This is a genomic window from Fructobacillus tropaeoli (assembly GCF_016860625.1).
In the GTDB taxonomy this organism is placed as follows: Bacteria; Bacillota; Bacilli; order Lactobacillales; family Lactobacillaceae; genus Fructobacillus; species Fructobacillus tropaeoli.
The window spans coordinates 1-113,650 of the sequence record NZ_BOJU01000003.1; the positions used below are offsets into that span (position 1 = coordinate 1).

General features: G+C 44.2%; 118 protein-coding genes, 5 tRNA genes, 1 other RNA gene, 1 riboswitch and 1 other annotated feature (1 of these 126 cut by a window edge). Of the genes, 33 read left to right on the forward strand and 91 right to left on the reverse strand.

What is annotated here, in order from left to right; all coding sequences use genetic code 11:
• Positions 1-299 precede the first annotated feature (299 nt).
• Positions 300-845: a guanylate kinase gene (locus FT12353_RS04060; protein WP_373299327.1), complete on the reverse strand. Its 546-nt coding sequence runs from the start codon at positions 843-845 to the stop codon at positions 300-302.
• A gap of 115 nt (positions 846-960) precedes the next feature.
• On the opposite strand from FT12353_RS04060, the gene FT12353_RS04065 reads away from it, so the two are divergent.
• Positions 961-2,373 carry an APC family permease gene (locus FT12353_RS04065; protein ID WP_203618582.1) on the forward strand — a complete coding sequence of 471 codons (1,413 nt, stop codon included), beginning with the start codon at positions 961-963 and terminating at the stop codon, positions 2,371-2,373.
• Positions 2,374-2,512: 139 nt separating this feature from the next.
• Here FT12353_RS04065 and FT12353_RS04070 read toward each other — a convergent pair whose 3' ends face one another.
• Positions 2,513-4,216 (reverse strand): septation ring formation regulator EzrA, encoded by a 1,704-nt coding sequence (locus FT12353_RS04070; protein WP_203618584.1) that lies wholly within the window; start codon positions 4,214-4,216, stop codon positions 2,513-2,515.
• Positions 4,217-4,593: 377 nt separating this feature from the next.
• Here FT12353_RS04070 and rpsD point away from each other — a divergent pair, with 377 nt between their 5' ends.
• The gene (gene rpsD / locus FT12353_RS04075) at positions 4,594-5,205 is read left to right on the forward strand and encodes a 30S ribosomal protein S4 (RefSeq protein WP_047974713.1); all 612 of its coding nucleotides are present in this window, start codon (positions 4,594-4,596) and stop codon (positions 5,203-5,205) included.
• 168 nt (positions 5,206-5,373) lie between these two features.
• Complete coding sequence (locus FT12353_RS04080; protein ID WP_203618586.1) at positions 5,374-5,631, forward strand: hypothetical protein; 258 nt, start codon at positions 5,374-5,376, stop codon at positions 5,629-5,631.
• Positions 5,632-5,905: 274 nt separating this feature from the next.
• On the opposite strand, the gene FT12353_RS04085 is transcribed toward FT12353_RS04080, so the two are convergent.
• From FT12353_RS04085 to thiS, 6 genes are read right to left on the reverse strand one after another with little or no spacing between them, the layout of a single operon-like run.
• A complete protein-coding gene (locus FT12353_RS04085) occupies positions 5,906-7,105 on the reverse strand; it encodes a Zn-dependent hydrolase (protein ID WP_203618595.1) in 1,200 nt (399 codons plus the stop codon).
• Entirely contained in the window at positions 7,095-8,150 is a 1,056-nt protein-coding gene (locus tag FT12353_RS04090; RefSeq protein WP_239061176.1) for an MFS transporter, read from the reverse strand. The genes FT12353_RS04085 and FT12353_RS04090 overlap by 11 nt, the downstream gene beginning before the upstream one ends.
• 17 nt (positions 8,151-8,167) lie before the next feature.
• Entirely contained in the window at positions 8,168-8,353 is a 186-nt protein-coding gene (locus tag FT12353_RS08505; protein ID WP_239061177.1) for a hypothetical protein, read from the reverse strand.
• Between the two features lie 17 nt (positions 8,354-8,370).
• Positions 8,371-9,141 carry a thiazole synthase gene (locus tag FT12353_RS04095; RefSeq protein WP_059393707.1) on the reverse strand — a complete coding sequence of 257 codons (771 nt, stop codon included), beginning with the start codon at positions 9,139-9,141 and terminating at the stop codon, positions 8,371-8,373.
• 3 nt (positions 9,142-9,144) lie between these two features.
• Complete coding sequence (thiF, locus tag FT12353_RS04100) at positions 9,145-9,798, reverse strand: sulfur carrier protein ThiS adenylyltransferase ThiF (protein WP_203618596.1); 654 nt, start codon at positions 9,796-9,798, stop codon at positions 9,145-9,147.
• Between the two features lie 5 nt (positions 9,799-9,803).
• Positions 9,804-10,001: a sulfur carrier protein ThiS gene (gene thiS / locus FT12353_RS04105; protein WP_203618598.1), complete on the reverse strand. Its 198-nt coding sequence runs from the start codon at positions 9,999-10,001 to the stop codon at positions 9,804-9,806.
• 127 nt (positions 10,002-10,128) lie between these two features.
• Positions 10,129-10,218: riboswitch (TPP riboswitch) on the reverse strand.
• 255 nt (positions 10,219-10,473) lie between these two features.
• On the opposite strand from thiS, the gene FT12353_RS04110 reads away from it, so the two are divergent.
• From FT12353_RS04110 to FT12353_RS04120, 3 genes are all read left to right on the forward strand, one after another.
• Positions 10,474-10,848, forward strand: a complete 375-nt coding sequence (locus tag FT12353_RS04110; protein WP_203618600.1) for a YueI family protein — start codon at positions 10,474-10,476, stop codon at positions 10,846-10,848.
• Between the two features lie 68 nt (positions 10,849-10,916).
• The gene (locus FT12353_RS04115) at positions 10,917-12,206 is read left to right on the forward strand and encodes a replication-associated recombination protein A (RefSeq protein ID WP_203618602.1); all 1,290 of its coding nucleotides are present in this window, start codon (positions 10,917-10,919) and stop codon (positions 12,204-12,206) included.
• Between the two features lie 458 nt (positions 12,207-12,664).
• Positions 12,665-13,123: a universal stress protein gene (locus tag FT12353_RS04120; protein WP_059393711.1), complete on the forward strand. Its 459-nt coding sequence runs from the start codon at positions 12,665-12,667 to the stop codon at positions 13,121-13,123.
• A gap of 63 nt (positions 13,124-13,186) precedes the next feature.
• Here FT12353_RS04120 and FT12353_RS04125 read toward each other — a convergent pair whose 3' ends face one another.
• From FT12353_RS04125 to FT12353_RS08520, 9 genes are all read right to left on the reverse strand, one after another.
• Positions 13,187-14,329 (reverse strand): D-alanine--D-alanine ligase family protein, encoded by a 1,143-nt coding sequence (locus FT12353_RS04125; protein ID WP_168778678.1) that lies wholly within the window; start codon positions 14,327-14,329, stop codon positions 13,187-13,189.
• An 87-nt stretch (positions 14,330-14,416) separates the two neighbouring features.
• Positions 14,417-15,406: a DUF2785 domain-containing protein gene (locus FT12353_RS04130; RefSeq protein WP_203618604.1), complete on the reverse strand. Its 990-nt coding sequence runs from the start codon at positions 15,404-15,406 to the stop codon at positions 14,417-14,419.
• 9 nt (positions 15,407-15,415) lie between these two features.
• Entirely contained in the window at positions 15,416-16,627 is a 1,212-nt protein-coding gene (locus tag FT12353_RS04135) for an FtsW/RodA/SpoVE family cell cycle protein (RefSeq protein ID WP_059393715.1), read from the reverse strand.
• Positions 16,628-16,709: 82 nt separating this feature from the next.
• Entirely contained in the window at positions 16,710-16,919 is a 210-nt protein-coding gene (locus FT12353_RS04140; protein WP_059393716.1) for a DUF2969 family protein, read from the reverse strand.
• Between the two features lie 9 nt (positions 16,920-16,928).
• Positions 16,929-17,912 (reverse strand): rod shape-determining protein, encoded by a 984-nt coding sequence (locus tag FT12353_RS04145; RefSeq protein WP_203618606.1) that lies wholly within the window; start codon positions 17,910-17,912, stop codon positions 16,929-16,931.
• A 107-nt stretch (positions 17,913-18,019) separates the two neighbouring features.
• Positions 18,020-18,244, reverse strand: coding sequence for a DUF1146 family protein (locus FT12353_RS04150; protein WP_047974700.1), 225 nt, complete (start codon positions 18,242-18,244; stop codon positions 18,020-18,022).
• Between the two features lie 114 nt (positions 18,245-18,358).
• Positions 18,359-18,484, reverse strand: coding sequence for a ComF family protein (locus FT12353_RS08510; protein ID WP_239061178.1), 126 nt, complete (start codon positions 18,482-18,484; stop codon positions 18,359-18,361).
• Positions 18,485-19,061: 577 nt separating this feature from the next.
• Positions 19,062-19,523 carry a helicase-related protein gene (locus FT12353_RS08515; RefSeq protein ID WP_239061179.1) on the reverse strand — a complete coding sequence of 154 codons (462 nt, stop codon included), beginning with the start codon at positions 19,521-19,523 and terminating at the stop codon, positions 19,062-19,064.
• The gene (locus tag FT12353_RS08520; protein WP_239061180.1) at positions 19,484-20,206 is read right to left on the reverse strand and encodes a DEAD/DEAH box helicase family protein; all 723 of its coding nucleotides are present in this window, start codon (positions 20,204-20,206) and stop codon (positions 19,484-19,486) included. Before FT12353_RS08520 ends, FT12353_RS08515 begins: the two co-directional genes overlap by 40 nt.
• Positions 20,207-20,420: 214 nt before the next feature.
• Here FT12353_RS08520 and FT12353_RS04165 point away from each other — a divergent pair, with 214 nt between their 5' ends.
• Complete coding sequence (locus FT12353_RS04165) at positions 20,421-21,056, forward strand: YigZ family protein (protein ID WP_203618614.1); 636 nt, start codon at positions 20,421-20,423, stop codon at positions 21,054-21,056.
• A gap of 18 nt (positions 21,057-21,074) precedes the next feature.
• A tRNA-Arg gene (locus tag FT12353_RS04170) sits at positions 21,075-21,146 on the forward strand.
• A 207-nt stretch (positions 21,147-21,353) separates the two neighbouring features.
• Here the strand turns inward: FT12353_RS04170 and FT12353_RS04175 are convergent.
• The 6 genes from FT12353_RS04175 to FT12353_RS04200 all read right to left on the reverse strand — a co-directional run bounded on the left by FT12353_RS04175 (position 21,354) and on the right by FT12353_RS04200 (position 25,337).
• Positions 21,354-21,746 (reverse strand): type II toxin-antitoxin system HicB family antitoxin, encoded by a 393-nt coding sequence (locus FT12353_RS04175; protein WP_203618616.1) that lies wholly within the window; start codon positions 21,744-21,746, stop codon positions 21,354-21,356.
• A gap of 68 nt (positions 21,747-21,814) precedes the next feature.
• Positions 21,815-21,997 (reverse strand): type II toxin-antitoxin system HicA family toxin, encoded by a 183-nt coding sequence (locus tag FT12353_RS04180; RefSeq protein WP_059393723.1) that lies wholly within the window; start codon positions 21,995-21,997, stop codon positions 21,815-21,817.
• Positions 21,998-22,092: 95 nt separating this feature from the next.
• Entirely contained in the window at positions 22,093-22,656 is a 564-nt protein-coding gene (locus FT12353_RS04185; RefSeq protein WP_203618618.1) for a DNA-3-methyladenine glycosylase I, read from the reverse strand.
• Between the two features lie 106 nt (positions 22,657-22,762).
• Positions 22,763-24,088, reverse strand: a complete 1,326-nt coding sequence (gene eno / locus FT12353_RS04190) for a phosphopyruvate hydratase (protein WP_047974695.1) — start codon at positions 24,086-24,088, stop codon at positions 22,763-22,765.
• A 140-nt stretch (positions 24,089-24,228) separates the two neighbouring features.
• A complete protein-coding gene (gene tpiA, locus FT12353_RS04195; RefSeq protein WP_203618620.1) occupies positions 24,229-24,999 on the reverse strand; it encodes a triose-phosphate isomerase in 771 nt (256 codons plus the stop codon).
• Positions 24,996-25,337, reverse strand: a complete 342-nt coding sequence (locus FT12353_RS04200) for a bZIP transcription factor (protein ID WP_203618629.1) — start codon at positions 25,335-25,337, stop codon at positions 24,996-24,998. Before FT12353_RS04200 ends, tpiA begins: the two co-directional genes overlap by 4 nt.
• A 127-nt stretch (positions 25,338-25,464) precedes the next feature.
• Between FT12353_RS04200 and FT12353_RS04205 the strand changes: the two genes are divergently transcribed.
• A tRNA-Leu gene (locus tag FT12353_RS04205) sits at positions 25,465-25,550 on the forward strand.
• Between the two features lie 209 nt (positions 25,551-25,759).
• On the opposite strand, the gene FT12353_RS04210 is transcribed toward FT12353_RS04205, so the two are convergent.
• The 3 genes from FT12353_RS04210 to FT12353_RS04220 all read right to left on the reverse strand — a co-directional run bounded on the left by FT12353_RS04210 (position 25,760) and on the right by FT12353_RS04220 (position 26,538).
• On the reverse strand, positions 25,760-26,212 hold the full coding sequence (locus FT12353_RS04210; protein ID WP_203618635.1) for a GNAT family N-acetyltransferase: 453 nt from the start codon (positions 26,210-26,212) through the stop codon (positions 25,760-25,762).
• A gap of 176 nt (positions 26,213-26,388) precedes the next feature.
• Positions 26,389-26,461, reverse strand: a tRNA-Thr gene (locus FT12353_RS04215).
• A 4-nt stretch (positions 26,462-26,465) separates the two neighbouring features.
• Positions 26,466-26,538: transfer RNA gene (locus FT12353_RS04220), tRNA-Asn, on the reverse strand.
• A gap of 192 nt (positions 26,539-26,730) precedes the next feature.
• Between FT12353_RS04220 and FT12353_RS04225 the strand changes: the two genes are divergently transcribed.
• Positions 26,731-27,300, forward strand: coding sequence for an NADPH-dependent F420 reductase (locus FT12353_RS04225; protein ID WP_203618637.1), 570 nt, complete (start codon positions 26,731-26,733; stop codon positions 27,298-27,300).
• A gap of 337 nt (positions 27,301-27,637) precedes the next feature.
• Positions 27,638-28,903, forward strand: coding sequence for an MFS transporter (locus FT12353_RS04230; protein WP_203618639.1), 1,266 nt, complete (start codon positions 27,638-27,640; stop codon positions 28,901-28,903).
• A gap of 67 nt (positions 28,904-28,970) precedes the next feature.
• On the opposite strand, the gene FT12353_RS04235 is transcribed toward FT12353_RS04230, so the two are convergent.
• The 10 genes from FT12353_RS04235 to pth all read right to left on the reverse strand — a co-directional run bounded on the left by FT12353_RS04235 (position 28,971) and on the right by pth (position 40,659).
• Positions 28,971-29,043, reverse strand: a tRNA-Asn gene (locus FT12353_RS04235).
• 78 nt (positions 29,044-29,121) lie between these two features.
• Complete coding sequence (gene lysS / locus FT12353_RS04240) at positions 29,122-30,609, reverse strand: lysine--tRNA ligase (RefSeq protein WP_203618641.1); 1,488 nt, start codon at positions 30,607-30,609, stop codon at positions 29,122-29,124.
• Between the two features lie 133 nt (positions 30,610-30,742).
• Positions 30,743-31,693, reverse strand: coding sequence for an Hsp33 family molecular chaperone HslO (hslO, locus tag FT12353_RS04245; protein ID WP_203618648.1), 951 nt, complete (start codon positions 31,691-31,693; stop codon positions 30,743-30,745).
• A 72-nt stretch (positions 31,694-31,765) separates the two neighbouring features.
• Positions 31,766-33,844: an ATP-dependent zinc metalloprotease FtsH gene (ftsH, locus tag FT12353_RS04250; RefSeq protein ID WP_059393734.1), complete on the reverse strand. Its 2,079-nt coding sequence runs from the start codon at positions 33,842-33,844 to the stop codon at positions 31,766-31,768.
• 62 nt (positions 33,845-33,906) lie between these two features.
• A complete protein-coding gene (hpt, locus tag FT12353_RS04255) occupies positions 33,907-34,443 on the reverse strand; it encodes a hypoxanthine phosphoribosyltransferase (RefSeq protein ID WP_059393735.1) in 537 nt (178 codons plus the stop codon).
• The gene (gene tilS / locus FT12353_RS04260) at positions 34,443-35,819 is read right to left on the reverse strand and encodes a tRNA lysidine(34) synthetase TilS (protein WP_203618656.1); all 1,377 of its coding nucleotides are present in this window, start codon (positions 35,817-35,819) and stop codon (positions 34,443-34,445) included. Before tilS ends, hpt begins: the two co-directional genes overlap by 1 nt.
• Positions 35,819-36,211, reverse strand: a complete 393-nt coding sequence (locus tag FT12353_RS04265; protein ID WP_168778749.1) for an FtsB family cell division protein — start codon at positions 36,209-36,211, stop codon at positions 35,819-35,821. The genes tilS and FT12353_RS04265 overlap by 1 nt, the downstream gene beginning before the upstream one ends.
• 77 nt (positions 36,212-36,288) lie before the next feature.
• Complete coding sequence (locus tag FT12353_RS04270; RefSeq protein WP_203618658.1) at positions 36,289-36,561, reverse strand: RNA-binding S4 domain-containing protein; 273 nt, start codon at positions 36,559-36,561, stop codon at positions 36,289-36,291.
• On the reverse strand, positions 36,551-40,090 hold the full coding sequence (gene mfd / locus FT12353_RS04275) for a transcription-repair coupling factor (protein WP_203618660.1): 3,540 nt from the start codon (positions 40,088-40,090) through the stop codon (positions 36,551-36,553). Before mfd ends, FT12353_RS04270 begins: the two co-directional genes overlap by 11 nt.
• A 2-nt stretch (positions 40,091-40,092) precedes the next feature.
• Positions 40,093-40,659 (reverse strand): aminoacyl-tRNA hydrolase, encoded by a 567-nt coding sequence (pth, locus tag FT12353_RS04280; RefSeq protein WP_047974681.1) that lies wholly within the window; start codon positions 40,657-40,659, stop codon positions 40,093-40,095.
• 120 nt (positions 40,660-40,779) lie between these two features.
• On the opposite strand from pth, the gene cbpA reads away from it, so the two are divergent.
• On the forward strand, positions 40,780-41,430 hold the full coding sequence (cbpA, locus tag FT12353_RS04285) for a cyclic di-AMP binding protein CbpA (RefSeq protein ID WP_047974680.1): 651 nt from the start codon (positions 40,780-40,782) through the stop codon (positions 41,428-41,430).
• 89 nt (positions 41,431-41,519) lie between these two features.
• Here cbpA and FT12353_RS04290 read toward each other — a convergent pair whose 3' ends face one another.
• The 6 genes from FT12353_RS04290 to FT12353_RS04315 form a co-directional block, all read right to left on the reverse strand.
• Complete coding sequence (locus FT12353_RS04290) at positions 41,520-42,200, reverse strand: hypothetical protein (protein WP_059393740.1); 681 nt, start codon at positions 42,198-42,200, stop codon at positions 41,520-41,522.
• A gap of 38 nt (positions 42,201-42,238) precedes the next feature.
• The gene (locus FT12353_RS04295; RefSeq protein WP_047974678.1) at positions 42,239-42,889 is read right to left on the reverse strand and encodes a DUF421 domain-containing protein; all 651 of its coding nucleotides are present in this window, start codon (positions 42,887-42,889) and stop codon (positions 42,239-42,241) included.
• Positions 42,886-43,329: a DUF3290 domain-containing protein gene (locus tag FT12353_RS04300; RefSeq protein ID WP_059393741.1), complete on the reverse strand. Its 444-nt coding sequence runs from the start codon at positions 43,327-43,329 to the stop codon at positions 42,886-42,888. The genes FT12353_RS04295 and FT12353_RS04300 overlap by 4 nt, the downstream gene beginning before the upstream one ends.
• Before the next feature lie 145 nt (positions 43,330-43,474).
• Positions 43,475-45,097, reverse strand: coding sequence for a chaperonin GroEL (gene groL, locus FT12353_RS04305; RefSeq protein ID WP_059393742.1), 1,623 nt, complete (start codon positions 45,095-45,097; stop codon positions 43,475-43,477).
• 70 nt (positions 45,098-45,167) lie between these two features.
• A complete protein-coding gene (gene groES, locus FT12353_RS04310; protein ID WP_059393743.1) occupies positions 45,168-45,452 on the reverse strand; it encodes a co-chaperone GroES in 285 nt (94 codons plus the stop codon).
• Positions 45,453-45,626: 174 nt separating this feature from the next.
• The gene (locus FT12353_RS04315) at positions 45,627-46,367 is read right to left on the reverse strand and encodes a nitroreductase family protein (protein WP_203619004.1); all 741 of its coding nucleotides are present in this window, start codon (positions 46,365-46,367) and stop codon (positions 45,627-45,629) included.
• Between the two features lie 88 nt (positions 46,368-46,455).
• Between FT12353_RS04315 and FT12353_RS04320 the strand changes: the two genes are divergently transcribed.
• Positions 46,456-46,941, forward strand: coding sequence for an FUSC family protein (locus FT12353_RS04320; RefSeq protein WP_059393744.1), 486 nt, complete (start codon positions 46,456-46,458; stop codon positions 46,939-46,941).
• 79 nt (positions 46,942-47,020) lie between these two features.
• Here FT12353_RS04320 and FT12353_RS04325 read toward each other — a convergent pair whose 3' ends face one another.
• The 12 genes from FT12353_RS04325 to FT12353_RS04380 form a co-directional block, all read right to left on the reverse strand.
• Complete coding sequence (locus tag FT12353_RS04325; RefSeq protein ID WP_203618662.1) at positions 47,021-47,866, reverse strand: Cof-type HAD-IIB family hydrolase; 846 nt, start codon at positions 47,864-47,866, stop codon at positions 47,021-47,023.
• Positions 47,867-47,931: 65 nt separating this feature from the next.
• Positions 47,932-48,972 (reverse strand): lipid II:glycine glycyltransferase FemX, encoded by a 1,041-nt coding sequence (locus FT12353_RS04330; protein ID WP_203618676.1) that lies wholly within the window; start codon positions 48,970-48,972, stop codon positions 47,932-47,934.
• Positions 48,973-48,976: 4 nt separating this feature from the next.
• Positions 48,977-49,624, reverse strand: a complete 648-nt coding sequence (locus tag FT12353_RS04335) for a redox-sensing transcriptional repressor Rex (RefSeq protein WP_047974671.1) — start codon at positions 49,622-49,624, stop codon at positions 48,977-48,979.
• A gap of 93 nt (positions 49,625-49,717) precedes the next feature.
• A complete protein-coding gene (gene tsaD, locus FT12353_RS04340; RefSeq protein ID WP_203618690.1) occupies positions 49,718-50,752 on the reverse strand; it encodes a tRNA (adenosine(37)-N6)-threonylcarbamoyltransferase complex transferase subunit TsaD in 1,035 nt (344 codons plus the stop codon).
• Positions 50,749-51,222, reverse strand: a complete 474-nt coding sequence (locus tag FT12353_RS04345) for a GNAT family N-acetyltransferase (protein WP_203618698.1) — start codon at positions 51,220-51,222, stop codon at positions 50,749-50,751. Before FT12353_RS04345 ends, tsaD begins: the two co-directional genes overlap by 4 nt.
• Complete coding sequence (gene rimI, locus FT12353_RS04350; protein WP_203618707.1) at positions 51,212-51,763, reverse strand: ribosomal protein S18-alanine N-acetyltransferase; 552 nt, start codon at positions 51,761-51,763, stop codon at positions 51,212-51,214. The genes FT12353_RS04345 and rimI overlap by 11 nt, the downstream gene beginning before the upstream one ends.
• Positions 51,747-52,532: a tRNA (adenosine(37)-N6)-threonylcarbamoyltransferase complex dimerization subunit type 1 TsaB gene (gene tsaB, locus FT12353_RS04355; RefSeq protein ID WP_203618715.1), complete on the reverse strand. Its 786-nt coding sequence runs from the start codon at positions 52,530-52,532 to the stop codon at positions 51,747-51,749. The genes rimI and tsaB overlap by 17 nt, the downstream gene beginning before the upstream one ends.
• 135 nt (positions 52,533-52,667) lie before the next feature.
• Positions 52,668-52,937, reverse strand: coding sequence for a phosphocarrier protein HPr (locus FT12353_RS04360; RefSeq protein WP_047974667.1), 270 nt, complete (start codon positions 52,935-52,937; stop codon positions 52,668-52,670).
• Positions 52,938-53,019: 82 nt separating this feature from the next.
• The gene (locus FT12353_RS04365; protein WP_203618723.1) at positions 53,020-54,030 is read right to left on the reverse strand and encodes an L-threonylcarbamoyladenylate synthase; all 1,011 of its coding nucleotides are present in this window, start codon (positions 54,028-54,030) and stop codon (positions 53,020-53,022) included.
• Positions 54,027-54,962, reverse strand: a complete 936-nt coding sequence (prmC, locus tag FT12353_RS04370) for a peptide chain release factor N(5)-glutamine methyltransferase (protein WP_203618730.1) — start codon at positions 54,960-54,962, stop codon at positions 54,027-54,029. The genes FT12353_RS04365 and prmC overlap by 4 nt, the downstream gene beginning before the upstream one ends.
• Positions 54,962-56,041 carry a peptide chain release factor 1 gene (gene prfA / locus FT12353_RS04375; protein ID WP_059393753.1) on the reverse strand — a complete coding sequence of 360 codons (1,080 nt, stop codon included), beginning with the start codon at positions 56,039-56,041 and terminating at the stop codon, positions 54,962-54,964. Before prfA ends, prmC begins: the two co-directional genes overlap by 1 nt.
• A 9-nt stretch (positions 56,042-56,050) precedes the next feature.
• Positions 56,051-56,641 carry a thymidine kinase gene (locus tag FT12353_RS04380; protein ID WP_059393754.1) on the reverse strand — a complete coding sequence of 197 codons (591 nt, stop codon included), beginning with the start codon at positions 56,639-56,641 and terminating at the stop codon, positions 56,051-56,053.
• Positions 56,642-56,781: 140 nt separating this feature from the next.
• On the opposite strand from FT12353_RS04380, the gene FT12353_RS04385 reads away from it, so the two are divergent.
• Both FT12353_RS04385 and FT12353_RS04390 read left to right on the forward strand, forming a co-directional pair.
• Entirely contained in the window at positions 56,782-58,140 is a 1,359-nt protein-coding gene (locus FT12353_RS04385; RefSeq protein WP_203618732.1) for a Mur ligase family protein, read from the forward strand.
• Positions 58,140-58,871 (forward strand): type 1 glutamine amidotransferase, encoded by a 732-nt coding sequence (locus FT12353_RS04390; RefSeq protein WP_168778760.1) that lies wholly within the window; start codon positions 58,140-58,142, stop codon positions 58,869-58,871. The genes FT12353_RS04385 and FT12353_RS04390 overlap by 1 nt, the downstream gene beginning before the upstream one ends.
• A gap of 78 nt (positions 58,872-58,949) precedes the next feature.
• Here the strand turns inward: FT12353_RS04390 and kimA are convergent, their stop codons facing one another.
• Both kimA and FT12353_RS04400 read right to left on the reverse strand, forming a co-directional pair.
• The gene (kimA, locus tag FT12353_RS04395) at positions 58,950-60,794 is read right to left on the reverse strand and encodes a potassium transporter KimA (protein ID WP_203618734.1); all 1,845 of its coding nucleotides are present in this window, start codon (positions 60,792-60,794) and stop codon (positions 58,950-58,952) included.
• Between the two features lie 122 nt (positions 60,795-60,916).
• Positions 60,917-61,660, reverse strand: coding sequence for a methylenetetrahydrofolate reductase (locus FT12353_RS04400; protein ID WP_203618736.1), 744 nt, complete (start codon positions 61,658-61,660; stop codon positions 60,917-60,919).
• A gap of 108 nt (positions 61,661-61,768) precedes the next feature.
• Here FT12353_RS04400 and FT12353_RS04405 point away from each other — a divergent pair, with 108 nt between their 5' ends.
• A complete protein-coding gene (locus FT12353_RS04405) occupies positions 61,769-62,098 on the forward strand; it encodes a thioredoxin family protein (RefSeq protein WP_047974658.1) in 330 nt (109 codons plus the stop codon).
• A 94-nt stretch (positions 62,099-62,192) separates the two neighbouring features.
• Here the strand turns inward: FT12353_RS04405 and FT12353_RS04410 are convergent, their stop codons facing one another.
• From FT12353_RS04410 to FT12353_RS04460, 11 genes are all read right to left on the reverse strand, one after another.
• A complete protein-coding gene (locus tag FT12353_RS04410) occupies positions 62,193-63,050 on the reverse strand; it encodes a S1C family serine protease (RefSeq protein ID WP_059393760.1) in 858 nt (285 codons plus the stop codon).
• A gap of 43 nt (positions 63,051-63,093) precedes the next feature.
• Positions 63,094-64,410: a sensor histidine kinase gene (locus FT12353_RS04415; protein WP_203618738.1), complete on the reverse strand. Its 1,317-nt coding sequence runs from the start codon at positions 64,408-64,410 to the stop codon at positions 63,094-63,096.
• Positions 64,394-65,092, reverse strand: a complete 699-nt coding sequence (locus FT12353_RS04420) for a response regulator transcription factor (RefSeq protein WP_047974655.1) — start codon at positions 65,090-65,092, stop codon at positions 64,394-64,396. The genes FT12353_RS04415 and FT12353_RS04420 overlap by 17 nt, the downstream gene beginning before the upstream one ends.
• 199 nt (positions 65,093-65,291) lie before the next feature.
• Complete coding sequence (locus FT12353_RS04425) at positions 65,292-65,657, reverse strand: type II toxin-antitoxin system PemK/MazF family toxin (RefSeq protein WP_047974654.1); 366 nt, start codon at positions 65,655-65,657, stop codon at positions 65,292-65,294.
• Positions 65,658-65,723: 66 nt separating this feature from the next.
• A complete protein-coding gene (gene alr / locus FT12353_RS04430; protein WP_203618740.1) occupies positions 65,724-66,863 on the reverse strand; it encodes an alanine racemase in 1,140 nt (379 codons plus the stop codon).
• 2 nt (positions 66,864-66,865) lie between these two features.
• Positions 66,866-67,270 (reverse strand): holo-ACP synthase, encoded by a 405-nt coding sequence (acpS, locus tag FT12353_RS04435; RefSeq protein WP_168778766.1) that lies wholly within the window; start codon positions 67,268-67,270, stop codon positions 66,866-66,868.
• Positions 67,271-67,329: 59 nt separating this feature from the next.
• Complete coding sequence (gene dltD / locus FT12353_RS04440) at positions 67,330-68,616, reverse strand: D-alanyl-lipoteichoic acid biosynthesis protein DltD (protein ID WP_203618742.1); 1,287 nt, start codon at positions 68,614-68,616, stop codon at positions 67,330-67,332.
• 6 nt (positions 68,617-68,622) lie between these two features.
• Complete coding sequence (gene dltC, locus FT12353_RS04445) at positions 68,623-68,859, reverse strand: D-alanine--poly(phosphoribitol) ligase subunit DltC (RefSeq protein ID WP_047974650.1); 237 nt, start codon at positions 68,857-68,859, stop codon at positions 68,623-68,625.
• A gap of 15 nt (positions 68,860-68,874) precedes the next feature.
• Positions 68,875-70,086 carry a D-alanyl-lipoteichoic acid biosynthesis protein DltB gene (dltB, locus tag FT12353_RS04450; protein WP_203618752.1) on the reverse strand — a complete coding sequence of 404 codons (1,212 nt, stop codon included), beginning with the start codon at positions 70,084-70,086 and terminating at the stop codon, positions 68,875-68,877.
• Positions 70,079-71,608 carry a D-alanine--poly(phosphoribitol) ligase subunit DltA gene (dltA, locus tag FT12353_RS04455; protein WP_203618759.1) on the reverse strand — a complete coding sequence of 510 codons (1,530 nt, stop codon included), beginning with the start codon at positions 71,606-71,608 and terminating at the stop codon, positions 70,079-70,081. The genes dltB and dltA overlap by 8 nt, the downstream gene beginning before the upstream one ends.
• Positions 71,609-71,628: 20 nt before the next feature.
• Complete coding sequence (locus tag FT12353_RS04460) at positions 71,629-71,817, reverse strand: teichoic acid D-Ala incorporation-associated protein DltX (RefSeq protein WP_373299338.1); 189 nt, start codon at positions 71,815-71,817, stop codon at positions 71,629-71,631.
• Between the two features lie 100 nt (positions 71,818-71,917).
• Between FT12353_RS04460 and FT12353_RS04465 the strand changes: the two genes are divergently transcribed.
• The 6 genes from FT12353_RS04465 (at position 71,918) to FT12353_RS04490 (ending at position 77,409) form a co-directional block, all read left to right on the forward strand.
• A complete protein-coding gene (locus FT12353_RS04465; RefSeq protein ID WP_203618761.1) occupies positions 71,918-73,135 on the forward strand; it encodes a PTS sugar transporter subunit IIC in 1,218 nt (405 codons plus the stop codon).
• Positions 73,128-74,012 carry an alpha/beta hydrolase gene (locus tag FT12353_RS04470; protein ID WP_203618763.1) on the forward strand — a complete coding sequence of 295 codons (885 nt, stop codon included), beginning with the start codon at positions 73,128-73,130 and terminating at the stop codon, positions 74,010-74,012. Before FT12353_RS04465 ends, FT12353_RS04470 begins: the two co-directional genes overlap by 8 nt.
• Positions 74,013-74,055: 43 nt before the next feature.
• Positions 74,056-75,006 (forward strand): TPM domain-containing protein, encoded by a 951-nt coding sequence (locus tag FT12353_RS04475; RefSeq protein ID WP_203618771.1) that lies wholly within the window; start codon positions 74,056-74,058, stop codon positions 75,004-75,006.
• A gap of 86 nt (positions 75,007-75,092) precedes the next feature.
• The gene (locus FT12353_RS04480) at positions 75,093-75,719 is read left to right on the forward strand and encodes a LemA family protein (RefSeq protein WP_168778773.1); all 627 of its coding nucleotides are present in this window, start codon (positions 75,093-75,095) and stop codon (positions 75,717-75,719) included.
• A gap of 244 nt (positions 75,720-75,963) precedes the next feature.
• Positions 75,964-77,019: an AEC family transporter gene (locus tag FT12353_RS04485; protein ID WP_203618773.1), complete on the forward strand. Its 1,056-nt coding sequence runs from the start codon at positions 75,964-75,966 to the stop codon at positions 77,017-77,019.
• A 207-nt stretch (positions 77,020-77,226) separates the two neighbouring features.
• Positions 77,227-77,409 carry a hypothetical protein gene (locus FT12353_RS04490; protein WP_168778775.1) on the forward strand — a complete coding sequence of 61 codons (183 nt, stop codon included), beginning with the start codon at positions 77,227-77,229 and terminating at the stop codon, positions 77,407-77,409.
• Between the two features lie 88 nt (positions 77,410-77,497).
• On the opposite strand, the gene FT12353_RS04495 is transcribed toward FT12353_RS04490, so the two are convergent.
• From FT12353_RS04495 to FT12353_RS04505, 3 genes are all read right to left on the reverse strand, one after another.
• Positions 77,498-78,517, reverse strand: a complete 1,020-nt coding sequence (locus tag FT12353_RS04495) for a YdcF family protein (protein WP_203618781.1) — start codon at positions 78,515-78,517, stop codon at positions 77,498-77,500.
• Between the two features lie 170 nt (positions 78,518-78,687).
• The gene (locus FT12353_RS04500; RefSeq protein WP_203618783.1) at positions 78,688-79,218 is read right to left on the reverse strand and encodes a DUF4811 domain-containing protein; all 531 of its coding nucleotides are present in this window, start codon (positions 79,216-79,218) and stop codon (positions 78,688-78,690) included.
• Between the two features lie 2 nt (positions 79,219-79,220).
• Positions 79,221-80,711: an MDR family MFS transporter gene (locus tag FT12353_RS04505; protein ID WP_203618786.1), complete on the reverse strand. Its 1,491-nt coding sequence runs from the start codon at positions 80,709-80,711 to the stop codon at positions 79,221-79,223.
• A gap of 168 nt (positions 80,712-80,879) precedes the next feature.
• On the opposite strand from FT12353_RS04505, the gene FT12353_RS04510 reads away from it, so the two are divergent.
• Complete coding sequence (locus tag FT12353_RS04510; protein ID WP_168778779.1) at positions 80,880-81,452, forward strand: TetR/AcrR family transcriptional regulator; 573 nt, start codon at positions 80,880-80,882, stop codon at positions 81,450-81,452.
• A gap of 174 nt (positions 81,453-81,626) precedes the next feature.
• On the opposite strand, the gene FT12353_RS04515 is transcribed toward FT12353_RS04510, so the two are convergent.
• Together FT12353_RS04515 and FT12353_RS04520 are read right to left on the reverse strand one after the other, a co-directional pair.
• Entirely contained in the window at positions 81,627-82,157 is a 531-nt protein-coding gene (locus FT12353_RS04515; protein WP_203618794.1) for a DUF4811 domain-containing protein, read from the reverse strand.
• Entirely contained in the window at positions 82,154-83,641 is a 1,488-nt protein-coding gene (locus FT12353_RS04520) for an MDR family MFS transporter (RefSeq protein WP_203618796.1), read from the reverse strand. Before FT12353_RS04520 ends, FT12353_RS04515 begins: the two co-directional genes overlap by 4 nt.
• 144 nt (positions 83,642-83,785) lie before the next feature.
• Here FT12353_RS04520 and FT12353_RS04525 point away from each other — a divergent pair, with 144 nt between their 5' ends.
• Complete coding sequence (locus tag FT12353_RS04525) at positions 83,786-84,334, forward strand: TetR-like C-terminal domain-containing protein (protein ID WP_203618798.1); 549 nt, start codon at positions 83,786-83,788, stop codon at positions 84,332-84,334.
• Positions 84,335-84,399: 65 nt separating this feature from the next.
• Here FT12353_RS04525 and FT12353_RS04530 read toward each other — a convergent pair whose 3' ends face one another.
• Positions 84,400-85,269 carry a LysR family transcriptional regulator gene (locus FT12353_RS04530; protein ID WP_203618800.1) on the reverse strand — a complete coding sequence of 290 codons (870 nt, stop codon included), beginning with the start codon at positions 85,267-85,269 and terminating at the stop codon, positions 84,400-84,402.
• 101 nt (positions 85,270-85,370) lie between these two features.
• On the opposite strand from FT12353_RS04530, the gene FT12353_RS04535 reads away from it, so the two are divergent.
• The 6 genes from FT12353_RS04535 to FT12353_RS04560 all read left to right on the forward strand — a co-directional run bounded on the left by FT12353_RS04535 (position 85,371) and on the right by FT12353_RS04560 (position 93,082).
• Positions 85,371-86,768 carry an APC family permease gene (locus FT12353_RS04535; protein ID WP_203618802.1) on the forward strand — a complete coding sequence of 466 codons (1,398 nt, stop codon included), beginning with the start codon at positions 85,371-85,373 and terminating at the stop codon, positions 86,766-86,768.
• Between the two features lie 587 nt (positions 86,769-87,355).
• Positions 87,356-89,620 carry a glycosyltransferase family 39 protein gene (locus FT12353_RS04540; RefSeq protein ID WP_203618804.1) on the forward strand — a complete coding sequence of 755 codons (2,265 nt, stop codon included), beginning with the start codon at positions 87,356-87,358 and terminating at the stop codon, positions 89,618-89,620.
• Between the two features lie 18 nt (positions 89,621-89,638).
• Positions 89,639-90,712, forward strand: coding sequence for a glycosyltransferase family 2 protein (locus FT12353_RS04545; RefSeq protein ID WP_203618806.1), 1,074 nt, complete (start codon positions 89,639-89,641; stop codon positions 90,710-90,712).
• A 199-nt stretch (positions 90,713-90,911) separates the two neighbouring features.
• Positions 90,912-91,163, forward strand: a binding site (T-box leader).
• A gap of 91 nt (positions 91,164-91,254) precedes the next feature.
• On the forward strand, positions 91,255-91,728 hold the full coding sequence (locus FT12353_RS04550) for an S-ribosylhomocysteine lyase (protein ID WP_168778788.1): 474 nt from the start codon (positions 91,255-91,257) through the stop codon (positions 91,726-91,728).
• A gap of 103 nt (positions 91,729-91,831) precedes the next feature.
• On the forward strand, positions 91,832-92,608 hold the full coding sequence (locus FT12353_RS04555) for an acetoin reductase (RefSeq protein WP_203618814.1): 777 nt from the start codon (positions 91,832-91,834) through the stop codon (positions 92,606-92,608).
• Positions 92,609-92,653: 45 nt separating this feature from the next.
• Entirely contained in the window at positions 92,654-93,082 is a 429-nt protein-coding gene (locus FT12353_RS04560; protein ID WP_203618816.1) for a MetQ/NlpA family ABC transporter substrate-binding protein, read from the forward strand.
• Here the strand turns inward: FT12353_RS04560 and FT12353_RS04565 are convergent.
• From FT12353_RS04565 to FT12353_RS04640, 16 genes are all read right to left on the reverse strand, one after another.
• Positions 93,041-94,198 carry a site-specific integrase gene (locus tag FT12353_RS04565; RefSeq protein ID WP_203618825.1) on the reverse strand — a complete coding sequence of 386 codons (1,158 nt, stop codon included), beginning with the start codon at positions 94,196-94,198 and terminating at the stop codon, positions 93,041-93,043. The genes FT12353_RS04560 and FT12353_RS04565 overlap by 42 nt on opposite strands.
• Before the next feature lie 110 nt (positions 94,199-94,308).
• Positions 94,309-94,503 carry a hypothetical protein gene (locus FT12353_RS04570; protein ID WP_187753512.1) on the reverse strand — a complete coding sequence of 65 codons (195 nt, stop codon included), beginning with the start codon at positions 94,501-94,503 and terminating at the stop codon, positions 94,309-94,311.
• Positions 94,503-94,850 (reverse strand): phage head closure protein, encoded by a 348-nt coding sequence (locus tag FT12353_RS04575; protein WP_203618833.1) that lies wholly within the window; start codon positions 94,848-94,850, stop codon positions 94,503-94,505. The genes FT12353_RS04570 and FT12353_RS04575 overlap by 1 nt, the downstream gene beginning before the upstream one ends.
• A complete protein-coding gene (locus FT12353_RS04580; RefSeq protein WP_203618841.1) occupies positions 94,840-95,142 on the reverse strand; it encodes a head-tail connector protein in 303 nt (100 codons plus the stop codon). The genes FT12353_RS04575 and FT12353_RS04580 overlap by 11 nt, the downstream gene beginning before the upstream one ends.
• 68 nt (positions 95,143-95,210) lie before the next feature.
• Positions 95,211-96,332, reverse strand: coding sequence for a phage major capsid protein (locus FT12353_RS04585; RefSeq protein WP_203618843.1), 1,122 nt, complete (start codon positions 96,330-96,332; stop codon positions 95,211-95,213).
• A complete protein-coding gene (locus FT12353_RS04590; protein WP_203618845.1) occupies positions 96,329-96,904 on the reverse strand; it encodes an HK97 family phage prohead protease in 576 nt (191 codons plus the stop codon). The genes FT12353_RS04585 and FT12353_RS04590 overlap by 4 nt, the downstream gene beginning before the upstream one ends.
• Positions 96,901-97,974 (reverse strand): phage portal protein, encoded by a 1,074-nt coding sequence (locus FT12353_RS04595; RefSeq protein ID WP_203618847.1) that lies wholly within the window; start codon positions 97,972-97,974, stop codon positions 96,901-96,903. The genes FT12353_RS04590 and FT12353_RS04595 overlap by 4 nt, the downstream gene beginning before the upstream one ends.
• A complete protein-coding gene (locus FT12353_RS04600) occupies positions 97,971-98,135 on the reverse strand; it encodes a DUF1056 family protein (protein ID WP_203618849.1) in 165 nt (54 codons plus the stop codon). The genes FT12353_RS04595 and FT12353_RS04600 overlap by 4 nt, the downstream gene beginning before the upstream one ends.
• A 13-nt stretch (positions 98,136-98,148) precedes the next feature.
• Positions 98,149-99,984 carry a terminase large subunit gene (locus tag FT12353_RS04605; protein ID WP_203618851.1) on the reverse strand — a complete coding sequence of 612 codons (1,836 nt, stop codon included), beginning with the start codon at positions 99,982-99,984 and terminating at the stop codon, positions 98,149-98,151.
• The gene (locus tag FT12353_RS04610; protein WP_203618853.1) at positions 99,981-100,457 is read right to left on the reverse strand and encodes a phage terminase small subunit P27 family; all 477 of its coding nucleotides are present in this window, start codon (positions 100,455-100,457) and stop codon (positions 99,981-99,983) included. The genes FT12353_RS04605 and FT12353_RS04610 overlap by 4 nt, the downstream gene beginning before the upstream one ends.
• 146 nt (positions 100,458-100,603) lie before the next feature.
• On the reverse strand, positions 100,604-101,104 hold the full coding sequence (locus tag FT12353_RS04615) for a DUF8602 domain-containing protein (protein ID WP_203618855.1): 501 nt from the start codon (positions 101,102-101,104) through the stop codon (positions 100,604-100,606).
• A gap of 135 nt (positions 101,105-101,239) precedes the next feature.
• Positions 101,240-101,596: a hypothetical protein gene (locus FT12353_RS04620; RefSeq protein WP_203618857.1), complete on the reverse strand. Its 357-nt coding sequence runs from the start codon at positions 101,594-101,596 to the stop codon at positions 101,240-101,242.
• Between the two features lie 14 nt (positions 101,597-101,610).
• Complete coding sequence (locus FT12353_RS04625) at positions 101,611-102,021, reverse strand: DUF722 domain-containing protein (RefSeq protein WP_203618859.1); 411 nt, start codon at positions 102,019-102,021, stop codon at positions 101,611-101,613.
• Positions 102,022-102,163: 142 nt separating this feature from the next.
• Complete coding sequence (locus FT12353_RS04630) at positions 102,164-102,304, reverse strand: hypothetical protein (protein WP_203618861.1); 141 nt, start codon at positions 102,302-102,304, stop codon at positions 102,164-102,166.
• A 238-nt stretch (positions 102,305-102,542) separates the two neighbouring features.
• Positions 102,543-103,748 carry a VapE domain-containing protein gene (locus FT12353_RS04635; protein ID WP_203618863.1) on the reverse strand — a complete coding sequence of 402 codons (1,206 nt, stop codon included), beginning with the start codon at positions 103,746-103,748 and terminating at the stop codon, positions 102,543-102,545.
• A gap of 216 nt (positions 103,749-103,964) precedes the next feature.
• Positions 103,965-104,159: a hypothetical protein gene (locus FT12353_RS04640; protein WP_203618865.1), complete on the reverse strand. Its 195-nt coding sequence runs from the start codon at positions 104,157-104,159 to the stop codon at positions 103,965-103,967.
• Positions 104,160-104,292: 133 nt separating this feature from the next.
• Between FT12353_RS04640 and FT12353_RS04645 the strand changes: the two genes are divergently transcribed.
• From FT12353_RS04645 to FT12353_RS04655, 3 genes are all read left to right on the forward strand, one after another.
• Positions 104,293-104,940, forward strand: a complete 648-nt coding sequence (locus tag FT12353_RS04645; protein ID WP_203618867.1) for a helix-turn-helix domain-containing protein — start codon at positions 104,293-104,295, stop codon at positions 104,938-104,940.
• A gap of 91 nt (positions 104,941-105,031) precedes the next feature.
• Positions 105,032-105,658, forward strand: coding sequence for a hypothetical protein (locus FT12353_RS04650; protein WP_203618869.1), 627 nt, complete (start codon positions 105,032-105,034; stop codon positions 105,656-105,658).
• A 295-nt stretch (positions 105,659-105,953) separates the two neighbouring features.
• On the forward strand, positions 105,954-106,490 hold the full coding sequence (locus tag FT12353_RS04655; protein ID WP_203618871.1) for a GNAT family N-acetyltransferase: 537 nt from the start codon (positions 105,954-105,956) through the stop codon (positions 106,488-106,490).
• Positions 106,491-106,719: 229 nt separating this feature from the next.
• On the opposite strand, the gene ssrA is transcribed toward FT12353_RS04655, so the two are convergent.
• Positions 106,720-107,076: a transfer-messenger RNA gene (gene ssrA / locus FT12353_RS04660) on the reverse strand.
• A gap of 59 nt (positions 107,077-107,135) precedes the next feature.
• Positions 107,136-113,650, reverse strand: partial view of a bacterial Ig-like domain-containing protein gene (locus FT12353_RS04665; RefSeq protein ID WP_203618873.1) — the 3' portion only. It continues 595 nt past the right edge of the window; only the last 6,515 of its 7,110 coding nucleotides appear in the window; the start codon falls outside the window, past its right edge; its stop codon occupies positions 107,136-107,138.

Here is a 113,650-nt window from a genome sequence, read left to right on the forward strand (position 1 = left end):
TGTGAACCAAAGTCAACAACTAATTTGGAAAGTTATTTGAGCTGCTTTGTTAGGGCAACTTGATTAGTTTATCAGGAATGTTGAACGATGTCAACAACTTTCTGAAAAAACTTTTATCAACTGCCGGTTACCAATGATAACCAGCGCCTCGCTAGAAGCACGTTTGCTTCGTAACGAACAATAACTAGTATAGCGCCTACCCGCTGACTCGTCAACACTTTTTTTAACGAATTTCAGTGATTGGTCTAAAACGTTGATTTATCAGCATTTTGATTTTAAAATTCATTACTCAAGAGCTTTTACCGTTCCAATAACTGGTCCACTTGGTGACATGTTTGCTGCCAATCATCATTGATAATGATTTCAGCATGTCCTTGTAATTTATCAGGCAAGTTTAAATCACGTTGGAACTCTGGTGCAGATAATCGAGCCATCACCCGGTCTTTTGCATCCCCACGAGCAATCAGTCTGTTCTCGAGTTTGACAACATCTTTAATCGTGACATACCAAATCCAGGCCTGGTCCCCTAAAATCTCTTGATAGGTTTCAGCTCCCTTGGTGTCTAAGACAATACTAGCCAGGTTACTTTTCTGCCACGCTTTTTCTAAACCTTCCTTAGAAGAGCCATAATTTGCCTGACTATAATGAACCGACTCCAAATAGTGGTTTAATAAGAAGGAATCTTTCGTTTCAAAATAATAATCAACACCGTCAACCTCACCAGCCCGCTTTGGACGAGTAGTATGCGTGATGACTTGTGGCACTTGCCATTTTTCTTTTAAGTAAGTTGCAATTGAGGTTTTCCCCGCTCCAGCTGGTCCCGTTAAAACAATTACCCGATTCATGGCTCTCTCATCCCCCATTCCTTTGTTTTCTTACCTTATCATCAAAATAATCGACAATCCAGTTAAAAGTTGGTACAATTGATGGCAGTTATATTAAAATAAAGTGAGAAAAGTTATGCGATTACTAAAACGTGCCTTTGCTCGCGAGTCAGCTGCTGGTTACCTTGAGAAGGATCAGCAAATGGAACGCGTGCTTACAACAAAAGACCTGATTGGCCTGGGTGTTGGAACCGTCATTGGTTCTGGAATCTTTATTCTGCCCGGTCATGAAGCCGCAAACAATGCCGGTCCCGCTGTTTCTATCGCCTTTCTGGTGGCAGCTATCTTCTCTGGTATCTGCGGCATGGCCTTTGCCGAATTTTCATCAGCTATGCCAGTTGCCGGATCCGCTTATTCTTACGGATCTGTCATCTATGGTGAAGTGATTGGTTGGATCCTTGGTTGGTCCTTAATTTTGGAGTACTTCCTGGCCGTTTCTGCGATTGCGACTGGGTTCTCTGCCTACTTCAATAATTTGCTCGGCCAAATGGGCTGGGCTCTACCAAAGGCGCTCCAGGCTGGTCCCGGTGCCGGTGGCGTTGTCAACTTGATGGCCGTGGTTATTATCTTAATTTCCGCAGCGATTCTATTTGCTGGTGTCAGCCAATCAAAGAAGATTGAAAACGCCGGTGTTGTCTTGAAGGTTGCCATTATCGCCCTCTTCATTATCGGTGGTCTCTTCTTCGTGAAGGGCCATAACTACGCTGATTTCTACCCTAAGCAATTCCAAACGGGTGTCTTTGGCCTTGGTGGCCTAACCGCCGCAACAGCTTCCATCATCTTCTCCTTCTTAGGATTTGATACGATTGCCGCTCACGCAGCCGAAGTCAAGAACCCAACAAAAACGATGTCTCGTGGAATCTTGGGAACGGTCGCAATTTCCGCTGTCTTGTATACCTTGTTCTCCATTGTCTTGACTGGAATCGTCAACTACAAGAACTTGGGTGTTGATGACCCCGCCGCTTTCGCCTTGCAGGCTGTTAAGCAAACACAGTTCTCAGTTGTCATTACAATTGGTGCTTTAATTGGAATGTTCACCGCTGTGTTGGCCTTGATCTTCGCCTCATCACGTTTGGCTTATTCTTTCGGTCGTGATGGTCTCTTGCCTCGTGGCTTAGGAAAGGTCGCTGGCCCACACCGTCTTCCAGTTAACGCCTTGATTCTAGCTGTTGTTGTTGAAGCATTCTTGGCCGGACTTGTTCCATTAAGTACACTGGCTAATCTGATTAACATTGGTACTTTGACAGCCTTCATGTTTATCAGCTTTGGTGTCTTGTTCTTGCGTAAGCGTCAAGACCTTAAGCACGACGGTTTCAAAATGCCATTCTACCCTGTCCTGCCAGTCATCGCTGCCGGATTATCATTACTCTTAATCCTGCGCTTGCCTGCAGAAACATTGAAGATGTATGGTGTCTGGGTCGTGATTGGTTTGATTTGGTACTTTACTTACGGTATCCGCCATTCTTCACTCAATCAAATCGAAAAGTAAATCAATTAAAAAAGCTGACTGCTTGGGAATCAACCCAGACAGTCAGCTTTTCTTTTGCTCTTATTTACTTTTAACGTCATCAAGTGGTGAAATCAGGGCAGAAAACGCCAAACTTCATTACTTTCATCGCCGTTTTTTCTTATAGAAGAACCGGGTCCTGATTTTTCTGGAGACGCTCGAAAGCTCCGGGCTCAGCCACTTGCAAAACTGGCTTCATCTCTTTAATCACACCATCGTAATCGAAATCGACTTGGTAAAGCTTTTGCCCCACCTTCAACGCCTTCGCAACTTCTTCGTCTTGTTCGCGGTAACGGTTAGCGTACTGAAGCAGTGAAACAGCCAAATCAGCAGCGATAATCACATCGTGGGCCTGTTCCTTTAAGGTATCAAAGTCAGCAGCAACAATATTTAATTGACGCTGCACATCGTCCAGATCGACTTCACCTGCATACACAGCCTCGTCCAGGCGCGTAATTTCGTCACTCACTGCAAAGAATTTTTGTAGAAAATCCTCAGGTAACCCTGGCAAGTCGCGACGTTCAAGCGATCGCTTCACACCGCGAATTTGATCAATATAGCCAGCCGTGTGCTCCTTAGCGGACTTCAAAGCGGGTTGGAACTCCTCAATTTGATGGTACAGGGCGACCTGGTCACTATCTAATTGGCTCAAAATTGAAAACCAATTTTCTTGGCGCGTAACCGCCCAGCTGTATGTCTGACTGCCTTCCTTTAAGGCTCGTTGAACTTCTTGCTGGCTCAACACTAAGCCTTCAATATCATGGTGATAACTAGCTTGGCGGTCCTCTTCTTCATGGCCAAGGATAAAGCGTCCCTTCAAATAAGTTAGTTCAAGGAGCAAAGAATGGTTCTGTTCCTTAACCCGATCAAATTCCGTATTCACACGTTCTTGCTGCTTAAAGTAACGGTGATAAGCCTGATATTCTTCTTCCAACAGATCATACAATTCTTGAATCTTCTGGTTCAAAGTCGTTGAGATAGTATTTGCTTCCTTGACTTTCAAACCTGCAATCGCCTTGAGTCCTTGGAGGCGCAGGTCATCGACTTCATTCAAGGCTTCCTCAACAACACCTTCTGCAAAAACAACGCCACGGTCAGTCAAATCGTGCCAACTCGTGTTTAACTCGTTAATCTGATCCAAGTATTTTTCATTAAAGGTGGTAACTAAAATTGGCAAGTTTTGCATATAATCGAGCACTTGACCAGCAATCATCCCAACCTCTTCAAACTTTTGGGCTGCCTTGACTCGGTCTCCAGACTCAATTAGTTCTTGATAGCGTTGGTACTCTTCTTCTTCATCAAATAAAAAGGCTAATAGAGCAGGGGCACTGGGGCCGTAAGGATTATCTGTCGCTGTTAACCGATCCGTGATATCATCAAAGTCACCGTGTAATTGATCGATTGCCTGACGTTGCATTTGATTTTCTTGCTGAATGTCTTCCAGTCCTGAAACAACCTGTTTTTGCAAGGCAGCCGCTTCCGTCATTTGATCCAATAAAGATTGTAATGACTTCCTTGTTTTCCAAACGTTCAAACCTGCGCTCAGTTGCATTGCTCGATTGATTTCCGCATCAATTGCCGCAAAGCGATGGTTGCGCAAGTCACGATAAATCTTTTCCGTTTCTTGGAAATTTTGCAAAGCTTGGCCCGCTAAAGCGACCTTTCGTGCCGCTGCTAAATCAGTCGCAATGTCTTCATCCATGAGCGCTTTTTTAGCCATGCTAAAATCACCCACCTGCGTAGCAGCCTGCCTTTGTGTCAAAACCGCCCAACCAAGGCCGATTAAGATAGCGATAATCATGATAATTGCAATAATAATCCACATATGTACTAAACCCTCAGCTTTATTTACTAATTAAGTCCACCATACACTATTGACTGTTGAAATTAGACCCATTTACTTCCTTTTATCCCTTTCTTAAGATTTTTTACTCTTTTTCAGCCTAAATTTTGCAAGGAGATTGCAAAAGCATCGACGATGGCTGGGTTTTACCATCAATTTCTCCTTGCTAATTTTCTTCTGATTTGCTATACTTGTTGGAGTTGTATTGAGTAGCAGTCGGTAAAGAAGCGCGTCAACAACGTCCAAACTCGTTAGTAAGGACTTGGCTACAGTCACTGAGAAACGATTTTTCTTGACGCTGCACGCATCTGGTGCCGACCCTCAAATGTACAGCAAAATACATTTTGGAGGACATATACATGTCACGTTATACTGGACCAAAATGGCGTATCTCACGTCGTTTGGGTGTTTCACTTTCTGGAACTGGTAAGGAATTGTCACGTCGTGCTTATGCACCTGGTGACCATGGCCAAGGCCGTCGTGGAAAGGTTTCTGAATATGGAATGCAATTGCGCGAAAAGCAAAAGTTGCGTTTCACTTATGGTTTGACTGAACGTCAATTCCACTCATTGTTCAACAAGGCCGGTAAGGTTCGTCAAGGTACTCACGGTACCAACTTCATGATCTTCTTGGAACGCCGTTTGGACTCATTGGTTTACCGTCTTGGTTTGGCAACTACTCGCCAACAAGCACGTCAATTGGTTAACCACGGTCACATCTTGGTTGATGGTAAGCGCGTTGATATTCCATCATACGAAGTTGTCCCTGGTCAGGTTATCTCTGTTCGCGAAAAGTCAAAGAACATTGTGCCTATCCAAATCGCTGTTGAATCAGTAGTTTCACGTCCACAATTCGTTTCATTTGATGCTGACAAGCTTGAAGGTACTTTCGTTCGTTTGCCAGAACGTGAAGAATTGGATGCTGACATCAACGAAGCCTTGATTGTCGAATACTACAACCGTTTGGGATAATTTAATTAACTCTTTCTGGTTGAAAAGTCACTGCTTATGCGGTGGCTTTTTTCTTTGCTCAAATATTCGGTTGTAAATTAGTCGCAAAGGTCGACTTTAGACGGTTACTCTTCATTCCAAAAAAATATGTTAAACTAGAACAATTATATCAATGATTGGAGAGAAATCATGTCTTGGCTCATTAACATGTTCATCATATTTGTTATTACTTGGGTGGCTATTACCAGTTTGGAAAAACTAAAAACAATAACGGAACAAAGTAAACGCAAAAAGTTATCACTGTCTTTCGGTGCCTCCTACTTCATCTTGGGCTTAATCATCACATTTGTGAGCATCGAAGTTCATCAATCCGCATGGTCAACAAACGGTGCTCTTATGATTGGCTTTGGCATCGCTATCCCACTAATCCTAAGAAAACAACGATAATCCTTACTTGATTGTTTAACCATTCTTTTATAAATGATTTTTTCTACCTGAAGCCAAGCCTACCAAGGGTCTTGGCTTTTTTTATTTATCAAGGGTGTTGCACTTCCATTGTAAATTCACTTTAAAAAATCAGACCAGAGATAACCCACACAATCGCTGAAAAGGGCAACGTTACCAATTGCGATTGTCCCCAGCCACACTTTCATCTTTCACGAATCCAACAGCACAAAAGAACCATCCCCCGTTGTTTGAGGAATGGTTCTTTCTGTTCATACTACCCTACTAATTTTGCCAAAACGGCCGTCAAAACCCGTTGGCCATTTTCCAAATCTGCTGGTGTTGTCGTCTCCTCCGGTACATGACTAACCCCGCCAACGCTGGGGACAAAAATCATGGCAGTCGGCACTTGTTCCCCCATCACCTGCGCATCATGACCTGCACCAGATGGTAGAAATTGGTGCGTCAGACCAACCGATTGGCATGCCCCTGCAATCTCCTCCTGAAGACCCGCATCCATTTGGGTGGGCATAACCGCCGTAGTGCGCTCAAGTTTTGCCCGATACCGGTCCACTAGCTCAGCCACCACACCAACAGCTTCTGACAAGACCGACTGGTCTTGGTGGCGTAAGTCTAAAGCAAAAGTGACTAATCCCGGAATCACATTGGCTACATTGGGCTCTAACTGCACTTTCCCAATGGTATAGCGCAAATCAGGAATCTGCGCTAACTCACGATAGAGGTCTGCCAACAACCCAACTGCCCGTCGTAGGGCGTCGTCACGACAATCCATCGGAGTTGTTCCCGCATGGTTAGCCTGACCCGCTAACTGGATCAAAAAACGTTCTTGACCAACAATGGTTGTCACGATGCCAATATCGGTACCTGCCTTCTCTAAAATCGGCCCCTGCTCGATATGCAGTTCGAGATATTGGGCAATTTTTAAGCGTGACGCCGTTTGCACAAAGGGACTCAAGGCAGCCACTGCCGCCTGGCGAATTTGACCGAAAGTTTGCCCTCTAGCATCAACCAGATGCTCAAAGTCTTTCAAATGTCGCCCGAGCAAGTACTGCGATCCCGTAAAGGTCGCATCAAAGCGTGAGCCCTCCTCTTCTGAAAAAATAACAGCGACGAGCGGCCGCCCCATCCGTTGTCCTGATTTGACGATTTGACTAACCGACAAGACAGCAGCTAAAGCGCCATAAAGGCCATCATATAGGCCACCATCGACAACCGTATCCAGGTGCGAACCAACCAAAATTACAGGTTCTTTGGGCCAAGTTAAATCAGCAGTCGCATACAAGTTGCCGATTTCATCAACCCAGGGTACCAGTCCCAATTCCTTGATAATGTTGACACACTGCTTCTGTGCCTGACACCAGGCCTGGTCATAAACCGTTCGCGTATAACCCTGATTTTTCGTGCGACCAATTGCTTGAAAACTCTCCAAGAGGTCAGTAATTTTTTTATCCTGCATTTCTCTGACTCAATCCAAAACCAAGTAATCCCAACAACAGCAAGGCCGCTGCCAAATCAAAACCAACCGCCAAAGACCCCGTCGCATCCGTTAACCAGCCCGTCAGATATGGCGCCGTAATCGAGGCCAACATCCCCAAAAAGTTATAAAGGCCAAATGTTGTGGCAACTCGCCCCTTTGGTGCATGGCGGCGAATGACCTGCAACAATAGTGGGTCAATGGTCATTTTCCCGGTCAACCCATACAAAATCAGTGCCAGAACAATCTGCTTTGAATTTTGACTCAAGCTTCCCAACACCAATGCCAAGGCTGATAACGGTACAAAAAGGTATAGAAACCGCCTGGCATGTGCTGTTTGATCTAATTTTTTTGCCAAAATTAAGGCACTTGGAATGGCAATCAAGGGCACAATCGAAGCAATCAAACCGACAAAACGTTGGTCAATATTTTTCATTCCCAACAAAAAGGTCGGTAACCAAGTTAACATGGCAATTTGGCCATAAATCGAGCAAAACAAAAGCCAATAAGCACCGATTAGCGGCCGCTTAAAGAATGGTCGCCAAATTTTTGGCGCTAATTTTGCTGCTAACGACGAGATGAGTGATTGCTGTTGGCCACCGCGTGCATTCACCGACTTTCCCCCATACCGAATTGACCGGCCCTCTTTAGGTAAGCCATACAGGTACAGGAAACCGACCATCACCGTTGGTAAGGCAATCACTAAAAAAGGAGTTGACCAGTGGTCCTGATTTTGAATCACCAGCGTACTGGCCAGTAAGGTACCCAGAATCTGTCCAACACCCTGCCCGCTATTAATAATGGCCATGCCCAAAGTTGCATGGCGGTCACTAAGGTTTTGATTAATTAATCCATAGGCTGGGCCGTAAAAACTACCCTGCCCTAGGCCTACCAGGGCCCGCACCAGTAGAAAAAGAGTAAAGGTTGGCACGATACCCGAGAAAAAAGTCATTGCCGCAAAGAAGATAAAGCCCAAAGCGACGATAGCCTTCTTCGAATGACCGTCCGCTAGACGTGAAAACGGCAACTGACTAACCGTGTAGGTTAAAAAAAAACAGATGAAATCAGTCCCAATTCAGCATGGTTCAGACCAAAAGATCGTTGAATTTCCGGCATCACTGGATTTAAGATTGTCCGATCGGCATAGATAAAAACCCAACCAAGAAAATTAATCAAGATGATTTTCTGTGCTAATGATAGATGAAGCCCTGCCCGTTTCGGCTGGATCATGGTCGTTCCTTTCCTTTTTAACCAAGGCTCACGCCTGCCAATGGTGATGATGGTGCCGCCTTTTTCGTCAATACTCGTCCTGGTTTGGCCAGGTAGGCCTTGCGACCAGCTTCAATCGCTAAGTGAAAGGCTTCGGCCATCAGAGGAATGTCCCCCGCTGTTGCCATTGCCGTATTGGCCATGATGGCATCGACACCCATTTCCATGGCTTCGGCTGCTTGACTTGGACGGCCGATTCCGGCATCCACAATAATTGGCAGGTCAATCTCGTCAACTAAAATTTGAATCAAATCTTTGTTCGAAAGCCCTTTATTAGTACCAATTGGTGCGCCCAATGGCATGACGGCAGCTGCACCTGCATCGACTAATTGCTTCGCAATATTGAAATCAGGCAAGACATAGGGCATGACGATAAAGCCTTCTTTGGCCAAAACCTCGGTTGTCTTTAACGTTTCATAGTTATCGGGCATCAAATACTGTTTATCAGGAATCACTTCTAATTTGATAAAGTCACTCCCACTCAGTTCACGAGCAATTCGCGCCATCCGGATTGCCTCCTCAGCGTTCGTGCACCCCGAAGTGTTTGGCAAGATGGTTGTCCCCTGTGGAATAAAATTTAAAATATTTTCCTCAGCTACACTCGTTCGGCGAAGAGCCATCGTGATAATTTCCGCTTTGGCATGGTTAACCGCTGAGTCAATCAACTCGTATGAGTACTTACCAGATCCCAAAATAAAGCGTGATTCAAACTGATGGCCACCGATGACCAATGGATCATTTGTCGACATTTTTTACTCCTCTACTGTCTCTTTTTCTAGAATTAAACGTAGGATTTGGTTCGCCTGGTGCCCCGCACAAATCAGGACACGAGCGGCCATCAATCCTTCTGCTCCCTTGGTCTGGCCATCACCACAAAGGTAAACATGGTCACTTTGCCGGACGGTTTGAATTTGATTGGCATCGTGAACACCAGCTAAGCCATTGCCCATCACGATTGGTGTCTCTGGCAAAACTTCTTGCGCCCGTCTTAACAGCATTGCTTTCGCATTTTGATCATCAAAGGCTTCACAGATGATATCAGCACCGGTAAAGAGGTTCAACACATTGCCCTCCGTCACTCGTTCCTGCCAAGTCGTCACCTCCACAAAGGGGTTAAACTCCAAGATGTTTTGCTTCAGGGCCAAGACTTTTGGTAAACCAACCTGGCTTAATTTAAACTGCTGACGGTTCAAGTTACTATGCTCAATTTCATCAAAATCAATCAAGGTCAAATGACCAACCCCGGCCCTGGCCAGCGCAATGGCAATATTTGATCCTAGTCCTCCCGAACCGGCAATCGTCACATGGGCGGCTGCCAACTTCTCCTGACTGTCAGCCACATTGCGATCCTTCATTTTTAGGTAGACGGATTCCACCGCCTGACCATCAATTGCAATCGTTGTCATTTTTTCTAACCCCCACCTACAAAGGCAATAATTTCTACTTTGTCGTTCTCAACCAGCACCGTTTCAGCCAAAGCCGCTTTCGATAAAATTTGACCATTGAGTTCGACAACCACGTTTTCGTGATGACTGTTTTGCTCTTCAAGTAGACTCAAAACCGTTACACCTGCGACGTTGTCCATCTGTTCGCCATTAATTGTCACCATCTTTTTTCTCCCTTCTGGGTCCGACCACCGAAAAATCAGTTTTTCATGCCAGCCACTACCCACTTTTGTTAAAAATTGAACAAAAAAAGCTGTTTCCACGTCAAAAACGCAAAAACAGCTTTCAAAAAAACTATCATCACTATCTTCCTACGCAGACGTTAATCTAATCAGGTTCAATGGGTATAATCTCAGCCAACCGGCACCCCAGATAATTCGTATTCAATTTTCGAAATCAATATAACATGGATTTTTTAGCCTGTCTACTCAAGAAGCAGGACAAAATTCCACTGGATTTACTAGACCAATTCTAATAAAATTTTCATCGTTACTGATTTTTCATTAGCGGCAATCAACAGACTAGGTCAATCCACCGACAAATGTTGGATAACACCCGAAAATAGCAGACAAGCCTTTAATCTCTACAGCTTTTTCCGTATAATTGTCTGTAGTAAAGTAATTGGAGGATAACCCAATGGATGATGTTAACAGCCGTTTAGAACAGGGGCAGCAAGGTAATGGTGGTCCCAAGATTAACCCTGATGAACAGCGCCTTTACCTAGGCACTTTTCGTGAACGAGTAGTCGCGGCCGTTAAAGAATCAAAGGCCGACGATAGCCAAGTTCAAGATGAACTCAAGGCACGGATGGCCAACTGGCCGGATACGACCTTACTGATTGACCAGGATGCTTGTGGTGATGCCTACATCAACTACTTGCAAATGGCCGTCAGCACCAATCACCCCTACACCCTTCTATCCGATTTTGAAAGAACAACACAAACTGATGACCCCTACGCGGTCGTTCTTGCGGCAAAATCAGCCGTAAACCAGGAATCAATTGACCTGTAACCTGACGAAGCCGGTTTCAACCGGCTTCTTTTTTATCAAGACAAAGTCACACTGATAAAGGAGTCTTCATGCTCGGACAAAAACCACTGGCCTACCGGATGCGGCCAACAAAAATTGAAGAAATCGTTGGTCAAGAAGACCTAGTCGGCGAAAATAAAATCATTTGGCGGATGGTGGAAGCCAAGCGTCTTTCCTCGATGATTCTTTACGGTCCACCTGGAACCGGTAAGACTTCGATTGCCTCGGCGATTGCCGGTTCGACAAACTTTGCCTTTCGGGCCTTAAACGCGGCGACCGACTCGCAAAAGGACCTGCAGGTCGTTGCTGAGGAAGCAAAGATGTCAGGGACCGTCGTCCTGCTTTTAGATGAAATTCATCGTCTCAACAAAGTCAAGCAAGACTTTCTCCTCCCCCACCTCGAATCGGGTGCCATCATCTTAATTGGTGCAACGACGGAAAACCCGTACTTAAACGTCACGCCAGCTATCCGTTCCAGAACCCAAATTTTCCAAGTCCACCCTTTAAGTGACCAAGACATCAAAAAGGCCATCAAACGGGCACTAACGGATAAAGAAAACGGTCTTGGCAACTATCAAGTGAACCTAGCCGACGAAGCCCTCACCCACCTTAGCCAGGCAACCAACGGCGATCTTCGCTCCGCCCTAAATTCCTTGGAATTAGCGGTCCTTTCGACCAAGCCGGATGCAGGTGGGGTTATCCAAGTGACCCTGGAGGTCGTTGAAGAAACTAGCCAACGACAGGCACTCGTAGCCGACAAGGATGGCGATGCCCATTACGACATCATCTCGGCTCTACAAAAATCAATTCGAGGATCGGATGTCGATGCGGCCCTGCATTACGCTGCCCGACTGATTATTGCCGGCGACCTACAAATCCTGGTTCGCCGCCTGATTGTGATTGCCTACGAGGATATCGGCCTCGCTAATCCGAATGGTGCTCAACGCGCCGTGACGGCCATTCAAACCGCTGAAAAATTAGGACTACCCGAGGCACGGATTCCACTGGCCAATGCCATTATTGAATTAGCGCTATCGCCCAAATCAAATTCGGCTTACACCGCGATGGATGCTGCCATCGCCCAAGCGGGCCGCTCAAAGGCCCAATCTATCCCAGACCATCTGCGCGATAGTCACTACAAGGGCGCCGAGAAGCTCGGCCACGGTAACGACTATATCTACCCTCACGACTTCCCAAATGACTGGGTTGCTCAGCAATACCTCCCAGATGCCATCAAGGATGACGCCTACTTCCAGCCGAAGGGTAACTCGAATTTCGAGCAGCAGTTAAAAGACGTCAATCAAAGTCTTAAAAATCAACAGCGTCGTGGCTTAAAATAAACAATACCAATCCGGTTTTGAGCGACAATTTTTGTTGATGATTACTCACAAAAATCAGAATGTCAAGACTAGTATTTTTAGACAAAATCAGTATACTATTAGTGAATACTCTGGTATACGCATTGCTACATTAACAGCTTTTTCCTTACAACCTTTTTATTTTGGACGGGGATCCTCAGGTCATGACATGCCCTTTCGTTCGGTAGTCAAAGCCCCCGGTGAAACGCCCACCTCGATAATTTCGAGGAAAATCTGAGTAGCGGTTAACGGTGCCAATAGAGTATCGTGGGCATGACCCACGGCTCGCCTTCGGGCGGGCTTTTTTTGTGGGCTCTTACTGGTATCCAAACAACTAATTCAACTTTTAATATCAACTAATTTTCTATTCCGTAGAGGCCGCTTTTTATTTTGTCTTAAAAGACTTATAATGAACCTAGAAAGAAAGAGAGGTCTTTACGATGACACAGTCTTACCAGAAGATTTTGGTTCCAGTGGATGGCTCAAAGGAAGCTGAGGCGGCCTTAAAGCGCGCAATCGCCCTGGCAAAAGAAGACGGCAACGTTGAATTAGTGATTGCTAATGTCATTGATACCCGCGCCATTCAAAACATCACATCCTTCGATAACACCATGATTGATACCATCACAGAAGATGCACGTCAGTCATTGGAAACTTATAAAAAGGAAGCCACTGATGCCGGCCTTTCAAACGTTTCATATCGAATTGACTACGGTTCACCAAAGACCATGATCGCAACCGATATTCCAAAAGAAATCAAAGCTGATTTGATTGTGATTGGGGCAACCGGACTCAACACTGTTGAGCGCTTAGTTGTTGGTTCTGTCACTGCTTTCGTCACTCGAATGGCGACAATCGACGTCTTGGTTGTTCGTTGCGAAAAGCTCGCTCAAAAGTAAAAATCAGTAAAAAAATGTCCCTTGCGTAAAAAGCAAGGGACATTTTTTATTTAATATTATTAATTATTGACCGTTGAAAGTTCCAACCTTCTCTTCACCCAATGACTCGAATGAATAAGAAATTTGTTGTTCCTTTTCGTAAGCTTCAAAACCATATTGTACCATCATGTCAGCCAACTTAGCGTTGTTGATATCGGAATAATCCCACAAGCGCTTAAACAAGGACATGTTCGTAAATCCTGGCAGCGTATTTGGTTCCCCTAGGTAAGGAACGTTATTCTCGTCAATTAAGAAGTCCATCCGAGCTTCCCCAGCCAAGTTCAAGACCTGGTAAGCCTTCTTTGCCATGGCTTTAATTTCAGCCGTAACATCTTCTGGTAATTTGGCGGGAATCTCAAAGGCAACGGCTGAGTTATCCACAAACTTTGATTTGTAGTCGTACCAGCCCTTACCATCACCACCCTGGTCCGGAACTTGGTGGGCACCAATCTCAGAAACCAAGATGTCATCGTTACCGATAACACCAACTTCTAATTCACGAGGACCATTAACGGCTGCTTCAACCAAGACCTTGCGGTCATATTTGAAGGAGTCAGCTAAGGCAGCCTGATATTCAGCCTCATTTTCTGCCCGTGAAATACCGACAGATGATCCCTGATTGGCAGCCTTAACAAAGACAGGTGAACCCAACTCTTTTTCAACGGTTGCCCATGTCAGTGGCTGGTCATCATTTTGATAGGTAACCAGATACTTGGTATTGCGGATACCATTGGCCGTCAAAATTTCCTTGGTAATCACCTTATCAAAGGAAATTGCGTGGCCACGCAAGGCAGCGCCAACATATGGCTTCTTCAAGAGGCGGAAAAGACCTTGAAGCGTCCCATCTTCACCTAAGTTACCGTGAACAACTGGGAAAAAAATATCGATTGGCGGCAAATCCTTCAAGGCAGCAATCGGTGCCAACGTTTCCGTTGAATCAATGCTATCCATGTATTCAGCAACCAGGGGTGCCTCATCGGCTTGGTTCATAATTTCAAATGACCGCTTAGCATCCAAGAAAAAACCATTTTGGGCAATTGCTACGACCGAAAGGTCATACTTGCCCGTTTCCTTTAGGGCCTGATAGTAATTATAGGCAGACCGCTTGGAAACATCGTGCTCAGACGAGTTTCCACCAAACAACAACACAACATGTTTTTTGCTCATAACAAAATTCCTTTATTGGTCCACCAAAAAAGCGGACGTCATAGGTAAATATTTTTTTCATTCGCCAATTTGGCGAGACGAAGACAATTAAGAAAGGTAATTCTTAGTCTCTTGGACATATGACCAGACCTTTTCAGGCACCTGGTCTTGACCAAAAGCTAAAATTTGCTGGAAGAAATCAACTCGATTATATAATTTCTGCCAGCGTGACCGAGTTTGTGCAAAGGGCTCGTTCACAAGATCTTGCCGCCACAACTTTAATGACAGCAGTAAATAATCGGCATAAAGGCTATGCTTCCGACTTAAGCGCAAGATGGTACCGACTTGGCGGTTCAGCTCCCCCATCGTTAGCGGTGTATTTAATTGACGGAAATTGGTCATAATACAAGCCAACAAGAACAGCTTGTCAGACCGTGGAACGTCCGTCCGGTCAAAAATAGCGCCCAGTACATTTGCTAAATGAGTATAAGCATGAATCCAGCCATGACCAGGAACGAAACCGCGAGTATCCCGCTCTAGCAGCGTATACAGGCTAACCTGTTCAACAATTGCCATCATCAACTCTGAGCCAATAAAGGGCTCAGCAGCTTGCTGATCAGCCATCAATAAAATCGAAAGAATAGCCAGTGCAAAAGAGCGACCATAAGCACCATCATTTTCTTCCTGCAAAATTTGAGTGAGTAAATGATCGTCGCTAATCATTTCAGCCGTCAACCAGTCTAATTGCTGGTGGCTGAGATGACCGTTTTGGATGGCATTACCAAGAAAGAAGAATGCACCAGTATCACGAATCTTTGCACTCGGTGAAGACAACTGATCCACGAATGCTCGCAAGTCGTCATCAGCCACAAATTGATTTGATTCCTCATGGTTGGCTGACCAAACATCCTGGTAAACCTGCATTTGTTCAATGGCAGCCATCGAGTCTCTGGGACGAGGGGTGGGCTCAGCTGGCTCCATATCCGCATTTTCCTTTAAGACATAGAGTAACTCAGGCAGTGATTCATAAACATCCCCACTGCGTAGCTGTGACAATAAGACCCGTGTTTTTTCATGAATTGCAGCAAGTTCTTCCATAGCACCCTTTTACAAATTAAATTCGTTCGAATCGTTGAAAGTTCGGCTTTGTTGCTGATAAGACATCGACATTATCAGCCCGACTCCAATCATATTCGAAACCAGCGACGACCCTCCCTGTGAAATAAAGGGCAGCGGAATTCCTGTCAATGGTAAGAGACCGATGTTCATCCCAATGTTTTCAAAAACGTGGAACAAAACCATCATAATGACTCCTGTCGCAATATAGGCATAAAAGGCGTTTTTCGCCTTAAACGTTGCCTTAATCATGCGATAAATCAAAAAGAAATACAAAGCAATTAAGAAGGCACCCCCAATGAAGCCAAAGGACTCACCCATTACTGAGAAAATCATATCCGATTCACGAACAGGCACAAAGACTTTCATGTTCCCAAATCCAGACCCAAAAAGTTGGCCAGACCCGATTGCCTTGAGGTTTTGATATGTCTGATAACCGGTATTCGAAGTATCTTGTCCAGGGTGCAGCCAGGCATCAATTCGAGCAAATTGGTAAGACTGGAACCCCAAGGCCCCAAGGATGGTTCGACCAATGGTTGAGGCCACCAAGAAAATCATACCACCGCCTAAGACACCCACGCCCGCAAAGATTGGCCCAAGAATTCGCCAGGTTATTCCAGAGACAACCACAATACCAGCCGTGATTGCCATAAAGACAAGAAGCGTTCCCAAATCGTTTTGTAAGGCGATTAAGAAGGCCAATGGTAAGAAGCATCCGGCAATCTTGGCAAGCAACAACCAATCAGAATCAACACGGTGTGTTGGATACAAACGGTTGTGAGTAGCAACAATCTTCGCTAACATCACAATGTAAAACGGTTTTACAAATTCCGCTGGCTGAATCGAAACTGGCCCTAAGACAATCCACGATTTGGCACCCGCATTCGCATACAAAGCCCGATTATAAAAAATCAGAACAGCAATCAGCAAGACAAAGGACATGGCATAGAGAAAAGGGGCTAATCGCCAGAGCTGGAAGGCATCAAAGTGCATGATGAAGGCAATCATCACGCCACCAGCAATCCAGTAAACAATCTGCATAATGACAGCTTTAATGGGCGAGGCGTCTTTACCGCCGTTTAAAATAGCAAAGTACAGGGAATACAGACCAATTAACATCAGCAAGATTAAAATTAAAATCATGCCCCAGTCCAACTCTGAAGCAGATGGCCGGTCTGTTTTATGTGATGCGATACGCTGCATGGTGAATCTTCCTTTTGCACAAAATTTTAGGTGGTTCTATGTACAAAAACCCTTTGCCACGGCAAAGGATTCTTTTAAAAAATTAATGGTAGAGATTGAATGATGCGAGAATTGCCTGCAAGGCTTCATCGGTCGATTGAGCGCTGGCAATGACAACTTGCTTGCCTAAAACACCAGTATAGCCACCCTGATTTTGTTCGATTTTGCCAATCGGTTGATCATCAACCAAAACCTGGATTTCGTCGTCCTTTGTTACCAAAGATACGCCAAAGCTCTGATTTTTCTTGCTCATGAATACTCCTTATTTCTTCGACATCATGTGTTCCAACAATGCCCCAGTTCCCTTGGCTACGTTGTCCAATGGTGATTCTGAAACAAAAACAGGAACCGTCAAACGGTCAGCAATGAACTTGTCCATCCCGTCGAGCAAAGCGCCTCCACCAGTCAACATCACACCACGATCGATGATGTCAGCTGCCAATTCAGGCGGCAACTTTGACAAAGCCAAGTGTGCAGCGTCAGCAATTTGAACCAACGTGCCATGCAAAGCTTCTTCAATTTCGTTTGAGTTCACAGTGATGGTCTGTGGCATGCCTTCAAAGTTGTCACGACCACGGACAGTCATTGTCTTTGGCTCGTCAGACTTCAAGGCAGAACCGATTTCAATCTTGATGGTTTCTGCTGAACGTTCACCAACAACCAAACCATGTTCACGCTTCAAATAGTTCACAATATCGATGTTCATGCGATCACCGGCAACCCGGATTGATTCAGAAACAACGATGTCACCCAATGACAAGATGGCGATATCAGAAGTTCCACCACCCATATCGATGACCATTGAGCCAACCGGCTTAAAGATATCTAAACCAGCACCAATAGCGGCAACCTTTGGTTCGTAATCCAAGTAAACCTTGGCACCACCGGCCTTTTCAGCAGCTTGGATGATTGCCTTACGTTCAATTTCACTAATGTTTGTTGGGGCACAGATCATGATGTTTGGCTTTGACATAAAGCCTTTAACGTTCAACTTATTAACAAAGTAAGTTAACATCGCTTCTGTAATATCGAAGTCAGAGATGACTCCATCCTTCAAAGGACGAACGGCCCGGATATTTCCAGGTGTTCGACCAACCATCCGATAGGCTTCAGCCCCAACGGCCAAAACACGGTCAGTCTTGTCGTCAACGGCGACAACGGAAGGTTCATTAAGGACCACACCTTCGCCTTCAACGTAGATCAAAACGTTGGCGGTTCCCAAATCAATTCCAATATCTCTTGCCATGGTTATTATTTCTCCAAAATTCATGTTCGGTAGGGTCTATAAAGAAAAGACAGTCCCCTACAATCCTTTAAATTATATCATACTTGACCAGTTTCGGCCGGTATCTCTTAGAAATCTTTTAGGAGAGTGCCAGGCAGTTGCAAGGCCGAATTTAAAAGTGATACCAAGGCTGTCGCCAACAAAAATCCGAGGCTCGTCGCAACAACTACTTTGAGCACGGCTGCCTGCAAAGGATTCTTTGGTAGTAACTTGCCAAAATCAATCGGACGAATCAGGTAAAAGACAAAATAGATGGCGGCAATCGTTGTGGTCAAAGTCAAAAGTGGTGGCATGAAATTTCTCCTTCTATTCGTTTTATTTTATAACAGAGGAGCTAAAGCAGCAATCCAGAATAGGAGTCCTTACAAGCACGTTCTCCTACCCCGACCTTCAACGTCAAAAACAAATCAACGGGCTAATGACGCTGACGACACAAAACGAGCACCCGCCTGATAAAGGCAGTCCGCCGCATGGTAAAGTGTTCGTCCGGTGGTATAAACGTCATCAACAACCAAAACTCTTTTACCTGCCACCAATCTTGCTTGGCAGCAATGACAAATGGTTGTGGCGTGTTGAGGCGGTCTGCTCGATCCAAGCTAGATTGGTCAACCTTACTGTGATTAAAGATTTCTAACACGTCTTTGGCAGAACGCAAAAGCCATGGCTCAACCTGGTTGAAACCCCTTTGTAAAAATCGTTCCTTGCTCACCGGAATGGGGATAACGAGGTCAATCTGCTTGTCTTTTACCGAGCGCCGAAGCATTTGACGCATTTCCTTTTGAAACACGGTGGCAAGCCGGTAATCACCCATAAACTTGTAACGGGACATGTACTCTTTCAATGGCTCGTCATAAACATAGAGTGCTTGATGGCCAAGCAGGCGGTAACCCTGATTTTGCCAAAGCTGACAATCTGAGCAAATCAGCAGTGCGTTCTCAGTCGGAATTGAATCCACCAATTGACGACCGCACCCGCTACAAAGCGTCCCTTTTAAATGAACAAAACTATTTAAGCACTCCGGACACAATAACTGCTTGGCCTGACTCTTATTGAAAGCCAACTGACCAATCGTGACTGGCGATTGAAAGTCCTCTTGGCAGAGTATGCAATTCAATTTTCATCTCCTTCCTGGCTGTCAGTTGGCACACCGGCCACCTGTTTTGCCCGATTGTTCAAATCAGCAATTTGCTGACGAGCCGCCCGTAATTTAAGTGTCGGCTCCTGTATGAGTGCTAAAACAAGGCCATCGGGCCGATTTTTAGACCGCCCCACCCGTCCTGCAATTTGGACAAGCGCCGCTGTTGAAAAAACGGAATCATCAGCACCCAGAACCACCACTTCCAAGGCAGGTAATGTGACCCCACGTTCTAGAATCGTTGTCGTAACTAAATACCGGTAGGCACCAGACCGCAAATCACGGACTTTTTCGGCACGGTCAGGATCAGTGGCATGGACTGTTGTCCCCTTAATCGTCTGAAACCTTTGCAGATAATCAAAAACACGCACTAAATCCTTCACCCGTGGCACGAAAATCAAAAAGGGATTCTGCTGATTGACCCATAATTGAACCATAATTGAACAGCGGTTAATAACTTCTTTGGTGGGTGCTTGCGCCAGTTACCAACACGCTGCACCTGAATTTGTGGTAGGAGGCCTTGATGGAAACGTTGCGGCAGATAGGACTGGGCTAATTTCTTCTGCTTGACTAAGCGTTTCAAATCAGCCGTTGGCGTCGCCGTTAGATAAACAACACTTGATTGAATTTTTTGTGCTCGCAAAACGGCGTAAGACAAAGCAGCATCGCCACGAAAAGGAAAAGCATCAACCTCATCAATAATTAATAAATCAAAGGCACGGTAAAAACGGAGCGCTTGATGGGTCGTCGCCAAAACCAACTGGCTATACTGGTATTGGCTACCGTGTTGCCCATAGAGAACTTGAATTGGACAATCAAAAGCCGCTTCTAAGCGTGGTGCTAGCTCGAGGACCACATCGACCCTCGGCGTCAAAATGGCAACCCGCCCCTTTCCCCGCAGTGCGTAATCAATTAATGGAAACAGCATTTCCGTTTTACCGGCACCGGTAACTGCCCATACTAGTCGATTTTCTCGCCTGTCATAGCTCGCCATCAAATCTTGGCTCACCTGTTCTTGCTGCTTGGTTAGCTGACCGTTCCATCTGAGGTGACTTTCAGCCTGAAAGAGATTCGGTTCAGGAATCGTCAGTAAACAATCATTGGTCGAAATTCTGCCCATGTTCAGACACTTTAAGCAATAAAAGCCATTATTGGCCAGCTTTGCCCGCTCCTTTTGCCCACAACGTTGACAGATTCCCTGCTTAAAGGCTGGTAGAGTGTGACAAAGTATCGGCGGCTCAACCGCTTTTGGCCAGGTTACCAGACGGCCATAGAGCTTCTCGGCATTCATTTTTCTACCTTCTTTCTGATTTGGTCATGTTATAATACGGGCTATGGAGCCTTTTTACTTACTCGCTGAGAACGATTATTCTTGGCAACAAACAATTAAAAAATCAGACTTTATCGTTTCCTTCTTTCGCATCGAATCTGAGGAACAGGCGCAGACCTACATCGAGCAGATTTCCAAGGAACACCACAAAGCCAATCACAACGTCTTTGCCTATGTCATTGGCGACAACGATGAAATTAAGCGTTATTCAGACAATGGTGAGCCTTCTGGGACGGCCGGTGTTCCCATGCTCGAAGTCTTGCAGAAACGCCAGGTCCACAATATTCTAGCCATTGTTACCCGCTACTTTGGGGGCATTAAGCTTGGCGCGGGTGGTTTAATCCGTGCCTATGCTGGAACTGTTGCCCAGGGGTTAGACGAGGCCGGTTTGGTCGAACGCCTGTGGCGAGAAAAAATTCAAATTGATATTGATTATCAAAATAATGATCAGCTGACTTATTGGTTGAAGCAAGAAGAATACCCAGTTTTTTCAACTGATTTTGACACAGCTGTCCACCATCAAGTGGCAGTCGCCCCTGATCAAGTAAAGGCCTTTGAGGAAGAACTAACCAACCGCTTTGCCGGCCAAGTTTCTTTTAAAAAAATCGGTGAAACATACTTGGAAATTCCCGCAAAGTAGGTTATAATTATCTAGTTCGCGCGGTTAGTGTAATGGATAGCACGTAAGATTCCGGTTCTTGCAATCCGGGTTCGACTCCCGGATCGCGCATGTATACTTGTGATATATCAACGTTTAAAGGGTTTATGTAGCGAAAATGTAGCAGTTAAACTCAAAAAGCACCTCAAATTCTTAATTGAATGGAGGTGCTTTTTATTGTTCATTTGGCAGCTAGAATAAAACAATCAGCCAATTGGATACAAAAAAAAGAGACATTGCTGTCTCCTTAGAACACTTAATATTAAATCCATTTTTAAATCAACCAATGCCATATCTTTTCTCAAGTGCTTTTGTCAAAATTTCAGAAACGTTATCGCCATTTTTTTTGGCTAACTCACTTAAATAACTAGGCACAGTCACGTTCTTTCGAATCGTTTTTGATGATGCTCTTAAATAATCAATCAACGACACCGTTACCATTTGAACAAATCCATCTTCTGCATCAATTCCGCTAAACTTTGTTGGTTCAGGAACAACGAGCGTCGTTGATAATGCCAACTCAATCGCCTCTTTAATTTTGACAAGAATTTCCTCAACCGTCGCCCCGGTTGTAAAAGCACTCGGAACATCTGGAACGCTTGCCCAAAACATATCATCTTCTTGATGAATAACAACCGGATAGCTCATAACAAATTCAATTTCCTTATCCATGTGATTTATCCTCTTCTGAATTCTGTTCTGTGCTTGTTCAATATAACTAAAAGCCTTAATCAATCAGCCTATTGAAGCCCCGCTTGTTTTAAAATTGCTCTTTCTAGCCCCTTCGGAAGTTCTTTAGAATGTTTTGGCACTTCCGTATAATGTTGACCGTCACTAAGCATGACATGTGAGCCTTTATGGCCGATAACCTTGAAGCCATGCTTTTCTAACTTCTTAATCATCATTTTTGGTTTAATAGTCAACGACTGAGTTCCTCCTCAGACTTGACTACAACTGTATCATACACACAATATACACATTAATCAAGCGCTTTATGTATGCCCAACTGGGCTTGAACTTAACGAAAGTCACATTCCAAGTCATGTGCATTTTCGACACCAACAGCCTGCAAGAACGATTCAACAGTCACCGGACCCACAAACTTAAAACCAATCTTTTTTAGTTGCTTACTAAAGGCTTCAGAAAGCGTATTCTGGCTAGCTATCTTTTCATCCTGATCAACACCAATATCCAATGTTTGACCATTTATTTGCTGCCAAATCAGATCAGAAAACGTCTCGCCCTGATGATGAAGCGTTTGGATTTGTTGAGCATTATTAATTGTTGCTTCAATTTTCATCCGATTACGAATAATCCCTGCGTCAGAGAGCAATTGCTCAACGTCCTGTTGGTCAAAATGAGCCACCTGATTAATATCAAAGTCGGCAAAGGCAGCCTTAAAATTGGCTCGTTTATTCAAAACCGTTCGCCAGCTCAAACCTGACTGAAAAAGTTCTAGTGTTAACAACTCAAATAGCAGTCGTTCATCATCTCGAACAGGGTGTCCAAATTCATGGTCATGGTAGGCGACCATTGGCGTTCCCTCTTCATAATTTGCAGCCCAACGACAGCGTGTTACCATGCAGCCCCTCCTTTGATAAAACAACTTTCATCTTAATCATCTTTTCCATATTATACGAAAGAAAACACAAAAAAACGCCCCGAAAGGCGTTTTTCGTTAAAATTTATTACTTAGCTTGGATAGCTTCGCGTGCGTCAGCTGACAAGTTGTAGAATGCGTGAACACCCTTGTACTTAGCAGTATTAGCAAGCAATTCTTCGATACGGATCAATTGGTTGTACTTTGCGATACGGTCAGTACGTGACATTGAACCTGTCTTGATTTGGCCGGCGTTAGTAGCAACAACCAAGTCAGCAATCGTAGTGTCTTCAGTTTCACCTGAACGGTGTGAAACAATCGCTGTGTAACCAGCTTCCTTAGCCATTTCGATGGCATCCATTGTTTCTGACAAAGTACCGATTTGGTTAACCTTGATCAAGATTGAGTTGGCAGCACCCATACGGATTCCCTTAGCCAAGTATTCAGTGTTTGTAACGAAGAAGTCGTCACCAACCAATTGAACCTTCTTGCCAAGTTCCTTCGTGATTTCAGCCCAGTCATCCCAGTTGTTTTCATCGATAGGATCTTCGATGGAAATGATTGGGTAACGGTCAGCCAAGTCTTCCAAGTACTTGATGAAATCAGGAGTTGAGAATTCTTCCTTTGTTGACCAGCGCAAAACATACTTTGACTTGTCAGCATCCCACAATTCTGATGAGGCAACATCGACAGCAATAGCGATGTCCTTACCAGGCTTGTAACCTGCAGCTTCGATAGCCTTGATCAAGTATTGCAATGGTTCTTCGTTGTTAGCGAAGTCAGGAGCAAATCCACCTTCATCACCAACTGAAGTAGCCTTGCCGTCAGCGGCCAACAACTTCTTCAATTCGTGGAAAGTTTCTGAACCATAACGGATGGCTTCCTTGATTGAAGGAGCACCAACAGGCATGATCATGAATTCTTGGAAGTCAACCTTGTTATCTGAGTGAGCACCACCGTTGATAACGTTCATCATTGGTGTAGGCAAGACATAAGAGTTCATGCCACCAATGTATGAGAACAAAGGAACACCCAATTCATCAGCAGCAGCACGGGCTGCAGCGATTGAAACGGCCAAGATAGCGTTGGCACCCAACTTACCCTTGTTAGGAGTACCATCCAAGTCAATCATGGCTTGGTCGATGGCGCGTTGGTCAGTTACGTCAAACTTACCAACCAAAGCCTTAGCGATTACATCGTTAACGTTAGCAACGGCCTTAGTAGTACCCTTGCCACCGAAACGGTTCTTGTCACCGTCACGCAATTCGACAGCTTCGTGTTCACCAGTTGATGCACCAGATGGCACGATTCCGCGGCCAAATCCACCAACTTCAGTGATAACTTCAGCTTCGACTGTTGGGTTTCCACGTGAATCAAGAACTTCACGTGCGATGATATCTGAAATCAAAGACATATTTTATGCTCTCCTTTTGTCTGTGGTTAATATTTATAAAACCAACTAAATTATAACACCCTTATCAGGTAAAATGAACAGGAAAAATGGGTTCTTTCTAGCTTAGCCAACGGTTTGGCCGATTTGTCCGAGAACTAATTTTACTTTTTAGCCTGATCAACCAGGGTCAAAAACTGTCTGGGATCTAGCGCAGCCTTACCAACTAGGATACCGTCAATGTCTTGCTGGCATAAGAAGGCGGGTGCATTTTTCGGCGTCACTGAGCCACCATACAGAATGCGAATGCTATTAGCCAAGTCTCGATTATATAAATTAGCTAAGCTTTGTCGAATTAAAGCAGCCGCTTCTTGCGCCTGGTCGGCCGAAGCCGCCGACCCGGAACCAATTGCCCAAGTCGGCTCATAAGCAATCGTTACTTGAGCCATTTCAGCTTCCGTAACACCATCAAGGGCTGCTTGTAACTGATTTAAAACAACTTTTTCGGGCACCAGGTGTCCGTAGGCCGACAAGTCTTCATCTAAGTCGACAATCGGCTTTAAGCCATTGCGTAGCGCCGCTAACGTTTTTAAATTAACCGTTTCATCCGTTTCATTAAAAAACTTTCGTCGCTCAAAATGTCCAATTAAGACGTATTCAACGCCAAGTGCTGCCAAGGCTTTTGGCGACGTTTCACCGGTAAATGCCCCATCATCTTCCCAGTGAGAATTTTCGCCAACAATTACTAACGGAGTGCCCTTTGCAGCCTGCAACATCTGGCTTAAGTACAGGTCTTGCGCGGCGATGCCAACTTCAACGTCGGTCTCACCCACCAAAGCAGGCAAAACGGTATCCAAGTAGGGGCCAACCTGGTCCGGCATCATGTTGATTTTCCAGTTGGCTACGACAAATGGCCGCCGATTCTGCGCACTCATTTACTTTCTCCTCGATTAAGCATCAAAAACAAGAAGACGGCTTCAATCAGTAATAGCCAGGGCAAGTTGGTATTTCGTTCCCCCACCAGCACCAAAAGCGCATAGGAAACAATTAAGATGCCCATGCCAATGGTCATCTTAATTAGCCCTTGCCGGAAAGTTGACCGATTCAAAGCTTCCTTCAAATGCTCATTTTCGCTCCGGGCTTCACTAATGTCGAGCTTTAAGGACTCAACTTGGTCCAAGAGCTGATCGTTTTCAGCCTGCAGAAAATCAACCTGCGTTTGGATTTCTTTGTCTTGCTGGTCTTTTTTGTTCGACCAATTAAATAACTTCATAGGTATTCTCCAATCAATGTCTATTTTAACAAAAATTACTATTAAAACCGAATAAAAAGAAGAAAGAAGAAAAGCGCTTGACAAGAGCAGCAATTCTAGGTAGAATTTGATAGTTGCATTAATGCATGCGGCTGTGGCGGAATTGGCAGACGCGCAGGATTAAGGATCCTGTGTCCGCTTTAGGACGTGCGGGTTCGACTCCCGCCAGCCGCATAATGAAACGTTGATTCACCAACGTTTATGACGAATTTGCAAGCAACTAACTTAAAAAGCACTCAAACTTAACTGTTTGAGTGCTTTTTCCTTTTAAGAATAAACGCCTTCTTTCTTTTTAAAACTAACCAAACAATAAAGGCCATCCCGACTAGAAAGTCAGAATGGCCTTTTTGCTATCAAATTTTTAATGCTTTAAAACGGCATTATCAGCCTTCCGACCGCTTCTGATTTTTTACGGCCATCATCTTATGAGGAACACCAGCATCCAAGAAGGTTTCGCCATAGGCTTTAAAGCCAAATCGCTCATACAGACCAATCGCATGTTCCTGGGCCTCAATTTCAATTTTTTCTTGGTCAAAGCGAGTAGCCATCACGTCCATCAATTGTTGAACTAGCGCTTTACCAAATCCCTTACCGCGAACTTTTTGCACAGTCAGTACCCGGCCAAAAGTGACCGTGTCCTGGTCTTTTGCGAAAACACGGGCATAGGCCAACAATTCACCGTCTTCCTCATAAAAGACGTGCAAGGCTGTTAAATCCTGCTCATCAACGTCTTGGTACTCACTATGCTGGTCAACGACAAAAACGGCAATCCGAGCACGGTACATCGCCCAAATTTCACGATTACTGAGTTCATCAAAGGTCTTAATGTGCCACATAAATCTAATTCCTCCGCTATAACAAAAAGAGAAATCTCTCTGCTCTTTTTCAATTAGGTCAACAATCTTTACATAATGATTCTAGGATACAGAAATTAGTACCCATAAGCAAGATAAAAAGAAAAAAAACTAACAACAGATTTTTCTGCCATTAGCTTTCAAACTTTTATTAATGATGCCGACGAAAGGATTTGAACCTTCGACCCCAGGTTTACGATACCCGTGCTCTACCAACTGAGCTACATCGGCATAACTCCGACTGCCGGGCTCGAACCGGCGACAACCTGATTAACAGTCAGGTGCTCTACCAACTGAGCTAAGTCGGAATGATTTGTCGTTTAAAACAACTATTACATTATGCCATTTACAGCGGGGCCTGTCAATCATTTTCACACATTATTTTACTATTTTTTCGAAAAATCAGACAGGATGTCATCTGGTATTTACGGCCTTGCTTTGACACTCACAAAGACCCGCCTTACAATGTAGGCATAATCGAATAGAAAAGGAGACTGCACATGAATGTGACTGTTTTTGGTAAAGGAAATATTGGCTCAGCCGTTGGCGCTCAATTGGAAAAAGCCGGCAATCAAGTCGACTATGTAACAACCAAACATAAGGCGGACACGGTGGCTGATTTGGTCATCTTGGCCGTCCCTTACGCCGCTTTGGCAAGCATCGCTAAAGAATACCAACAAAAGTTTGCCGGAAAAACGATTGTTGAAACAACCAACCCTGTTAATTTCAAAACTTTTGACAGCCTGGATGTCCCTGCTGACTCTTCAGCCACTGCCCAATTGCAAGCTGATTTACCAGACAGTCATGTTTTGAAGGCCTTCAATACCGTTTTTGCGGCCAACCTAGCATCTGGCAAAGTTGGCGATAACCCAGTTGAAGTTTTGACTGCCGGTGATAACAAGGACAGCAAGGAATTGCTGCAAAAAGCCTTTGAGGGCAGCGACCTCGATGTTGTCGATGCCGGATCTTTGCGTCGTGCCCGTGAATTGGAATCAATTGGTTTCTTGCAAATGACCTTAGCCGTGACCAAGCAAATTGCTTGGACCGGTGGCTTTGCCGTTGTGAAATAACCTAATTCAAAAATATTTTTACAGAGCTGGATACTAATCCAGCTCTTTTTTAATAATACAAGCAAAAAGCCCCTTAAAATCAGGTTTTCTAGTCAAATACCAAGTCAACATTCTAGAATAATAAGACGTTTCGTTCAAATGAATCCCATAGCCAAAAAGGCTTTACAAACAATGAAAAATTAGATGTCTTATTACCTGACATACACCTCACTCTTCTAAAAAACAAGGCTTGTCTTTAGAAATTTCAAGGATTATATTATCTGTGTCGATTGGTCAATCGTGGCCACGGCACAGAGGAATCTGAATGTCTTGTTTGTTTTGAAAGGATGTTTTTTGCATGGCGGAAGCAACCATCGCGCAAGATCAAACCAACTTGCGCCAAGAACCCTTCACGAAGAACCAAAAACTGACACTATGGTCAACCGTTGCCGGTTTTGGCCTAGAACATATGGATGCCCTTTTTATATCTTTTGCACTTACCTCCATCATTTCATCCTTCCATATTAGCAATTTTGCTGGTGGGATGATTGCATCGGTCTCCTCTTGGGGAACGTTGATTGGGGGTATTTTATTTGGCATGCTGGCTGACCGAATCGGTCGTGCAAAAGTTTTTACCTGGACACTTTTTGTCGTGGCCTTTTCAACCGGAGCCATTTACTTTGCCCATAACATTTGGTTGGTCTACCTGTTCCGCTTTATCGCGGGTGTTGGTACCGGATCAGAATATGGCGCCGGCGTGACCCTGATTGCCGAAAACTTTGCCGGTAAGAAAATCGGTAAACTGACCTCCCTCGCCCATATCGGTGGTCAGGTTGGCGCCATTTTGGCTGCCATCGCCTCCGCCACCGTTATTCCACTCTTCGGCTGGAATGCTCTCTTCTTGGTCGGCCTTTTTCCCGTTATTTTAGCCTTTATCGCCCGTATCCAATTAAAGGACAGTGATGAATTCCATGCCCTCCAGGAACAACGGCAAAATCAGGAAAAGGAAACCATTAAAACCAAGGTACCACTATTAGCACTTTTCCAAACACCAGCAATGACTTGGCAAACAGTTGCCTTAACCTTAATGATGATGGTCCACACTGGTGGCTACTACGGCTTGATGAACTGGCTCCCTAAAATCATGCAAAAGCAATTAGGACTATCGATTTCTTCTTCAAATCTTTGGATGGTCGCCACAATCGTCGGTATGTCTCTCGGTATGTACTTCTTTGGCCATATTTTAGACAAGTTTGGCCCTCGTTTCTCTTATACTTTCTTCTTCATTATGGCTGCCGTTTCTCTCTACACGCTTCTCTTGGCTAAAAACGCCTGGTCACTAATCTTAATCATGATGGTCGTTGGCTTCTTCTCAAACGGAATGTATGGCGGCTACGGCGTCATCGTTTCCCGCCTCTATCCAGCCGAATATCGGGTAACAGCCAACTCTGTTGTGTCTTCCGTTGGTAAAGTCTTAGGTGGCTTCTTCCCGCCCATCATTGGCCTCTTGATGGACAAATACTCTTTGGCCGCCGTGATGATTTTCTTCTCACTGATTTACCTTTTTGCCCTCGTCATTATGCTGCTTATTCCGGCATTGAAGAAGACAAATGTTGAATTTTAACCGGTAAAATCAGAACCCATTTCAATCCAAAAAAAGACCAGACATTTCTGTCTGGTCTTTTTTAATACTCCGACTGCCGGGCTCGAACCGGCGACAACCTGATTAACAGTCAGGTGCTCTACCAACTGAGCTAAGTCGGAATAAAGCGCTTGGCTCAACTATATTAGTATACAAAATTGGACCAAGCGTGTCAACTATTTATTTGTAAAAATACAAAATTATTCTGGACGCATTGTTGGGAACAACACAACATCACGAATGGAAGCGGCATCCGTTAGGAGCATAACCAAACGATCAATTCCAATGCCCAAACCACCTGTAGGTGGCATACCGTATTCCAAGGCCTCTAAGAAGTCTTCATCGATGCCTTCGGCTTCGTCATTACCGTTATCACGTTCGGCCGCTTGGGCTTCAAAACGAGCTCGTTGGTCGATTGGATCGTTCAATTCAGTAAAGGCATTAGCAAATTCAGAACCAACGATATACAGCTCAAACCGGTCCGTAAAGCGTGGGTCATCTGCATTCTTCTTAGCCAATGGTGAAACTTCCACTGGGTGACCATAGACGAAAGTTGGCTGTTCCAACGTATCTTCAACAAAGTTGTCAAAGAATTCGTTGATGATATGACCAACCTGCCAATACTGTTCATACTTCACGTGGTGTTCGTCGGCCAATTGGCGAGCTTCTTCAACCGTCATTTCTGGCCAGAAATCAACGCCGGTCTTTTCCTTAATCAAGTCAACCATGTGCTTACGAGCAAATGGCTTTGACAAATCAATGTCAGTGCCTTGGTAATTCACTTGCAAATCAGGATGAACGACCTTAGCGGCGGCGCGGAAGATACCTTCCGTTTCGTCCATTACGTCTGTGAAATCCCAATAAGCAGCATATGATTCCAAGGTTGTAAATTCTGGGTTATGCTTTGGATCCATTCCTTCATTTCGGAAAATTCGACCGATTTCATAAACCCGTTCCATACCCCCAACAACCAAACGCTTCAAATACAATTCAGTTGCGATTCGCATGTACATATCGATGTTCAAGGCGTTGTGGTGAGTAATAAATGGCTTAGCGGCCGCACCACCGGCTTGCGTTTGCAAGATTGGTGTTTCCACTTCTAAGAAGTCGTGACCATCCATAAAGGCCCGGATAGCTGAAACGATCTTTGAACGGTTTTGGAACCGAGTCAAAGATTCCTTGTTGGCAATCAAATCAAGGTAACGCTTACGGTAACGCGTTTCCACATTTGCAATACCGTGGAACTTGTCGGGCATTGGGCGCAAGGCCTTTGACAAGTGAGTCAAGTGCTTAACCAAGATGGTTAATTCACCAGCCTCCGTCTTCATCACTTGACCCTTGATTCCTAAGAAGTCACCCAAATCAGCACGCTTAATGATTGGGTAATTGTCACCCAAGTCATCACGACGAGCATAAACTTGAATTTCACCTGAGCGGTCACGGACGTCAGCAAAGATGACTTTTCCGGCACCACGCTTAGCGACCATTCGGCCAGCAATGATGACCTCTACAGGATTTGCTTCTAACTCTTCTTGTGTCTTCTCATCGTATTGTTCATGGAGGTCCGCTGCCAAAGCGTCTCGGTCAAAACGATGTCCAAATGGATCAATGCTCAAATCATCAACCAGCGCCTTCATCTTCTGACGGCGGGCAACCATTTGATCATTTAAGGCTTTTTCTTCAGCCATGTCTATCTACCTTCCTGTCGGCGAATATTCGCTCATTTATCTTGTTCCAGTATAACAAAACAACGGCCAAGACAAAAGGGCAAACCGCCTGGTTTGCCCGTCTCATGGTCTTTTTTCCGTTTTTTAAAAAACGTTAGTCCTGCTTGTTTTCGTTATCAGCAGCTGATTTTTCATCGCCCTTTTCTTCTGCTTCGGCTTCACGCTTTAAAATCTTACTTAAGATTTCTTCTAGTTCATCAGACTCAAAATAGTGCTTCTTGCCTGAGAAACGGCCGACCACTTCAGCCCCGCCATCCTCATCAATCATCGCCTGGACTTCATGGGATGGCAGTGTTGCTAACATCTCACCATAAGCTTCCTTGGGTGGCTCAGCGGCGATACCAACAGCTACAGAAGCCAAAGACGTATAGTTATCCTTGCCCAACAGATCATCCAAAACCGCCAGAGGACCTTTCTTTTCAGACAACAGTTCAGAAAGTGGTGTCATCTGCTTTAAGTGCTCGTCCAATTGATCCAACTGAGCATCTGTTGCTCCTGGCAATGCCTGAACCAAAAAACCACCAGCGGATGCAACCGTGTCATCTGGATTCATCGTTACACCGACACCAATTACGGATGGAATCTGTTCTGATTGTGTCAAATAGTAAGTGAAATCATCACCAATTTCACCAGAAACAATAATTGATTGACCGAGATAAGGCTTCGAATAAGGTGCCAATTTCGTCACTTGGAAAGAACCATGGTTGCCAACAGCGCCAGCCACGTTCAATTGATCGTCATCGTTAACGATTGGTTCCAATTGAGGGTTGGTTACGTAACCACGAACCGCCCCATGAGCGTCCGCTTCCGTTACAACGTTACCAATCGGTCCCTTACCGTCCATCTTCACACCAAGACGTTCTTCGCCCTTCAAAGTTGCCTGGGCCAAGATTTCTGTTGCTAGCAATGCCCGGCCGAGGACGACCGTTGCAATCCGTGAGGCATGGTGAGCGCTTGCTGCTTCTTGGACTAATTTTGTCCCGTCAATGGCAAAGGCACGGAAGGCCTCATCTTTTGTAATGACCTTAATTAATTGATCTGACATAAGAATTCCTTTATTTGTTCTTGTCTTTATTGTAAAAGAAAAAGCCGGCCTAAGCCAACTTTTTTAAAAAACTTATTTATCTGAATCAGTCGTATCGTCCGCAGATTCAGCTTGGTCATCATTCTGATCAAGAGGCTTTGTTGGGTTTTCATCACCCTTTTGCTCTTCATCTTCCACTTCGTCTTCCTTGTGATCCAAAGAAGCCTTGGTTTCATCAAATGACTTGGCATCATCTTCGTCTTCTTCACCCTTCTTGGTGAAGTGACCAGTTTCGTAGATGTCCTTGATTTGCTTTTCGTCCAATGATTCAACATCCAACAAGGCATTAGCAATCGCTGCCAACTTATCCTTGTGTTCCGTCAAAATCTTGGTTGCTTCCTCAAAGGCTTCCTTGGTCAAACGACGAACTTCTTCATCAATCAATGCAGCCGTTTCGTCTGAATATGACTGTGCGCCACCCTGTTCGCTATAGCCAACAGAAGCATTCCCTTCAAGTTGAACCATACCCAACTTTTCAGACATTCCATAGGCCGTCACCATTTGGCGGGCCAAATTCGTTGCCTGCTGGAAATCGTTCGCAGCACCGGATGAAGCTTCGTTGAATGTTGCCAATTCGGCAGCACGTCCACCCATCAAACCAGCCAATTGTTCCTTAGCTTCTGAATAACGAATGTTATAACGATCGGTCTTTGGTGTCATCAAAGCGTAACCACCAATGCGTCCACGCGGCACAATCGTGACCTTACGAACAACGGATGCGTTTGAACGAACCAAACCGACCAAGGCGTGACCGGCTTCGTGGAAGGCGGTTGTCTTCCGTTCCAACTCGGACATTGCCCGGTTGGCCTTAGCAGGTCCTTGGAAAATCCGATCTTCGGCTTCATCCAAGTCAGCGGAGTCGATTAACTTCTTGTCGCGACGAGCAGCCAGCAAGGCAGCTTCGTTCAACAAGTTTTCCAAATCAGCCCCAACGTAACCAGGTGTTTGGTGGGCAATCGCCTTCAAGTCCACGGCTGGTGCCAATGGCTTGTTCTTAGCGTGAACCTTCAAAATTGCTTCACGACCCTTAACGTCAGGAGCGCCAACCAAAATCTTTCGGTCAAAACGACCTGAACGAAGCAAGGCTGGATCCAAGACATCAGAACGGTTGGTTGATGCCAGAATAATAACACCTTCAGAGTTCTCAAATCCATCCATTTCAATCAGGATTTGGTTCAACGTCTGCTCACGTTCATCGTTACCACCGCCAACGCCAGAACCACGGCGACGACCAACGGCATCGATTTCATCGATAAAGATAATGGCAGGGGCAGCCTTCTTGGCTTCTTCAAACAAGTCACGAACACGTGAAGCACCAACACCGACAAACATTTCAACGAAGTCTGAACCAGACATTGAGAAGAACGGTACGGAAGCTTCACCGGCAACAGCCTTTGCTAGCAATGTTTTACCAGTTCCGGGAGGGCCTTCAAGCAAAACACCCTTTGGAATACGGGCGCCCATATCTACGAACTTCTTTGGCGACTTCAAGAATTCAACAACTTCAACCAGTTCTTCCTTTTCTTCGTCAGAACCAGCGACGTTTTCAAAGCGAATTTTGTTATCCTTCGGATCAGAAGGCTTTGCCTTTGACTTACCGAAGTTCCCCATCATGCCGCCTTGGCCACCCTTACCGCTTGACTGAGACATCATCAAGTAGAAGACACCCACAATCAAGAGCAATGGCACGATTGAAATAATCAAGTTCAACCAGAAGCCTGAAGATGGTGCTGGTTTTGTCGTCATATCCGTGTTGGTCTTCTTGGCCAAATCAGTAATCTGCTTCAATGATGAATCATTTTCCAAGACAGAAGTTGAAAACTTCGTTGTCGTGGTCTGATTTGCCAAGAGGCTATTCAAGCCTTGACCAGTCGATGATGACTTTTGGCTATTCTTATAAGTTCCAGTCACCGTGTAAACATCGTTACCGGGCTGGATTGTGAAAGAGTCAATCTCCTTGTCGGACAATTGCTTAACGAAGTCAGACGATGATAACGTCTTTGTTCCGCCATTTGACCCACCAACTAGTGAGTAAATTCCAGCAATGACCGCCAAGAAGATGATGACATATAGAAAGGAGCTTCTAAAGAAGCCACCGTTATTTTTTTTCATCGGGAGTCCTCAATCTTGATAAAAGTTGCTATAAATTATACGGGTATGAGATTAAATGGATGTTAACTATAAATATCCTTTTTCAGAATACCAACGTAAGGCAAGTTACGATACAAGCCTGCATAGTCCAAACCATAGCCAACAACAAATTCGTTGCGGACATCGAAGCCAACGTAATCGGCATCGATTTCAATCTTCCGTCCACCCTTTTTGTCTAAGAACGTAGCGACTTGCACGGAGTTCGCACCACGATCTTTGAGTAAGTCCTTTAAAAACCGCAGGGACTGACCGGTATCAACGATGTCTTCTAAAATCAAGACATCGCGTCCAGCGACATCCGACTGAACATCCGTTACCAACTGAATTTCATTGGATGATGTTACCCCACCATGGTAGGAAGAAATTTTAATAAATTCTAAATCGACGTACAAATCGATTTCACGGACCAAGTCCGCTGTCCAAAGGTAAGCACCTTTGAGCACTGACAACACGAGAGGCTTTCTCCCCGCATAGTCTTTGGTAATGGTTTGACCAAGGCGAACCGCTGCTTCGTGGATTTGCTCTTGGTCAAATAATACTTCTTCGATATCGTTATTCACTAATTTTCCTCAATTCGCCATACTAACCATTGCTTAGCTACATTCGGACGATCACGTCCGGCGGGCAGGTACCAAGTCTGTTGACCTAGCCAAACAGCCAAAACTGCCTGACTTTGATCTTTTAATAACCAGGTCTTTTCCCGTAATGTGACCGGAATTTTTTTGTCAATTAAGAGACGACGCACTGATTTTGTACCGATTTTCAGAGGGACACGATCATCTTTTTTAGCCAAAGATAACGTTAAAACGCCCACCAAATGTTCGGGTAAAACCAGGGCTTGATCAGCTTTTTGCGGTCTTTTTTGGGTCCACAAAAGCTGGCCACGGTCAAAAAATTGCCATTGGTCTAATTTTAACACAAGTTCTTCGGGCTTTCGGTCATTTTTTACAGTTTTTTCTTCTTTTATAAGTTGAACCTGTGAATAAGCCTTGATCATCATCCAACCATCCCCCAAATCAACCTGACCATTGGGCTTTTGGTCATTGGCTAATAAAGACAAAATGGCGACCATTTGTCCATTTTTGACTTGATAGATGCCCTGATTTTGCAGCCATAGTAAGATTGTTTTCTCCCACCAAGGTTTCGGCACCTGGTGAAAATCAACCTGAAAAACCGGCAAAAATGTCTTCGCCTGATTTTGCAGCAGTTCTTGGTCAACAGCTTCCTGCTTGGCAAAATCAGCTAAGTGCTCTTTCGCTTTGGCATTAATGGTCGCTAAGGCCGGGATGATTTCGTGGCGCAACTGGTTCCGACCCGTATAGCCAGGATCCGCATTCGTCGCATCTTCCCGCCACTCGACCTGATTATCTTTAGCGTAGTTTTTGAGTTCTTCCTTTGAGAAGTCAAGAAAGGGCCGCAAGTAATAATCCGACTGCCCGATCATCCCCGCTTTTTGCTGGGCTAGGCCACCCCGAATTAATTGTAATAATAGTGTTTCGACCTGGTCATCTTGGTGCTGGGCCAAAACAACAGCCCGAGCACCGGTTTCTTTTGCAACTTGGTCAAAAAAATCGTAACGCACCTTTCGTGCCCAGGCCTCCACGCCACTTTTTCCGGGCGCCGTCACCTTTTTAACGTAACAGGGAATTTGACGGGCTTGGCACTGATTTCTCACAAAGATCTCATCGTCATCGGAAGCGGCACCACGCAGTTGATAATTGACATGGGCAACGACCAGATCGATATCCGGTCGATAACGGTTCAATGAATCCAGGAGTGTCATGGAATCAAGGCCACCAGAGACGGCTAGCACCACCTTCTCTGGCCACTCTTTGGCTTTAATTGTCTTTGTAATCGTTTTCTTCATCGCTTTTATTTTACCCATTGTCATCAAGAAAAAGCCACCCTTATCCAGGGTGGCTTTTAGACAATTCATTAAGATTTGTCTGGTAAATTATAAATCGTTTCGTCCTTGCGTGAATAACCGTACTTATCACGCAAAATTTGTTGCAAGTAAGCTGGATCCTTCAATTGGTTCGACGTCTTTTTCAAGGATTTGTTTTCCTTTTGAACGGCTTGAAGGGACAGTTCAGACTTAGTCAGCGTTTGGTTAGCAGCGTGCAGCCGCACCTGCCCCAGCACCAACTGAACCATGAAAACCGCGGCCACAGCAAGACCGATTAAGACAATCCGTCGTTCCCGCAAGTGGTGGGCCCTGGCATAGTGCCTGCGACTCGCTTCACGACGGGCATCGGAGGCAGCAATCTGCTTGGCAATCCGAGCATTTAACGGTCGAATATTCGATTGTCGGTGCTCGTTTTCTACCATCGCCCCACTCCTTATCAGTATTATTTTGACATAATCGCAATAGACTTGCAAGGCGAATTAGCAGGCTTTAGACAAACTTAATCTTCCTTGTCATCTTGCTCATAAGACTCGGAAACAACCTCATACAGATCCTGTGCTTCGTCCTTTTTAACGATTTCGGCCAATTTCAAAACCTTAACCACCAAAGTCTTGTTACCGAAATGAATCGTAATCAAATCATTGGTACCAACATTAGCAGCTGACTTAGCCCGCTTATCGTTGATTTCAATCCGTCCTTGGTCGGCCAAATCCTTGGCAACGGCCCGGCGCTTAATAATCCGTGAAAGCTTTAAAAACTTATCAATTCGCATCAATTTCATCCTTTTTTGTTAGTTGCAAAACAACCAAGAGGAAGTTTCGCAGGTTATTGAGCCAGTATGCTGACTCCTCTTTTAAATTAATAGTTAACGTGACGGCCAGCTGAGCCTGCTTACCATCGACAACTGCCTTGTAAGGGACGTCCTGTAGGGCTTGGAAAATGGTTTCCCCAGCCAATTTGCTAGTCATCGATTCAGCAAAGCGCACCGTGACCTGATTTCGCTGGCGGCGGATTTGCGTGACCTCTGCCAAATCAGCCAAGTTCTTGATTCGAGAAACCAGTAATAGGCGACCAACCTCATCTGGGAAATCACCGAAGCGGTCAATCAAATCAGACTCAACATTCTCGAAGTCTTCATCTGACTTCGCCTGACGAATTTGACGGTAAAGGTCAATCTTTTCCGCCGAATCCGCCACGTAGTCATCGGGCAAGAAGGCCAACACACCCAAAATCAGTTCGGCATCCGTTTGCGTTGTCGTTGCCGGCTTGGTCTGACCCTGCTTTGCAGCAACAGCCTCTTTAAGCATCTGGGTATACAAATCATAACCGACCGAATCAATAAAGCCGTGTTGCTGCTTACCAAGCAAATCGCCGGCACCTCGAATTGACAGGTCGCGCATCGCAATCTTAAAGCCTGAACCCAGTTCCGTAAAGTCCCGAATGGCTTCCAGCCGCTTTTGTCCCTCTTCACTCGGCGTGCGGGTAAATGGATAAGTAAAGTAGGCATAGGCTAACCGGGCTGACCGTCCGACTCGGCCACGAAGCTGGTAAAGCTGTGACAGACCCATGTGATCGGCATTATCAACGATTAACGTGTTCGCATTGGGAATATCGACCCCGGTTTCAATAATCGTAGTTGTTACTAGGACATCGAATTCCTGGTTTAGGAAGGAGTAGAGAATCCCCTCTAATTGAACCTCCGACATCTGGCCGTGGATAACCGCCACCCGAGCATCGGGCACCAAGTCCTGAATCTGGTCCGCAATCCGCTCTAGGTCGGCCACCCGGTTATGCAGGTAGAAGACCTGGCCATTGCGGGCCAACTCCTTGCCAATCACATCACGCACCAATGTCCAATCCAGTTCGACCACGTAGGTCTGAATTGGATAACGGTTCAATGGTGGCGTTTCAATGACGGACAAATCACGGGCACCAACCATCGCCATGTTCAGCGTCCGTGGAATTGGCGTCGCCGTTAACGTCAAGACATCGACGTTGGTCCTGATTTGCTTTAACTTTTCCTTGTGCTTGACGCCAAACCGCTGTTCTTCATCGATGACCAGTAGGCCAAGGTCGGCAAAGGCCACATCGGCACTCAACAGGCGGTGTGTGCCAACGACGATATCGAGTTCGTGGTCCTTTAACGCCTGAATGGTCTGTTTGTTTTCCGCCGCCGTTTGAAAGCGGGACAAGTGGCCAATCCGAATTTCTGGGAAATCAGCAAAGCGTTCGACCATCGTCTCATAGTGCTGTTGAACCAGAATCGTTGTTGGGGCCAAAAAGGCGACCTGCTTACCAGCATGGGCAGCCTTGAAGACTGCTCGCAAGGCAACCTCGGTTTTACCAAAGCCAACATCCCCAACCAGTAGCCGGTCCATTGGCCGTAAGCGCTGCATATCGGCCTTAATTTCTTCAATACTACGAACCTGGTCAGGCGTTTCCGGATAAGGAAAGGCCGTATCAAACTTTAGTTGGGCCGTATCATCGGGTGGAAAGGCATAGCCTTGCTTGGCCTCCCGCTCGGCATAAAGCTCTAACAGCTCGTCGGCAATATCTTCAATCTTATTTTGAACTTGTTTCTTGGTCTTTTGCCATTCGGTCCCGCCCAGTTTGTTAATCTTGGGCTTCTTCCCAGCATCGGATCCACCGATATACTTTTGAATCAGGTTTAACTGAGTGACCGGCAGGAAGATCTTAGCATTCTTTTGGTACAAAATAACCAAATAATCCTGCTTACCACCGTCGGCCTCCAGGCTTTGCAAGCCCTGATACTGACCGATTCCATGGTTAATATGGACAACATAGTCGCCAACCTGAAGCTCATTATAGGACTTCAAACGTTCGGCGTTCGCCATCTTCCGGGACCGACGGGCCACCGGCTTCCGCGCCTTATCAAACAACTCGCGTTCAGTTAAGACCGTTAAATGACTCTTAGGCCACTCAAAGCCGGCCCCCAAGTTACCAATAATTATTTGGACCTGATTGGCCTGAATTTCCCGGTTGATTGGCACCGTCAAATCATGGTCCTTCAGTGTTGCCACAAAGTTTTGCGCCCGGTCATGGTCACTAATTAAAAGCACCATCGTCATCCCGCGGTCTTTTGCAAACTGCAAATCCGGTAAAAGAGCCGGAATCTGACCATAGTATTGGTTTGCTGGCCTGGAGGTGATTTCTTCCAGGTGAGCAAATGTTAACTTATTCAAGCCGCGCTGAAAGTTGGCCAGGTAAAGTTCGGCCTGGTGAACTCGGTCTAAAATAGCCTCCAAGTCATCCTTAATGGCCAATGGTGGCACAATCTGGTAGGTTTCGACCTGCTGATCAAGCCATTCCTGGTCAAGGGTATTCTGCGATAAGGCACTTTCCTGCAGGCGAGCAAAGTCGTCAACAACGAATAATCCTTCTTGACCCAAGTAATCAATCAGCGTCGTCTTCTCTTGGAAAAAATACTGAGCATACGGCAGAATCGATTGGTCCCGGCGCCCTTCATTAAGTGCCGTCTGCGTGCTATCAAAGCCCTCCGTGGCGTGTTTTTTCTCCACTCCCGGCAAACCCTTACGATAAGTCGAAAAGGCCTCCTCCAGACGTTCTTTACCAGCCTGATAGCGGTCTTGGTCAATCACCAAATCAGTCGCTGGCAAGACCGTCACCCCGGTCACCGAATCAGCACTCTTTTGGCTGGACGGATCAAAGGTCTTAATCATATCCAACTCGTCATCAAAAAAATCGAGACGGTAGGGATTGTCAGCCGTTGGTGGAAAGACATCAAAGATGGATCCTCGCTGAGCGTACTCTCCCGGATTTTCCACCCGGACAACCAGCCGGTAGCCCAAGGTTACCAACCGCGCCTTCAAATCCTGAAAGTCATAACTTTCCCCAACCTTCAAGCGCATTTGTGCATTCGTGAAATCAGCCACCTGCGGTTCATAACGAACGAAGGCCGCCAAATTTGTCAGATAAATTCCAGGCCGACCGGTGGCCAAGCCCGTTAAAGCTTCTACCCGATCAGTCACAAAAGAATTGGAAGAAACAGCGAGTTCCGTCGCCAATGCTTCCTCGGCCGAAAACCGGTAAAGGTCCTCCTCGGCTACTAAATCAGCCAGGTCGTTCGCCAAATCCTCCAAGTGGGCCTGAGTATCGGTGAGCACCAAAATCGGCTGTGGCCGCCGTTCATAAATCGCTGCTAACGAAGCCGCCTTTGCTGCCCCATTCACACCCAAAAAAAGCTGGCGCTCGCCAGGCTTTTGTTGTTCGGTTAATTTCGTAATTGTTTCATTGTTCGTTAAATATTTTGTTAACGTCATGCTTACCCATTATATTGATTGCTCAATTCAGCCGCATTTGCCCCATGAACCCAATCCACGAGGGCCTGGTCGACCTTTTTAAAAGTGTCATCCCATGTGGCTAAATCGTCTTTTGAAAATTTACCCAAAACGTAATTAACGACCGACTGATGGTCATGGTCTGGATGGCCAATGCCAAACTTTAAGCGCAAAAAGCCTTGCGTTTTCGTATGGGCCATAATTGATTTTAATCCATTATGCCCACCGGCAGAACCCTTGGCCCGAAATCGAATCTTGCCAAAGGATTGGTCCATATCGTCGGCCAACACGAGAATGTCATCAACATCCCCACCGTAAAAGTCCAAAAAAGCTCGAACCGCCTGGCCAGAATCGTTCATGTAAGTACTTGGCTTGACCAACCAAACCGTTTCCCCATCAATCACAACCTTGGCGGCCGATGCATAAAGTTTCGTTGGTACAAATTCGACCCCCTGACTAGCCGCGAAGTGGTCTAAGGCCATAAAGCCAATGTTGTGTCTTGTCAAATCATAGCTTTCACCAATATTTCCAAGGCCAAAAATAAATTTCATCAGGGTTTCCTTTCAAACATTTCTACTAACATCCTAATCTTATCATTATAACACGCAAGTTTGACACATAAATATGTTAGGATAGAGCAAAGAAAGAACTTTTATAAAGGCAGGCAATCTATGTTTCCAAAGTCTTTGATCGTCCCTAAAAATCAATTACTCACCATCAGCGAAGACACCACTATCAAAGAAGTCTACGAACTGTTTGAAAGTAAAGAAGCCGATCACATCCGTACAATTCCAATTTTAGATACCACCGGGCACCTCTTCCGTGGTAATGTTTACCGTCAACACGTTTATGAGTATATTGCTCGTGGTGGTGATACAAGCAAGCGGGCAACTTCAATCATGCGCAATTCAACCAAGTTTATCTCAACTTCGGCTGATTTCTATGAACTTTTCTTCGCTATTCGTGACCTACCACACATTGCCGTGGTTGATGACGCCCACCATTTTATCGGCGTCCTGACCCACTCCTCTTTAATGGACTTGCTATCACAGTCATGGTCCCTCCAAAAGGGTGGCGTTTCACTGGCAGTCAAGACCAAGCAAGAAGAGCGGGGAAATCTGCAACAAATCACCCGAGTTATCACCCGCTATACTAATATCGAGTCCGTTCTTTCAATCCAAAACGAGAAAAACGAACCGAAATCCATCCTCTTTACCCTGCCACTAACGGAAGACTCCCCCATCCTGCGCAAGATTATCACCAAGCTTGAACGCAAGCGGTTCCAAGTCCAATCCGTTGAAAACTTAAATGAATTTGTTTAGGCACTAAAAAACCGATGACAGTCATGATATGAAGTCCCAATTTCAGGGTTCATATCTTACAGTCATCGGTTTTCTTTTTGATATTCAAATCAAGCACCTGCGATTACCAACACTAAGACAAGGGCAAGCCCCGTCAAAAAGAGGTTACGCGCTGGTAAATCAGCCGACTTATCCAAGTCGGACTCCAAACCAACCGCAAGCGCCTGAGCAAAAACTAATGGGAACAAAACAATCATTGCCCACGCCAGCAGTGGTAGGTAACCTGACAGCGTTAGCAATAAAATTTCTGCATAGGCAAGAACCGGCAAAAGCAAGAAGATTGGGCGGACCCAGCTAGCCCGACTTTGAGCATGCTGGAACTCCTTGGCACTGATTTCTTCTGCGCGAATTTTGCGAACATCCTTGGCGACTGAAATCGACAGCGAAAAGGCAATTAAAGGAAACGCAACCCCGAACCAAACAGTTAACAGTCCCGCAGTTGGCTTGAACTTTGTATTCAAGAACAGCATTAAAATAATTAAAAAGTACGGCAAGATAACGTCAATGCCCCGCTTCAGCCGCAAAATCCAAATCGAGTGGCTTGGGTACTGGTCAAACCACCAGTCGTAGGCAAGCTTAACTACGGCCACCGTCACCACCATCAATAAGCTTGGCCAAAACAAAAGTCGCTGGTAACGCCACCACGAATAGGCAATGCCAACGAGCATTGGCACCACAATGGTCCAAACTCGACTAGTGCGAGCGCGATGATAGATTTCTTTAAGAGTCAATGAAAAATCCTTTCTACGCTCGCCATGACAACAAGCGATTACTTCTTCTGATCACTTTGATTATAAGGAGTCAACCGAATCTTCCCCTGAATGTATTCGCCAACGAAGATATCATTAATTCCAGCATAGCCTTCCGCAATGACCTGATTTTCCAACCAGTCCTCGTCTTGATCAATGGCGTCCAACACATCAAAGTTCGCCTGGCCATCATAAATAATCGGATATTTAGGATTCTGATCGCCATATTCAATCACGGTTAGCTGACCGTTTTGTTCAATCACGGCCCGCTTCACTTTGGAAACATCGTAGACTTCTTGCTCTCGGAGCTTAAACATCAAATCAGAAGCCGACTGGCCGGCCATCACGACAGCATCAACATCAATCTGGCCACGGTCAATCACGACCTTTGGCGTGCCATCAATAATCTTTTTGGCCAAGTGATTGTGTTCCTTTAAGAACTTCAAAATCATGACCCAAAGCGTCCAGATGACCAGCACGATAATAAACTGAAAAACGGTAATCGTTGCCGTATAAATGGTTCCTCCAATGATACCACCTAAAACATAGTTTTGGACTTGGTCTAAGGCATTTGATGGAGCCAAATTTCCTTTTCCAAAAATATTAATTTGAACGATCAAGGCAATCAGGCCGATGCCCAACTTTAAAATAATCGGTAAGTAAAAACTCATCGTTGTACCTCCACATTCGCATTAACCAAATAAACCTGAGTCCGGGTATAGGACTGGCCATCTTTTGAAAGGCCAATTTGGTAATAATTCTTGCCTTCTTTAGCAATCATGCCGTCAACAAGCGAAGTCGAGTTAAAGTAAACGTCGTCGGTTTTAACATGCTGTGCCTTAACATAGTTTTTAACAAAGGCCGTCATCTGACTTTGCTGTGAATTTCTAGTATTTGTGTTTTGCAAATCAGTAAACTGAACGCCCGCGAAAAAAACAAAAAATAAAAAGGCAATAATCGTCAAATCGCGATAACGCGTATTAAAGCGATGGCGAAAAGTTGCTACCAAACCAACAGCCAAAAGAACAAAGGTCAAGGCCACCAGCAAGATCACAACGGTATTGGTTAAGTTATTTTGCTTGGTTAAATAATCAACACTATAAAACGTCATAAGTTCCCTCCGTTACTTTATTCTAGCACAAGGCAGCCATTGGTCCAGCTGATTTTTTTAGAAAAAAAGAAAGAAGTAATCCAAATTGGACTACTTCCTTCTTTAGCACTTATTTCAAAACATTTTTAGCAGAAATGCCCTCAGTTTACATCATGCCTGGCATGCCTTGAGCACCGGCTGCTGGCATTGGTGCGTCTTCCTTTGGCAATTCGGCCACAACGGCTTCCGTCGTCAACAACAAGGCAGAAACAGAGGCAGCATTTTGCAAGGCAGAACGTGTGACCTTGGTTGGATCAACAATTCCAGCCTTGACCATATCAACCCATTCATCCGTCTTGGCATTGTAGCCAGTTCCTTCAGGTTGTTCCTTCAACTTGTTAACAATCACAGAACCTTCCAAGCCCGCGTTCTCAGCGATTTGACGAACTGGCGCTTCAAGAGCGGCCACAACGGTCTTAACACCCGTAGCCACGTCACCTGTTGCTTCAACGGCAGCAGCGGCAGCCATGGCGTTGACCAAAGCAGTTCCACCACCAGCAACGAAGCCTTCCTCAACGGCAGCTCGAGTAGCGTTCAAAGCATCCTCGATTCGGTACTTACGTTCCTTCAATTCCGTTTCAGTAGCAGCCCCAACGTTAATGACAGCCACACCGCCGGCCAACTTTGCCAAACGTTCTTGCAACTTCTCCTTGTCAAATTCTGAGGTGCTGTCGGCAATTTGTTGCTTAATCAAGTCAACCCGTTCCTTCACGGCTGCCTTGTCACCAGCACCTTCGACAACGGTCGTATTATCTTTGGTGATATTGACCTTATTGGCTTGACCCAATTGTTCGATAGTCACATCCTTCAAGTTCAAACCAAGGTCATCCGTGACAACCGTACCACCAGTTAAGATAGCGATATCTTCCAGCATGGCCTTACGACGATCACCAAAGCCAGGTGCCTTGACCGCAACAACATTAAAGGTACCACGCATCTTGTTCAAAACCAAAGTTGGCAAAGCTTCGCCGGTGATGTCGTCGGCGATAATCAGCATTGCCCGACCCTGTTCCACAACTTGTTGCAAGACAGGCAAGATATCTTGGATATTACCAATCTTCTTGTCCGTAATCAAGATGTAAGGGTTGTCCAAATTAGCTTCCATCTTTTCGTTATCAGTAACCATGTACTGTGACATGTAACCACGGTCAAATTGCATTCCTTCGACAACGTTCAAAGTGGTTTCAATTCCCTTTGATTCTTCGATAGTAATCACACCATCGTTACCAACCTTTTCCATTGCTTCAGCGATCAAAGAACCAACTTCATCGCTGGCTGCTGAAATTGAGGCGATTTGGGCAATCTCGTCCTTCGTTGAAACCGTGTGAGACATTTCATGCAACTTCGCAACAGCAGCTGCCGTTGCCTTTTCGATACCCGTTCGAATGCCAACAGGGTTAGCACCAGCCGTCACGTTCTTAAGTCCTTCGCCAACAATCGCTTGAGTCAAAACGGTGGCAGTAGTGGTACCATCACCCGCAATGTCATTAGTTTTTGAAGCGACTTCGGCAACCAACTTGGCACCCATGTTTTCAAAGTGGTCCTCTAATTCAATCGCCTTGGCAATTGTGACCCCATCATTGGTAATAATTGGTGAACCATAAGATTCTTCCAAAACAACGTTGCGACCCTTTGGCCCAATCGTTGTTTTCACAGTGTCGGCCAACTTATCAACTCCGACCTTCATCTTTGAGCGAGCGTCTTCCGCAAACTTCAATTCCTTTGCCATTTTCCCTACTCCTTTAACCAAAACTGATTGAAATCATCATTATTTGTGCTAATTGTCTTGTAATTGTTGTTTAATCAACGATGGCGATAATATCTTTTTCATGGAGAGCCAAGTATGATTGACCATCATAAGTCAATTCCTGACCAGCAAACTTGTCAAATAAAACCTGGTCTCCTTCTTTGACTGTCATGTCCAGCTTCTGGCCTGAATCGGCCACCAAGCCACTCCCTGTTGCCACAACCTTACCGGTTACTGGCTTTTCTTGCGTATTAGCGGCTAAGACAATGCCACCAACTGTCTTTTCACTTTGTTCTGCAACACTGACGACCACGCGGTCTCCTAAGGGCTTTAACATGAATCACAACCTCCGTTTATATTTTTAGCACTCGTACACATCGAGTGCTAATCTGACTTTAGTATAGCACCTAAGACCTATTTGTCAACAAGGTGAAATTCGTTTTATTCAAAAGAAAAAGCCGGCCAAGGCCTCCATCAATAGAGCTCGCACGACTTTTTATACATCTTTATTTTATTTTAAATCAAGTCCCTTATCATGAGGGTATTGAGATAAGGCGGTGTTCGCAGCACCCTTCGTTAACAAAGAGGCGTTATGCTTCGTCCAATTGGAATCAATATCCCGCCCCTTAAAGTAAGTGGCCATCGTTTGATCATATTCCTCAATGGCAGCCTTCATTTGGTCGTCATCGTAATGGTCCTTCATCAATGAACCAGCCAATGGCAACTTAGGTTTGATGCCTGGTTTTTGATCAGGGTAGCCAAGTGAAAAGCCCATAATTGGCTTAACGTATTTTGGCAAGTCCAATTCCTTTTCATAGAGTTCAAAGGCGCCCATTGCACCTGCCATTGTGACAGAACCGATTCCAAGCGATTCAGCCGCCACCTGAGCACGACCTAAGGCAATCGAAGCCGAAACAATCCCGCCCTCCAAATATTGGTAGTGCTGGATGCGTTCTTCCATAATAGCCCGGGTTTCAGCGTCCTGATTTAACAAAACCTTGTGCCAATCGACGGTAACAACAAAATACCGAGTGGCATTTTCGATGTACTTCATCTTCACCTTTTCAGTGACCCGTCTCTTGAGGTCTTGGTCGGTGATTTCAATAAAGGTGACTGGCTGAAAGTTTTGCATATTCGGTCCGGCAAGGGCTGCAGAGAAAATCGCTTCGACTTCCTCATCGGTCACTGGCCGATCGGAGAAAGAGCGGATTGATTGGTGGTCATGTAATTGATCAAGTACTGGATTTTTAATCATGTTTTACCTCACTGATTGGACAATCATTACCTTTATCTTACTATCTATGATACGCTAAATACTATCAATAAAATAGGAGCACCCCATGAAAAAGTTACAGATCCACGTCGGCATGCGGACCGTGAAGACCGCCATTGTTGTGATGTTGGTCTTACTCGTTTATCACTTTGTCGACCGACCAGCGTCGGTTCCCGCCCTGGCGGCCGTCTTCGCCCTTCGAGAAGATTGGGACAATACCATTCAATTTGCCAAAATTCGTTTACTATCAAATAGTGTTGGTGGTTTCTTCTCACTACTTTACTTTTTGATCCGAGAATTTACACACCACAATAGTTGGATGCCAATCGTCATTATTCCAATTTTTGTTATCTGCACGATTGTTATTCTCAACGCTTTAGACTGTAGTCTAGGAATTGTCGGTGGTCTCGCAGCCCTCTTGTTGATTGCTTTGACCATCCCAATGGATGCCACCATCGACTACGTCTTCTTACGAATTGTTGATACTTTTATCGGTGTTTTGTTTGCTATCGGCGTTAATTATTTTGGTATCCCAGAACAGGAAACCAATTAAAAATCAGTTTCGGCCTAAAAGTTAGCCGGTAACAAATCTAATTTTATAGGCAAGAAAAAAAGACTCAGCTGAGTCTTTTTTAATCCATTTCCACTTGATTATCAAGCTTCAATTCGCTTTCAATGGTTGCTAACACGCCATCCTGAACGTTTGTCTTCAACGCCAAACGCTTATGGGCATCGTGCATTAATGGCATAGCATTTGGCATCAGGTAGGAGTTGTCATACTTCGCCAACATCTCCAAATCATTGGTATTATCACCAAAGACCATCACTTCGTTATCCATGACATTGTAATAATCTTGGAGAACTTCCAAGGCCGCCGCCTTATCAACACCCTTTGGCAAAACATCAACGGAACCAAAACCAGAACCGGTGACGTGGACTTCTTCGCCAAAAACTTCCTCTAACTGTTGAACATGTTCTTGCACCTCTTCATGAGGCCAGACGAAAGAAACACCTAAAATCTTATCATCAATCTTCAAGAGTTTTTCGACCTGAACGACATTTGGATAGAACATCGACAGCATTTCCTTAAATTCTTGGCTGACGTGGTTAGAAATATAGGTCCCGTTGACCCCAGCCAAAACAATCACATTGTCAGCTGATTGGGGATTTAAGGCATTCCAATCAATTACCTTGCGAATCTGTTCCGGTGTCAAATAAACCGCATACAACTCTTGGCCCGGTGTTGTTACCACCGACCCGTTGGAACCGACAAAATCGATTTGGTCTAACAAGCCATAAGCGGCCATTGGCTCAAAAAGCTCCTTTAAATTGGCCACTTGTCGACCGGAGGCCGCGACAAAGCGCACGCCTTTTTCCTTTAATTGTGACAAAACCCGGGCAAAGTGTTCTTGATCGTAACTATCTTCACCGGATAAAAACGTACCATCCATATCGGATGCAATCATTTTAATGGTCATTGGATGCCTTTCTTGTCTTGTTTGCTAGTCGACTAGTTCACACAACTAGGGGCTACCATCATCGGCTAGGCAAATTGTTCTAAGTATTTTTGATAGGCTGCCTGGTCGACAACCCAATCCAGCTCCCCAATATAGGCAACCTGTGGGTCATGGTAGGCAAAGCCGTGCTTAAACTTATAAAGACCGTCAGTGTGGTCAAATTCGCCAACACCACCGAAATCATAAGCAACCTTCCCTAAGGAAAGCCCCCACTTCAGCATTTCCCACTGCACGAGGTAGGGACCGTAGTGCTTGGCAAATTCACGGTTTGATCCGGCATACATATACCAAATCTTTTCCCCGTAACCAAAGCCAATTCCAGCCGCAATTACTTGGCCGTCATAATGTGCCAAGAAAACCCGGAACAAATCAGAATCGGCCCATAGTTCTTGCATGCGGTAAAAGTATTCGATTGGCCGATGAGTAATCCCTTGAGCCTTGGCCATCATCGTATAGGTCTTAAAGAAGGCCTCGATGTCTTCCTTACTACGACCAGAGGTAACTGTGACCCCATCCTTGATGGCCCGCCGAATTTGATTGCGATAATCGCTTTTGAAGTGCTTCATCAAGCTGGCTTCATCAGTGATTGGTTGTGCCCCTTCGCCTCGACCATCATAGAACAAAACCACGTTTTTACGTGGTTGAATGTTGCCATGCATATTCTCGACTTTAATATTCCGGGTCACAAAGCCAGCATCTTGATAAGCCTGATCCAAGTCTTGGTTGTAGAGCACTTCCGGATCCATTCGAACCAAAAAGACGTTTTCTGGCAAATTAGCCAACGCTTCTTGAACCAATTCCTTAACCAAGGCAACGTTGGTCACGTCAGCAACGGGTCCCTTTGGGCAATACGCCAACAATTTTCCAGGTACGGCTTCAATAGTTAAGACCGCCATTGCGGCATCAATGTCGCCATCCTGATTTTCATGATAGAGGTATAGGTGGCCCCAATTAGCCTTCAAGTCGCCCCAGAGTGGGTCCTGGGTCACTTGGCCTTTAGCCGCTGTCCTAACAAAGTCTTGGTATCTTTGTACCTGACTTGGCTGTGTTAAATCTAAGACCGTCATATCCTTACTTTCCCGTCGTAATTGAGGCGTAGTTCTGAATAAAGTAAACCAACGTTTGCAGTTCGTTAGTCAAATCAACGTTTTGAACCCGAACACCCTTTGGTACGGAAACCCGCAACGGCGTGAAGTTCATAATCCCCTTGACCCCAGCGGCTACCAAGGTATCCGTAATTTCCTGGGCAACACCTTGTGGCACCGTCAAAATGGCGATGTTAATCCGTTGGGCCTTGATTTGCTCTTCCAATTCACTCATGTCATAAATTGGTACCCCGGACAAAATCTTGCCCCGGTTTTCATTAATATCAAAAGCAGCGGCAATTCGCATGTTTGATGATTGGTGGAAGTTGAAGTTCAAAAGGGCCTGGCCCAAATGACCAACCCCAATCAAAGCCACGTTAATCAATGAATTTTGGTCCAAAACCTTGGCGAAAAATTCTAACAGGGCCTCAACGTCGTAACCATAGCCACGTTTGCCTAAAGCACCAAAATATGAAAAATCACGGCGAATTGTTGCCGCATCAAACTTGGTTGCTTCAGCCAATTCAGCAGAAGAAATCCGGTTGGTGCCGGCATCATTTAAAAACGTTAAATAACGGTAGTAGATGGGCAACCGCTTAGCGGTTGCTCGTGGAATCTTTGCTTGCTCGTCCATGGCGTCTCCATTTCACTTTGTGAACTAAATTATATTTATTATAGCATAGATTGTGGGTTTTCCTATCTATTCGCTCATTTTTCACAAATATTTTTATTCATTATCCTGCTGGTTGAGGTCTGCTAATGGAAAATCAAGGCCAGGATTTGTGTTCAAATCAAGATCGGCAAAAATCTTGTCTTCGTAGTTCCAATAGCCCGCTGCGCCAATCATGGCTGCATTATCGCCAGTATACTGCTTGGGTACTGGGATAAAGTCAACGGCTGGAAAATCATCCATTAAATCAGTCAACGCTGCACGCAGTCCGCTGTTAGCAGCGACACCACCAGCTAGGACCAGCGACTTCACTGGGAAATCAGTCAAGGCCCGCTTTGTGCGACCGACCAGTGCCTTAATCACCGCAGCCTGGAAAGAAGCCGCGAGGTCCTCTTCCTTGATGGTTTCACCACGCTGCTCGGCGTTGTGAACTTGGTTGATGACCGCTGATTTTAAACCGGAAAAGGAAAAGTCATACCCGGCCTCTTTGGCCATCGCCTGTGGAAAATCGATGGTGACCTGACCCTGATGAGCCAATTCATCAATTGCCTTCCCGGCAGGATATGGCAAGTTCAACAACCGGCCGACCTTGTCATAGGATTCACCGGCCGCATCGTCAAAGGTCTCACCCAGAATATGAAAATCATTGGGTTCTTTCATCAAGACCAATTCCGTATGGCCACCGGAAACCATCAATGCCAAAGCCGGAAAGACAATTGACCGGTTAAAATTAGCGGCAGCAATGTGACCGGCCAAGTGGTTGACCGGAATCAACGGCAGGTTATGGGCCATTGCAAAGGTTTTTGCCCCCATTAGACCAACTAACAAGGAGCCAACCAATCCTGGGCCGTAGGTCACGGCGACACCGTCGAGGTCTTCTGGTTGAACCTTTGCATCCGCTAAGGCGATGTCTAAGGTTTTCGTAATCCATTCCAGGTGGTGGCGGGAAGCAACCTCCGGCACGATGCCACCAAAACGTTGGTGTGAATTAATCTGGGTCGCCACCGCATTGCTCAAGACGGTCTGGCCGTCCTTGACAACGGCCACTGAGGTCTCGTCAGCACTTGATTCAAAGGCAATTAAAGTTGTCATAAATTCTTCTCCATTAGGATGGCTGTTTGGCCATCATGGTAATAACCATCACGACGGGCATAAATTTCAAAGCCAAATTTTTCATACAGGTGCCGGGCAGCAACATTGTTTTCGGCAACTTCCAAATAGGCCTTTCGCTCGTTATTTTGCTCACAGAAAGCCCGCATTAGTTCGCGAGCAATCCCTTGCCCCTGGAAAGCCGGATCAACGGCCAAAAAAGAGAGGTCCACCTCATCCAAGATGGCACGGTAAGATAAAAAGCCGACGATTTTAGTTTCCTCAGCAGCCCCATCATCTAAATCAGTTTTGGCGGGCGCCTGTGCATTGATTTCTGCTAATAAATAGGTCACCCGCCCCGCAGTCAATTGCTCATCAATCAACCGCTTTGGTACCTGATCCCTTGAAAAAGCCGCCAAAGCAATTTGATGGATTCTTTGGCTATCATCGATTGTTGCTGTTTTAATGTTCAAGGTCGAGCACCATTGAAATTGCATCTTCCTGGTTATCAATATAGTAATGTTCCACAACATCCACAACCGTAAAACCATGGCGGTCGTAGAGTGCCAAAGCACCGGTATTCGACCGTCTTGCCTCCAAGGAAAGCTCCTTTAAGCCGATTTCACGCGCAACTGCCTTCGCCGTGTTAATCAAACATGAGCCAACCTGTTGTCCCTGCCAAACCGGCAACACGGCGATATTGGCAATATGTAAATCAGAAACCAAATCACGCTTGACCAAAGCAATAAAGGCAATGACCTGGTCCTTTCTCAAAGCGACCAAGTATAGTCGATCCTTTTCTTGGGTTAATTCATGGTAGAAATCGCGCGAAACCCAAGGAGCATAGCCATTGTAGACTGCCTCTTGAATCGCGACAAGTCCGGGAATATCAGAAACAGTTGCTACTCGTAATAATAATTCTTCCCCAGCTGCTTCAAAAGTCTCACCGGGAAAATCGACCAAGGTCTGGGCGACCGGCCGCGCTTTCAGTCTTCTCTTAAACTTTAAAAACATAGGGTTTGTCCTGCCCGTCGTCTTGATGATTTTGTTCCCAGTTTAATTCCGCCTGGGTTTTTCTTAAGTACGATGGCGTCAAGTCATCGATATTTTCCACGGGGGTAGTCGTTTGCGCCAAGGCCAACAGCCCAGTCCCCGTTGGCAATGACTGGTCATGGTCCAAAATTGTGAGGGGCTGATTTGCTAAGGCCTCTTCAATCGTGTCTTGAAAATGTAAACCATCCCCAACCACAACCACCGGCTCGGCCACCTGGCTGACAAGGTCCAAGACCTCTTCCAGTGGATAATGGCCATCCTCCAAGACAACCGTGTCACCCAAATAAGCACCAGCAAAAACATTTTGATTGCGCGCATCAAAGAGAGCCAACACAACCGTGTCCTTGGTTAGCTTACCCGGATGGGGATTTTGTACCGTGGAGTCCTCAGCTGCTAAGTCACCAGATTGCTGCTTCAATTGCACTTGCTTGGCCAAACTTTGCAAAGACGAGATGGCCAGGAGTGGCTTTTTCAGCGTGTCCGCTAAGACCTTACCAACCGTCAGCCCAATGCGCAGGCCCGTGAAAGATCCCGGACCCTTGGCAACGGCAATTTGGTCGATATCTTGTACCGTTAGCTCCTGAGCCGCCAGAAGCGACTTAATCGCTGGCAAAAGATCAATCGAATGATTTTTTGGCTTGTCCGTTTGGAACGTGTCGAGTAATTGGCCGTCTTGGCCTAAGCCGACGAGCAGTGGTTGGTTACTTGTATCAATCACCAAAATATTCATGAAAGCCCTCCCGTGTCATCGACGCCAATTAACATCGATACTTTTCTTCATTTTACTAAAAATCATTCTTAATTCAAATAAAAAAAGCCGCCAAAGTGCGACCTTTCGTCGAAAATAATCTAAAATCAGCTTTGGTTACTTAACCAAGCCTTCATCCTTCATGACCTTTGCCACTGCTGCCAAGGCATCCTTTGCATCGTCACCATCAGCCTTGATAGTCACGTCTGCACCATGGCCAACACCGAGTGACATCACACCCATGATTGACTTCAAATTAACTTCCTTGCCTTGGTATGACAAGGTAACTTCTGAAACAAACTTTGAAGCTGCCTGTACTAATAAAGTAGCTGGACGGGCATGAATCCCTGTCTCTGAAATGATGTTGAACTCTTGTGTTTCTGCCATAATATTCTCCTTTTTGGAAAAGTCTTTTATTCAGTTTTAGTTTATCAAAGCGCTTACAAAATAGCAAGGTAAATCTCTTTTATTACAGAGTAAATCGCTGGCCACCACTAGCTTTGCCTAACCGATTGTTATATGCCTTACCCAAATCGATGTCCGGCATCACCTGGCCATAGATTTTGCCAACAGCAGCCTGGTCATCAAAGTAGCGCAACCCAGCAAAGAGGTTTTCACTCGCACTGGCCAAATCAGCTCCTAGAGACCACGATGGCACGGTTTTTGGTAATGCTGCCAGCAGCTCCTCTGAAGCCATGATGGCATCGCCCTCTTGCAGACTGTCCTTAAGGTCATTGAAGTCCAATGGGTCAAAGACAATCACGGGCTTATCCGGTGCATAATGCCGGTACTTCATCCCCGGAGCCTTTGGTGTTTCATCGGCCGCCAAGGACTTTTGACTAGTTCCATCGATGACTTTCTTCCCCAAGACCACCGTCAACATCTTTTGACTGACGGCTCCCGTACGCAAGATGGTTGGCTCGGCTGCCGTCAAATCGATAACCGTTGATTCCAAGCCCACTTGGGTTGGACCATCATCCAAAACAGCAGCAATCTTCCCATCCATATCATGATGAACGTGAGCGGCCGTCGTTGGCGATGGCTTGCCAGAAAGGTTAGCAGATGGACCAACAATTGGCGTCCCCGCCTGGCGGATCATTGCCCGCGTTGCTTGGTTATCTGGCATACGAACGGCCGCCGTTTGCAGGCCACCCGTCACCAGCATCGAAACTGCATTTTCCTTAATCGGTAAAATGATGGTCAGCGAACCCGGCCAAAACGTGTTCATCAACTGTCTTGCTTGGTGAGAAACCTCAACGTAAGAAGACAATTGGCTCGCATCCCCAACCGTCATAATCAACGGATTATCGGCTGGCCGACCCTTTGCCGTAAAGACAGCTTGGACGGCTTCGTCGTTAGTAGCATCCGCGCCCAAACCATAAACTGTTTCAGTTGGAAAGGCAACCACCTCACCCGCCTGAATCAGCGCTGCTGCCTCTGCGATATCTGTACTATTGTTTTGTAAATCTTTCGTTTTCATTTTTTTAACTGTACCCGGATCATCCGGTCAAGACCGGCTAAATCCTGCTTCAATGTCACTGTTGCTGTTGGTAATTGGTCTTGGAAGACCTTCGTTAACGCTTCGCCTTGATCATAGCCAATTTCAAAGTAGGCGACCCCGCCTGGCGTCAGCTGTTTTTCTAAGCCATGCGCCATTCGTTCATAGAGGGCTTTGCCACCATTTGGGGCGTACAAGGCCAAATCAGGCTCGAAGGCCACCACTGATTTATCCATTTCTTCCTGTCCATCCGGTCGGATATAAGGCGGGTTAGAAACGATAACGTCAAAGCGCTGGTCGGCCACAGCCGTAAAGAGGTCGGATTGCATCAAGCCAACGCGGTTCGCCAATTCGAATTGGTGGCGGTTCTTCTTGGCCACTGCCAAAGCGTCCAACGAAATATCAAGGCCAATTCCTCGAGCATCTGGCAATTCCTGAGCCAGCGTCAAGATAATCGCGCCAGACCCTGTCCCAACGTCTAAAACGGTTGGTGCCTGTTCACCCTTGGCCTTTAAATCAGCCAAAACCCAGTCAACCAATAGTTCCGTTTCTGGACGGGGAATCAAGACCCGGTCATCAACCACGAACTCGCGACCATAAAAGGGTGCCTGTCCGAGAACATACTGGGCGGGAACGCCCTTGAGCAACTGGGCAATCCATGTTGGCCAGCGCTTGGCTAGCCAGGGGTGCATTTGCCGGGTTAGGTTGGCCCGCAGCATCCCGTAGTTCACTTTCAAAGCGCCTGTTAAAAGAAAGTCAACGTTATCACTCGCCTCATCTGCATCCAAACCGGCCGCCGTCAGTTCCTTGAGCGCCCACTTGCGTGCTTCTAAAAGCGAAATCTGAACCGGTTTTTCGGAGCCTGCCTGATTTAGCCGATGTGACTGTTGCCAGTCAGTTTTTTCTTGTGTCATTATTGCTGATTTAACTCCGCCAACTTAGCTGTTTGTTCGGCTAAGACCAAAGCATCAATGATTTCATCTAAGTCACCGGCAATAATCCGATCCAACTTATTCAAAGTCAAGCCAATGCGGTGGTCTGTCACCCGGTTTTGTGGGTAGTTATAAGTTCGAATTCGTTCGGACCGCGCCCCAGAGCCAACAGCAGTTTTCCGCTGTTCAGCATACTCCGCCTCGTTTTCCTGGGCAAAGTGGTCGTAAACACGGGCGTTCAAAATCTTCCAGGCCCGGGCCCGGTTTTGTTGCTGGGACCGTTCGTCTTGCATGGCCACCGTAATTCCTGTTGGTTCGTGGGTCAAGCGAATCGCTGAAGACGTCTTGTTAACGTGCTGACCACCGGCACCAGATGACCGGTAAACATCCTCACGGACATCTTTTGGATCAATTAATCCTTCTGCATCGACTTCTTCGAACTCTGGCATCACACCAACTGTAGCGGTTGAGGTGTGGATTCGACCTTGCGTTTCCGTTGATGGCACTCGCTGCACTCGATGGGCACCCGATTCAAACTTCAGCTTTGAATAAACGTTGTTCCCAACAATCATCGCCACGACTTCCTTATAGCCACCCACTTCAGTTGTCGTTTCATCAACAATCTGCAATGACCAGCCCTGATTTTCGGCGTAACGGCGGTACATTCCTAGCAAATCAGCCGCAAACAAGGACGACTCGTCGCCACCCGCAGCACCACGAATTTCCATAATGATGTTTTTATCATCATTGGGATCAGTGGGCAACATCAAAACTTTTAGCTTTTCCTCTAATTCGGCCTTTTCGGGTTTGAGTGTCGCCAGATCTTCCTTGGCTAATTCACCCATTTCAGCATCCCCTAAGAGTTCTTCGGCCTCAAGCAAGTCGTTGACGACCTGTTGGTAGCGCTTGAAGGTTTCAACCGTTTCGCGAATGCCACCCGCTTCTTTTGACAGCGCCATGTAATTCTTTGAATCGCTCATGACTTCGGGATCGGCTAGCATTTGATTCAATTCATCGTAACGGTCCACGACCGCTTGTAATTGTGAAAATATCGGATCCATCGTGTCTCCTTAATTCTTTGGAATCATTTCTAAAATTGGGTGGTACCAATGTTTGCGGCAGGTTGGCAAGTACGACTCATCCCCCCCGATTTGCACCTGGTTACCAGAATACTGCGGTTGACCATTGGCAATTCGCAGTTGGGTCGTTGCCTTTTTACCACAAAACGAGCAAATCGTTTTCATCTCTTCAAGCTTATCGGCAATCTCCAACAAGCGACGTGACCCTTCAAACAGGTGGTTAAAGGCATCCTGCTTCAGGCCAAAGGCCATCACAGGCAAGTTTAAATCATCGACTACGTAGGCCAATTGATCGACCTGATTCGCCATTAAAAATTGCGCCTCATCAACCAAAACAGCCGCTAATTTATCGTTCTTGCGGGCCTTAATCATTTTATAGAGATTTTCATCCTCGGCCACAACCGTTGCTGGTCGCTTTAACCCAATTCGTGAGGCAATAACGCCAATCCCATCGCGGTCATCCACTAAGGGCGTTAGCAACAAGACCTCTTTGTCTTGAGATTCATAATTATGAGCAACTTTCAAAATTTCAATTGATTTGCCAGAGCCCATCGCCCCATATTCAAAGTACAGTTGTGCCACGTTTTCGCCTCACTTGTTCCATCTATTCTATCAATCTATTATAGCAATTTTTTAATCATAACTCGACTGCCTAGACCATTTTAGGGAAAATTCGCATGGCGCATGGTAAAATAAGAGTTTAGAAAAAGGGGGACTTTTTTATGTCAGTAAAAAGTCAGTTAGCCAAATTTACGGCCAAAAGTAGTCATTTTTTGCTCCGCAATATCTTAAAGCGCGGTGGCACTTCTTTGCCTGGCAAGCTAGCCGTTAAGATTGATCCAGAAGTTTTACAGACCATTGAAAAAGAATTTGACCTAGTGATTGTCACGGGGACAAATGGAAAAACGTTGACAACCGCTTTGATTACCCGGGTCTTACGAGCCGGCGGTTACACTGTGGTGACCAACCCATCTGGTTCCAACATGGTCCAGGGAATTGTTGGTACGCTTCTAACGACAAAGGTAAAGCCATCACCCAATGGAAAAAAGCCAGTTGCCGTCTTGGAAGTTGATGAAGCTAATGTTTTGTCTTTGGCAAAGGCCATTGAACCGAAATACTTCGTTTTGACCAACCTCTTCCGCGATCAACTCGACCGCTACGGTGAAATTTATTCCACTTACGATAAGATTATCGCCGGCATTAACCAGGCACCAAACGCAACGGTAATTACCAACGCTGATTCGCCCATCTTTGCTCGCGGTTCTTACTCAAATCAGCGGATTTACTATGGCTTTGACAACGTCAAGGAAGCTGATTTTAAAGACTTAAAGGCGCCAACAAACACGGATGGTATCCTTTCCCCAACGGACAATTCCGTCCTCCATTATGACTTCATTACTTATGCCAACCTCGGCCGCTATTTCTCAACAACCGACGGTTTCAAGCGTCCCAAGCTTGACTATGCCGTAACGGCATTAAACGAGTTAACACCAAAGTCTTCTGCCTTCGACCTCGATGGCACATCATACAAGATTGCTATTGGCGGCCTCTACAACATCTACAATGCATTGGCAGCCTACGCTGTTGGCCGGACCTTTGATGTCAGCCCTGCTGATATCAAGAAAGCCTTTGAAGAGGACAAGCAGGTCTTCGGCCGCCAGGAATCACTTGACGTCGATGGCAAGGATGTCACGATTTTGCTCATCAAAAATCCCGTTGGGACGAACTCCGTTATCGATATGATGGAAACGGAAAAAGATCCCTTCACTTTAATTACGTTGCTCAATGCCAATTATGCGGATGGAATTGATACTTCTTGGATTTGGGACGCCGAATTTGAGCGCCTGCATGATTCAAAATTAGTCTCCTTGTCAACCGGTGGCGAGCGCTACAAAGACGTCACTGTTCGCCTGAAGATGGCCGGCTTTAAGCTCGACGGTACCTACCAAAAGACGGAAGATATCTTAAAAGCAATCGACCATGCACCAACCAAAAAGGTTTATCTGGCCGCTACTTACACGGCGATGCTCCAAATTCGAGCCGTCTTAAAAAACCATGGTTACATTCAGGAGGAATATTAATGGCTGACTACACGCTTGAACTAGCCCACCTCTACGGTGATTTAATGAACACCTACGGCGATTATGGCAACATCATTGCTCTCCGCTACTATGCCAAGCAAATTGGCGTCGACGTTGACGACCGCCTCGTTTCGCTCAATGATGACTTCAATCCCAAAGCTTACGACTTTGTCCTCTTTGGCGGAGGCCAGGACTACGAAGAAACCATCGTGGCTAACGATTTGAAAGCCAAGGCCGATGGCCTAAAAGAATACATCGAAAACGATGGTCCACTTTTAGCCGTCTGCGGTGGTTTCCAACTGCTAGGTCATTATATGGAAATGGCCGATGGCACCAAAGTTGATGGTATCGGGGTCATGGACCACTACACCACTAATATGACCGATGACCAAGTCAAAACCCTCAAGGGTAGCCGGCTAACTGGTGACATCGTCATCAAAAATAACGAGACTGGCGAAGAATACCACGGCTTTGAAAACCACCAAGGTCGGACCTTTTTAGGCAAGGGCGAAAAGGCCTTGGGAACCGTCACCACCGGCCAAGGCAATAATGGCATGGACAAGACCGAGGGCGTGATTTATCATAACGTTTACGGTTCTTACTTCCACGGCCCAATCTTTACCCGTAATGGTAATCTGGCAAAGCGCGTCTTAGCAACCGCCTTGTCTCGCAAATATCCAGATGTTGATTGGCAAGCCAAGTTGGATCAAGTTCCTGCCGAAACTTTCTAAAAATCAGCAACACAAAAGCCTCCAAAAATTTGGAGGCTTTTTTTGAACCAGTCATAACGATGATTGACTGGCTGATTTTTATTCTGAAAGGTGGTAATAATAGGTCGAAATCGAGATATTATCCATGGCCGATAAGGCAGACCGCAGTCGTAGTGAGGACTGGTTATGCAAAATATTTTGCCAGGGTTTCTTCGGTACGAACTGGGGAATAATGACCGTGACCGAATGGTTAATCTTTTCAGACTGATGCGAAACCTTGGTCACAAAACCAACCACTGGTTTGACGATTGACCGGTAAGAAGAGTGGACGTCAACGTAACGGACGTCTGGGAAATTAGCCGCAAACTGCTTAGCAATTTTTTCTTCCTTGGCAGGATTAATATCAAAGGAAACGTGCATCGCCACTACCTTGGTCGCAACGGATTGCGCATAGTCGATGGCCTCAGCCGTTACCTGCGTTAGGTTCGAGACGAGGACAATCGCCGTTGAACCCGCATATTCTTGGTGCTTTTGTTCCTTTTGATCGAGGTACTGTAAGCGCAACTGCTTAGAAACCGCATCGTAGTGTTTCCTAATTTTAAAGAATACGGTCAAAACCGCTGGCATGATAATCAAGTACGGCCAAACATGGGTTAATCGGGTCGCAAATAAGACGATGACCAAGGCAGCCGACATAAAGGCACCAAGGAAATTAATAGCCGCCTTCCCCCACCAAAACTTTGGCTTCAACCGCCACCAATGGATAATCATCCCCGACTGAGACAGCGTAAAGGGCACAAAAACTCCAACAGCGTACAAAGGAATTAAAGCATCAGTTGAGCCATGGAAAATCACGGTCAAAATCATGGCCCCAAAGGACAGTGACAAAATCCCATTTGAGTAACCCAATCGGTCACCCTGATCCATAAAGAGGTGTGGCAGGTACTTATCCTTGGCTAAGTTCACAGCCAGGACGGGGAAGGCCGAAAAGCCGGTATTGGCCGCCACTGCTAAAATCAGCGTTGTGGCTAATTGAACCAAATAAAAGCCTAGACCATGACCGCCATAGGTAATGGCGGCAATTTGCGACAAAACCGTCGAATGGCTGTTTGGCACAATGCCATACCAGTAAGACAAAAAGGTAATGCCCAAAAAGAAACTAGCTAAGATTAAGGCCATCATCGTTAAGGTTGCAGCAGCATGCTTTTCCTTGGGTGCCTTAAAGTTTGGCACCGCATTTGAGATGGCTTCCACCCCAGTCAATGAAGAGGAACCGGATGAGAAGGCACGCAAAAAGAAGATGAGCGATAAAGCCGAGAAATCAGTGCCGATCTTGGCGGCAGCATGGTAGGCAATCGCCCCGGTTGCGGCCTGAAAGAGACCATAACCAACTGTCGCCGCCATAATGACGATAAAGAAGTAGACCGGAATCATCAAAAAGTTAGCCGATTCACGCAAACCACGAAGGTTTAAAGCAGTTAAAATCAGGATAATCACCAACGAAAGCGGAACAGCAAAAGGCAGCAAACTCGGGATAGCGGCTGTCATCGCATCAGCAGCAGCCGATGCCGACACCGCAACCGTTAACATATAGTCAACTAACAATGAGCCACCAGCTACGAGGCCAACCTTAGGGCCCCAATTTTTACTAGCAACCGTATAAGCACCACCACCGTTCGGATAGGCATGGATAATTTGCCGGTAAGACAAAACAATGGCCGCCAAGAGTAGCAAAATTAAGAGCGCAATCGGCAATTGCAGCCAAAGGGCCACTGCACCACCGGCTAGCAAAACCGCCGTAATCGATTCCGTCCCATAAGCGACGGATGAAAGGGCATCAGATGATAGAAGCGCCAAGGCCTTTGACTTTGATAAAGCCTGGTCAGACGCTTCTAATGTTTTCAACGGCTTGCCAATAACAAACCGCTTCACGTTTCTAAACATGGTTGTCTCCAAATCGTTGTAATCAAACCATTGTACCTTGGAATGAAGAAGAAAAATAGCCACTCATCATCTTTTTTTCCACGATTCAACCCTTCTGCGTCCAAAAGAACCATCCCCAGCACTTAAAAATTAGCAAAATAGTGGATTCCTGCTGCCTGGCCGTCAGTTAAATCCGCAACTAAACGGGCACTGGCCAAATCCGGATTTTTTCGCCAATCATCAGGGACAGTCAGACGTAAGACTCGTTGAACCCAGTCAAGCTGATTTTGGCTGGGATAATGAAGGACACCTGCCACTAAGATCAAATCCGATCCGGCCATCTTCAACCCCTCTTGAACCGCCAAAAAGTTATCCACGTCAAAGAAGATTTGGCTAATCAAAACTTTCGCCCCAGCCCTTTCTTTGGCCAAAGCCTGGTTAACAACCCAGGCAACACCGTGGTTAGCAACCTGGTTGACGTCTAAGGTTGTCGCCAAGCTTAGCTCCGCTAACCCGGTTTGGCCAGTGGCCACCAGCAAGTCTTGAGCTGATGAAAACCCGTTGCTATCTGTCCGCTTATCCCCAGTCACCAGCAGAAAATTGTTTAATTCCAGGTCCAACAGGTGGTGAAAAGTTGACGCCACTTGGCCAGGCTGAATATCTTTGGCCCGAACATGAACCATCACCGGTTTTTTCGTTGTCAGCTGAACTTTCGTTGCTGTCTTCAAAAGGGTCTGCCAATCATGATCTGTTTGGCCTTGATTGGCCAAGCTAAAATACTGTGCCTGATCGCGGGCACAGGCACTTTTCAGGCCATTTTTGATGGTTAATTCCTGTGAAATCACCGGTCCTCGATGGTCTTGATAAAAATCAGTTACTGACTGCATTTGTTTTCCTTATTTTGCTTTCAAATAACGACACGATTACAACTAGGCCAATTTTATAAATTCTGATTTTCATGCTATAATAGATGAAAAATAACGGAGGTCAATCCCATGTACCAACCTGAAAAACACACAAACGAAGAAATTCAAACCTTTATCGACCAACCTGGCCGGCAGCTCATGTTCTTATCGGCCGACTGGTGTGGTGATTGCAAGGTCATCAAACCTTTCGTTCAAGGAATCAAGGATGAAGTTTCTAAGACAGCTGGTTGGATTGACGCCGACCGCGATGACAACTTGGACCTAGCAACAAGCTATGGTTTACGAGGTATTCCTTCTTTTGTCCTCTTTGTTGATGGCAAAAAAGTCGACCAAATTGGTCACGGAGAACGCCTAACACCAAAGCAAGTAACTGACTGGTATGAAGGAACACTTCAATAAGTCAACTTCATTCTAACAAAAAACCAAGCCTTTCGGCTTGGTTTTCTTTTTAATCATTTTTAACTGCTTGGTACTAACTAGTATGGAGCAGTTTTTATTTAATAAAAGCGGCCACCGTATTAGCTGGAATGGCAAAGCCCATTCCTTCAATATTGGTATCAGCAGCACCAGCAGAAATCTTAGCAGAACTAATGCCGACGACCTCCCCATCCAAATTAATTAAGGCCCCACCCGAATTACCAGGGTTAATGGCCGCATCTGTTTGGATAACTTGGACGTTTTGATTATTGGTCTGTGAAATTGCTAGCATCCGGTTTGGTGACGAAATAATCCCCTTCGTCATCGTTGAGGCATAGGCTGCTCCCAATGGCGATCCAAGGGCCAGCACCTGTTGACCGGACTTCAAAGACGAGCTATCCGCCAGCTTAGCAACCTGCTTAAAGGCGGTTGACTTCACGCGAATCAAGGCTAAATCCTTGGCCGTATCTGTTTTAATAACAGTTGCTTCGGCCTTTTGACCGTTAGCATCAACGACCTGGATGGCTGCTGAACCTTCAATCACGTGGTTATTCGTCACGATATCAGCAGTATCCTTTCCAATCTTAACCACAACGCCTGATCCCTGGGCTGCTGTCTCATAATCGGTCTGCTGCTTATCCTTTGTTTGGTCATCAAAGGCTGATGCACCATCGCTTAGTGAAGCTGATTTTTGTAAATTTTGCACCGTCACGACGGCATCTTTAACTTTGTTGTACGCACTAGTTGCCTGATCATTGCTTGTATAGGCAGTTTTTGCCACCGTTGCCGTCCCGGCAGCATTCGTATGGGTGGCTTGCGCCAACTGACTTTGATACCAAGATCCTGGTGAGGAACTAAACCACACCAGCAATGCTCCGATTACAAAGGCAGCCACTATCATAGTAGTAAAAGCGTGTACTCTTTTACGAATCATCCGGCAACTTTCCTTTCAATATTTTCTGATTTTTACACCACACTTAAAGTGGAAGGGTCACCTTAAAAATTGTTCCCTTTGGTTCATTATCACTTACGGTTATCTTACCATTATGGGCAGCAACTATCCATTCTGCAATGGAAAGACCCAAACCAGTACCACCAGTTTCCCGGTTTCCAGTTTTATCCTCGCGGTAAAAGCGGTCAAAGATATGCTTTTTCGCATCAGCTGAAATGCCCCGGCCAGTATCAGCAACCGAAAGTGCTAAGCGTTTTTTCTCAATCGCAGCGAAAACCGTCACGGTAGCACCGTCGTCCGAATACTTGAGTGCGTTATCCATTAACAGTACCAATAATTGGTGAATCCGTTTTTGATCAATTTCAACTTCCTGACGCACAGCATTGTGGATAACCACCTTTTTGTCGGAGATTTCCCCCATTTCAACGTAGGGTGACAAAATTTGCTTCAAAAACTGCCCGACATCGGTTTTTTCCTTTTCAATCTTGGTCATGTTTGACCCGGTTTTCGCCAAGGTTAACATGTTATTGGTCAAGGAATTCAACCGTCTGACTTCCGATAGCGACAGGATAATGGCTTCGGACTGCTGACGGATTGTATTATCCGGCTTGGTCAGCATCGTTTCCAGCTTCCCTTGAATGACCGACATCGGTGTCCGCAATTCGTGGGCAGCGTTATTAACGAAGTCTTGTTGCTGATCCCAGGCCTTTAAGATTGGTTTCATACTTTGTCGTGCAATAAAGAAGGCAAAGAACAAAGCAAAGATAAAGGCCGAAACAAATGACCAAACCATCACATCTTGGAATTTTTTCAAATTCAAAACAGTATCCGTGACATCAACAAAGACGTAACCATAAGTAGCTGATTTCAAACCTTGGCCATCTGGTACTAAGACCGTGTTCGGCTTGAATTTAACGGCTTGAATTCGCAGGTAAGTCTTATTAACGTGAACCGTTCTGGGTGCTAAGTTCAAATCACTGGTATCAAACTTCAGACCGAAACGCCTCGTTAAGACATTTTTGGAACCATTATTATTTGTCTGATTTTCAATTTCCTTCCCCTTGTCATCATAGTACAAGAAGTTTCCACGAAAATCTTCTGGCATATGGCGCATGGAGTCAGCCGTCAGCATCTTTTGCTTAGCAGAGGCGCCTTCATCCAACCAATTATTCCGTTGATAGTACTCCACATACTGGTTAATGACCTTGTCAGAGCTATCGTAAATCGTGAAGGTATAAACCCAAAAAATAACCCCGGCCAAAAAGCCAAAAATGACCATTAGACCCAGGGCCAACGTTGAGAAATTATCAATTTGTTGTTTGCGATTAATCAGTCTTGGCATCCGGTACCTCGAGAATAAAACCAATGTTACGAAGCGTCTTAATTAGCCCGCCCTGGCCAACTGCCTCAAGTTTTCGGCGCAGATTATTCAAATAAATATTGACCACGTTAATCGTGGTATCAGAATCGATTCCCCAAACGCGATCAAAAATTTGGTCACGGGTCACGATGATATTCTTGTTTTGACCCAAATAGGTCAAAATATCGAATTCCTTCCCAACTAATTTAACACTTTGCCCGTGAACCTGGACACCACGATTTTCTAAGTTAATCGTTAGTTCACCGACCGTAATCGTGTTATCTTCAGAATAGACACCCGTTCGACGCAAGAGCGCCTTTACTCGAACCAATAATTCTTCCCGGTGGAAAGGCTTGGTCAAATAGTCATCGGCCCCAACGTTGAAGCCTTCAATTTTATCGTCCAAAGATGCCTTCGCCGTTAAAATCAGAACAGGCGTATCCACTTTGTCATCCCGTAGGTTCTTAATGATTTCCAGGCCATTTTCACCCGGCAACATCAAATCAGAAATAATGAGATCGTAAGGAACTTCTTTTCCTTCATATTCACCGTCTTGGCCATCCGTCACCGCTGTGACATCGGCAAAGTCTTCCAAAAAGCCGACAATATTATCGGCCAGATTCTTATCATCTTCAATTAACAAGATTTTAATCGCTTTGGCCATAGTCCTTCTCCTTTGGGGCAGTCAGTGCCCGTTAAAATGTCTTATCAGTAATATTACTTTAGCAACAACAGATTAAGGTCATATTAAAAGGCCTTTACCATGGTCTGGCGAAGATGATGCCCTCGTTAATCAGGCTAACAAGCGATAATCATTGCTAACGGTGGTTGATGCCTGCTGGAAGGCAATCATCTAAAAAATTTTAGGCCAAGCCAATACTAATTTTCAAGGCCTTTGCCACCGCCTTCATTAAACCATCTTGCTGGTCAATGTGGGCAATGCGGTCGCGCAAACGGTGCTTATCGATGGTTCTGATTTGTTCGGCTAAAATAATGGAATCCCGTTTAATCCCACTAATTGCCGCCGGTAGTGAAATATGTGTCGGCAACTTGGGCTTAGCCATTTTGGAAGTAATGGCCACCACAATCGTGGTTGGGGCGTTCATGTTGCCCATATCATTTTGCACCACTAAAACCGGGCGCAAGCCGGACTGTTCGGAGCCAATTCCCTGTTTTAAATCGGCATAAAAAACATCGCCGCGGCGAACGTTTTCGTAATCTGCTGTCATGTCTATCCTCTTATGTATGGGCGATTTGCCCTATTTTGTCACTTAGTGTACCACTTGTCACGACTGTTAGTCTTCAATAATGCGTGGAATTCGTGACCCAATTCCAGTTAAGACTTCGTGAGGAATACTTTGGCCATATTCGGCCAGTTCCTCAATACTGATTTTTTCCTGGCCATCTTGACCAAATAGAATCACATCCGTATTGATTGGAACAGGCTTACTCAATGAAACAATAATTTGATCCATTGTGACCCGGCCAAGGACTCGTTCTTTATGACCGTTGACCAAAACGGTCATACCCGCAAACGTTCGATGATAACCGTCGGCATAGCCAATCGGCACTGTTCCAACCCATTGGTCTTCTTGTCCTACATAGGTTGCGCCGTAGGAAACTGCCTCACCAGCCAACAGCTGATGAACACCCCAAATTTTAGCTTTAAAGGTCGCCACCGGTTGCAATGGCAGGTCAGTTTTCTTGGCTGGATAGGCCGGGTTATAGCCATAAAGGGCCGAACCAACGCGAATCGTTTCGGTTGGAATTTCATCAAAATGGAAGAGTGCCGAACCAGAGTTCGCAACATGCCAGTACTTGGAATCGATATCCAAGGACGTAACCTGTGCTAAGAAATCAGCCTTCTGCTGGTCATAGTAAGCCTGGTTTTGATCATCTGCCGTAGCAAAGTGCGTGAAAACCCCTGCCAGTTCAAAGGCATCCTCACCCATGACAAACTGATACATCGATGACAAATCAGCCTTCGTCTTGGCACCCATTCGACCCATGCCGGTATCAATCGCCAGATGGACTCGCAAAGGTGGCAGTGGCCTTTCGCTAGCTTGTAAAAGGTCTCTTGCAGCCAGTAACCAATCCAGGTTGCCAACAGCCGGTGCGAGATAGTTTTCCGCCATCACTGGTACCAAATCAACGTTTTGTACGCCAAGGAGGACAATCTGGTCACTTTTTTTCGGTAAAACCTGACGGACTGAAAGTCCTTCGTCGACCGTTGCCACAGCAAAGTCGTGAACGTCTGCTTGACTCGCCAAAACTGTCGCGGCCCATTTGGCACCATGACCATAGGCATTGGCCTTAATAACGGCAATTAGGCGTTTGGCTTTTGCGTGGGCCATAATTGTTTTGGCATTATGAACCAGCGCTGTTGCTGAAACGAAGAGTGCCGCTCCTCGCCTAGAAAATGAATCATCATTCATGTCTATTTCTCTTTTCTACCAATAAAATGAGCCGTGAGGCGTTGAAACCAGCCAACTCTTTCAATCGTAACAACCGTGCTAACGTAGTCGCCACTATGGGTAATGGCAACTTCAATTCGATTTTTTTGTCCAACAACCTTCATAATTGGTCGACCTGATTTGGCATTAAGGATTGAAATATCCTGCCAAGACACATCGCGGCCAATCCCGGTCCCCAATGCCTTGGCATAGGCTTCCTTGGCTGAAAAACGGCCCGCAACAAACTCTAAGTAATGCTTGCCCGTCCGCTTTTGAACCGCCTCCTGCTCAGCTGGCGTTAAGATTGTCGACAAGAAGTTTGGTCGTCTAGACAATACGCCTTCAATTCGGCTAATGGACTCCATGTCGTTTCCGATTCCGATAATCATACCTCCATTTTATCAAAAAAAAAGAGAATCAACACAGAATGTGTCAATCCTCTAACTTTTTATGAAAAGGTTTGTAGTTCTTGATCTTGTGGCTTAAAGTTCTGCCATTCCTTTGACAAGAAGTTGTTGTTAATCTTGTAGTCGTTATCCTGGTACTTACCAGACAAGAATGGATTCAAGTACTGATCTAATGCCAGCCAACCACGCCAACCAATGTGAATGGTATCCTGCATGAAGAAGTCTTCCCCACCACGGTGTGACAAATCAGCAATGTTGTTAAAGCCTTGGCTTTGCAACTGATACTTAATCTTATCAACCGCCTGGTAGTACATCTTATCAGACAAACCAGTATAAGCAACCCAACGTTGGTTAACCGGTGTAATGACGAATTCGACATCCGTATGGTTCTTGGCAAAGTTTTCCAAAACGGCTTGCAAGTATGCGTATTCAACTGACTGACGGTAGTCATAGTTAACCTGAGCATCCTTAAGCATCTTCTGATCAGCCCAAACACGAGTACGATAGAACGAGTTCTTAATCCTAAAGCGGTTTGAACCGGTGTTCTTTTCACCCTGTTCAAAACCAATTTGGTTCAAAGCTTGCTCTTGGTACTGGTTAGGCAAGTCCTTGGCATACTTCATCACTTCATTCTTGTAGTTATGACTTGTTTCAAAGTTCGAGAACAAGGCATCCTGTCGTGACAAAATCTTATGCTGGAAGCGCAAAGCTGATTTATCAGCTGAACTTGGACCCTGACCATCTTCCACGTTGTGTAACATCCGGTTAAACATCGGCTTGTCACGAACCAAAGACTGCTTCAACAAGGCCTGGGCCATAAATTGATCGGTTTGGCTTGGCTTGTCCATGTTCAACAACCAATCAACCACTTGTAGTGGTGAATAGAAGATTGAGAACGCGCCTGTTGAGCCCGTCTTGGTGAACCACTGTGGTGAGATCACAAAGACTGCCTTCTTATGATTCAAGGCCTTTGGCATTTCCTGCATATTCAAGAATTGAACCATCGATTCGGATCCCGCCTTACCAAGCATAAATGGTCGATAAGAACGGTTATACTTTTCAGCCAAAACAGATGGATGCAAAGAATCAAAACGAGAAAGTTCTGATGAACCAAAGAAAGGAATATAATTTACTTTTTTGTCACTAAAGGCAGCGTCTTTAACCGCTTCCCCTTTGACGATTTGGCTTGAGAAGGAAACAGAAGCTTCTCTCAAATCCTGCTGGCTATAATGGTCCAGCGGGAATGGCAGAAAAAAGACCAGGCCGATAAGTGCCAGTGCTGCAAGCACCGGGCCAAAGATCTGCCACAATTTTTTCTTGTTAGTCATGAGGTTTTATCCCAACAATGATTCTACTTTAGCAATAATCTTGTTTGCTGTGTCCCAGTCTTCACGGTTAAATTCTGAAACTGGTGCTTGAATACCGAACTTGTTTTCCAAGTCCAACAACAATTCAACAGTAGCCATTGAATCCAACAACCCTGAATCAAATAAGTTTTCGTCCATTTGTGAAGACAAGTCTTCCCCAATGATGTTGTTCAAAACTTCTAATACGCCTGCTTTTACGTCCATTATATTTCTCCTCTATTAGTGGTGGAACCAGAACTTATCTAAGAATCCACAGAATACCAAGAATGTTAACATCACGAAGTTGAAGGTCAAGAAAATGGCGAACACTTCCGTGAATTTGTTATGTGGAATTTGGTCACGATGCTTCTTTTTAAAGCGCAACCAGGCGTCGTTGACAATCATTCCCGTTCCATGCAACAAAGCATAAACGATATAATACCATGTCAATCCGTGCCAAAGACCCATGACCATCATGTTGACCAAATAGCCAACGTTTGAAACAGTCGTCCGGTTCTTAATCCACTTCTTACGCATCACCATGAAGGAGAAACGCATGAAGACGAAGTCTCGGAACCAAAATGACAACGACATGTGCCAACGATTCCAAAAGTCCTTGATGTTATGGGCCCGGTAAGGTTGGTTAAAGTTTATTGGTGATTTAATCCCCATGACATAAGATGTAGCTATGGCAAAGCGAGAATAACCCGCAAAGTCAAAGAATAAATACATACCATAGGAATAGGCCACACCAATCAACCACCAGGAAAAGCCGTGATGGTTGTCGCCCATTGCCAAACTCTGAAAGAATGGATAGACGATTTGACCGAAGTAATAAGACAAAATGAACTTGTAGACAAAGCCTAGGAAGTAAGACTTGACTGCGTAGCCCAGCATGTCAATGTAGTCCGTTCGCTCTGGCACCGAACCGGCATCGCCGGCAAAGCGCGTGTAACGATCAATTGGACCTGATGACAGGGTTGGCATAAAGAGCATAAAGCGCAAAAACATGATTGGCTTAAACTCTTTAATGGCACCATCCCGCGTCTCAATAATCATCCCTGTTGAGCGGAAAGTCAAATAAGAAATTCCTAAGAAACCAAGCAGCGTGAATTCAGGCTTGAAAACGCCAATGGCACCGAAGCGCACCATTGTAATCGGCAAAATTGACAATGCTACCATTAAGTAGAAAACCCAGTTAGCATTCTTTGTTTTGCGGTAAGCCGAATAAAAGGACACGAGACAGAACTGCCAGATACTATAAACTAGTATCGCAATTCCCTGGTTCACATAGTGGCCAGTATCGAAAATTAAAAAGATAAAAGCCAAAGAGACCAAAATCTCATACCAGACAAAACGCTTACCGAAGTAAAGGCCAATTGCCAGTGGCGCCAAAGCCACTAAGAGGTAAAAGAAATAGGTCGGATCGGCATAGGGTTGTAGATTAGGCATTGCCATTCACCTCGGCAATCAGGCCCTTCAAGTTTACCTTACCATTTGGTGTCAAAGGCATGGCATCGCGGTAGATAAACCGTGATGGCATCATGTATGGCATGATGATGTCCTTTAAATCAGCCTTAATAGCGTTAGTCAAATCCATTGGCTTTTCAAAGTCGTTCTTCTTTGGCACAACAATGGCCAACAGTTGCTTAACTTCGCCATCTGCATCGTAGCGAGGAACGGCAGCAGCCTGTTCAACCCACTGAGACTTCAAGAAGTGCTGAGCGACTTCTTCCAATTCGATTCGGAAACCATGCAACTTGATTTGGAAGTCCACACGACCCTTGTAGTGCAACAAGCCGTCTTTGTCCATGTAACCCAAGTCACCAGTCTTATATCCTGGTTGACCGTCAACCGTTAAGAAAGCGGCCTTCGTCTTTTCAGGATTGTTTAAGTAACCCTTTGAAACAGCTGCACCAGACAAAACAATTTCACCTGGTTCATCAATTGGCAAGACCGTTCCGTCTTGATCCATGATGGTTGCCTTCATTTCAGGTTGCATGTAACCGATTGGCAACTTGTCGTACTTGGCCAAGACTTCGTCCGTGATTTCAATGGCTGATACGGCAACAGTTGCTTCCGTTGGTCCGTAAGTATTGAAGATTCGGGCATCTGGGAAGCGTTCGCGCAACTTCTTAGAAGTTGTTGCTGTCAAAACTTCTCCACAGAACAAGAACTTCTTCAAGCGAGGGTAATTTTCTTGCTTAAAATCAGGACTCAACAAGGCAACGTTGGCGAATGAAGGAGTTGAAACCCACAAGTCCAAGTCCATTTCTGGCAAAACTGTAAAGAGTTGCTTGAAGTCATCGGCAATTTCCTTTGACAATGGCTTCATTACGCCACCCATCAACAGTGAACCACCCCATGACATAACAGAAACGTCAAATGAGAATGGCGTCTGTGTCAAGACGTTGTCACCACGGTGCAAATCAAATTCATCAGAGAAGAGCCAGTTCAAATAAGACAAGGCGTTCTTATGTGAAATCTGAACACCCTTTGGCTTACCAGTCGTACCAGAAGTAAAGATAATGTAGTAATTATCATCGCCCAAAACCGGGTGAGTTAACTCGTATGACTTCTTAGCAGTAAAGGCTGCTTGCAATTCTTCGCCCTGGAAGACAGGAACAGAATCGATTGGCAATGGCAATTCATCCAAAGCAATCACTGCTGAAGGTTGACCAATTTCCAAGATGTTTTCGATTCGATCCTTGGCAGAGTCCTTGTCGACCGGTGCATAGGCGTGGCCTGATTTTACAGCAGCTAAGAAAGCAGCTACCATTTCAAATTGGTGACCACCAAAAACCATAATTGGTGACTTGTCAGGCAAGTTTTGCTCATCTAAGTAGGCGGCCAATGAGTCAGAGTATGACTTCAAATCGCCGTAAGTATAAGTATGGCCCAAACCATCGTAGGCAACCGCATCAGGGTTTTCTACTGCATAGGCATCAATATTTTTGTAAATGTTATCAATCATTTTGTCGCTTCCTCTTTATTTTAAAATTCGTTATAAATGAAGTGGCCCCCGGTGACACCGGAATAGCCGTACAGATAAATCAAGGCTAAAATGATTAAAAAATAAGCCAGGGTTCTGACAATAAATGTCACCCAGGGCTTGCTTAGAAAACGCTTGAACATCGCGTGACGCCCCCAAAATTGTTCGGTTAGTGTTATAATTATTGGCATATTACCAGTGGTATCTAGTAAAACACTTTTACTATTATAGCACAATACCCTTTTCTTGTAATACACCCCGAATTTCGGGGCAGTCTGGAGGCTCTGTTACATGTTTGCAAAGATCCTAACAAAGGTTCAACAATGGGATCGAGCTTGGGTAGGTCTTTCACCTATCAAAAATCTTTTTTCTTCCTTTAAACAGGTATTACCTTTGGTAATCATTGATGTTTATTGGCGTTTGATTACTCGATTATTTTTAGACCCTGGCGCTTTATTCGCCACTATTTTTCATTACAAAATTCACTTTTTCAATAATCCACTCATTTCCCAAGGAATTGGCAATGTCTTAGACTACCTAGTCGTGGCCTTTACGATTGCGCTTTGGACCAAAAAATATTTAACGGAAAAGCTATCCGAAAAAAGAGACCCAATCTTGCCGGTCACCGTTAACTTTGGTCTAGTCTTAGTTCAGACAATTTCTACTGTATCCAACCAAGGGCAGTTGACCATTCATCTTGGCCTTAGCTTACTAGTAGCCTATCTGGTTAATCTTAGCTACTTGGCCTTAACCAAAATTACGAAAGATCGATTACAAGACATGGGCTTCACCTATTTGAGTTGGGCAGCCGTCGTTTCAATCCTTATCGTTACCGGTGCATCATTTATGCCAAACCTTGTAACTCAGGGAACCTATACGACCTTCTTTTCGTCTGATTTTTTTGCCCATTTCTATTCATTGGCGTTGGTGGCTGTTTTAGCTCCTATCTTACTCGTCTTAGGAATCAGCATTCCTTTGGACTTGTCGACTGGCGCCACAGATTTGGCCCAGGTGAACACCAACCTGAATGCCGTCTACCAATCAGTGATGGCCACATTGCCACAGCCACAAAATCCCTATTCTGTTTTGACGGCTTCAGCTATGATTGGCGGCGTTGGCGCAACATTAGGATTGGCACTAATTCTCATATTTGCTAAGAGTAAGCAGAACCGTCGACTCGGTTTCTGGTCATTACTCCCAGCTCTATTTGACAGTAACCGCATTTTAGCTTACGGAATTCCGCTTTTCTTCCGACCACTGACATTGGTACCGATGATTTTGAGTTCCCTTTTTGGTTCACTTTCAGCCAGTATCGCTATTAAGCTCAATTTTGTTCGGCCAACCGTCTTTAGTGCTCCCAGCGGAACGCCTCACTTACTGCTTGGCTTTATGGCCAGTCAAACCCCTTGGCGATCATTAATTTTAGCTATCTTTGTGCTGCTTGGTTCAATTTTGATTTATTGGCCGTTCGTGAAGGACATGGTTAAAAAGGAGGCTAAGCATGGCTAAAAGTACAAAATTTATGCTGTTCTTAACGGTCCTCTTAACCGTTATCATTGCTCTCTTTGGTCGTGTCTGGATGCTTTCCGAGCACCAAAATGACCGAGCAATTCAAAAATCGCGGATGGAGCCTGTTATCTTTGTCCCTGGATCAAGTGCGACCGTCAGAAGATTTGACGACCTCTTTGCTACCATTAATTCAGAAGACCGTGATAAGGGGACCCACTCTGTCTTGAAGGTTCAGGTCAATTACGACGGTAGCCTGACTTATTCTGGTCACGTTGATGGCTCTAATCGCCGACCATTTATTGTCGTTGGTTTTGAACGTAACCAAGACAACTATCCAACCATTCAAGCTGATTCCGAAGCACTTTCAAAGGTCATGAACGACCTACAATCTCGTTACCACTTCCGGAACTTCTCCGCAGTCGGTCACTCAAACGGTGGTCTGATTTGGACAGACTATTTGGAAAATTACTATAGTTCAACCAATTTCCACATTCGGACGTTGATGACTTTGGGAACACCTTTCAACTTCTCTGAAACCTCAACAACACGACAGACAACCATGCTTTCGGATATGATCGATGGTGCAAGTAGCCTACCAAGTGATTTGGTGGTCTACTCGGTTGCTGGTTCTGAAGACTACACGGACGATGGGAAGGTTCCTGTTCAATCCGTGCTTTCTGGTAAGTATATTTTCCAAAAGAATGTTGCTAAGTACACCCAAACGACAGTTTCAGGCGATAACGCTGGTCATTCAAAGCTACCAGAAAATCCCGAAGTGATTAACCTCATTCGCGAACTCGTCTTGCAAAATCAAAATGATGGGTCCAAATTAAGCCCCAAGAGCGCCAAGAGTATTAGCCAAGACTTCAGCCGCTAATCACTGCGCAACTGTTTTGTTTCATTAGAATGGAGGTCTCGTGATGGCTTTGCTAAAAAATAAATTCGGGCTGGCCACCATTAGCGTACTAGCCCTCTTCTTCCTGAGTTTTCACTTTCAAACCGCTCAAGCAGAAGACCCGAACAAAATTGAACCCAGCTCGAACTTTGTTGTGACTGATAATGCCAATGTGCTTTCAGATCAAACCAAACAGGTAATCTTAAAGCAGGAGCAAACGTTTAAGAAGACCAAGGAACAGCCCCAAGTGGCCGTTTTGACCGTCGACAATACCGATGGCCAATCAATCCGCGACTTCACTAACGATTTAACCATGCGCTCGGTTTGGCACGCTGGTAAAAAAGGGCAAGACAATGGTGTCATTATTGTCTTTGCTAAGAACAACGGGCAAAATAATGTCCGTGTCGTGACCGGAACCGGTGTTGAATCCGTTTTGCCTGATGGTAAAATTTATCAGCTCCTACAAGCTAACCAGCAGGAGTTAAAATCTTCGGACCCAACAGCGATTGATCGAGGGATTCGCAATCTCTTTTTACAGGTTGAAAAGACGCTACCAACAACACCAACAAGTGGTAAGCAAAGCGCCTCAACAACCAGTGCGGTGATTGCCCTTGGCTTAGTTGGTGTTCTTGCCCTCGTCATTTTCCTAGTTTGGTCGAAAATGCGTCGCTTTAATGGCGGCAACACGTCTTATTATCGCGGCGGTAATGGCAATACACGCTACTTCAATCAATCACCAAATGGACCGCAACGCGGCCACAGTTCAGGTCTTAATTGGTTCCTAGGAGGATTACTACTTTCAAACCTCTTTTCGGGCCCAAGACGCCATTTTGACGATGACCACTACGATGATTTTGGTGGTGGTTTTGGCGGCGGATCCGATTTTGATGGATCTGACTTTGGCGGTTCAGACTTCGGTGGTGGGTCTGATTCCGGCGGTGGTGGTGACTTTGGTGGCGGTGGATCTGATTTCTAAAGACTGACTACGGTTGCGCCAGGATACAATCCCCGCTACAATATTTCTAATAGCGTCAAGCTAAACAACGATAAAGGATACGAATCATGACAATCATTAATGAAAAGACGCCCTTTTACAAGAAACGCGGTTGGCAAATTACGGCAGTTGTCGCCCTTGTCTTCATCATTCTCATTGGTGGCTTTATTTCTTCTGCCAATGGCTTGTCCCGCAAGGAACAGGATGTTGATGCTGCCACTGGTGGTATTCAAACCGCGTTGCAAAACCGCGCCGATTTGATTCCAAATCTGGTTAATGCTGTTAAGGGAGCCCAGGGACAGGAATCTGCCATTTACGGCAAGATTGCTGATGCCAGAACCCAATACAATCAAGCAAAGCAAAGCTATGCGAATGCCAACGATCAAGACCAAAAGACAACGGCCATGCAAAATCAGGATAAGGCTTTCAATCTGATGGTTTCGACGATTAACGAAAACTATCCAGATTTGAAGTCTTCTGACCAAATCCAAACTCTGATGGTTCAACTAGAGGGCGTTAACAATCGTGTGACATACGAGCGCAAGGTTTATAACAAGGCTGTTCAAGACTACAATAACAAGGTTGTGTCATTCCCTAGTTCTTTGGTGGCATCTATGACGAATCACCACAAGTTCAACTACTTCACCGCAGACAGTTCTGCCCAACAAAATCCAACGGTTAACTTCAGTAAATAATATTGAAGAAGACAGCAGAAAGCCCCAACCAGTAATGGTTGGGGCTATTTTGTCTCACATAAAGAATACTATTATTATACAAGAACTTCGATAATCGAACAATCTTTTTGGCCATTTCTTTTATTTCATTTTGTTACAATTTTGTAAGTTAGTTTTGCTAACAAGAGAATTGTTCTAATCTAATTTTAATGATAGACTAATAAATAAATCGTTTATCGCCACAAGTTGGCACTGGGAGGTATAAATGTCGATTAGCTCTGCTCTTGAAAAAACGCTTACCAACACTTCGATTATCGCTGCGATTGTTGAAACCTTAGGGACCATTCTCTTAGGTTTTTGGCTTCGTAAGCGGCAAACTCTTAGCCAAGATGCCGTCAAAACTTTGACGAGCATCACGATGACGGTTGCCCTACCCCTCTTAGCTTTTACGGCCTTTCTAACCCCATTGAACCATCAAACCCTCGTCCAAAGTATGGATGTTCTGATTTGGGGCTTGATTATTTATGTCATTTTAATTGTCACGATGCCCTTTTTGTACGGTCGCTATGATAAAGATCAACGAGACGTTCTAGGTGTCTTAACCGCCTTTGGGTCAACAACTTTCTTTGGGATGCCAATCGCCGGTGCCGTCTACGGCGCTAAGGGGATTATGTATGCTTCTGTCTTCAACATCGGCTACCGCGTCTTCTTATACTCCTACGCCTACATCAAAATGTCCGGGGAGCAGCTACGCGGTGAACATATCAAAAAGATGCTCGTTAACCCAATTGTGATTGCCACCTTCTTAGGCTTGATTCTTTGGGTTAGCCAAAATTGGATGCCTCAAATCAGTATCAGCACTGGAGGTAAAACCAGCCAGGTGGCCTTCTACCGCCTCGATATGACCGTCCCTTGGCTCTTTGCCTGGATGAAGCTGTTAGCCGGCCTAGCTTCACCATTAGCCTGGTTAGCCATTGGAGCTAACTTGGCTCAGATGCCCTTTGCAGATGCGATTAAAAACCGCACCGCCTGGTACTATTCCTTCAATAAAGTCATTATCGTCCCAATCATCATGGCTGCCATTGCCATCTTGGCAAACGCTACCCATATTTTGCCCGTTGATCAAGTAGCCATGGCGACAATGGTCATTATGATGGCGACCCCCGTTGCCACCGTGGCAGTTAACTACGCCATGGCCTTCAACCATCAAAGCTTACTGGCAGCGAACACCTCGCTGATTTCAACAATTTCGGCTACCGTGGTCTTGCCGCTCTGGATTATCATTGTGCAACTCTTAGGTGAATTGCCCATCTTCAAATAGCAAAATATTAGAAACGAACCATTATCACGGCCAACCATCAAATTCAATCACCTTTGGTGGTCAAAGTACCATCGCCGCTAACCGGCTGTGTTCAGACTGATTTTTCCGATGACGACAAAAACAACAGGTTGAGCAGATTGTCTCTTTTTCAATCGACTATTAATCGGTATAATGGTCCTTATTGAGGAGTTGAAAGGAGCCAAAATCATGGCCATTGTTGGATTACTCGTCGTCGCCTTCGCTTTATTAATTATCTTATTTGCGGCCGCTCACGGCTGGAAGCTTTTCCGTCAAGGAGACGTCAGCATGCTCCCATTACTTGGAATTGCTGCCTTCCTTTTTCTAATCGGGCTCGTCTTTATTATTTATAATTTGATGACGCTTCACTAATTTAAGAAAATCAGATTCAAACTAGCCCCAATCATCACGCTACTAAAAACGATAGCCACTGACCAGAGATCAGTGACTATCGTTTTTTTTAAAAGGCAATCAAATAAGCAAGAAAGGCCTCAACGACCAAAAGCAAAAAGGTAATTAAACGGTAATAGGAAAGAATTCCGACGTATTCTCGAATCAAGGCCGTTGGCAAAAAGTACAGAGAAGTCGGCGCCCCAATTCCCTGAGCGGAAAAACCAATCCGCTTGGAATAAAGACTAGCCCGCATAACATGGTAATTGCTGGTCGAAAAGAGAATCTGCGGTTGACCAGTACGGCCGGATTTTTCCCAGTCTGTTAGAATCTTTTCCTTGGAAAACATAAAGTTCTCAAAGGTATTGCGGGACTGATCCTCTAAGATGATATCTTCTGCCGGCACACCGACTTCGAGCAAATACTTCCGCATGGCATCGGCCTCGGAAGTACTTTCGTCAGAGCCTTTTCCTCCCGATACCACAAACTTTGGTCGTTTTCCCTCTTCAGCCTGACGGTAATAGGCCAAGGCCCGGTCCACTCGACTCTGGAGCAACGGAGTGACCCGGCCATTATGGATATAACTACCCAGCACAATGATGTAATCAGCCTTCTTCGTCGCTGGCAATACCTGGTACAAAAGTGAATAACCCAGGTAACTGAGAAACAGCAAGAAGAAAGTATTGTAGACGAGCAATCCCAGCGTATAGCAGAAGAAAAGCAAGCGACCATGGACTTCCCCAATCAAAAAGAGCAAATAAAAATCAATGCCCATCGTGACTGCCAAGAAGAGCGCTAATTTAGCGGTAAAACTCTTCCCTTCCTTATGGGAAATAATATTAGTATTGCGCGCCAACCAAAAAATGGCGAAGGCAATCACTGCAATTGGCAACAAAATAACCAAAATGTTCATCACCGGTATTTGCCGGTCTAAGACGTAACCGGCTAGTTTCAGATACAGGGCCATCACCGTCAGCAATAACGAAAAAATCAGTAAACTTCCAAAAATGAAGTTCCGCTTATCAATGGCAACAGCGATGACTGCCACGACCACAAGCGCTAATAATAAATAAATTAATGGTGTCAGCATTTCAGCCACCCTCTTTACACTTTTGTTTCAATTATAACAGAAATGAATGACAAAATAGAAAAAGCACCCGGAAAGCAGAATCCGGGTGCTTGGAGAGAAGAATAAATTAAGCAGAAATGTATTTTTTAAGCGTAAGTTAACTTTAAGCGTCAGTTAACTTTAAGCGTCAGTTACTTGAGGACAACTTGCCAGCTAGTAGGCACTTCTAGAGTGTGTACTTCCTTGACCAAGTTATCTTCTTTATTTTGCTTGAACAACCACTTGTAAGTATCGTTCTTGTAAACCCACTTCGTTGTCACCGTCTTAACCTGGGCAGTTTGAACATCAGCCTTCGTATAAGTAGCTGATTGCTTAACTGATTTGACAATGTCACTTGTATCTGGCGCAAAGTGAGCGGTTGCTTCCTTGTCCGTTGCTTGGTCCTTATAGACCAAAACGTAGTCGTCAGTACCAATCTTCTTAGCAGCAGCCATGCCCACAGGCATTTGAGCCGGTGCAGCAGAGTAAACCTGCTTGGTAGCGACCGTTGTTTCCTTCTTCATCCCATAATGAGAATCCATGTTAGCAGCCAACAAACCAATTGAAGCAACCATCGCCAATGAGAAGATTGTTCCAAAAGTAGCCTTCAGGACTTTTGATGGCATCAGGAACCAGCTAGCAGCAGCTAAGGCAACAAAAATCGGAATAATTACCAAAATCATGATTAAGCTTCCTCCTTCTTGTCTTGCTTAACAAAGAATGCCAGGATGAAACCAAGAACGGCGAAACCAAGACTGATCATAAAGGCGATCTTGAAACCATCCAAAGAAGCATCCAACATCTTGCTTGCGTAGCGCAATGGTTCCGTAACCTTCAAATGGTTACTTGGTGTGTTGTTGTTGATAACGTTTTGAACAACTGATGTCAACAAGGCAACCACAACAGAGTTGGCAACCTGACGCAAAGTGTTGTTAGCGGCAGTACCGTGAGATGTCTTTGCATCGGGCAAAGCGGCCATGGCCTTAGTTGTCATTGGCATCATGGCCATGGCAATCCCGGCCATTCGAACACCGTACAAGACACTAATAATAATGGTTGGTGTTTCAGGAGTTAAGAACAAGAATGGGAAAGTTCCCAAACCAAGGATGGCAAAACCAACCATTCCTAAGGCCCGTGCACCGACCTTGTTATACAAGGCACCTGAGATGGCACTGAAGACACCCATCAACAAGGCTCCCCAGAGCAAAGTCAATCCAGAATCAAAGGCTGACAAGCCACGCACGTTTTGCAAGTACGTTGGCAACATCATTTCGACACCGAACATCGCCATCATGGCCAAAATTCCAACAACAGATGGAATCGTAAAGTCCTTCGTCAAGAAGACCTTAACATCCAAGAATGGGTTCGATAATTTCAACTGACGCCAAACGAAGACTACTAAGAGTGCAACACCGGCAAAAATTGGTACGAGCACGTTTGGCACATTGCCCCAACCGTGTGAACCGACGTTGGTGAAGCCCCACAAGAAGAGACCAAAACCAATCGTTGAGAGAACCAATGACAAGAAGTCCAACTTAGCCTTCTTAGTTGGAATAACGTTCTTCATCAAGAATGGTGTCAAAACCAAGGCAATTCCAGTAATAATCAAAGGAATCAAGAAAGTTGAGCGCCAGCTATCAGACAAAGTGAAGCCCAAAATCGTGTGGTCTTGCTTCAAAATCCAACCTGACAAGGTTGGGCCAATGGCTGGGACCATTCCAATAACCAATCCCATCGCACCCATGGCTGCGCCTCGTTCTTCGGGGGCATACATGTTTAAGATGACGATTTGCATCATTGGCATCATGATTCCAAAAGCCATGGCTGAAATAATCCGGCCAACAATGAAAATCCACCAAGATCCACTATTTTCTGGTGTGGACATTGTTACCAAGACCCCAATAAAGAGTAATCCATAGGCAACCATGTGTAAGATTTTGGTTGGAATTCGGTTAGCTAAGTAAGCTGACAATGGCACCATCATCCCGTTAAAGAGAAGGAACCATGTCGTTGCTTGTTGAGCTGTCGACAAGTTAATGTCGAAAGCCTTCATTAGGGAAGGAATAGCCGTCCCCAATGATGTCTGCATCAACGCACCGGCGGCCATGGCAATCATCATGACCACGACGACGAGTGTTCGATTGTAAGTTCGAGTATTTGTTTGAACTGCTTCCATCGTTATTTCCTTTCGTGGTACAATGTGTACCAGTTACTTTATGGAACATAGTGTAACAGTTAGATTTAACTGAGTCAACATGTTTCACTAAATTTATTTATTTGCTATAATATTCTTAGAAAAAAAGGAATTTAATCACAAAACGACACTTGTCGTGGAGGAACCTAGATGAAATTTGGCCAACAAGAAAATATCCGAGTTAAGCAACAAATTGTGGACGGTTTTTTTGAGCAATTAAAGGAACAACCCCTTTCAGAAATAAGAGTTGCACAGCTCATTAAATCAGCTGGAGTCGCGCGGGTAAGTTACTACCGCAACTTCGATAACATCGAAGATATTTTGACCTTTTACTTAACCTGTTTGGTGACCCAACACCATGAGCAAGAGAAACAAAGTTCAATCCCCCATAATCGCACCCGGGAAACCATGAAGAGACGCTTTACTGATTCTTTTGTTGCATTTAAAAGCCAGGAAGAACGGTTTATGCTGTTAATCGACAGGGGGCTTTCCAGCCATATTTATGAATTTTTTGTAAACTTTGGCGAAATTATCAAGGCTAAACATCCTGAAAAAAAGCATGGCTTTAATTATAAACATATCTTTGTTTTTGGTGCTTCCTTTCACGTCATGATGGCCTGGTTACAAAACGGAGCCAAAGAAAGTCCCGAAGAAATGGCTGATTTTTTGGTCAATACGATGCCAGATAGTTTTTTCGACAAAGAGCCGTCAGTAGAAGAATAAATCATCCCCACTTCAACCAAGAAAGCCAAGCTTACCATGAGTTTTGGCTTCTTTTTTTGTGCCTTTCATCCAAAATAGCCCACAAAAAAGCACCCGGGAAGCAGGACCCGGGTGCTATTAGAGATGTATTTGAAGAAATATTGTGAAAAATAATGCTAATTTAATGAGAATAACTTATTTTAAAACGACTTGCCAATTTTCAGGCACTTGAAGAGTATGACGAACTTTGACCAAGTTATCTTCCTTGTGTTGCTTAAAGAGCCACTCGTTAAAGTCGTTCTTATAAACCCACTTGGTCGTAACTGTTTTCACCTGAGCCTGCGTCACGTTTGCCTTTTCATAAGTTGCTGACTGCTTGACAGTCTTAACAACATCACTCTTATCGGGAGCAAAATGAGCACTGGCCTGTTGGTCACTAGCTTGATCTTTATAAATCAAAACATAGTTATCAGCACCAATCTTTTTGGCTGCAGCCATGCCAACTGGCACTTGCGCTGGGGCAGCTGAATAAACTTGCGTCGTTGTTGTGACCGTCTTCTTTTCCATGCCAAGGTGGTCATGCATGTTTAGAGTCAAGACAATTGTCAAAGCTAAGACTCCCAACCACAAGATGCCACCGATGATATTGCGAACAGCAGCATTCTTAATCACAAAAATGACAGCACTGGCAAGGATTGCTAATAGCATAATAATCCAAAGAATCATTTATTTGACTCCTTTCCGCTCTTCAAGAAAATCAGTAAGAAGATACCAATAACAGCAAAGATAAAGCTCAAGATGAAGGCGATTTGGAAACCATCCATCGAAGCGTTTAGAGCCTTACTTGCATACAAAATTGGGTCAGTCGTCTTCAAAGAACTACTTGGCAAGTGGTTACTTGTCACGTTTTGCACGACAGAAGTCATCAATGCAACTACCACAGAACTAGCAACCTGGCGAACTGTATTATTTGCAGCCGTTCCATGTGAACCCATTGAATCGGGCAACGCACTCATTGCAGCCGTTGTCAGTGGCATCATTGTTAGAGCAACACCGGCCATTCGCATTGTATACAGGACAGTAATTAATAACGTTGGCGTCTCTGGTGTCAAATAGATATAAGGCAGTGTTCCCAGCGCCAACATGGAAAAACCAACAAATGACAAACGTTTTGTACCAACCTTGTTATACAAGATACCAGCAATTGGGCTAATAAGGCCCAAGCACAAAGCTCCCCACATCAGCGTCAAGCCTGAATCAAATGGATTTAAGCCACGTACATTTTGCAGATACGTTGGCAACATCATTTCAACACCATACATCGCCATCGTCAGCAAAATAATTTGTGCTGAGGCAATTGTAAATTCTTTATTCATAAAGACTCGAATATCCAAGAATGGCTTGTCGAGCTTAAGTTGCCGCCAGCCAAAGAGAATGATGACAACGATACCAGCTGAAATTGGCAGGATGACTTGACTCCAATCACCCCACCCCTGGGTACTTACATTAGTGAAGCCCCACAAGAAGAGACCAAAACCAATTGTTGACAAGACCACTGAGAAATAATCCATCTTGATTTTTGATGTTTGAATAACATTTTTAACGAAAACTGGCGTTAAAAGAGTTGCAATGGCAATAATAATAAATGGAATAATAAAAATTGATTGCCAATGATCCGACAAAGTCAGGCCAAAAATTGTATGATTTTCTTTCAAAATCCAACCAGTCAATGTCGGACCGATGGCAGGACCCATTCCAACGACCAACCCCATCATTCCCATGGCTGCACCACGCTCTTCTGGGGCATACATATTAATGATTACGATTTGCAGCAGGGGCATAACAATCCCAACACCAAGTGCAGTGACGATTCGTCCAGCCACAAATATCCACCAAGAATTGCTATTCTCAGGAGTCAGCATGGTAATGATAATTCCAACCAGCAACGCCAAAGAAGCAGATAGTTGCAAATATTTTGTTGGTACTCGGTTAGCCAAATAGGCTGAAAGAGGCACCATAATTCCGTTTGTTAGCAAGAACCAAGTGGTTGCTTGTTGCGCTGTTGAGATACTAATGTCAAAGGCCTTCATCAGACTTGGCAAAGCCGTTCCCAATGAAGTTTGCATCAGTGATCCAGAAATTGCAGCAAGCATCATAATGGTAAACGCTAGTGTTCGATTGTAGCCTTTTCCGTTTTGTGTTACAGACATTTTCTTTTTCCTTTCGACGATTTTTAACCCGTCCCTTTATGAGACATAGTGTATCATCAGCTTTAAAATGAGTCAATATGTCTCATTATTTTTTATTTATTTGCTATAATGATTTTATACATGATACATTACATGGAGAAAATTATGCATCAACCACCAGAGGACAGTCATTTAAAAAACCAAATTGTAGATGGCTTTTTTATCGAACTCAGCGAACATCCCTTCTCAGAAATCCGCGTTGCCCAATTAATTAAATCAGCCGGTGTTGCTCGTGCCAGCTATTATCGCAATTTTGAGAATATTGAAGATATTTTAAACTACTACTTAGACCGCTTACTTGTAGAACACCGCTCCCATTCAGACAAAATTCCCAATTCACGTTCTTGGACAAAACAGAGTATCAAAGATCAACTGCTCGACCTGTTCACCGTTTTTGGTGCTGAACAGAAACGGTTTAAGCTCTTGATTCAAGGCGAATTATCCAGCCATATTTACGAATTTTTCCAAGCAGTATCGGAAGAAAGGAACACCGAACGACCAGCTGATTGGCCAACCGGTTACCCGCGAGACGTCTTTTCTGGTGCTGTTTTCCAGGTGATTATGTCCTGGCTACAAAAAGGCACTAAAGAAAGTCCAGAAGAAATGGCTGATTTTTTAATTGAATACCTGCCCGAAAAATTATTTGAACAGTAAAAAGACCAGAAACCCTCGAGGTTTCTGGCCTTTTTCATTTCTATTTTCGTCTCAGCACGCCACTTTCAAATCAGTGCTTGCTGGTTAGCCGTTAAAAAGTCCATAAAATACTGACTGGCAATCGGCAGTGCTTCCTTCTCCCGGTAAGCAATCGCCACGGGACGCTTGACCTGCGGCTCAACTGATTTTGCCACCACGTTAAAGTTAGTCCGACTAACCACTAGCTCTGACAACATACTGATACCCAAGCCGGCCTCGACCATAGCCATAATCGTGTAATCATCTTGAATGCGGTAGCGGACATTAGGCGTCACACCCGCCTTGCGAAAGGCCTCGAGTGGTTCGCTATAGCCCCCACCCTCGACCAAAATAAAGGGTTCTTCTGTCAAAGACGCAATCGGCACTCGGTCTAATTTTGCCAGTGGGTGATCAGCCGGAAGAAAGGCCTTCATCTCCGTAGTGTGGATGATTTGTTTAGCCAGTCCATCCCCATAGTCGGCCGTCATAAGGCCAAAATCAACAGTTCCATCCTGAATCCAATTGACAATGGTTCCATAATCACCCTGATGCAAAACAAATTCAATCGCCGGGTAGCGTTCTTGAAACCGTTTGAAAAGGTCTGGCAGCCAGTAACAACTAACACTTGTAATGGCACCAATGCGGACAGTCCCCGTTTCAAGGCCCCGGATTGCCCCCGCTGTTTCTTGCAAGATTTGGTATTGGCGCAACGACCGCTCAATATAGGGATAGAGCTTTTCGCCTTCTGGGGTCAGTTGAACACCTTGACGCGAACGCTTTAACAATTGAATGCCAAATTCCTTTTCGAGGCTGGCCACCATCTGGCTGACCGAGGACTGCGTATACCCCAATGCTTGTGCAGCCTTGGTAAAGCTATTCATTTGGAGAATTTTTTCTAAAACTAGTAAATGGTTCATCAATCGTTTTTCCTAATACAACTATACGATTTATTAATTGTACTTATCATATCATTTCTTCTATAGTAAGAGAGCTAGAAAGAAACATTTGAGGTATTAGTATGAACATTTTTAAAAAAGAGTCAGTCGCTAATTTTCTAAGCGCTGATGCTCGTCTCCAAAAAACATTAACCGCCAAGGACTTAATTGCCCTTGGCATTGGTGCCGTGATTGGTACCGGTATTTTCATCCTACCCGGTCACGAAGCTGCTAGTCATGCTGGCCCGGCCGTAGCCGTTGCCTTTTTAATCGCCGCCCTCGTCTCTGGTTTAGTCGGCATGGCCTATGCGGAGTTTTCTTCCGCTATGCCAATTGCCGGTTCAGCCTACTCCTTTGGCTCCGTTATCTACGGGGAATTTGTTGGCTGGATCTTAGGATGGTCACTGATTTTAGAGTATTTTTTGGCTGTTTCAGCAGAAGCAACTGGCTTTGCGGCCTACTTTAATCACAACATTTTAGCGAGCTTTGTTCTTAACCTGCCAAAGGCCCTGCAGGCCAGCCCAATGGAAGGCGGTTTGATTAACTTCACCGCTGTCGTGATTGTCTTGATTATTGCCGGAATTCTCATGATGGGAACCGAATTATCAAAGAAAGTAGAAAACTTTGCCGTCATTGTCAAAGTAGCCATTATCATTCTCTTTATTATTGTCGGCTTCTTTTATGTCAAAACCAGCAACTACGTACCCTTTTATCCAAAAGAATTTCACAGTGTTCCCTTTGGAATGGGCGGTATCTTTACGGCAGCGGCAACGGTCTTCTTCGCCTTTATTGGCTTTGATGCCCTCGCTTCCAATTCAGCCGAAACCATTAATCCCGGTAAAAACGTCATCAAAGGCATTTTGGGAACCGTCATTATTGCCGTAATCCTCTACGTCGCCTTTTCCTTAGTTTTGACTGGTATCGTCAACTACAAAGAACTGAACGTCGATGACCCCGCCGCCTATGCACTTCAGGTGGTCCATCTGACTGCCTGGAATAAACTTATTACGATTGGCGCCCTCTTTGGAATTTTTACCGCGATGGTCACAATGTTTATTGGTGGGTCACGACTCGTTTATGCCCTTGGGCGCGACGGTCTTTTGCCTAAAAAATTAGGTCAGGTGAGTCAAAAGCATGCCGTCCCAACCAATGCAGTTTTAATTGCAACCGTGGTCCAGGCAGTTTTTGCTGGGCTCGTCCCACTAACTCAATTGGCTTCGCTGATTAACGCCGGAACATTGATTGCCTTTACCTTTATCTCTTTTGGTATTTTAAAACTCCGTCGTCGATCAGATATTCAAAATACCGGTTTCAAGATGCCCTGGTATCCATTCCTGCCAATTTTGGCCGGTCTTTGCAGCATTTTCTTTATCATCATGCTGCCAGATATCACCAAGATTTCCGTTGGCATTTGGCTCTTGATTGGAATTGCCGTCTACTTCACCTATAGTGTCCGTCACTCCAACCTACAAAATCAGTAACAGAAAAGGGACTTGCGTCCATCAACGCAAATCCCTTTTTTTAATTTAATCAATTGTTGCCGCACACTTTTCAATGTATGCTTCGCGGTCTTTTTGTGTCGCATCACATCCTTTCCCAAACTGATTTTTGAAAAATTTTTTTCACTACACGGACACATCTTGACAATTTTTGGTCAAAAGTCCATACTTCTTTACAAGAATACCGGAGGCGTAAAAAATGACTCAAACATGGTTTCTCAACCACTTGACTACTCTTGTTAGTGGCCGTCTGATGGCCAACGCAAAACGGCCATCTGCTGTCCATGTTTCTGCTATTTTAAAGACAAAAACGCCTGCAGACTGCCTTTTTATGGTGTTTGCTGTCCGATTCTTATTTCCTTTTATGCAGCTTAATCAAGGCCAAAATGTGGGCTTTTGCTATCGGTGTTAGAGACTGTCAATTTTTTGATGGTCTTTTTATTTTTTCATTTATCCAACAGCGGATTTTAATTCGTTGGATATTTTAATATTCACTTGATACTCACTTAATCTTGATATAGCGCTTTAGGCCTACACTATTTTTATTCGAACGAAGGAGGTCCTCGCTTTTGCGATCAAAAAGGATACACAAACTTGATTGGTACCTTGTCGGCATACTGATTCTCAGCGCTATTTTATATGGCTGGGGTATCTGGGATGCAGGCAGTGCCAACAGTTTCTACACTGCAGCCATCACTTCCATGACCAAGTCATGGTCAAACTTCTGGTACGGGGCATTTGACCCAGCCGGCTTCATCACGGTGGATAAGCCACCTGTAGCGCTTTGGTTCATGGCCATTTCCGCTAAGATCTTCGGCGTTCACGGTTGGTCCGTTGTCCTCCCAAGTGTCTTGGCTGGAATTACCTCCGTTTATCTCATGTACCGTCTCCTAGAGCCAAAGTTTGGTGCCTGGGCTGGACGGACAGCCGCATTATTCATGACGTTGACGCCCACTGTTGTTGCCAACAGCCGGACAAACAACATGGATGCTATCTTAGTCCTCTTCCTTCTATTAGCGGTCTTCACATTGCAAAAGGCCGTGAACAAGAGGAACGTCTGGTTAGTCATGTTAAGCTTTGCTCTGATTGGTGTTTCCTTTAACATCAAGATGCTCCAAGCCTTCATGATTTTGCCAGCCATGTTCGCCTACTACATTATCGCCATCAAGATTCCTTGGAAAAAGAAGATTGGCTGGTTGGGACTCGCACTCGTTTCCCTTTCCGTCTTCACCTTGGCTTATCCAATGGCAGTTGATTCAGCAAGCAAGAGTTCGCGCCCCTATATTGGTAGTTCTCAGACTAATTCCTTGATGGAATTAGCCTTTGGCTACAACGGGACGCAACGTTTACTTGGGCAATCAACTGGTACTGGTGGTACCTTTGCTGGTATGGGAACAAAGAAGACTTCTAAGTCTTCAAAATCAGCAACTGGCACGAACCAAATGGGCCAGGCTCCGACGACAGGAACTGGTACAACTGGTCAGACCACTAATGGTCAAAATCAGACCGGTACACAAACCGGTCAGACAACAAACGGTACTGCACCAACTGGCCAAGCTCCAACTGGTACTAACGGTCAAAACCAAACAGCACCAACTGGTCAAGCTCCAACCGGTATGAATGGCAAGAAGCCAACCGGTAAGATGGGCAAGATGACTGGTCAACCTGGTGGTAAGACTGGTAAGCGTGGCGGTATGGGCGGTGCTGGAAGTGCCTTTGCCATCGGTTCTATCGGACCATTCCGTCTCTTCCAGTCCGATCTTGGTTCTCAAATCGGTTGGTACCTCCCATTAGCCTTCCTTGGCCTCATCGCCGGTTGGCTTGGCTTCCGCAAGCGCGGTAGCAAGTGGTACCACGTTTCAAGTGAACAAGAAGAGGTTCTCCTCTGGGCCGGCTGGTTCGTCCCTGTTTACGGCTTCTTCTCAGTCGCTTCATTCTTCCACCCTTATTACACCATCATGTTGGCCCCAGCCATTGCAGCCTTGACGGCTATCGGTGTCGCTGCCGTTACCAAGATGATGAAGGTCGATGTCAACAGTGAAGATGAAACAGTTGACAAAACACAACCATTTGTTGCTCGTATCATGCTTAGTGTCGCCGTGATTGCCACGCTACTCCTACAAGCTTATTACGTTTCTTCTTACTACCCAGTCATTACTGGTATCCTGATTGTCCTGGCCGTTGGCCTCGGTGTCTGGTGGCTCTTCCCACAAAAGACAGCAATCAAAGCAAAGGTTATTGCCACAGCCGTTTCAGTCTTGGCAATGGGTGCCTTCTGGGCAGCCACGCCAACCATCACCCATACTTCAGCAGCCATCCCAGCTGCCGGTCCATCCCTCTTCAGTCGTGGTGGCACCGATATGGGTGGCACTGTGAACAAGAAGCTCTTAGCTTATACTGAAAAGCACCAAGGTTCTGCTAAGTACCTCTTTGCCACAACCGATTCAAACTCAGCTTCTGGTTACATTATCAAATCAGGAAAGGCTGTCATGGCCCTTGGTGGTTATAATGGTACTGATCCAACGATGACCTTTAAGCAATTTAAGCAACTCGTTAAGGATGGTAAGTTGAAGTACTTCGTCCTTGGTACTCGTAGCAAGAGTTCCGATGGCCAAATCAAGAAGATCTTGGCCTGGGTTCGCGAAAAGGGTACGGTTGTCAACTATGACTCAAGTTCAAAGTCTGCAACGACAGCTACTAACCAAACAACAACAGCTACAACAACGACAACTGCTGGTGGTGCTACAACTGCAGGCGGCATGACAGCCGGTGGTCCAACAGGAATGGGTGGCTCTTCAAGCTCTACTCTGTATGATTTGTCCTCAATTTATTAAGACGAAAGGAGTCCAATTATGTTGACACGTTCAAAAATCCCACGGTTAGGGTTAATCCTACCAGCTTATAACGAAGAAGAAGTTCTTCCAACCACGCTGAACGTCCTCCAAGGGATTAAAGCAAGCTTGGTTGAACAGATGCTCGTCAGCGAAGATAGCTTCATTATGATTGTTGATGATGGTTCAGCTGATAAGACTTGGTCAATTATCCAACAGCAAGAACGACAAAATTCCGACATTATCGGCGTTAAGTTGTCCAAAAACTTTGGTCATCAACCAGCCCTCTTGGCCGGTATGACCGAAAGTAGCAAGCTCGCGGATATCATGATTACCCTTGATGCCGACATGCAGGACAATCCGGACGTCATTAAACAAATGGTCGAAAAGTACTTAGAAGGCAATGAAGTCGTCTATGCTGTTCGCTCTAGCCGCCAAACTGATACCTGGTTCAAGCGTAATTCAGCTCTAGCCTTCTACAAGTTGGCTGGTTGGTTAGGAGTCAAAATGGTCCCCAACCACGCTGATTTCCGCTTAATGAGTAAAGTTGCCGTGAAGGCCCTCCTCAAAATGCCAGAACGCAACGTCTTTCTCAGGGCCATGGTCCCCTTGGTTGGTTTCCAATCCGCTAAGGTCTACTACGAGCGTGGTGAACGTCAAGCCGGTGAGTCCAAGTACCCACTAAAAAAGATGCTCTCCTTTGCCATCGATGGGATTACCAGTTTTAGTATCCAGCCGATTCGCTTGCTCCTCCACCTAGGAATCCTCGTCCTCGGAATTGCCGGTGTCGAGATTGCCTATACGGTTTTTGAAAAAATCGTCGGTAATCCAACGGCCGGTTGGTCATCATTGATGATTTCCATCTGGTTACTCGGTGGTTTGAACCTGATTGCCTTAGGTGTTGTCGGCACTTACATCGGTAAAATCTTTACCGAAGTCAAGCACCGTCCACTCTTCCAGATTGAGCGTGAGGATGGCTACCCGGTGGCAGAAGACCAACTCACAAAAGTGAGTCCGATGCCCCAGTCAGAAGAAACAGAAACACCAAGTTATGAAACTGATTATCAGGTTGTCCACCAAGTGATTAGTCGCTAAGCGATTGATTAATCTGGACTTGGCTTAATCAACAAACTTCCCCTCAAAAGGATGTCGCTAACAATCATGTTAGCGGCATTCTTTTTTGCTTCCAGGGATGATTGATTTTAATTTTTAAAGTCATTTTAAAAAGCGTTTTGGAAAATAAATTAAAAAAAGTGTTGACAAATGAGAAAAAACATCCGTAAACTCTAATAAAAAGTTGATGTTGAAGAGATAAGTAAACTTTAGCGGCAAATGATAGAGAGCTGACATTTGGTGAAAGTCGGTTTTGCTTAGAAGTTGAAAATGGTCTTGGAGTCGTGTAACGTGGTGAGTTTTGTTAAAATCAGCCGCGTTCGGGTGCGCCCGTTACCGCGTTAGAGTATCTCATTTTTTGACGTACTTGTTGAGTGACTAGCAGCGATGCTAGCCAGAATCCGGGTGGTAACACGATTGAATCGTCCCGTAGTCTTTTATGACTACGGGACTTTTTTATTGTCCTGTATCCAAAACAGCAACAAATACTAAGAAGTCCCGTTTTATCAAAGGAGAAAAAACAAATGGCAGAAGTTGAAAGTTTTACATTAGATCACACAGCAGTTAAGGCCCCATACGTTCGTTTGATTGCCACCGAGCACGGCAACCAGGGGGACACGATTTCTAATTTTGATTTACGCTTGGTCCAGCCAAACGAAAATGCCATCCCGACGGCTGGCCTTCACACGATTGAACACCTCCTCGCTGGTCTTTTGCGCGACCGCTTAGCCGGTGTCATCGACTGTTCCCCATTTGGTTGCCGGACTGGTTTCCACTTGATTACCTGGGGTGAGCCATCAACGGAGGACGTTGCCATCGCCCTCAAAGAATCTTTAGCAGAAATCAGAGATACCATCGAATGGCAAGACGTTCAGGGCACGGACAAGTTTAGCTGTGGCAACTACAAGGACCACTCCCTGTTCTCAGCTAAAGAGTGGTCCGCTGAAATCTTGGACCAAGGGATTAGTTCTGACCCCGATGTTCGACAGGTTGTCTAAGTAACCGATTGCGGGACAAGTCACAAAACGCTGACACTAAACAATCATCCCCATCTCAGCTAGCAAATTCAGATGGCCCCCAGTGGCCAGTCAGGAGGACAAGATGAGTCAAAAAGTTGCCATTATCACGGGCGCCGGACGCGGTATCGGTGCTGCCATCGCCAAACGACTGGCACAGGAAAACTTCAAGGTTGCCGTGGCCGATATTAACCAACAAACAGCCGAAAAAACGGCGGCCGAAATCAACCAAGATCAGGCGAATAGCGCCAAAGCCTATGTTCTAGATGTTGCCCAGCGCGACCAAGTTTTCACCCTCGTTCACCAAGTTGTTCAAGACCTGGGTGAGATTGATGTTTTCGTTAATAATGCCGGCGTCGCCTATATCGAAACGATTGTCGACAGTGACCCAAAGGAAGTCGAACGGCTCTTCGACGTCAACCTCAAGGGCACCTACTGGGGCATCCAAGCAGCAGCTAGCCAATTCCAACTTCAGAGGCACGGGGGCAAGATTATCAATGCCGCTTCCCTAGCGGCCGTTGAAGGATCGGCCCTACAAGGTGCCTATTCGGCTTCAAAATTCGCCATTCGTGGACTTGGTCAATCGGCGGCGAAGGAATTAGCCAAGGATCATATCACGGTTAACGCCTATGATCCCGGCATCGTGATTACCCCATTACGTGACTACATCGATACCAAAACAGCCAGGATCAAAGGAACCACTCCCGCAGCACAGCGACAAAGCGTGGTTGATGAAATTGCCTTAGGGCGGGCAGCCACACCAGGAGATGTTGCCGATATCGTTTCCTTTTTGGCATCTGACCAAGCCAATTACATTACTGGTCAATCAATTTTGATTGATGGTGGCATGCGCTACCACTGATTTCATTGAAAAATCAGTTCGTTGAACCCAACAAGGAGTGAATAAATGTCTAGAAAATCAAAGTTTATCACCAGTTTCGTGATTTTAATCCTGGCTCTGCTGGCCGCCTTTTCTTTCTTCCACGCTTCCGCCCAAGGTAAAAGCAGTAAGAATATTACTGTTGGTGCAGTTGGCTCCGATGCCAAGGCCTGGCAATACATCGCCAAGTCCGATGCAGCCAAGAAAGCCGGCTTAAAAATCACCGTCAAAACTTTTACCGATGGCGTCTCCCTCAACCAAGCCACCGCCGATGGCACGATTGATGTCAACGCCTTCCAATCCTATGCCTACTACGTTGCTTATAACCAGACACATAAGTCAAGTAAGCTTGCAGTGCTCGGCAATACCTATTTGGAACCGAGGGGGAACATCTGCAAGGCATTGTATCTATATTTACAGAGTTTTGTGTTCTTTTGTGTGTCCCTTTGTCGTTAGTTTTGATAATACGTTACCAGTCTCATCACTAGCACGCTTAGTTATATCGCTATAGACATTTAACGTCATAGAGACATCAGCGTATCCCAAATAGGTTTGTACTTGTTTAACGCTTGCTCCCTGATCTAAGGCCAGAGTAGCCCAAGTGTGACGCAATTTGTGCATCGACAACCCAACGGCCACACCATACTGTTCACTAACATCATGTAGCCATTTATTAGGACGGCCTATTTGTAAAGTTTTTCCTTCATTATTAAAGACGAAATCATCTTGCGTTTTGTACGCTGTTGTTTCATACCAATCAGAAAGGATGGCAAGCATACCGCTATCAATCTTTAGTGTTCTTTGGCTACTTTTACTTTTAGTCCCCTTTAAGTAAGTACCGCCTCTTAGCCCTCGTCCTAAAGCTTGAACAATACTAATATAACCGCCGTTAAAATCAACATGTTTCCATTGTAAGGCTAACAGTTCTTCCGTTCTCATGCCTGTGAAAGCGGCCAATCGAATACAAACATAGGCTTGAAAATTAATTTTCTTGTACTGGCTGTCTAGCACATCCACAAAATCCATGAACTCTACTGTATCCATAAACTGCTTAGGTTTATTAGGATTTCGACGTTCTTTTGGCATTTCAACTTTAGTGAATGGGTCAACGGGTATCATATCCATTCTTACGGCAATGGCGACAAGTCTCCTTAAGTGACCAACAACCTTTCGATAATGCAACATCTGACCTTGTAATGTGTTAATATAACGTTGTAAATCAATGGGCTTTATATCTGAAACCAACACACTACCCCATTGGGGTAAAATATGAAGTTCAACTGTCTTGATTGTTTTACCAAGTGTGCTTTCCTCTACAGTGTGTTGATAGGTTTCTAGCCACATGTCATACAACTCCTGAATGGTCATAACATCGGGGGTTGTTTTTTTATTGTATCGACTTTCCCCGTTCATAAATAATAGTTTTTCATTATTAAACCATTGTTGCGCACTCCTTTTTGTTTCAAAACCTCGTTTCTTTGCTCTTGCTTTAGTACCGTCTTTGTTCTGGCCTAAATATCCTACTACTTCATACGTTTTACCACGTTTACTATCAACTTCTTTGATTTGCATTTTTAATTCTTCCTTTTTGATGATTGAGTAAAAAGGTCAAAATAAAAAAGCGTGGTTCTTTCAAACTAACACGCTTTCATTATTCCACAATATTCAATTTCTGACTATCCTTAATCGTAATAGTGACGAACAGCTTCATCAATTTCATCACGATCATAGCGGATACCGTGAGCCGTCTGATAGGCTCTAACTTTACCGTTTTGTACATAATTTTTCATAAACGTGTTGTCTGCAACACTTAAATAGCGGTGAGCTTGATTGCGTCGTAACCACTTTGGCCACTGCATTACTTCCAGTTTTTCCATCACTCCACTCCTTTTTGGTTTAATTTCAATGTGACAATGTCATATTTAATAACGTTGTTCGATTCGTCAGGACTAATACCAACAATTTCATAGTATTTATTGTCTGGGAGTTGTGCCAGCATCTTATCCTGTACAGCAGAATTGTGTCTAATGACAATTAAAATGGTGTCTTCTAGTTTCGTTCCTAACAGCGTATACTGTTGTGTCATCGTTCGTGTCTTGGGTGCATAGTGTAGCTTCATGTCTTCAACAAACGTTTCTATAAGGTTTCCATTGATTTCATTAGGGACACTCTCGATAGACCCAAAGCGGACAATCTTATTAAAATCACTTGGTTTATACTTCATCACTAGCCCCCAACGCCTCTGAACGTAAATTCGTCAACATAATCATCGTTCCTTTTGAGTATCCTGACGTTAGCTCTCGGTCATAGTATAAGCTCGTTGCCAATGTCTTAATCAGCCGGTTATATAGCTCACCATTAATTTTTAATAACTGTTCATCAGTGACGTTTAATTTAATTGCTGAACTAATCAAAGCCTTAGCAGACTCAATTAATGATGTTATTGTGCTCATTTCATCTAGTGTTAAGTCGATATTCAATTCTTTAGCTAATTCCTCTTTAGTGACAATATTCATAGCTGTTCTCCTTCAATATATGTACTCCCCACTACTGGGGAATGTTTACGTTGTCCACTTATGGACAATTACTTACTTGTTTCGCCAAATGAAACAAACTTACCAGCGTTTGTATCTGCTGGCTTAAAGTCAGCACGCAAAGCAACAGCAAGAATGTGTTCATAGTTTTCGTTGTGATCCCACTCTACTGACACATCAGAACGCAAAGCCTCAAGAACGAATGCCTTAGGATCACCAACAAAGCCCTTTGCTCCACCACCCAGGACATCATCAGATACAACCGTTACATTTGCACCAAACAATGACTTACCAGTTGCAGAAGAGATTGAATCTTGCAACAGATAACGACCGTTAGCGTCCTTCAACAAATCAATCGCATTGTAAAATGACTCTGTCACAACCCATTGGCGGTTATAGTTAGCCAGCCCAGTATTGTAAGCCGTCTTCAACTCATCGGCTGACCCTGCCTTAACAGGCGTTGCAGTCTGCAAAACTTGACCAATTTGGTACTGTTCCGTCAATTCCTTGGCTTCCTGTACATAAGTGTTCAACAATTCCTTTAGATTAGGTGCATCTTGAATCATTTCCATAGACAAAGGCAAAGCGCCACGATACGTGAGTGCCTTATAATCAACGTTCTTCAAAATAGCCTTAGTAATTTCTGGATTTTCTGCTCGTTCTTCGGCAGTCGTCAAGCGTGCCGTGTTCTTTTGCAAAATTGGCAATGTTCCCATACCAGATGAAACCATTACTCGGTTTACCAGTGAGGCCAAGTTTCGATTGTCAGTTGGTACTTTTTGTACGTTTAAAATTTCCTTTGGAATAACAACACCTGCATCTACTGTTGTCATTCCGTTATCACGCTTTTCACCAGTCTTTAGGTAATTGATAAAATCACGCACTTCTGCAGTTTCTTGTTCTTGATTAGGGTTAATTTTCATGTCTTCGGACTCCTTTTTTTCTTCTGTTTTTGTTTCATCATCAAGTAGCTCTTTTGCACGTTGAACCGTTTCTAGCTCTTTCTTAGCATTAGCCAATTGACTGCGCAATTCTTCTACTTCCTTCATCCCAGCTTGTACATCAGCCACATCTGACTGATCACTGTTTGCCAGTGTGCGAACCTCATTAATTTTTTCTGCTTCCTGCTTCTTCAAGAACTTAATTTGTCCCTCAATTTCTGACGTTTTCATTCTGCATTCTCCTTTTCATATACATCTAGCAATAACAACATCTTTTGCTTATCAGCAACCATTCTTAATGACCGAATGGCCTCAACGTTTGTATCTTGATATGCCGGCATAGTGACAACAGATACTTCAAAAAGTTGCCCAATTGAATCAACTTGTCGAATTGCTACGCCATCACTTCCGTTTTTCCAACTATCACTAACAACCGTAAACCCAAAGCTCATACCTTGAAGATTACCTGCTCGGATGTTGGTATAAACGTCCCGTCCAACAGTTGTATCTGGAATATTTAACTCAAAATACAAACCTTGTTCATCAATTGTTAGTTTTAGCGTATCGGCAGATGTTCTGCCCAATACATTAGCGAAATCATGATCATACAAAGCGACTACATCGGACATATCAACACCATCAAAAGCGTTTGGCTCAATGTATTCAACAAATCCACCTAGGTTTTGACTAGCCTTATTAAAGACCACTGCATAACCAGAGATAACCCCGACAAAGTTTTGATTATCGCTATTCCGGTACTGCACTTCTGAAAGTGACAAGTTGCGAATTTCTTTATTTTTCATAAAGTAATTACCCCCTTATCAATTAAAATCTTTTGTGCCTGCTCGGCGGTTAAAATCTGTTTATCAACAAAGTTCAATACGTCCTGCTTAAAAATAGCGTTTGAATAATCCAAAATACTACTCATGTCTAGCTTAATATCAGGGCTAAACTTGGACTGCACTTCACTCACGATAGGCTCGATATAACGATTGAGACCATTTACATACATGCTTTGAATCATCTCTAAGTTGCTTTGTTGGTCACCCTGACCGTTCAAGTAGCTATCGGGAACACCAAAAGCCTTAGAAATCTGGCTACGTTGATAAGTTGCATTGTTTAGGAACTTGGCCACATCTGCATTGATTGAAATGGTCTGAAAGTCAGCGCTTTGATCCAATACAAGACTGCGACCAACATTATTACCAGTGTTTGCTTTTTCAAACTCTTTACGGACATTGTCCTTCGCCTCGGGACTCAATACTGCATCTGGAACTTTAATAACGGACGTTGGATTGATAGCTTGTGCTAGTGTTGCCAAAGATAAACGATTAGCCCGTTCTTGCTGACTAATTTCACTGGTCAAGCTTTCTAATGGGCTATGTCCTACCAATTCTTGCCCATTCATTCCATAGGCCATGATTTTAAAATGTAAGACATCATCCGACGAATAGTTACCACCTTGGTAGTCACCAAATGGGTTGACTTGATAAGTTAACTTATCGTCTGTTAAATCAATTACAACGGACTGACTAGGAACATATCGCAAATTATTTTCGCCAATGATGGCGAAAGCATTACCTGACAACAGCAACTCTAAAACCATTGTTTGCCAAAAGTTGTAACGATTAGTCAATTGACTTGGTTGATTTAATAGTGTCAACGCCTTTTTATCAGTACCAACAAAACTAGAACCGGCTACATCAGCACTAATCAGGCTCGTGACACTGTACAAGTCACTATTCTTCAAGGCACTTTCTGCCCCAATTAATTCGTTAGGGACAATTGATGTTCCTGTACTGCTCATAATAAAAGGCAAGTAACTACTTGTTGTAATTACCTGCCTCTTTTCAAATGGATTTTTGAGACTCATACTTGACCCCCTTTAGGAGACAAGATATAAGCAACCGTACATAAACTCAAACCAACTACCAGCCAACCTAAGGCCATTGAAATCATCATCGCACTATAGGAAATGGCAAGCATCCCTAACACAATCAAGATAAAGGGTAGGTATTTATTTAAACTTTGCATATTACACTCCTGTCTAAAATGAAAATTCTTTCGTAAAATAATCATTAATTTCTTCTTGAGACATGCCAACAAATGGGCTTTTGCTATTATCTTCTGGTGCATTGCTAAACTGCGTAAAATACCACATACCCTCGTACAACGCATTGATTACAGCATCGGCAATATCGATTTTTGCACTATTAGTATGTTTATCAATCTTGATACCGTTATTGTCTTCAACAATGACTGCATTGGCCAAAGCTCCAAACATAGCGCTATCATCAAACATGGTTATCTGTTTTTTAACAAATGATGTCTGCAAAAACTTCGTTGGTTCATTTAATGATTTGATACCCTGACGAACCGGAATAATTAAATATTCGTTTTTGACCTCGTCTAGTCGTCTAATAAATTTTCCAGCGCCCCATTGGTCATAAAGAATGGCCTTTACGTTGAGATTGTACCTTTCGATAAATGACAACATGAAGTTAAACACCTCATCTTCATCAATTAATCCGAAACGGTCTCGTGTAATCGTGGCAAACCCTTTATTTTCAACATCACGGTAATTAATACCGTCACGCTGTTCTTTTGCCTCAATTGTTCCAAGTTTAGCTAGTGGAATAAAAGAATGTTGATATAAATGATATTTTTGATTGCCGTTATTATCTGTATAAGGAAATACAAAGGCTAATGCTGTGTCATCGTTTGTCTGGCTATAATCAAAACCAATATAAACGTCTCTACCAGCCATATCAAAGTCTGATGCGATCGCTTGATTTAGTAAATCAACAGGTAAAAAGGCGTTCTCTTTGGCATTTTGCCAACGGTTCATGTTCTTCACCAGAAAATCGGGTAAACGACCTTGAGAATTAAGCTCATCTCGCTCTGCTGTTAGTTTTGGAATCGCTGACTGTTTTTTACTAGCTAATTCAAAAAGCGGATTCGATTTTTGCCATAAATCAGGATTACCAAAAGCCTCATCATCGCTATCTTGTTCCCAAGCAAGGAATAAAATATTGTCTATCTTCTGCCATGTTTTTTCACTAAGGAATGAACTATAACGTTTGTAATCGGCATACATTGGACTTCTAACATCTGTCCCACTGGTACTGATGAAAATGGTTTGTGACCCCGGCAAGAATGCTTGACCTGATGTAATCGAATTAATAAACGACCGGTCTTTAAACAAGTGGTATTCATCAACAACTGCATAACTAAAGTGACCAATTCCATCACTAGTGGTACTGGATGAAGCACTTAGTTTTCTCATGGTCGTTGACTGGCTTTTAATTCGCATTTCACGCTGGTTATACTCAATTCCCCACTGCTTGGCCATCTTTGAAAACGTACCATCTGCTAAGTTTACCCATTGGCTCGACATGTATTTAAACAAAGCATCAGCGTGTGCTGTATCTGCACTTGCTACTGCCAATTGACGATTTGTTTTAGGTTGCCCAAACAGAAAGTTGTACAAGCTAATTAAAGCCATAATGGCAGTCTTACCATTCGCACGAGACATCGAGATAATAGCCCTGTCAAAGCGTTTCCCGTGCATTTTCGGTTCTACCCATCCTTCAAGTAATCCAACAATAAACGTCTCATATGGGCTGATCTTGAAGGCATCACGACTTTCCAAATCAACAAGCAAACTACTAAACTTAATTACTCGCTGTGTTCGTTCGGAGTCATAAACATATTGAAACGTTGGGTCACTTTTAACTCGTTGTAAATCGGACAAATGCCGTTCACAGGCTAACTTAATTTTCTCTCCAGCAATGATTTTTCCATTGAGAACATCCACACAGTAATGAATGGTAGGCTCTTCTAGCCCGTATTCTTTGATAACATCTTGATATTTTTTAATCATTGGCTATCTCCAAACATTTTGACTAAATCATCGCCAGTTAGTAAAGAGTCACTATCATTAGCCCTCTCAATTAAGGTTGCCCGAGAACTTGGACTTAATCCTAATTCTCCACCTAAGGACTTCACCTTACCTGTTGCATCGTTCAATACAGCGGTAGCAGGATTCTTATAATATCTTCCTTGATTTTCATAGATAGCACCCACTTCTTTGATACTATCGTAAGCTTCACGCATGACACTGTAATTGATACAAAAAGCTTCAACAGTCGAGTTATCCGAACTAGTAATATATCCCAACTTGTTCAACTCTGGAACGAGCTTTACCCATAATTGATTAGCCACTCCCTTTAAATGAAGAGGTGGTTTTTCTGATAGTTTGGCCATTTCTGAATTAGCTTCTTTCAAAGCTTCCGTTCGTTGACGTTGATAGGCTCTATCGCTGTCAGAAGTTGTAATTTTTGCTTTTCTTGGCATTGTATACCTCCTTTCTAATCTGATTGGTCAGCCCTCCAAAAACGAAAAAATAATTGTTTGTTTTAAAGAGGAAGGCAGCCCTGGTATGTGCTCCCCTGACGAGCGCTAAGGGGGCGGGTATTCTAAATAAAAAAGGACTGACCGAGTCAATCCTTCAAAACTTTTATCCACCATTCACGATTAACGTGTTTGAGCTGACTGTCTGATAGCTTTTGTTCAATGGCCGTCTTGTGGCTGTGATGAGAGCGAGATAGTAGCCATAGGTTCGACACATCCAACTGTTCGGCCTTGGTCTTCAACAAACGACGAGGAACGATGTGATCAGCAATTAAATTGCCTTGGTCATACACTCGACCATCGACAGCGTCTGTGTACATGTCACGTTGCTTAATATGTAAGCTAACTTTCTCCCATTCCTTAGACTGATAAAACTCATGTCCTAACTCTGGACGAACCTCTTCGTTGTACTTCTTGAAGTAACAATAACGTTCATGTTGCCCTCGTAAGGTCTGACTACTTAGCTCTTGGTCTTGCTTACGTTTCTTATCAAAGGCTGACATTCTTGTCTGATAATGTTGGTCACAATAATCATGTCCTAACTTAATCAACTCACGACAACCAGCTTCGGCACATCGATGTAATCTCATTACGTACCTCCGCTTATCATTCCATACTACAATTATGCCATGTTTCTAAGGGTTAAAAGGGCTATTAAAAGGACGAGAAAAGGACACTGTCAACAGGCTTTTAGTTATCAACAGGTTAGATAATTCAACATGGTGTTATGACTTTCTAAAAGTTCTCTTACCGAATGTATCAAACCATAATTTTGCCTGCTTAAATTCAGAAAGATTATAAGAAAGGTTGTTATAACTATTCTTCATAAAGTTTAAATGATTAAAATATTGACGATATACGCTAAGTGCTTCATTACTATCAACAATTGGACTGTTCTTCTTCAAAGTTAATTCATGAAAATCATTATCTTGCTCTTTAAACAAATCCGAATATAGTTGCTTAGCCTTCGACTTGTCCTTATCAACTAATTTTAATATCTCATCAGATCTAATTGATAAGTAATTAATACGTTCTTTTATCATTTCCTCATCAATATTTTTACTTACTTCAATACGATTCATGTGTCTTCTCCTTCTTAATCTATCCAATAAATACCATTACGGTACTCTGACTTAATTCTATTCAGGTCTGCATTTAACCGTCTCTTTGACCGAAACAGCTTAGACTCGACAATGTCCCACTTATCCGGGTTCTTTTTAAATCGCAACTCTAACATCTTGATGTCACGCTCTGATAGTATTTGTAAAAAGTGTTCCATCGATTCAATCCGCATTGTCAAGTCATGAACGATGGGGTCATCCACCTTACGGGCTAATTTCGATTCTACAACATTCTTAGCCACGTTTACATTCTGTACCCTGCCACCGCCTATATTGCCATCAGTGGGTGCTCGCTGGTGGTCTAACTCAAATCGTCGCCAGTCTAGGTTATGTTGCCAAATACCAGAAAAATACATCTTAAACTTGCGGTCTACTTCATCGGCCATTGCTACCCCCTAGACAGTTTCATGATGATCATTACGATAAATACCGTTACAATTTGCGAACCAATAATCCATCGTGTCTGTTCGACTAGGCTTCTTTCAATTGTTGCCTTGATTTGCAACATTTCCAAGTTGTCCAGTTTATTCATGCTTTGTACCCCATTTTCATTGCTAACTCTTTCAATCGTTGCATAGCATTCGGTGTAGTTAATCTTAAGGCTTTACCATCTTGTACAAATACAGGTTCATCAAATAGTGCGTTTAATTGTTTAATTGATTGGTTCATGTTTATTTCCTTTTGGTGTGTGATTTCGTAAAATTACAAAATTACATTAAAAATTACCATCTTTATATACGGTTATATATTAAATACAACTTATATATAAAAGTATGTAATTATGTAATATAATCTTTCTAAGCGTTAGGAATGGTAACGTTTAAGCTAATTACATATGCACGCTGTTTATTACATCAGAATTGTAATTTTTGATGAATATAAATGGCATTCAAAAAAACGTATGTAATTATCTAACTTTATTTGTAACGAAACAGCGAACTGTTTTCCCATTAAAATACACAGGTTTCTTTTCAAAACCTTCACGCTGCATAACCATTTGAATTTGGTTTTTTAACTCTTTCGATTGATAATCAATCATATGATTATACAGATACTGTTCAACAGTCTGACTCAATTCAGTAATTCCTATACGTTTAATATTTTTATAATTACTATTGAGAACTGTTGTAATACCGTCGTCGATTTCAGAAAAAACATTCAGGTTGTCTGTTATTTCCTCAAAATTCATTTTTGACATTTCCTTGTTAATTTCATTCAACGCTTTACCTAAATTTTCAGAATAATAGTCACGCGCTTCAGCTAACACGTTTTCGTACCAGCTATCAGGCAATTCAAATGAATGCTTTTGTATATTTTGATCATTCACAATGACCGGGATAATTCGACGATTACCACCCAAATCAGTTAGATAGGAACTATCATTTGTCGTTCTAGCAATGACAAAGTGACGTTTTTGAGTCATATTTGTTCGTCCATATGGCGCACGGTAGGTAAATTCGTTTGTTGAAACAAACTTTTTGAAAATCCTATCCCTGTTTTTAGCGGGTAATTCGAATGTAGCTTGCATTTCGTCATCATTGACAAGCAAGCTACTAGCCATAATAGTAAAATCATCTTTTTTGGTAAAAGAAATCATTTGATCGGTGTAGTATTGACCACCTAGACGCTTCAAAAATTCAGTTTTACCAGTTCCTTGATTGCCGATGATATCCAATGTGTATTGAAATTCGCCTGTATTAAAGCCATAAGCTCCGCTTACCAAGTTGATAATCCAGATACCAATAGCTCGATTAATAGATGAATCTGTATTTCCAAAAACAGTTTCTCCAATTGTCCAAAGTCGAGGCTTCTTATCCCACTTTTTTGATTCAATCCAAACTTTAGACGAGGAAAAAACATTATCTCTAGAAGCAAACAAAATGGCAGTTTGAACTTGGTCTGTTTTGTAATTATTATTTTTCTCAATCTCAAGAAATTTAGTTATATCTGCTATAACCATGTCGTCAACAACCTGTCCTTTAGATAGTCTTATCCTTTCATCCTCATCGTGAAAATCTTTAAGGATATAGCAATTACTTCGAAACTCGTCAAATCCTAGAGATATATAATTTTTGATGATTTCTGCTAACTCAACATTTCTGATTTTTGCCAATTTATACCTCCTTTACTTCAACACGTAAGCTAAAAGTGGTACAATTAGTTACGAAATATTTATTTATCAGTCCTTGAACATTTGCCGTCAAACTCGTGTTCAGGGCTTTTTTTGTATCATTTTTCATGTAACTCTGCTCCTATCGTTAATCCGGTGACGAATGCGCCACCTATTACGGTCACCAATCCAATTAATTGAAAAATCCATGCGGTCATATTACATATCCTCCAATAACCAATCATTCAACTTATCGAATGTACTTTCTCTTGACACTGTTGTTTTTTTATTAATAATCTTTGACAGAGTAATATTATTTACTCCAGTAATTTGTGACAATTCTTTAAAAGTTAGCCTATTTCTAGCTTGTTTAATTATCAAAGCATCTACAAACGTTTTAGATAATGATTTCATAGCAGTTCCTCTTCGTCTCATTAATTGATATATATTTATCATATATCTCATTTATCAATATGTCAACTTAATTATCATTTTTTGATATTTATATTTTGATTTATGTTATTATTACAATCAGTAAGAGGTTAATATGAATAAATTAAAAGAGTTTAGATTAAGAAGAAAAGAAACGCTAGATTTTGTTTCTGAACAAACTGGAATCAACAGATCAACACTAAATAGATACGAAAACAATAAAAGTGAGCCAAAACTCGCCACATGGCAAAAATTAGCAAAGTATTACGGCGTTTCTATACCTTATCTTCAAGGGCTGACAGAGATTGAAAAGGTCCCTACGGACTTCAAACCATTTGATTCGACTCTCAGCTTGGAAACTCCAATTCCTGAAAAATTGCCTAAAGGTACAACAGCAAACGATATTGAAATGAGTCAGTTTGTTAAGTTACAAGGAGAAAAAGCATCTGAACTATTCAAAATATTGTTACCTAAAGAATTACAAAAAGAAATGGATGATGATTTTCCTAATTATGGTTTACGAACTGGTTATGTTATGTCAATGGAACAGGCATCAAATGCTTTTTTGGCTACTATGACTGGGTCTGAAACACCAACAAAAACTGCTGTTGATAAATTACTTTATTCAATATTAGAATCTGTCAATGATTTAAACGATGATCACAACTTAAATTTAGAAAATTTTATTGAGAGACTTCTAGAACTACAAAAAGAGTTTACTTCTCCAAAAAAGTACGAAGATAAACAAGTACCATGGAACTAAAAAAAACCTCCGACGATTAATCAGAGGATACAAAGTGTAATGTAATCTATTTGATAAAACGTACGGCTAAAACGACTGGAGATAAAACAGTATGACAAAACACGATACGAAAAATGAAGATGATGCACAAACAGCGGACGCTGAAGACAAAAAATGTAATAAAATAATTAATGTAATTAAAAGAAATACTATTAGAATTATTGGAATTATTTTGTTAATAGTAGATGTTTTAGTCTACAGTTGTTGTCCACATAACTTACAATTAACATTAATGATGTACATATTTGGTTATATATTTATTAGTTGTATTCTGTATCCTATTCCCGACGCCTGGGCAAGTGATGACAACAAAAAGTCTAGATATGGTCTAATGCAGATACTATTATGTATCCATTTGTTATTTGGCTTTTTCTCTGTAGGAGCTATCGTTATATTCTTCTTATCCAGCCAATTTCTACCACACAAAGAGGCGTTTGATTTTTCAAAATGGATGATAGGTGCATTGGGACTAGGTCTAAATGCTTTTAATATCAGACTTTTTGTTGATTACTTTAGAGGCGCTAAAAGACGTGCTCCCTATTCAATAGAACAGCTTAAACAGCTTGAGATACTACAAAATATGCTGTTGGAAAACAAAAACAATACTAAAGAACGTGTATTAACTAATGATGAGATTCAGGAGCAAATAGATAAAATAAAAAATAAACCTTCACTTTAAAATGAATTAATAAGATTTAGTTTTAAATTATCCAACACCTCTAATTGTCGAGGTGTTTTTTATTGCCGAAAAACATCATCTTAAATCATAATCAAATTTTTCCATTACCTGACGCACTGATTCGGTGCGCCAGTGTACTTACAAGTACGGAGGTCTGTAGGAGCGTGGATGTAACCACACAGCAAATATAACAGGCGTACCTTAAGGTACGGTTGTATCCACGGAGGTTCAAGTTGTGTTACAATCCTTTACAAATACGAATTATTAAAAAATCATTAGACTAAGGGAGATCATTATGTTTATAGGTGAAAACGTTAAATTGTCACACTACCATGATTCAGACGGCGAAAACTTCGCAAGCTGGCAATGGGATACTGATTTTGTTAATCCGCTATCAATGGACATGATTCATCCATTTACGGCTCAAGATTGGGAAAATATATTTCGCAAGGCTTCCAAAAGTAATGAGTTTGTCGAATTTACAGTGCGTAAGGTCATCGATGATAGCTTAATTGGATTTGTAAGCTTATTCGATTTCAATATTCGAAATCATTCTTGTGAGCTCGGAATTGGATTTCCCAAAAAAGAAGATCGTTCAAAAGGATATGGTCAGGAGACACTCAATTTAATTTTAGACTATGCTTTTAATAACCTTAACATGCATAAGGTAAAGTTATCAGTTTACCCATTCAATATTGGAGCTATCAAGGCCTATACTAAAGCTGGATTTGTCAAAGAGGCAACACTCAAGGATGAAGTGTTTTACGATGGTAAATGGGTTGATGTTGACTACTATGCAATTTTTCAAAACGACTGGTCAACAAATAAATAAAAAAACCTCTGACATCTTTAGTCAGAGGATTTTTTGTGTTCTTTTATATGTACTATTGGCAAATAAAAAACGGCATAATCGCCGTCATATCACCCAATCATCGAGTTATTTTTTGTGTCCCTTTTTGTGTCATTTTATCTGAAAAACCATGCTATTTCATGAAACCTATAAAAACAAAAAAGGCATTACACCGGGCTTTTTAAGACCTTATGCAATACCTTGAAACTTAAAATGGACCCGAGGGGAGTCGAACCCCTGTCCAAACCGCCCGCCACACTAGCGTCTACATTCATAGGGCAATGATTAATACCACAGCCAAAGCAGTCATTGTCCAGAACTTAACTCTGACTGGGAACCTAATTGATTTAAACTTAACCGTGCAGGCATCACCATTAAGCCGATCTGACCATTTATTAAACCAAGACCACCATGTCAGCCTAACAATCTTGGCTACGAATCACTGGTTTTTAGGCAGCGACAGCGTAAGAGTTATTGTTTTTTGCAGTTAAATGTCTGCCCGCTTTACGCCCGGATGGCGGAATGCAGCTAATGCTCGTAACAGCCTGTCGAATTCCAAGACGAGCCCAAAACAAAAAGCTGAGGAAAATCCCTCAGCTTCCATTATAGCAAAAACTTCATCGAGTATCAGTCATTTCCGTTTTTCTTGTTGCGCTTCATCAGTAAAATCAGTCCAAAGGTAGCCGAAATTAATCCAATTTCAAGCGCTTTTTGACCCGTTGACTTTGCTTGATGATTACCAGTCTGTGGTAATACACTGGTTGCTTTTGGTGTTGCGTTTACCAAACTGTCAGATGTGTTGACCTGACTAGGTGTGGCAATCGTCGAACTTGTTTCTGATTTCTGAGTCGTTGACTGACCACTGTTGCTTGGCGTCGTTTCTGAACCCTGAGTTGTTGACTGACCACTACTACTTGGCGTCTTTTCTGAACCCTGAGTTGTTGACTGACCACTACTACTTGGCGTCGTTTTCGAACCCTGATTTGTATTTGATGTCGTGTCATTACCACTTGTCACAGTTACTGTCACGGTCTGAGTGTAAATATTACCGCTACCATCCGTATAAGAATAAGTTACAGGATAAGTGCCTGGCTTCGTTGTATCTACCTGACCTGTTACCTTAATTTTACTAAAGCCAACAGGTTGACCATTTTCATCAGTTGCGCCAGAGAATCCATCTGCTGGTGACCAATTTGTATTTGGAGCAACGGTAATATGGCTATCCTTAGTGGTAATACCACCCTTACTTTGCGTAACAGTTATTGTCACGGTCTTTGAATAGTGGTTACCAGTCTCATCCGTGTAAGAATAAGTTACTGGATAAGTGCCTGGCTTCGTCGTATCTACATGACCTGTCACGGTAATCTTTGTCAAATCAATTGGTTGACCGTTTGCATCAGTAGCACCAGAGAAACTATCTGCTGGGGTCCATTTTGTACTTGGTCCAGCAATCAAATTACCACCCTTAATAGTGATACTATCCTTACTTGCTACAACAGTAATTGTCGCTGTTTGAGACTGTTTATTACCTTGGGCATCGGTGTATGAATAAGTGACAGGGTAAGTGCCTGGCGTAGTTGGGTCAACTTTACCATCGACCGTTACCTTGCTCAAATCCACTGGCTGGCCATTTTCATCCGTTGCACCCGAGAAGTTGTCTGCTGGTGTCCACTTTGTATCAGGACCAGCAATCAAGGTACTATCTTTAGCCGTTAAACTACCCTTGCTTGGATTGACCGTTACTGTTACCTTCTGAGAATGAGTATTTCCTTCGCCATCAGTATAAGTGTAAGTAATTGGGTATGAACCTGGCTTAGTTGTATCAACTGTGCCATCAACCGTTACCTTACTCAAATCCACTGGTTGGCCATTTTCATCCGTTGCACCCGAGAAATTATCCGCTGGTGTCCACTTTGTATCAGGACCAGCAATCAAGGTACTATCTTTAGCAGTTAAACTGCCCTTACTTGAGTTAACGGTGACTGTCACAGTCTTTGAATAGTGGTTACCAGTTTCATCCGTGTAAGAATAAGTAACAGGATAGGTACCAGGCTTCGTCGTGTCCACATGACCCGTCACGGTGATCTTTGACAAATCAATTGGTTGACCGTTTGCATCAGTAGCACCAGAGAAGTTGTCTGCTGGTGTCCACCTCGTGTTTGGGCCGGCAATTAACGTACTATCTTTCATCGTGATGCTGTCCTTACTTGAGACAACAGTGACCGTGATCTTTTGAGAGTATGGATTACCTTGGGCATCAGTGCAGGAATAAGTAACAGGATAAGTACCTGGCGTAGTTGGGTCAACCTTACCGTCGACTGTCACTTTACTCAAATCCACTGGATTTCCATTTTCGTCTGTTGCGCCGGAGAAGTTATCCGCTGCTGTCCACTTCGTGTTTGGTCCGGCAATCAAGGTACTGCCTTTAGCTGCCACACCACCCTTACTTGGGTTGACCGTGACGGTTACCTTTTGAGAATAAGGGTTACCTTGCGCATCAGTGTAGGAATACGTAACAGGGTATGAACCAGCCTTATTTGGATTAACACTGCCATCAACCGTTACCTTACTCAAATCCACTGGATTTCCATTTTCGTCTGTAGCACTGGTAAAGTTATCCGCTGCTGTCCACTTCGTATTTGGGCCGGCAATCAAGGTACTGTCTTTGGCTGCTACACCACCCTTACTTGGATTAACCGTGACGGTTACCTTTTGAGAATAAGGGTTACCTTGGGCATCAGTGTAGGAATACGTAACAGGATATGAGCCTGCCTTGGTTGGATAAACACTGCCATCAACCGTTACCTTACTGAAGTCGACTGGCTTACCATTTTCGTCTGTAGCACTGGTAAAGTTATCCGCTGCTGTCCACTTCGTATTTGGGCCGGCAATCAAGGTGCTGTCCTTAGCTGCTACACCGCCCCTACTTGGGTTGACCGTGATGGTTACCTTTTGAGAATAAGGGTTACCTTGAGCGTCAGTGTATGAGTAGGTAACTGGATATGAACCAGCCTTGGTTGGATCAACACTGCCATCAACTGTCACCTTACTTAAGTCCAATGGTTGGCCATTTTCGTCTGTTGCGCCGGAGAAGTTATCCGCTGCTGTCCACTTTGTATTTGGACCAGCAATCAACGTACTATCTTTAGCTGCCACACCACCCTTACTTGGGTTGACCGTGACGGTTACCTTTTGAGAATAAGGGTTACCTTGGGCACCGGTGTAGGAATACGTAACAGGATATGAACCGGCCTTGGTTGGATCAACACCGCCATCAACCGTTACCTTACTCAAGTCTACTGGCTTGCCATCTTCGTCTGTTGCGCCGGAGAAGTTATCCGCTGCTGTCCACTTCGTATTTGGACCAGCAATCAAGGTACTATCTTTGGCTGCCACACCACCCTTACTTGGGTTGACCGTTACAGTCACCTTTTGAGAATAAGGGTTACCTTGGGCATCGGTGTATGAGTAGGTAACAGGATAAGTGCCTGGCGTAGTTGGGTCAACACTGCCATCAACCGTTACCTTACTCAAGTCGACTGACTTGCCATCTTCGTCTGTTGCGCCGGAGAAGTTATCCGCTGCCGTCCACTTCGTATTTGGACCAGCAATCAAAGTACTATCTTTAGCTGCTACACCGCCTTGGCTAGCAACAACCGTAATCTTGGCTGTACTTGAGACTGTATTTCCCGCTTCATCTTGGTAGCTATAAGTTACCAAATAAGTATTGGGCTTCTCAGTATCAACACCACTATTTGTACTGATTTGGCTACCATAACTAACCGACTGACCATTTTCATCTTTAGCACCCGCAAAATTATTTGCCGGATTCCATTTCGTATTCGGTCCAGCGATTAGGGTGCTATCCGTCGTTGAAATACTTGCCTGGCTTTGAACAACCGTCACTGTTGCCGGTTGCGTAATCGGATTCCCCTGACCATCAGTATAGGAGTACGTAATAGTATAGGTACCGATCTTTGATGGATTTGCTTGACCGGTCACTGTAACCTGATTATCACTAAGCGGATTTCCATTTTCATCAACTGCTTTGACCATATTGTCATAAGATGACCAGCGGCTTTGCGGACCAGCAACGATTGTTTCATTACTGGTTGTGATGGCTGCTTGGCTAGCAGCAACGATAACTTCCGTCGGCTGAGTATAAGTATTTCCCTGATCATCGGTATATGAGTAAGTAAGTGGGTACGTGCCTGCCTGATGTGGATTAACCGTTCCCGTCACAGTGATCTGATTAATATTAACAGGATGACCGTTTTCGTCAGTGGCACTCTTCAAATTCTGTTGCTTATACCACTGTGTTTGTGGGCCAGCCACTAAGTTAACCGTTTGAGTCGTCAAGCTTCCCTGGCTAGCAACGACTGTAATCGTTGCCACATTCGAAACTAGATTTCCCTGACCATCGGTGTAAGAGTAGGTTACCGAGTAAGTTCCTGGCTTTTGTGGATTGACACTACCAGAAACCGATGCTTGGCTAGGGTCGATGCTATTGCCATATTCATCAAGCAAATCAGCAATGTTATCCTTGGACGACCACGTCGTGTTCGGACCAGCAACTAAGGTGCTGTCCTGAGTGTCAACAGCGGCCTTACTCTTTAGAACCGTCACTTCAGCAGTTGCTGGAATCGCATTACCTGATTTATCCGTGTAAGTATAGGTAACGGTATACTTACCGGGTTTATTTGTGTCCACGTTAGTGTTCACAGCTACCTGACTCAAGTCAACAGAATTACCATCGGCGTCAGCGGCTGACACAAAATCATCTGTAGATTGCCACTGAGTTTTTGGGCCGGCAATCAGAGTCTCATCCTTGGTCACCACCCCTTCCTTGCTGGCAACAACTGTCACGTTAATTGTCTTTGTAAAAGGAGTCCCCTGGCTGTCCGTGTAAGTATAAGTGATTGGATAAACCCCTGGAGTCGAGGTATTGACAGTTCCTGATGTTTGAACTTGAGAAAAATCAACAGGGTCACCGTGTTCATCAGTAGCAGTCAAGAAATTATCTTTTGCTGACCACTGAGCCTTAGGGCCGGCAACAATCGTACTATCAGCGGCATTGATACTACCTTGGCTAGCCAACACAGTGATCGTGGCAGGAGTACTATGATAGTGCCCTTGCTGATCAGTATAGCTATATGTGACTTGGTAAGTACCAGCTTTTTGCGGATTAACGCTGCCCGAAACCTGAATTTGGTCAATCGACAGTGGCTTTCCGTCAACATCAGTTGCCGTTTGCAAATTATCACTTGGCTGCCAAGTTGTCTTTAGTCCGGCAATCAGAGTACTGTCTTTTCCTTGCAACTGTGTCTGATTATCCTTAACGGTAACCTTTGCGACAACGTTGAAGGATTTTCCTTGACCATCCGTATAACTATAAGTAACTGGGTAAACGCCTGCTTTACTGGTATTGACATCACCAGAAACACTGATTTTGCTAATATCAACCGGATTACCGTATTCATCCTTAGCAGCCGTCACATTATCAGCTGGTTTCCAACTATCATTAACAAAAATAGTGCTATCCTTAACGGTCAAAGTACTCTGACTATTAATAACCGTTACCATCACTGGTTGCGTATGCTGATTGCCACTAGCATCCGTATAGCTATAGGTAACTGGGTATACCCCCGGTGTGCTGGTATCAACATTGCCCGAAACTTGAACCTTGCTCAAATCAAGAATGTTGCCGTTTTCATCAGTAGCACTAACAACGTTGTCACTCGTATTCCACTTCGAGTTGACTAAAATCGTACTGTCCTTGGCCTTCAAACTACTCTGACTTGGCACCACGGTCACATTGGCCGTCTTTGTAACAGCTTTGCCACTCGTATCAGTATAAGTATAAGTAATTGGATAGGTTCCTGGGTCTGTAGTCTTCACCGAACCACTAACCTGAACTTTACTCAAATCAACGGCTGATCCATTTTGATCCACCGCACTCAAAAAGTTTTGGCTAGCGGACCATTGCGCCGTAGGACCAGCAACAATCGTGCTGTCTTGGACGTTCAATGTTGCTTGACCAAGAACTTTATCATAAACAACGTTGTAGGCAAGTTGACCAGAATCATTATTAACCGTCGTTGAGTCAAAATAAGTTGGTTGACTGCCTTCAATGGTATAGCCAGCAATGGTTGGTGCCGTTACTGCAGCAAAGTTATTACTATTAGCTCCACTGGCCAGCTGCCAATCCGTATAAGTAGGTTGGCCATTGACCAATGTTCCTTGACGGCGATAAATGGCCGACTGAACGGTTGATGAGGCAATCTTATTGCCACTTTTATCAACGTAGTTAATGGTTCGCGAAATCGTGTTATTCTGCGCTGGGTCAAAGGTAAATGAGTCAACCGAAACAGTTTGCAAGTTGCTGTCTAGTCCAGTTGATGCTCCAATCGATAAAGCCAATGGGTCCTGAGGATCGGTGACCGGAATGGAAAATGTATGGCCCAGGTAATCCAGTCCCATGTGTCCATTCCCATCATAGGTCACTGTAAATGGCATTGCTTTACCAGCTACTGGATATTTAGTAGGATCCAAGTCCAAAAAGCCGCCATCGTAACGAATATTACTATCTTGCCCCTTTTGGTCCACATCGCTATGAAAACCAGAAACATAAGAATCCTTGCCGTCGTAGTGATCGCCACCATCAATTGGCCAGGTATCAAAAACATAACCGGATGAGGTTGGTAGGCCCAATACGCTAATACCACCACCTAATGAACCGATTTCCCCAACAGTTCCATGATGGAAGGCAATTCCAATGCCATCGGCACCTTGAGCATCCTGTAATTTGCTTCCAAGATTAATTGTTCCGTGCAACACGAAAGCGTCATTGGCATTAATCTTAGTTTTCAGCGTGATGTTTCCCTCAACGCCACCTATATCTGGTGTTAAAGTAGCAGTATTTGTGCTGGCATCATAAGTTGTATCGCCACCCAATTTAAACCACTGCAAAAAATTATCCTTAGTAACTGTCACTGACAAATTGTCATTGGTTACTGGTTGAGTTGTGCCTTGAGTTAAATTAGCACCCAATAAGGCAGCATCACTCGTTGCAGAATCCGTCGCTTCGCGCAAATCCAGTGTTTGTTCTGTAGCTTGACTCTGGCTACCTTGATTGCTGCCAC

What these genes read in the sequence shown, in the direction of transcription:
- dltD (WP_203618742.1), bottom strand. Translation starts at nt 68,616, where the DNA reads ATGACTAACAAGAAAAAATTGTGGCAGATCTTTGGCCCGGTGCTTGCA.
- FT12353_RS04120 (WP_059393711.1), top strand. Translation starts at nt 12,665, where the DNA reads ATGACACAGTCTTACCAGAAGATTTTGGTTCCAGTGGATGGCTCAAAG.
- tsaD (WP_203618690.1), bottom strand. Translation starts at nt 50,752, where the DNA reads ATGACAACTTTAATTGCCTTTGAATCAAGTGCTGACGAGACCTCAGTG.
- FT12353_RS04060 (WP_373299327.1), bottom strand. Translation starts at nt 845, where the DNA reads ATGAATCGGGTAATTGTTTTAACGGGACCAGCTGGAGCGGGGAAAACC.
- groES (WP_059393743.1), bottom strand. Translation starts at nt 45,452, where the DNA reads ATGTTAAAGCCCTTAGGAGACCGCGTGGTCGTCAGTGTTGCAGAACAA.
- FT12353_RS04500 (WP_203618783.1), bottom strand. Translation starts at nt 79,218, where the DNA reads ATGATTTTGGTAATTATTCCGATTTTTGTTGCCTTAGCTGCTGCTAGC.
- FT12353_RS04550 (WP_168778788.1), top strand. Translation starts at nt 91,255, where the DNA reads ATGGCAGAAGTTGAAAGTTTTACATTAGATCACACAGCAGTTAAGGCC.
- alr (WP_203618740.1), bottom strand. Translation starts at nt 66,863, where the DNA reads ATGAATGATGATTCATTTTCTAGGCGAGGAGCGGCACTCTTCGTTTCA.
- FT12353_RS04085 (WP_203618595.1), bottom strand. Translation starts at nt 7,105, where the DNA reads ATGCAGGATAAAAAAATTACTGACCTCTTGGAGAGTTTTCAAGCAATT.
- FT12353_RS04555 (WP_203618814.1), top strand. Translation starts at nt 91,832, where the DNA reads ATGAGTCAAAAAGTTGCCATTATCACGGGCGCCGGACGCGGTATCGGT.
- FT12353_RS04330 (WP_203618676.1), bottom strand. Translation starts at nt 48,972, where the DNA reads ATGACGGTCTTAGATTTAACACAGCCAAGTCAGGTACAAAGATACCAA.
- FT12353_RS04165 (WP_203618614.1), top strand. Translation starts at nt 20,421, where the DNA reads ATGGAGCCTTTTTACTTACTCGCTGAGAACGATTATTCTTGGCAACAA.
- FT12353_RS04630 (WP_203618861.1), bottom strand. Translation starts at nt 102,304, where the DNA reads ATGAACCAATCAATTAAACAATTAAACGCACTATTTGATGAACCTGTA.
- FT12353_RS04545 (WP_203618806.1), top strand. Translation starts at nt 89,639, where the DNA reads ATGTTGACACGTTCAAAAATCCCACGGTTAGGGTTAATCCTACCAGCT.
- FT12353_RS04295 (WP_047974678.1), bottom strand. Translation starts at nt 42,889, where the DNA reads ATGAGTTTTTACTTACCGATTATTTTAAAGTTGGGCATCGGCCTGATT.
- FT12353_RS04185 (WP_203618618.1), bottom strand. Translation starts at nt 22,656, where the DNA reads ATGGTAACACGCTGTCGTTGGGCTGCAAATTATGAAGAGGGAACGCCA.
- FT12353_RS04265 (WP_168778749.1), bottom strand. Translation starts at nt 36,211, where the DNA reads ATGGTAGAAAACGAGCACCGACAATCGAATATTCGACCGTTAAATGCT.
- FT12353_RS04210 (WP_203618635.1), bottom strand. Translation starts at nt 26,212, where the DNA reads ATGTGGCACATTAAGACCTTTGATGAACTCAGTAATCGTGAAATTTGG.
- eno (WP_047974695.1), bottom strand. Translation starts at nt 24,088, where the DNA reads ATGTCTTTGATTTCAGATATCATCGCACGTGAAGTTCTTGATTCACGT.
- rimI (WP_203618707.1), bottom strand. Translation starts at nt 51,763, where the DNA reads ATGTTTTTAAAGTTTAAGAGAAGACTGAAAGCGCGGCCGGTCGCCCAG.
- kimA (WP_203618734.1), bottom strand. Translation starts at nt 60,794, where the DNA reads ATGTTTAGAAACGTGAAGCGGTTTGTTATTGGCAAGCCGTTGAAAACA.
- tilS (WP_203618656.1), bottom strand. Translation starts at nt 35,819, where the DNA reads ATGAATTGTCTAAAAGCCACCCTGGATAAGGGTGGCTTTTTCTTGATG.
- mfd (WP_203618660.1), bottom strand. Translation starts at nt 40,090, where the DNA reads ATGACGTTAACAAAATATTTAACGAACAATGAAACAATTACGAAATTA.
- prmC (WP_203618730.1), bottom strand. Translation starts at nt 54,962, where the DNA reads ATGACACAAGAAAAAACTGACTGGCAACAGTCACATCGGCTAAATCAG.
- lysS (WP_203618641.1), bottom strand. Translation starts at nt 30,609, where the DNA reads ATGGCTGAAGAAAAAGCCTTAAATGATCAAATGGTTGCCCGCCGTCAG.
- FT12353_RS04615 (WP_203618855.1), bottom strand. Translation starts at nt 101,104, where the DNA reads ATGAGATTACATCGATGTGCCGAAGCTGGTTGTCGTGAGTTGATTAAG.
- rpsD (WP_047974713.1), top strand. Translation starts at nt 4,594, where the DNA reads ATGTCACGTTATACTGGACCAAAATGGCGTATCTCACGTCGTTTGGGT.
- FT12353_RS04515 (WP_203618794.1), bottom strand. Translation starts at nt 82,157, where the DNA reads ATGATTCTTTGGATTATTATGCTATTAGCAATCCTTGCCAGTGCTGTC.
- dltC (WP_047974650.1), bottom strand. Translation starts at nt 68,859, where the DNA reads ATGGACGTAAAAGCAGGCGTATTAGAAGTTTTGAACAACATCATTGGG.
- thiS (WP_203618598.1), bottom strand. Translation starts at nt 10,001, where the DNA reads ATGGTGACAATTAATGGCGAACAGATGGACAACGTCGCAGGTGTAACG.
- FT12353_RS04465 (WP_203618761.1), top strand. Translation starts at nt 71,918, where the DNA reads ATGTTTGCAAAGATCCTAACAAAGGTTCAACAATGGGATCGAGCTTGG.
- tpiA (WP_203618620.1), bottom strand. Translation starts at nt 24,999, where the DNA reads ATGAGTGCGCAGAATCGGCGGCCATTTGTCGTAGCCAACTGGAAAATC.
- FT12353_RS04135 (WP_059393715.1), bottom strand. Translation starts at nt 16,627, where the DNA reads ATGCAGCGTATCGCATCACATAAAACAGACCGGCCATCTGCTTCAGAG.
- FT12353_RS04600 (WP_203618849.1), bottom strand. Translation starts at nt 98,135, where the DNA reads ATGCAAAGTTTAAATAAATACCTACCCTTTATCTTGATTGTGTTAGGG.
- FT12353_RS04145 (WP_203618606.1), bottom strand. Translation starts at nt 17,912, where the DNA reads ATGGCAAGAGATATTGGAATTGATTTGGGAACCGCCAACGTTTTGATC.
- FT12353_RS04520 (WP_203618796.1), bottom strand. Translation starts at nt 83,641, where the DNA reads ATGTCTGTAACACAAAACGGAAAAGGCTACAATCGAACACTAGCGTTT.
- FT12353_RS04150 (WP_047974700.1), bottom strand. Translation starts at nt 18,244, where the DNA reads ATGCCACCACTTTTGACTTTGACCACAACGATTGCCGCCATCTATTTT.
- ftsH (WP_059393734.1), bottom strand. Translation starts at nt 33,844, where the DNA reads ATGAAAAAAAATAACGGTGGCTTCTTTAGAAGCTCCTTTCTATATGTC.
- FT12353_RS04225 (WP_203618637.1), top strand. Translation starts at nt 26,731, where the DNA reads ATGAATGTGACTGTTTTTGGTAAAGGAAATATTGGCTCAGCCGTTGGC.
- FT12353_RS04360 (WP_047974667.1), bottom strand. Translation starts at nt 52,937, where the DNA reads ATGGCAGAAACACAAGAGTTCAACATCATTTCAGAGACAGGGATTCAT.
- FT12353_RS04470 (WP_203618763.1), top strand. Translation starts at nt 73,128, where the DNA reads ATGGCTAAAAGTACAAAATTTATGCTGTTCTTAACGGTCCTCTTAACC.
- FT12353_RS04485 (WP_203618773.1), top strand. Translation starts at nt 75,964, where the DNA reads ATGTCGATTAGCTCTGCTCTTGAAAAAACGCTTACCAACACTTCGATT.
- pth (WP_047974681.1), bottom strand. Translation starts at nt 40,659, where the DNA reads ATGAAATTTATTTTTGGCCTTGGAAATATTGGTGAAAGCTATGATTTG.
- FT12353_RS04175 (WP_203618616.1), bottom strand. Translation starts at nt 21,746, where the DNA reads ATGGATAAGGAAATTGAATTTGTTATGAGCTATCCGGTTGTTATTCAT.
- FT12353_RS04320 (WP_059393744.1), top strand. Translation starts at nt 46,456, where the DNA reads ATGAAAAAGTTACAGATCCACGTCGGCATGCGGACCGTGAAGACCGCC.
- FT12353_RS04065 (WP_203618582.1), top strand. Translation starts at nt 961, where the DNA reads ATGCGATTACTAAAACGTGCCTTTGCTCGCGAGTCAGCTGCTGGTTAC.
- FT12353_RS04640 (WP_203618865.1), bottom strand. Translation starts at nt 104,159, where the DNA reads ATGAAATCATTATCTAAAACGTTTGTAGATGCTTTGATAATTAAACAA.
- FT12353_RS04400 (WP_203618736.1), bottom strand. Translation starts at nt 61,660, where the DNA reads ATGCAGTCAGTAACTGATTTTTATCAAGACCATCGAGGACCGGTGATT.
- FT12353_RS04130 (WP_203618604.1), bottom strand. Translation starts at nt 15,406, where the DNA reads ATGGAAGAACTTGCTGCAATTCATGAAAAAACACGGGTCTTATTGTCA.
- FT12353_RS04140 (WP_059393716.1), bottom strand. Translation starts at nt 16,919, where the DNA reads ATGAGCAAGAAAAATCAGAGCTTTGGCGTATCTTTGGTAACAAAGGAC.
- FT12353_RS04575 (WP_203618833.1), bottom strand. Translation starts at nt 94,850, where the DNA reads ATGAAGTATAAACCAAGTGATTTTAATAAGATTGTCCGCTTTGGGTCT.
- FT12353_RS04590 (WP_203618845.1), bottom strand. Translation starts at nt 96,904, where the DNA reads ATGAAAAATAAAGAAATTCGCAACTTGTCACTTTCAGAAGTGCAGTAC.
- FT12353_RS04655 (WP_203618871.1), top strand. Translation starts at nt 105,954, where the DNA reads ATGTTTATAGGTGAAAACGTTAAATTGTCACACTACCATGATTCAGAC.
- FT12353_RS04505 (WP_203618786.1), bottom strand. Translation starts at nt 80,711, where the DNA reads ATGGAAGCAGTTCAAACAAATACTCGAACTTACAATCGAACACTCGTC.
- groL (WP_059393742.1), bottom strand. Translation starts at nt 45,097, where the DNA reads ATGGCAAAGGAATTGAAGTTTGCGGAAGACGCTCGCTCAAAGATGAAG.
- dltA (WP_203618759.1), bottom strand. Translation starts at nt 71,608, where the DNA reads ATGATTGATAACATTTACAAAAATATTGATGCCTATGCAGTAGAAAAC.
- dltB (WP_203618752.1), bottom strand. Translation starts at nt 70,086, where the DNA reads ATGCCTAATCTACAACCCTATGCCGATCCGACCTATTTCTTTTACCTC.
- FT12353_RS04650 (WP_203618869.1), top strand. Translation starts at nt 105,032, where the DNA reads ATGACAAAACACGATACGAAAAATGAAGATGATGCACAAACAGCGGAC.
- FT12353_RS08520 (WP_239061180.1), bottom strand. Translation starts at nt 20,206, where the DNA reads ATGGGCAGAATTTCGACCAATGATTGTTTACTGACGATTCCTGAACCG.
- FT12353_RS04080 (WP_203618586.1), top strand. Translation starts at nt 5,374, where the DNA reads ATGTCTTGGCTCATTAACATGTTCATCATATTTGTTATTACTTGGGTG.
- FT12353_RS08515 (WP_239061179.1), bottom strand. Translation starts at nt 19,523, where the DNA reads ATGGTTCAATTATGGGTCAATCAGCAGAATCCCTTTTTGATTTTCGTG.
- FT12353_RS04495 (WP_203618781.1), bottom strand. Translation starts at nt 78,517, where the DNA reads ATGCTGACACCATTAATTTATTTATTATTAGCGCTTGTGGTCGTGGCA.
- FT12353_RS04200 (WP_203618629.1), bottom strand. Translation starts at nt 25,337, where the DNA reads ATGAAGTTATTTAATTGGTCGAACAAAAAAGACCAGCAAGACAAAGAA.
- acpS (WP_168778766.1), bottom strand. Translation starts at nt 67,270, where the DNA reads ATGATTATCGGAATCGGAAACGACATGGAGTCCATTAGCCGAATTGAA.
- FT12353_RS04625 (WP_203618859.1), bottom strand. Translation starts at nt 102,021, where the DNA reads ATGGCCGATGAAGTAGACCGCAAGTTTAAGATGTATTTTTCTGGTATT.
- FT12353_RS04070 (WP_203618584.1), bottom strand. Translation starts at nt 4,216, where the DNA reads ATGTGGATTATTATTGCAATTATCATGATTATCGCTATCTTAATCGGC.
- FT12353_RS04300 (WP_059393741.1), bottom strand. Translation starts at nt 43,329, where the DNA reads ATGACGTTTTATAGTGTTGATTATTTAACCAAGCAAAATAACTTAACC.
- FT12353_RS04420 (WP_047974655.1), bottom strand. Translation starts at nt 65,092, where the DNA reads ATGGCCAAAGCGATTAAAATCTTGTTAATTGAAGATGATAAGAATCTG.
- FT12353_RS04620 (WP_203618857.1), bottom strand. Translation starts at nt 101,596, where the DNA reads ATGAATCGTATTGAAGTAAGTAAAAATATTGATGAGGAAATGATAAAA.
- FT12353_RS04405 (WP_047974658.1), top strand. Translation starts at nt 61,769, where the DNA reads ATGTACCAACCTGAAAAACACACAAACGAAGAAATTCAAACCTTTATC.
- FT12353_RS04335 (WP_047974671.1), bottom strand. Translation starts at nt 49,624, where the DNA reads ATGGACGAGCAAGCAAAGATTCCACGAGCAACCGCTAAGCGGTTGCCC.
- FT12353_RS04525 (WP_203618798.1), top strand. Translation starts at nt 83,786, where the DNA reads ATGCATCAACCACCAGAGGACAGTCATTTAAAAAACCAAATTGTAGAT.
- FT12353_RS04095 (WP_059393707.1), bottom strand. Translation starts at nt 9,141, where the DNA reads ATGTCGACAAATGATCCATTGGTCATCGGTGGCCATCAGTTTGAATCA.
- FT12353_RS04390 (WP_168778760.1), top strand. Translation starts at nt 58,140, where the DNA reads ATGGCTGACTACACGCTTGAACTAGCCCACCTCTACGGTGATTTAATG.
- tsaB (WP_203618715.1), bottom strand. Translation starts at nt 52,532, where the DNA reads ATGAATATTTTGGTGATTGATACAAGTAACCAACCACTGCTCGTCGGC.
- FT12353_RS04410 (WP_059393760.1), bottom strand. Translation starts at nt 63,050, where the DNA reads ATGATTCGTAAAAGAGTACACGCTTTTACTACTATGATAGTGGCTGCC.
- FT12353_RS04530 (WP_203618800.1), bottom strand. Translation starts at nt 85,269, where the DNA reads ATGAACCATTTACTAGTTTTAGAAAAAATTCTCCAAATGAATAGCTTT.
- FT12353_RS04560 (WP_203618816.1), top strand. Translation starts at nt 92,654, where the DNA reads ATGTCTAGAAAATCAAAGTTTATCACCAGTTTCGTGATTTTAATCCTG.
- thiF (WP_203618596.1), bottom strand. Translation starts at nt 9,798, where the DNA reads ATGACAACGATTGCAATTGATGGTCAGGCGGTGGAATCCGTCTACCTA.
- FT12353_RS04610 (WP_203618853.1), bottom strand. Translation starts at nt 100,457, where the DNA reads ATGCCAAGAAAAGCAAAAATTACAACTTCTGACAGCGATAGAGCCTAT.
- FT12353_RS04645 (WP_203618867.1), top strand. Translation starts at nt 104,293, where the DNA reads ATGAATAAATTAAAAGAGTTTAGATTAAGAAGAAAAGAAACGCTAGAT.
- cbpA (WP_047974680.1), top strand. Translation starts at nt 40,780, where the DNA reads ATGTTTCCAAAGTCTTTGATCGTCCCTAAAAATCAATTACTCACCATC.
- FT12353_RS04580 (WP_203618841.1), bottom strand. Translation starts at nt 95,142, where the DNA reads ATGAATATTGTCACTAAAGAGGAATTAGCTAAAGAATTGAATATCGAC.
- FT12353_RS04115 (WP_203618602.1), top strand. Translation starts at nt 10,917, where the DNA reads ATGCTCGGACAAAAACCACTGGCCTACCGGATGCGGCCAACAAAAATT.
- hslO (WP_203618648.1), bottom strand. Translation starts at nt 31,693, where the DNA reads ATGTCAGATCAATTAATTAAGGTCATTACAAAAGATGAGGCCTTCCGT.
- FT12353_RS04460 (WP_373299338.1), bottom strand. Translation starts at nt 71,817, where the DNA reads ATGCCAATAATTATAACACTAACCGAACAATTTTGGGGGCGTCACGCG.
- FT12353_RS04385 (WP_203618732.1), top strand. Translation starts at nt 56,782, where the DNA reads ATGTCAGTAAAAAGTCAGTTAGCCAAATTTACGGCCAAAAGTAGTCAT.
- FT12353_RS04110 (WP_203618600.1), top strand. Translation starts at nt 10,474, where the DNA reads ATGGATGATGTTAACAGCCGTTTAGAACAGGGGCAGCAAGGTAATGGT.
- FT12353_RS04270 (WP_203618658.1), bottom strand. Translation starts at nt 36,561, where the DNA reads ATGCGAATTGATAAGTTTTTAAAGCTTTCACGGATTATTAAGCGCCGG.
- FT12353_RS04535 (WP_203618802.1), top strand. Translation starts at nt 85,371, where the DNA reads ATGAACATTTTTAAAAAAGAGTCAGTCGCTAATTTTCTAAGCGCTGAT.
- FT12353_RS08505 (WP_239061177.1), bottom strand. Translation starts at nt 8,353, where the DNA reads ATGATCCAGCCGAAACGGGCAGGGCTTCATCTATCATTAGCACAGAAA.
- FT12353_RS04415 (WP_203618738.1), bottom strand. Translation starts at nt 64,410, where the DNA reads ATGCCAAGACTGATTAATCGCAAACAACAAATTGATAATTTCTCAACG.
- FT12353_RS04325 (WP_203618662.1), bottom strand. Translation starts at nt 47,866, where the DNA reads ATGACCATTAAAATGATTGCATCCGATATGGATGGTACGTTTTTATCC.
- FT12353_RS04425 (WP_047974654.1), bottom strand. Translation starts at nt 65,657, where the DNA reads ATGACAGCAGATTACGAAAACGTTCGCCGCGGCGATGTTTTTTATGCC.
- prfA (WP_059393753.1), bottom strand. Translation starts at nt 56,041, where the DNA reads ATGGATCCGATATTTTCACAATTACAAGCGGTCGTGGACCGTTACGAT.
- FT12353_RS04475 (WP_203618771.1), top strand. Translation starts at nt 74,056, where the DNA reads ATGGCTTTGCTAAAAAATAAATTCGGGCTGGCCACCATTAGCGTACTA.
- FT12353_RS04565 (WP_203618825.1), bottom strand. Translation starts at nt 94,198, where the DNA reads ATGCAAATCAAAGAAGTTGATAGTAAACGTGGTAAAACGTATGAAGTA.
- FT12353_RS04365 (WP_203618723.1), bottom strand. Translation starts at nt 54,030, where the DNA reads ATGAAAACGAAAGATTTACAAAACAATAGTACAGATATCGCAGAGGCA.
- FT12353_RS04480 (WP_168778773.1), top strand. Translation starts at nt 75,093, where the DNA reads ATGACAATCATTAATGAAAAGACGCCCTTTTACAAGAAACGCGGTTGG.
- FT12353_RS04585 (WP_203618843.1), bottom strand. Translation starts at nt 96,332, where the DNA reads ATGAAAACGTCAGAAATTGAGGGACAAATTAAGTTCTTGAAGAAGCAG.
- FT12353_RS04570 (WP_187753512.1), bottom strand. Translation starts at nt 94,503, where the DNA reads ATGGAAAAACTGGAAGTAATGCAGTGGCCAAAGTGGTTACGACGCAAT.
- FT12353_RS04490 (WP_168778775.1), top strand. Translation starts at nt 77,227, where the DNA reads ATGGCCATTGTTGGATTACTCGTCGTCGCCTTCGCTTTATTAATTATC.
- FT12353_RS04595 (WP_203618847.1), bottom strand. Translation starts at nt 97,974, where the DNA reads ATGAGTCTCAAAAATCCATTTGAAAAGAGGCAGGTAATTACAACAAGT.
- FT12353_RS04605 (WP_203618851.1), bottom strand. Translation starts at nt 99,984, where the DNA reads ATGATTAAAAAATATCAAGATGTTATCAAAGAATACGGGCTAGAAGAG.
- FT12353_RS04230 (WP_203618639.1), top strand. Translation starts at nt 27,638, where the DNA reads ATGGCGGAAGCAACCATCGCGCAAGATCAAACCAACTTGCGCCAAGAA.
- FT12353_RS04125 (WP_168778678.1), bottom strand. Translation starts at nt 14,329, where the DNA reads ATGAGCAAAAAACATGTTGTGTTGTTGTTTGGTGGAAACTCGTCTGAG.
- FT12353_RS04510 (WP_168778779.1), top strand. Translation starts at nt 80,880, where the DNA reads ATGAAATTTGGCCAACAAGAAAATATCCGAGTTAAGCAACAAATTGTG.